Source organism: Allobosea sp. TBD101 (assembly GCF_059817965.1).
The window spans coordinates 3,050,839-3,162,171 of record NZ_CM187543.1 but is presented as its reverse complement, the minus strand read 5'-3'; the positions used below and the strand labels follow the sequence as shown (position 1 = coordinate 3,162,171).

The window sequence follows — 111,333 nt, the reverse complement described above, 5'->3', positions numbered from 1 at the left end:
GGCTGGCGATCATCGGCCGCGGCAATGCGATTCCCGCCGGCATCGCGGTGGTCGCCACCGGCCTGGCGCTGACCTTTTCCCCGGCAAGTCCCGCAGCGCTCGCGGGCACGGCTTCGGCCGCTGCCCTTCTCGGCGCACTCGCGACGCCTTTCGTGCGCTCGCGCCTGACGCTGGAGCTCTGCGGTGTCGCTTATGCGCTGGCCTTCGCACTGATCACGCCCGCATTGCGCGATCTTCCGGGTGTTGGCCTCGCCTTGATCCTGTGGAGCTTCGCTGTCGTCTGGCTCACCGACATCGCCGCCTATTTCACAGGCCGCAAGCTTGGCGGTCCCAAGCTGATGCCGGCGGTCAGCCCCAAGAAGACCTGGTCGGGCGCGATCGGGGGGGCCGTGGCGGGGATGGTCGGCGGCTATCTCGTCTGGCGCCTGGTGCCGGCGCTGCAGGGCATGACGGCGGCAGGGCCGGTGGTTGCGGCCTCCCTTGCCGGTTCGATCGTCAGCCAGGCGGGAGACCTGTTCGAATCCGCGCTCAAACGCCGCTTCGACACCAAGGATTCGAGCAAGCTCATTCCCGGCCATGGCGGTTTCCTCGACCGGCTCGACGGTTACTGGGCTGTGCTGGTATTGGCCGGCTTCGCGCTCTTCGCCCTGCATCTCGACGTTTGATCCCGATGCCCTTGCGCAGCGTCACGCTTCTGGGAGCAACCGGCTCCGTCGGACGTTCGGTCCGCGACGTCGTCGCCGAGAATCCCGGGCGCCTGTCCATCGCGACCGTGGTCGGCGGCCGGGATGCGCAGGCGCTGGCTCGTACCGCGGTCGAGACCGGCGCATCCTTCGCAGCTTTGGCCGATGCCGCAGGCGGCGCGGCGCTCAAGCAGGCGCTCTCCGGCACGGGGATCGCGTGCGGGGCCGGGCGTTCCGCCGTGCTGGAGGCGGTCGACCGCCCGGCCGATATCGTGGTCAGCGCGATTTCCGGCGCGGCCGGGCTGGAGGCGACTTTCGCCGCGCTCCAGCCGGGGCGCGCGATCGCGCTCGCCAACAAGGAAAGCCTGGTCTGCGCCGGTGGGGCGGTGATGGCGCGTGCTGCTGAGGTCGGTGCCCGTTTGCTGCCGCTCGATTCCGAGCACAACGCCCTGTTCCAGGTCCTGGGGGCCGAGCCTCTCTCATCGATCCGCAGCATGACGCTGACCGCTTCCGGCGGCCCATTCCGGACCTGGAGCGCCGAGCGCATCGCCGCGGCGACGCCCGAACAGGCGTTGAAGCATCCGAACTACGCGATGGGCGCCAAGATCACGATCGATTCCGCCAGCATGATGAACAAGGGGCTCGAGCTGATCGAGGCCCGCTTCCTGTTCGATCTGCGGCCGGATCAGCTCGAGGTGCTCGTCCACCCCCAGCAGATCGTCCACGGCCTCGTGACCTTCCGCGACGGTTCGGTCAGCGCCGGCATGGCGGTGCCGGACATGCGGGTCGCGGCCGCGCATTGCCTCGGCATCGACGGCCGCCTCGACGCGCCGCCCCCGCGCTTCCTCGATCTGGCATTGGCAGCGCCGCTCAGCTTCGAGCGACCCGATCTCATCCGCTTCCCGGCACTCGGCCTCGCCATGGCCGCATTGCGCGAGGGCGGAGCGATGCCGGCCGTGCTCAACGCCGCCAATGAGGTCGCCGTCGCCGCCTTCCTGGAGCGGCGGCTCCGGTTTTCCGACATCGCCGTATTGGTGGAAGCGGTCTGCGCGGCGTCCGCCGCCGGATCGGAGGGGCCGGGCGATGTCGCGGCCGCGCTCGCCATTGACCAAGACTCCAGGCGGCTGGCTGCCTCGCTCTTGTCGCAAGCGCGGTTCACTGTCACCTAAAGGCTGTCATTGCATCGGACCGAAAAGCGGAATCCACTTTCCGGACAAGTCCGATGCAGCACCAATGAGTAGATCATCGTGATCGCATCCGATGCGGTGCGCGATGATCCAGGACCCCCGGGGGAATAGGTTCATGGAATTCGCAGCGTCGCTCTGGAATGCCGGGCAATTCGTGCTCGGCTATCTGCTGCCGTTCCTGTTCGTCCTGACCATTGTCGTTTTCGTCCACGAGCTCGGGCATTTCCTGGTCGGCCGCTGGTGCGGCGTCGACGTCAAGACGTTCTCGATCGGCTTCGGCCGCGAGCTCTTCGGCTTCAACGACAGGCATGGCACGCGCTGGCGTTTCGCGCTGATCCCGCTCGGTGGCTACGTCAAGTTCTCCGGCGATGCCGACGCCTCCAGCGCCCCCGACGATGATGCGGTCGGTCGGATGTCGGCGCAGGAGCGCGCACGCTCCTTCCCGGCACAGTCGCTCGGTGAGCGGGCGGCGATCGTCGCGGCCGGCCCGGTCGCGAATTTCCTGCTGGCGATCCTGATCTTCGCCGGCTCGGCCTTCTTCTTCGGCAAGCAGGTGCTGATCCCGCGCGTCGACGCCGTCGTCGCCGGCAGTGCCGCGGAGCGGGCGGGCCTGAAGGCGGGCGACATCGTGATCGCCATCGACGGCCAGAAGGTCGCCAGTTTCTCCGACATGCAGCGCATCGTTTCGACCCGGCCCGAGGAACGCCTCGAGGTTTCGATCGAGCGCGACGGCGGGACCGTAACCTTGCCGGTGACGCCCGCGCTCACCGAGATGAAGACCCAGCTCGGCACGCAGCGCATCGGCGTGATCGGCGTCAGGGCCTCGCCGCGCCCGGAGGATTGGAAGGTCCAGCGATTCGGATTGCTCGAGTCCACCAAGGCCGGTTTCGTCGAGACCTGGTTCGTCGTAACCCGGACCTATGACTACATCGCCAAGCTGGTGACGGGGCGCGAATCCACCGACCAGCTTTCGGGGCCGATTCGGATCGCGCAGGTCTCCGGCATCGTCGCCTCGAATGGGGGGCTGCTCGGGCTGATCAATCTTGCCGCGATCCTTTCGGTCTCGATCGGCCTGATGAATCTCGTGCCGGTTCCCATGCTCGACGGCGGGCACCTGCTGTTCTATCTCTACGAGGCCGTGCGCGGCCGGCCGCTGAGCCCGCGGGCACAGGAGATCGGTTTCAGGGTCGGTCTGGCGCTCGTGCTGATGTTGATGTTGTTCGTAACCTGGAACGACATCGTGCACGTCCGCGGGATGCTCTGAAACCGCCGACGGGGCGGTGATTTGCGGCGGAAAAACGGCATGCTGCGTGGCCCGCCGGCAACGAGATTCCTAAAAACGCTTTATTAACGATGATCGCGGTTTGCACCCTGCTGGAAACTTTGTAGAAGCGTTTGAACCGCAATGTCCCCGTGCTGCCATCGGTTGATGGCGGTCCCCGTTTGGGGTGGTGACCAGAGAGATGGAATAGGCGACCCGATGACGTCGACCCAAAAGAGCCGGACGACCAAGCTGCGGCTCTCTCGATCGATCGGACTTTCGGCTTTGATGCTGGCCGTGAGTGGTGGTGTGGCTTTCGCGCAGGCCGTGGTTGTCCACGGCAATCGGCAGGTCGATGCGGAGACGATTCGCTCCTACGCCGTCGGCCGCGAAAATCCCCAGGAGATCCGCGAGAGCCTGCTGGCGACCGGCCTGTTCAGCAGCGTGCAGGTCAGCCGGCGCGGCTCGCAGACCGTCGTCTCGGTCAAGGAGCAGAGCGGCACGGTCAATCGCGTCGCATTCGAAGGTAACCGCAAGCTGAAGGGCGAGCAGCTGTCGCAGGTCGTGCAGTCGCGCGCCGGCGGCCCGGTCAGCCAGGCGCTGATCAACTCCGACGTCGAGCGCCTGCGTGAAGCCTATCGCCGGGTCGGCTACGGACTGTCTTCGGTGAGCGGCCGCGTGGCTCCGCTGCCGAATGGCCGCCAGGACATCGTCTTCACCATCAACGAGAGCGGCAAGACCGGCATCAAGTCGATCAATTTCAGCGGCAATCAGGCCTATTCGGCCGGGCGCCTGCGCGGGTTGATGACGTCGACGGAGTCGAACTTCCTGAGCTGGGTCAAGACCTCCGACGTCTATGATCCTGATCGCATCAATTCCGATATGGATCTCATCCGCCGCTTCTACCTGAAGAACGGCTATGCCGATTTCCAGATCGTCAACAGCGGCGCCCGCTTCGATGAGGCAGCCGGCGGCTGGGTCGTCGACATTCAGGTCGAAGAGGGGCAGCGGTATCAGGTCGGCAATGTCACGGTCGATTCCGCGCTGCGCGATGTCGATGCCGCTGCCCTGCAGCGCTATGTCGCGACGTCGACGGGCGATACCTACAACGCCGAGGCGGTCGAGAAGTCGCTGGTTGCGCTCACCACGGAAGTGGCGCGCCGTGGCCATGCCTTCGCTCAGGTTCGTCCGCGCGGCGATCGCGATGCAGCGGGTCGCGTGATCGGCATCACCTATGTCGTCGACGAGGGGCCGCGGGTCTATGTCGAGCGCATCAACGTGCGCGGCAACACCCGCACCCGCGACTATGTCGTCCGTCGCGAGCTCGATCTCGGCGAGGGCGATGCCTACAACAAGGTCATGGTCGACCGCGCCGAGCGTCGCCTGAACAATCTCGGTTTCTTCACCAAGGTCCGCATCACCAACGAGCCGGGCTCCGCTCCGGATCGCGTCGTCGTCAATATCGACGTCGAGGACAAGGCGACCGGCTCCTTCTCGGTAGCCGGCGGTTACTCGACCTCGGACGGTGTCATCGGCGAAATCTCGCTGTCGGAGTCGAACTTCCTCGGTCGCGGCCAGTTCGTCCGTATCGCCGGCACGCTCGGCCAGCGGACGCAGGGTGTCGATTTCTCCTTCACCGAGCCCTATTTCCTGGGCTATCGCGTGGCGGCGGGCATCGACCTGTTCTCGAAGTTCAACGACAACTACAACACCGGCCGCTTCGAAAGCCGCGTGACCGGCGGGCAGGTGCGCTTCACCTTCCCGATCACGGAAGAGTTCTCGATCACGCCGCGTTACTCGCTCTACACGACCGAGATCGACATCCCGAACGAGATCAACCGGCCCTATAACGACTGTACCTACCCGATCCCGGGCGTCACGCCGAACGCCGGTGCCGGTGCGCTCTATAACTGCGTGACCAACGGCGAGGCGACGGTGGCGGTCAAGGAGGCCCAGGGTACGACCCTGACCTCGCTCGTCGGCCTGAACTTCAACTACAACTCGCTCGACAACGTCCAGAACCCGCGCAACGGTTTCTCGGCCGAGCTGAAGCCGGAATTCGCCGGTCTCGGTGGCGACTCGAAGTTCTTCCGCATCTCGGCCGATGCCCGCTACTACCGCGAGATCTTCGACGACGTGGTTGGCTTCCTGCGTGTCCAGGGCGGTCACGTCCAGGCGACCAGCGGCAACCTGCGCATGGTCGATCACTACTTCCTCGGCCCGTCGCTGGTGCGTGGTTTCGCGCCCTCCGGCATCGGTCCGCGCGACGTGCTGAACGACCCGACGGCGAACGCGGTGGGCGGTACGACCTATTTCGGCGGCACCGTCGAAGTGCAGTTCCCGCTCTTCGGCCTGCCGCGCGACCTCGGCCTGCGCGGTGCGCTCTTCGCCGATGCCGGTACGCTGTTCAACTATGACGGCGGCTCGAAGTCGGTGGCCTTCGCTTGCCCGGCCGGCTCCGAGGCGCGCCAGTACAACGTCATCACCGGTGGCGCGCAGTCGAATATCGGCTGTATCCGCGACAAGAACATCCTGCGTTCGTCGGTCGGCGTGAGCTTGCTCTGGCAGTCCCCGCTGGGACCGATCCGGTTCGACTATGCCTATGCCCTGACCAAGGACGAAGGCCAGATCGGCCTCAATCCGCAGACGGGTCTGGTCGGCAAGTACGGTGGCGATCGCCTCCAGGCCTTCCGCTTCTCGGGCGGCACCCGCTTCTGACATAGCGGGGCTTTGGCATCGACCGGGAAGTGGCTCCCACTTCCCGGGACAAACCGATGCGATAACAATGACCTGGATCGCCATTCTCGCGCCCTGTGGGATGGACGGCGGTCCCGCTCCGGACCTGATCATGGCAGAGCCCGTTTTCTTTCCCTTCGCGACCTCGCTGGACTTCGGCGAGGTCGCAAGCATTTCAGGCGCAAGCCTGCCTGATGGCGTGGAGCCATCGCGCAAACTTGACGGCATCGCCGCGCTCGAGAACGCCGGCCCGGCCGATCTCGCCTATATGGACAATCCGAAATACACGGAGGCCCTGGCTGCGACCAAGGCGGGCCTGTGCCTCGTCTCGCCGCGTTTCGCCGATCGTGTGCCGGCGGGAACGGTGGCTCTGGTGTCGCCGGCGCCCTACCATGCCTTCGCGAAGGTGATGGCGCGCTGCTTTCCGAATGCGCTGAAGCCTGAATCGATCTTCGCCTCGCAGGGTGTCGCGCCGGGCGCCATCGTTCATGCCACCGCCGTGCTCGAAGCCGGCGTCACCGTCGATCCCGGCGCCGTGATCGGCCCGGGCGCGGAAATCGGCGCCGGGACCGTGGTGGCCTCGCATGCGGTCATCGGGCCGCAGGTCCGGATCGGGCGCAACTGCTCGATCGGGGCGGGCAGCACGATCCAGGCGTCCCTGATCGGCAATCGCGTCATCGTCCACCCTGGTGCGCGGATCGGGCAGGATGGCTTCGGCTTCGCGATGAGCCCCAAGGGGCATATGAAGGTGCCGCAGGTCGGCCGCGTCATCATCCAGGACGATGTCGAGATCGGGGCCAACAGCACGATCGACCGCGGCGCCAGCCGCGACACGGTGATCGGCGAGGGCACCAAGATCGATAACCTCGTCCAGATCGGCCATAACTGCGTCATCGGGCGCCATTGCGTGATCTGCGCCCAGACCGGCCTCGCGGGCTCCTCGACATTGGAGGATTTCGTGGTGCTCGGCGGGCAGGTCGGGTTGGCCGGCCATCTCACCATCGGCGTCGGCGCCCAGATCGCGGCGCAGAGCGGCGTCGCCGGCGATGTTCCGCGTGGTGCGCGCTATGGCGGGTATCCGGCTCAGCCCGCGCTCGGCTGGGCGCGCGAAACGGCGCTGCTCAAGACGCTGGTGGCCAACCGGGGCAAGAAGCCGGGCGCATCCCAGGATTGAGTCGGGCGCTTCCGGCGGCGGACAGGGTCTTTCTGCTCCGGATGCTGAGAATTTTGTTGCTCAACCCGCTCTGTTTCCGGCAAAGCGACGGCAGGCTTTGAAATCGTGGCCGGTTGCAGGAGCGTTGCCTGCTTCCAGCCACTGAAGTGAAGACAAGGCGCGGCCCGGTGACGGCACGCGGGAGAAGACAGACCATGACTGAGGCGACGACTTCACTGGGTGTAATCGATATCCAGAAGATCATGGCCAGCATCCCCCACCGTTATCCGTTTCTGCTGGTCGATCGCGTCGTCGAGATCGACGGCGATACCTCCGGTGTGGGCATCAAGAACGTGACGGTCAACGAACCGCAGTTCACCGGCCATTTCCCGGAGCGGCCGGTGTTTCCGGGCGTGCTGATGATTGAGGCGATGGCTCAGACGGCCGGCGTGCTGGTCGTGAATGCCCGCGAAGTCGGCGCGCAGGAGGTCAAGTCCGTTCTTTTCACTACGATCGACAAGGCGAAGTTCCGCAAGCCGGTTACGCCGGGCGACCAGATCCGCTTCCACCTCACCAAGCTCGCCCGCAAGCGCAACATCTTTTTCTATCGCGGCGAGGCGCGCGTCGACGGGGTGCTCGTGGCCGAAGCCGAGATTTCGGCGATGGTCATTTGAGCGTTGCGACGGTTCAGGATCAGGGCAGCGTCTCGATGAGCGTATCCATCCATCCCATGTCGCTGGTCGATCCGAAGGCCCAGCTCGGTGCGGGCGTGACGATCGGGCCGTTCTGCCAGGTCGGTCCGGACGTCGTGCTCGGCGAAGGCGTCGAGCTCGTCAGTCACGCGGTCGTGGCTGGCCGCACCACGATCGGCCCGCGCACGCGCATCTTCCCCTTTGCCTCGATCGGCCACCCGCCGCAGGACGTGAAGTATCGTGGCGAGCCCTCGACACTGACGATCGGGGAGGATTGCCAGATCCGCGAGGGGGTGACCATGAACCCCGGCACGGAAGGCGGCGGGATGATCACCAGCGTCGGTGATCGCTGCTTCTTCCTGGCCAATTCGCATGTCGGCCACGACAGCCGCCTCGGCAACAACATCATCTTCTCGAACAATGTGATGTGCGCCGGTCATGTCACGATCGGCAACTTCGTCATCGTTGGTGGCGGTGCCGGCCTGCAGCAGTTCATCCGTATCGGCGACCATGCCTTCATCGGCGGCGGAGCCGGCGTGCTGAGCGATGTCATTCCGTTCGGTACCATTCGTGACAACCCCGCCCATCTTGTCGGCTTGAATCTCATCGGCCTCAAGCGGCGCGGCTTCACGCGCGAGCAGATCCACGAGCTGCGCCGTGCCTATCGGCTGCTTTTCGCGGCCGAGGGAACTCTGACCGAGCGTGTCGAGGATGTCGCGGCCGAGTTCAGCGAGGATCCTCTGGTCCATGAGATCCTGAACTTCATCAGGGAAGGCGGCGACAAGGCGCTCTGCACGCCGCGGGACGCCACTGTCGCGGAGCGGTGAACACCGACCGGCCGGCCGATTCAACCGCCCCGCGCGGCCCGCTCGCGATGATCGTGGGGAGCGGCGACTATCCGCTCCAGCTCGCCCGCATCGTGACGGGCAGGGGCGAGCGCCCCTATATCGCGGCGCTGGACGGGGCGGCCGATCCCGCCGCTTTCGGTGACGGCGCGGATATCAGGACATACCGCCTCGGCCAGCTCGGCAGCCTCCTCGAGGAGCTGCGCCGGCGCGGCATCGTCGACATCGTGATGCTCGGGGCTCTGCCACGGCCGAGCTTCGGCTCCCTGCGCCCAGAGGTTTCGACGCTGAAATACATGCCCCATTTCGCCAAGGCCTTTCTGGGCGGCGATGACCATCTGCTGCGCGGCGTGGTCCGTTTCTTCGAGATGCAGGGCTTTCGTGTCCATGGACCGGCGGATATCGCGCCAGAGATGACCGCGCCGCGCGGGGCGCTGGGCAGCCGGCAGGCCTCGCCGGAGCAGCGTGCCGAGCTCGAGCGTGGCTTCGCCTTGCTGGCGACGCTCTCGCCTTTCGATGTCGGTCAGGCCGCGATCTTGGCCGATCACCGTGTCGTCGCGATCGAGGCCGCCGAAGGCACCGATGCGATGATCCGGCGCGTGGCCGATCTCGTCGCACGCGGGCGCCTCAAGATTGGGAAAGGCGACGGCTTCCTCGTGAAAGTGCCGAAGACCGGTCAGGATCTGCGCGTCGACATGCCAGCCATCGGGCCGGACACCCTGCGGAACATCGCCGAAGCCGGGCTCTCCGGCATTGGCGTCCGGGCCGGCGCGGTGCTGGTCGGCGACCGCGCCGCGCTCGGTCGGCAGGCGGACCAGCTTGGCCTCTTCGTCGAGGGCTTTCCCTGATGCGGCCGTTCCGGCTGGCCGTTATCGCAGGCGAGGCCTCGGGCGATGCCCTGGCGCTGCGCTTCCTTGCCGCGCTGCGCGAGAAGATGGGCGATCGCCCGATCGAGCTTTGTGGTGTCGGTGATCACGGTTTGCCGGAAGCCGGACTGAAATCGCTCTTTCCCCAGGCCGATATCGCCGTGATGGGTTTCGGCCCGGTGATCGCGCGCCTGCCTTTGCTGCTGCGGCGGATGGAGGATGCGGCGCGCGGTATCGCCGCGTTCCAGCCCGATCTGCTCCTGACGATCGACAGCCCGGATTTCTGCCTGCGCGTCGCGAAGAAGGTGAGGGCGCGGGCGCCTTCCATTCCGATCGTGCACTGGGTCTGCCCCAGCGTCTGGGCCTGGCGCTCCGGGCGTGCGCGACGGATGGCGCCGCATGTCGACCGCATCCTGGCCCTGCTGCCTTTCGAGCCTGCGGCGCTGGCGCGCCTGCACGGCCCTGAGACCGTCTATGTCGGCCATCCCCTGATGGAACGTCTCGCCGAGATGCGCCCCGATGCGGAGGAGCAGCGTCGACGCGACAACGCCGGGCAGCCGGTCGTGCTCGTCCTGCCCGGCAGCCGTCGTTCCGAGATCCACCATCTGATGCCGGTCTTCGGCGAGGCGGTGGCGAAGGTTGCGGCAGCGGTGCCGGGCGCCCGCTTCGTCTTGCCGGCGGTGCAGCGGCTCCAGCCCTTGATCGCGGAAGCCGTGGCGCGCTGGCCGGTGGCTCCGGAGATCGTTACGGGCGAGGCGGCCAAGCTCGCGGCGTTCCGGGAGGCCCGCGCCGCGCTGGCGGCCTCGGGAACCGTGACACTGGAACTCGCCCTGTCGCAGATCCCGACCGTCGCGGCCTATCGCGGCGCCGGCTGGGAGGCCTTCCTGGCGCGGCGCCTCATCAAGCTGCCGAGCGTGATCCTGCCCAACCTGATCCTCGGCCGGAGCATCGTCCCGGAATTCATCCAGGAAGAGGCGACCGCCGACGCGCTGAGCAGCCACCTGCTTGCCGCGATGGCCGAGGGCGACAAGCGCCAAGAGCAGCTCGACGGCTTCGCCGAGGTCGAGACGATCATGCGTTCGGCCGGGCCGAGCCCGGCGGCGAACGCGGTTGCTGCGGCCCTGGCCATCCTGCCGGCGGAGCAGGCCGGCTAAGCGCTCCCGTCACCCATGGCCGCGGCTTCGAACCAAACGCTTGTCATTCCGGGGCGCGCCGCAGGCGCGAACCCGGAACCTACGACCGGGTGAGACATTTTGTGCCCGGTTGTTGCCCGCTCGCCCAGTCGTAGGTTCCGGGTTCTTCGCGCACGCGAAGCCCCGGAATGACAAATGTGGTGGCGTCCTGGACAGCGACCACCACGGCGATCGCAAGCTCTTAAACCCATGAAAAAGGCGCGGGGCTTTCGCCGCGCGCCTTTCCGGGTCGTCGATACCGCAGCGATCAGCGGCGGCCGATCGGGGTATAGTCGCGCTGGGCCGAGCCGGTATAGAGCTGGCGCGGGCGGCCGATCTTCTGGGAGGGATCCTCGATCATTTCCTTCCACTGCGCGATCCAGCCGACCGTGCGGGCGACGGCGAACAGCACCGTGAACATCGAGGTCGGGAAGCCCATCGCCTTCAAGGTGATGCCCGAATAGAAATCGATGTTCGGATAGAGCTTCTTCTCGATGAAGTACTCGTCGGAGAGGGCGATGCGCTCCAGCTCGACGGCGACGTCGAGCAGCGGGTCGTCCTTGATCCCGAGCTCGTTCAGCACCTCATGCGTGGTCTTCTGCATGATCTTCGCGCGCGGGTCGTAGTTCTTGTAGACCCGGTGGCCGAAGCCCATCAGGCGGAACGGATCGTTCTTGTCCTTCGCCTTGGCGATGTATTTCGGGATGTTGTCGACCGAGCCGATCTCCTCGAGCATCTTGAGCGCGGCTTCGTTGGCGCCGCCATGCGCGGGTCCCCACAGGCAGGCCGTGCCGGCCGCGATGCAGGCGAAGGGATTGGCGCCCGACGAGCCGGCGAGGCGCACGGTCGAGGTCGAGGCGTTCTGCTCGTGGTCGGCGTGCAGGATGAAGATCCGGTCGAGCGCGCGCGACAGCACCGGATTGACCTTGTACTCCTCGGCCGGCACCGCGAAGCACATGCGCAGGAAGTTCGAGGTGTAGTCCAGCGAGTTCAGCGGGTACACGAAGGGCTGGCCGACGGTGTACTTGAACGCCATCGCGGCAAGAGTCGGCACCTTCGCGATCATGCGCATCGAGGCGATCATGCGCTGATGCGGGTCGGAGATGTCGGTGGAGTCGTGATAGAAGGCCGACATTGCGCCGATCGAGCCGACCATCACCGCCATCGGGTGGGCGTCGCGGCGGAAGCCTTGGAAGAAGCGGGCCATCTGCTCGTGCACCATGGTGTGGCGCGTGATGCGATAATCGAAATCGGCCTTCTGCGCGGCCGTCGGCAGCTGGCCCTCGAGCAGCAGGTAGCAGGTCTCGAGGAAGTCGCCATGTTCGGCGAGCTGCTCGATCGGATAGCCGCGATAGAGCAGAACGCCCTTGTCGCCGTCGATATAGGTGATCTGCGACTCGCAGCTCGCCGTCGAGGTGAAGCCGGGATCGTAGGTGAACATGCCCGTCTGGGCGTAGAGCTTGGCGATGTCGATGACGGCGGGGCCGACAGACCCCTCCTTGATCGCCATGTCGACGGTCTTGTCGCCGACCTGGAGCTGGCTGGTATTTCCGCTCATCGATACCGATCCTTTCAAGGCTCGCTGCTGTTCAGCCCCGGTTTCGCCTCTCCGCGCTTTCGCGCCGGGCATCTCGCATCCGAAGGCCGCGAGGTGACGGCCGGATGTCGGAAGGAGAACGGGAGAGATGGTCCATGTGACTGAATTACAAGCAATATTCGTACATGCCCGCGTTGCCGCACCGCAATGCACTTGCGCGTCACTAGACCATTTGCGCAGTGCATTCAACCGAGCCAAAAGGCGGTTGGAACCGCGCTGCGCTCATATCTGCGCGAGCAACTCCGCCGCCGTCTTGGGGACGGCGGCGGCTGAGAGCTTTCAGGCGGATCGGGCGGGCCCATCCGGGCCTTCGAAAACCGTTCAGGCGGCCTGATCGGCGAGCCGGGCCAGCGTCTCTTCGCGGCCCAGAACCGCCATGACGTCGAACAGGCCCGGCGACATCGCCCGGCCGGTCAGCGCGGCGCGCAGCGGCTGTGCCGCCTGGCCGAGCTTGAGCCCGCTCTCCTCGACATAGGCGCGAACCGCCGCTTCCAGCGGGGCCGGCGACCAGTCGTCGACGGCGGCGAGCTTCTCCGCGATCTTCGGCAGGCGCTGGCGCGCGGCCTCGTCGAGCAGGCCCTTGGCCTTGTCGTCGAGCTGCAGCGGGCGCTGGGCATAGAGATAGAAGGCGCTGTCGAGCAGTTCGATCAGCGTCTTGGCGCGCTCCTTGAGGCCCGGCATGGCGGCGAGGAATTTTGCCTCCAGCTCCGGCGAGAGCGTGGCGCCGAGGCCGCGCGCCGGCCCGATCTCCGGCAGGATGACCTTGAGCGCGGCAAGCAGGTCCGCATCATCCGACTGACGCATATAGAGGCCGTTGAGGTTCTCCAGCTTGGCGTAGTCGAAGCGCGCCGGCGAGCGGCCGATCGAGGACAGCTTGAAGGCGTCGATCATCTCCTGCGTGGAGAAAACCTCCTGATCGCCATGGCTCCAGCCCAGCCGCACCAGATAGTTGCGCAGCGCCGCCGGCAGATAGCCCATCGAGCGATAGGCATCGATGCCGAGCGCGCCGTGGCGCTTCGAGAGCTTGGCGCCGTCCGCGCCATGGATCAGCGGGATATGCGACATGCTCGGCACGTCCCAGCCGAGCGCGTCGTAGATCTGCGTCTGGCGGGCGGCATTGGTCAGGTGGTCGTCGCCGCGGATGATATGGGTCACGCCCATGTCATGGTCGTCGACGACGACAGCGAGCATATAGGTCGGCGTACCGTCCGAGCGTAGCAGCACGAGGTCGTCGAGATTCTCGTTCTGCCAGACGACGCGGCCCTGGACCTCGTCATTGACCACGGTCTCGCCGGTCTGCGGCGCCTTGAGGCGGATGACGGGCTTCGCGCCTTCCGGCGCGGTCGCCGGATCGCGGCCGCGCCAGCGCCCGTCATAGCGCAGCGGCTTGCCCTCGGCGCGGGCCTTCTCGCGCATCTCCTCGAGCTCGGCCTGGGTCGCGTAGCAGTGATAGGCCTTGCCGGCGGCAAGCATCTGCTCGGCGACTTCGCGATGCCGGGCGGCGCGCTGGAACTGGTAGACGGTCTGGCCGTCCCAATCGAGCCCGAGCCATTCCAGCCCGTCGAGAATCGCGGCGATGGCGGCATCGGTCGAGCGTTCCCGGTCGGTATCCTCGATGCGCAGCAGCATCTTGCCGCCTTGCCGGCGGGCATAGAGCCAGTTGAACAGCGCGGTTCGGGCTCCGCCGATATGCAGGAATCCGGTGGGCGAGGGCGCAAAGCGCGTGACGACGGCGTTGCTCATGGGAGGGAACTCCGGCCGGGCGGCCAGGGCCGTCCGGGGCAAGACAGGGGAAGGGGCCGGATCGTGACATGACAACCGGCGCGCGCCCTGTAACATGGCTTTGCCGGAAACGCTAAGCGGTCAAATCGCAGCGCCGGCGGGGGAGAGCGGGCGATGCAGCCGGCACCGCCGGGGCAGGGGCAGGGGCTGGCACAGGGCCGGCGCGGCGCGCGCGCCGATGCCTTGCCGGCACGGCTCGGCGTCATGGCCCCGCTGGCGGCCAATCTTCGCCCGTTGCTGTGGCAGCTTTGGCTCCATCTCTCGCGGGGTTTCGCGCTGGAGGTCGAGAGGCGCCGGCCCTTCCTATGGCTGCCGATCGCGATGGGCGCCGGCATCCTGCTCTATTTCGCTGCCGATCGTGAGCCGGCATTATGGGCGCCGCTGCTCGGCTTAGGCTTGAGCAGCGCGGCGGCCTTCGCCCTGCGGAGGCGCCCTCTCGCGTCGATGACCTGCCTCGCGGCGGCGGCCGGCTTTCTGGGCTTCGCTGCCGGCGTCTGGCGCACGGCCGATATCGCGGCGCCGATGCTGGAGCGGCCACGCATCGGCAAGCTCTCCGGCTTCGTCGAGAGCGTCGAGGCCCGCGACAGTGGCGCGCGGCTCGTCATACTGGTCACCGATCTCGCCAATGTGCCGGTGGACCAGCGGCCGAAGCGGGTCCGCGTCAATATCCGGCAGGGCTCCGTCGCACCGGGGGACCACATCGTCGCAACCGCGCGCCTGCTGCCACCTCCGGGACCGGCGCGAGCCGGCGGCTACGATTTCGGCCGCGACGCCTTCTTTCGCGGGATCGGCGCCGTCGGCAGCATCTCCGGCAAGATCGCGCTGGCAGCACCGCCATATCCGATGCCGGCGCGCCTCGCGATCGACGTGACGATCGACCGCGCCCGCAATGCCCTGACCAAACGCATCGCCGAGGTCGGGGGCGGGCAGGGCGGGGCGGTTGCCGCCGCGCTCGTCACCGGCAAGCGCGGCCTGATCACCGAGGCCACCAATAACGACCTGCGTGCCGCCGGTATCTATCACATCGTCTCGATCTCCGGCCTGCACATGGTGCTCGCCGCCGGCACGATCTTCTGGCTGGTGCGCGCGCTGCTGGCCCTGTCGCAGACGGTGGCGTTGCACTGGCCGGTCAAGAAACTCGCCGCTGTGGCGGCCATGCTGGGCGCGACCGCCTATTGCATCTTCTCCGGCAGCGACGTCGCGACCGAGCGCTCGCTGATCATGACGCTGGTCATGCTCGGCGCGATCCTGGTCGATCGCGCGGCGCTCAGCATGCGCAACCTCGCGCTCGCCGCCATGATCGTGCTGCTGCGCGAGCCGGAAGCGCTGCTCGGGCCAAGCTTCCAGATGTCCTTCGGCGCGGTCGCGGCGCTGATCGCCTTCGCCGAGCGCTGGGAGCGGAGAGATCGCAGCGAGCCGCCGTCGGCATTGCCCTGGCCGCTCGGGCCGATCTGGACGGCGGCGCTCGGCATCCTCGTCACCACCATGCTGGCGACCGCGGCGACCGCGCCCTTCGGCGCCTATCACTTCCAGACCTTCAACCCGTTTGGGCTGCTCGGCAACGCCATGGCGCTGCCCTTCGTCTCGCTTTTCGTCATGCCGGCAGCGGTGTTCGGCGTGCTGGCCTATCCGTTCGGGCTGGACTGGCCGGCCTGGGCCTTGATGGGGTTGGCTTCCGACGTCGTGCTCAAGGTCGCGCACTGGGTCGCGACCATCGACCATTCCACCGTGACGGTCGCAGCCTTCGGCCCGGCCGTGCTGGCCTGTTTCGCGATGGCTCTGCTCTGGCTGACGCTCTGGACCACGGCCTGGCGCTGGCTGGCGGCCGTGCCGCTGGTCTTCGGCGTCGTCATAGCCGGCGAGCCGGAGCGGCCGGAGATCCTGGTCGAGCGCGACGGCTCGGGGCTGGCCGTCCGCGGGCTGGACGGACGCCTCGCCATCGCAGGCAAGCCCAGTCGCTTCGTCCTGCAGCAATGGCTTGCTGCCGATGGCGACGGCCGCTCGCCCGATGATCCGACTTTGCGTGCCGGTGTTGCTTGCGACCGGTTGGCCTGCGTCGCGCAGACGACCGACAAGCGCACGATCTCGTACACGCGCGAGCGTCTCGCGATCATCGAGGATTGCCTGCGCGCCGATCTCGTCGTCACCGCCATTCCCTGGAGCGGGGCCTGCAAGGCCAGACTGGTCGAGCGGATGGCGCTATCACGCGACGGCGCGACCTCGCTCTACCGGACGGCGACCGGGTGGAACAGCCGAACCTCGGAGCCGACCGCAGCCGACCGTCCATGGACCCGCCGGCGCGAGCCTCGCCCGGCAGAGGTGGCAACCCGGCCGGTTGGTCAGCCCGCAACGGTGCAGCCTGCATCAGCCTCCGACAGTGAGGTCGACGCCGATGTCGAGCGCCTTCAGTAGCGTCGCATCAGGTTGACGAGGCGGCCCTGGATCTTGACCCGGTCGGGGCCGAGCACGCGGGTCTCATAAGCGGGATTGGCCGCTTCCAGCGCGATCGAGGAGCCACGCTTGCGCAGGCGCTTCAGCGTCGCCTCCTCGTCGTCGATCAGCGCGACGACGATATCGCCGGTATTGGCCGTGTCCTGCTTGCGGATGACGACGGTATCGCCGTCGAGGATGCCGGCCTCCACCATCGAATCGCCACGGACTTCGAGCGCGTAATGCTCGCCGGAGCCGAGCATGTCCGGCGGCAGCGAGACGGTGTGACTGCGGCTCTGGATCGCCGAGATCGGGGTGCCCGCCGCGATCCGGCCCATGACGGGAATGGCGATGGAATGCCGGCTGTCGTCCTCGACCGCTGCTGGCCGGGGCTTGGCGACGCTCGGCTGGGCGCCGAGACCGCCCTGCACGACGGCCGGGCTGAAGCGCGGGCGCGGCTGCGGGGCGCCGAACCCGTCCGGCATCTTGATGACTTCGAGTGCGCGGGCCCGATTTGGCAGGCGGCGGATGAAGCCGCGCTCCTCCAGCGCCATGATGAGACGATGGATGCCGGATTTCGAGCGCAGGTCGAGCGCGTCCTTCATTTCGTCGAAGGAGGGCGGCACGCCACTTTCGCGCAAGCGTTCCTGGATGAAGCGCAGGAGTTCGTGTTGCTTGCGTGTCAGCATGGTCGCCGCCAGCCCCTCAAAGCGCAGATTCGAAACAAAGCACGAACACCATACGCGTTCTGCTTGTGTTCCGCAAGCTGCTATGCCGTGGCGGAAGCGTGAGATAGCCGTATGGAAAACGCGCCGTCATTCTGGACAAGCCGCGTCAGCGGCGCCGATCCGGAATCTATCATGGAGCGCGGCGTTCTACGATGGATTCCGGGTCTGCGCTTCGCTTGCCCGGAATGACGTCGCGGGGGCAATAAAGAGCGCGCGCTCTACCGCAGCGGCAGGATACGGCAGGAATTACCCTTCTTCGCGGGAGCGGCATGGGCAGGCCGAATCGTCAGGGCCTGCGCCCGCGCGAGCGTACCAAGCATCGAGGAATCCTGCCGGTCGAAGGGCGTCGCGACCCAGCCTTCCGGCGTCAGCGTGAGCTCCGAGCGCAGATAGTCCTCGCGCTCGTCATTGCCGGGCATGTTGCGGCCGAGGATGGCGGGAATGCTGCGGTCGCGATCGGCATCGGCAATGCCGAGCAGCGCCTCGATCAAGGGCAGCACGAAGAGATGGCCGCAAACGATCGAGGAGACCGGATTGCCCGGCAGCCCGACCACGACCATCCGGCCGAGCCGCCCGGTCATCATCGGCTTGCCCGGCCGCATCGCGATCTTCCAGAATCCGAGCGTCATGCCGGCCCGCGTCAGCGCTTCCTGCACGAGATCGTGCGCGCCGACCGAGGCGCCGCCGAGCGTGATCAGCACATCGGCATCGGCTGCGCGCGCCCTTGCGATCTTCGCGGCGAGATCGGCATGGTCGTCGCGGGCGATGCCAAGGTCGAGCACGGTGCCGCCGGCCTTCTCGACGAGAGCGGCGAGCGAAAACGAGTTCGAGGCGACTATCTGGTCGCGGCCGACCGGCTCGCCCGGCGCCACCAACTCGTCGCCCGTGGCGAGAATCGCGACGCGCGGCTTCCGCCGGACCGGCAAAGTCGGATGCCCCATCGCTGCGGCGAGGCCGAGTGCCGCACTGTCGAGCACGCGACCGGCCGACAGCAAAACGTCGCCCTCGTGGAAGTCGAGCCCCGCCGCGCGCAGGAATTTGCCCTTGGCAGGCGGCACGCGGACGCGAATGACAGGGCTGTCGACGCCATCGGCATCTTCCTGCATCAGGATCGTGTCGGCGCCGTCAGGCATCGGCGCGCCCGTGAAGATGCGCACGGCTTGTCCCGGGCCGACCGCGCCCTCATAGGCCCGGCCGGCAGCAGATTCGCCGATCACCGAGAGCGAGACGCCTTCCGCCATCTCGTCGCCACGCACGGCATAGCCGTCCATGGCCGAATTGGCGAAGGGCGGCTGGGTCCTGAGCGCCTTGACCTCGCCGGCGAGCACCCGCCAGGCGCATTGCGCCAATGGCAGGGTTTCCGCTCCCGTCGGCTCCGGAATGCTGTCGAGCAGCGCCTTGCGCGCGACGGGGACCGGAGTGAGCGCCATCAGCTAGCTTTCGCCTCGTAATCGCCCGACTGGCCGCCAGACTTGTGCAGCAGCCGGATATTCTCGATCCGCATCGCACGGTCGACGGCCTTGACCATGTCGTAGACGGTAAGACAGGCGACGGAGACGGCGGTGAGCGCCTCCATCTCGACGCCGGTCTGGCCCTTCATCTTGACCTCGGCGCGCACGCGCACGCCCGGCAGGGCCTCGTCGATCGTAAGATCGACGGCGATCTTGCTGAGCAGCAGCGGATGGCAGAGCGGGATCAGTTCATGCGTGCGCTTCGCCGCCATGATGCCGGCGAGGCGTGCGGTGCCGAGCACGTCGCCCTTCTTGGCGTTGCCGTCGCGCACGATCGCGATCGTCTCCGGCGCCATGACGACCTGGCCTTCGGCGATCGCCATGCGGGTCGTCTCGGCCTTGCCGCCGACATCGACCATATGCGCCTGGCCTTGCGCGTCGAGATGGCTGAGCCGGCTCACGCCGCGACGGCCTTGCCGGTGAGCAGCGCCTGCGTTGCGGCGGTGACGTCGGCCTGTCGCATCAGGCTTTCGCCGACGAGGAAGCTGTTGACGCCGATCCGGTTGAGCCGGGCAATGTCGGCATGCGTGAAGATGCCGCTCTCGCTGATGACGATGCGGTCGGCCGGCACGCGCGGCGCCAATCGCTCGGTCACGGCGAGATCGACATTGAAGCTGCGCAGATCGCGGTTGTTGATGCCGAGCAGGCGGCTTTCGAGCTTGAGCGCCCGGTCGAGCTCGGCATCGTCATGGACCTCGACGAGAACGTCCATGCCGAGCTCGCGCGCGGTCTCGTTCAGCGCTCTGGCGGTGGCGTCGTCGACGCCGGCCATGATGATCAGGATGCAGTCGGCGCCCCAGGCGCGGGCCTCGTAGACCTGATAGGGCTCGTAGAGGAAATCCTTGCGCAAAGCCGGCAGGCCGGCGGCCTCGCGCGCTGCGGTCAGGAAGTCCGGCCGGCCCTGGAAGGATGGCGCGTCGGTCAGCACCGAGAGACAGGCCGCGCCGCCGACGGCATAAGCGCGGGCGAGCGAAGGCGGGTCGAAATCGGCGCGGATCAGGCCCTTGGACGGGCTCGCCTTCTTGATCTCGGCGATCAGCGCGGGCGTGCCTTGCTCGAGCTTGCCTGCCAGCGCATCGGCGAAGCCGCGCGGCTTGGAGGCGGCGCGCGCCCGGCGTTCGATTTCGGCCTGCGGGACGGCGGCTTTCGCAGCCGCGATCTCCTGGCGCTTATAAGCTTCGATCTTCGCGAGGATATCGGTCATGCCGGCCTCACGCGTTCGAGGCTTTGACGAGCGCGGCGAGCGTCGCCTTGGCCTTGCCGGAATCGAGCGCGGCCGTCGCCTGGGCGAAGCCGTCCTTCAGGTCCGTCGCCTTGCCGGCAACGAGCAGCGCCGCAGCCGCATTGAAGGCGGCGATGCCGCGGAAGCCGGTCTTCTCCCCGGCGAGCACGGCATTTAGCGCCGCCGCATTCTCCTCAGGCGTGCCGCCGCGCAGCACCTCCGGCTTCGCGGGCTCAAGGCCGACATCGGCCGGGCTGATCGAAAAACTCTCGATCTTGCCGTTCTCCAGCGAGACGACACGGGTCGGGCCGGTGGTGGTGATCTCGTCGAGCCCGTCCGAGCCGTGCACGGCCCAGACGCGGGTCGACCCCAGGGAAGCGAGCACCTTGACCATCGGCTCCAGCCAGGTCTCGGAGAAGGCGCCGATGAGCTGGCGCTTGACGCCGGCCGGGTTGGAGAGCGGGCCGAGCAGGTTGAAGATCGTGCGCGTGCCGAGCTCGGTGCGCACCGGGGCGACATGGCGCATCGAGGCGTGATGCGTCGGCGCGAACATGAAGCCGACGCCGGCCTCGCGGATGCAATGCTCGGTCGCGGCCGGGTCGAGCCCGACCTTGACGCCGAGCGCGGTCAGCACGTCCGCCGCGCCGGAGCGCGAGGAGGCCGCGCGGTTGCCATGCTTGGCGACCGGCACGCCGCAGGCGGCGGTGATGATCGAGGCCAGCGTCGAGACATTGTAGGAGCCGGAGGAATCGCCGCCGGTGCCGACGATGTCGATCGCCTCGGGCGGCGCCTTCACCGGCAGCATCTTGCCGCGCATGGCGCCGACGGCACCGGCGATCTCGTCGATCGTCTCGCCGCGCACGCGCAGCGCCATCAGGAAGGCGGCTGATTGGGCGTTCGTCACTTCGCCCGAGAGGATGGTGTCGAAGGCGTCGCGCGCTTCCTCGCGGGAGAGCGTCGCGCCGGTCGCGACCTTGGCGATGAAGGGTTTGAAATCGTCCATGGGAACTCTGCGGAATCAGGCTGAAAGGGTCAGGGCGGAGGCTTCGCGTTCGCTCTGCCATCGCTCCGCGAGGTCGAGGAAATTCCGCAGGATCGTCGCGCCATGCTCGGAGGCAATGCTCTCCGGATGGAACTGGACGCCGTGGACCGGCAGCTCCCGGTGCGAGAGCGCCATGATCAGGCCGTCATCGCTCTCCGCCTCGATCTCGAAGACATCCGGGCAGGAGGCGCGCTCGACCACGAGCGAGTGATAGCGCGTCGCCTGCAGCGGGCCGTTGATGCCGCGGAACAGGCCGCGCGCCCGGTGGCGGATCGGCGAGACCTTGCCATGCATCGGCAGGGGCGCGCGCACGACATGGCCGCCGAAGGCCTGGCCCATCGCCTGAAGGCCGAGGCAGACGCCGAAGATCGGCTTCTTGCCCGCGCCTTCGCGGATGACGTCCAGACAGATTCCGGCCTCGTTGGGCGTACAGGGGCCGGGCGAGAGCACGATCGCGTCGTGATCGCCGGCAAGCGCTTCCTCGGCGGTGAGCGCGTCGTTACGCCAGACATCGACCTCGGCTCCCAGCCCACCGATGAGATGGACCAGGTTCCAGGTGAAGCTGTCGTAGTTGTCGATCAACAGAACGCGCATGGCCGAACCCGTGAATGCGGGTTGAGGTCATGCACGCTCTGAGGCGGGGTGGTCAAGTTTCGCGGGGGAGAAGGAAGGCGCCACGCCGCGGCCCGCCGGTCACCCCCGCACGCTGCGCGGCATGCCCGCCGTGCGCGGCTGGGCCAGTCCCGGCGCGGTCTCGACGCCGAGCGCGGGCAGGGCAAGCGTGCGCTGGCCGCGGAAATCGACATGGCAGACGATCAGCCCGCGCTCCTCGATATAGCTGAGCACGCGACGCGCGCGGCTCGGCGAAGCGCTGCCATAGACCTCCGCGAGCTCTGCATCGCTGGGGCAGGGGCGGCCTTCGATCGCGGTGCGGGCGATGTAGAGGAACAGCCCCTGCAGGTCTTCCGGCAAGGTGCCTGATGACGCGACGGCGGTCTGCCAGCCTTCGCTCGTCGCGATGCTGTCGCTGACGCCGGCGCGCGCCACCGCAAGCCGGCGGCGGAACTCCTCCAGGCTCAGATGCGTGCGGCCGAGCCGGCGCATCCGGCAGCGCACGGTGAAATCCTGATAGAGCACCGCGACCTGCCGCGAGCGCGCCTCGGGATCGCCCATCAACTCGCGCAGGATCTCGACCATGATCGCCTCGCGCTCTTCCGGCTCCAGCTCGATCTCGGGCTCGGGTTCCGGCTGCGGGGCAGGGCGATAATTCTCGATCCGGCGCAGTACCTCGGTCGGATCGGGCCGCGGGCGCGGCGCCGGGCGGGCAGGGCGGGCCAGCGGAAGCGGCTCGTCCTCGCCGCGCGTGAAGATCAGCTTGCCGGCGTCCTCCGGTGCCTGCTCCGGGAGCGGCATCAGGCCTGGCGCGCTGCCACGATCGACCGAGGAGACCGTGCCGATCCGGATCGGCAGCGGGCGCTTCGACAGGGCAGGGCCGAGCGCGACGAACTGGCCGCGTTCAAGGTCGCGGAACATCTCGGCCTGGCGGCGATCCATGCCGAGCAGGTCGGCGGCGCGCTGCATGTCGATATCGAGGAAGGTGCGGCCCATCAGGAAGTTCGAGGCTTCCGCCGCGACGTTCTTGGCAAGCTTGGCGAGGCGCTGCGTCGCGATCACGCCGGCAAGGCCACGCTTGCGGCCGCGGCACATCAGGTTGGTCATGGCGCCCAATGAAAGCCGCCGCGCCTCGTCCGAGGCCTCGCCCGCCATGACGGGGGCGAAGAGCTGGGCCTCGTCGACCACGATCAGCATCGGGAACCAGAGCGAGCGGTCGACATCGAAGAGCCCGCCGAGGAAGGCGGCGGTGGCGCGCAACTGCTCGTCGGCTTCGAGATTTTCGAGATTGAGCACCACCGAGACGCGGTGTTGGCGCACGCGCAGCGCCACGCGCTGCAGTTCGGCCTCGCCGCATTCGGCATCGACCACGACATGGCCGAACTGGTCGGCGAGCGAGACGAAATCGCCCTCGGGATCGATGATTGCCTGCTGCACCAATGGCGCGCTCTGCTCCAGCAAGCGGCGTAGCAGATGCGACTTGCCCGAGCCGGAATTGCCCTGCACCAGCAGGCGCGTCGCCAGCAATTCGGCGAGATCGATCAGACCGGGCTCGCCGGTCCTTGTCGTTCCCATCTCGATTGCGGTGGTCATGCGGGCGATGAATCGTCGGGTTGGGTCGGGCGCGGACTTGCGGCCGGCGCTTCTAGCACGGCCTTCCCTTCGCTGGACGCAGGGCAGCCCTGCCTTCCACAGGCAATCGGTTTCAGCGCGGGCAGCGCAAGGCGCGCTCCTGCCGGAGGATGTCGGCGATCGCCCGGTGGTCATTGGCCGAGAGCGGCAGGTCCTCGACGTTGTCGTACTGGCAGCCGGCATTGCCGAAGGCCGCGATCGCGCGCTTGGTGCGGAAGCAATAGCCCTGCGCCTTGTAGATCTCGTTGCGCGCCGTCCAGAGATCGGCGCAGGCTTGGGGATTGGCGAGTGTGGGTGTCGTCATCCCGCCGGCCAGCAGGACGGTCGCTAGAAGCGGGAAGCAAAGAATGCGCATCGGGATATCTCCTGCCAGCGAGTCGCGAGCTTTGCGGAGCGGGCTCGCGAAGGCAACACGCGGACGATGACATGAAGCCGTCGCAGCAGGCGGCTTCGCTGGGGTGAGAGGCTGACGGGCGGGGCGATGCAGTTCGGCTATTGCGAGCGGATCGATGGCAGCTTCTGGGCCGAGCCCCTGAATGCGGTGACCAACGTCGCTTTCCTCGTAGCCGCGCTGGCGGGATTCTGGCTGTGGCGCCGGCAGGGCGGACGCGACGCGGTCACGCTCGTCCTGATCGGCCTCGTCTTCGCCATCGGCATCGGCTCGTTCCTGTTCCACACCATCCCGAATCGCTGGACGCTGCTGGCCGATGTCGTGCCGATACAGTTCTTCGCCTTCGCGCTGAGGCGCTTTCTCGGATTGTCGGGCGCGATGGCGGCGGCTGGAACGCTCGCCTTCCTCGCTTTGGCGCTGGGCCTGTCGGCCGTGGGGCGGGCGATCCTGCCAGTCGGAACGGTCGGTTCGGCCGGTTATGCGGCGTTCCTGCTCGGATTGATCGGCATGGCGCTCGCGATGTTGCGCGCGCCGGCCTTGCGTGAGCCGTGCCGGTTGCTGACGCTTGCCGCGGGTCTTTTCGCCGTCTCGCTGACGATGCGCAGCATCGATGGCGTGCTTTGCGGCAGCCTGTCGCTCGGCACGCACTGGCTCTGGCACCTGCTCAACGCGTCGGTGCTCTACTTGCTCCTGCGCGCGGCGATGACCGGCGAGAGCCTTGGCGTCACGGCTTCTTCATCTCCAGGCAGGTAAGCACCTCGACATAGCTCGGTGGCCCGCCTTGGGTCGCGCCCTCGACGCAGGTCGTGCGGGCGGCCGGCTGGAACTCGGCCCAGCGCGCAGTGAGTGTATCACGGGCCCGCTCCTCGTCGTCCCGGCAGGCGCTGGCGGGCCGGCCGATATCGGTGCCGGACTTGCCGACATCGCGGCATGACTCGGCGATGTCGAAGCGCGGCGGCGAATCGGCGACGGGAGTGGCGCCGCCGGCCACAGGGTTTGTTGAGAGAGACAGAAGGGCGAGAACGGCGGCAAGCATGGCTGCCACTCCAAGGAAGACGCCCCGCCTATCAACGCGAGACAACTGTCGGAGTTCCGGATCAAGGGGCGTCAGGCGACCGAAGATCCCTGCCGCTTGCTCACCGTGACGTCCCCGGCCGAATGGGCCTCGATATCGACGATCGCCACATCTGGCCGGTCGATCGCCGGAAGGCCGCGTGGCTCATTGGCCCGGTGGACGAAGACCAGGCTCGCCAGCGCCGGATGCCCGGCGAGCCGAGAATGCGCCAGCGCCGGCTCCATGGCGCCGGGCAGCACCAGATGGACGCTGCGCCCGCCTTCGAGACAGGCTTGCAGGTCGCCGAGGCTGAACAGGCCGAGCGGCAGGAGTTCGAGTCCGCTGAGCATCGCCACGCCTGGTCCGCTTGCCAGCGCGGCAAGGTCGCCGCCGACCAGCGTCGTCACGATCCGCGACGAGACAGTCGGCTTCAGTACACGCGAGATCTCGAGCGCCTTGCCGAGCAATTCCCGCTCCGGCAGCACGATTGGCCCCTGCAGCGACACGCCGTCGGCGATCTGCAACACCGGTCGCTCGGCGAGTTGCGGCAGCGGATGCAGCGTCGGGCTGGCCATCAGCATGTCGAGCGGAGCGACGCCGTCCGGCACGTCCGGACCGAAGCCACCGACGAAGCGTGTCCCGAAGGCCCGCATGGCGAGATTGCGCAGCATGAGCAAAGGCCGCAGCGGCCCGACCCGGCTGACGCCGAGCGCCATCACCGCGCCGGAAGCCTCGATCAGCTTGAGCAGTTCGAGCTCGTTGCCGTGCAAGGGTAGCATCAGGGGCGACAGGCCCGCACGCAGGCTCGCCAGGATCGAGACGATCGCCTCCGGCCCCAGCGGCGCCAGGATCGCGACACTTGCGCCCGGCGTGCCCTTGTTGATGGCGAGCAGGCGCGCCAGCCGGTCGATGCGTTCGTCGAGGTCGAGGAAATTGACCGAGCCCGGCGTGACGTCGCTCCAGCCGCGCCGGCCTGGCGGATCGCGCAAAGCCGCGTCGTAGCCGCGATTGCGGGTCAGGGCTGCGAGCAGGGTGTCGAGATCGAGACCGTCGAGCAAGGCTGAGGCTTCGTCCTGTTCCGCCCGCATCGGCACGTCCTAGTTCGCCGGGGCTGCCGCCGGGAGGCGGGCCAGCAGCTCGTTGGAGAGGAAATAGGCCGGCTGCCGCCCCGCCAGCACGACGCCACGCGCGAAGGCGATCCAGGTGTCGGGCAGGTAATAGAGTGGCACGACGTAGAAGCCGGAGATCAGCAAGCGGTCGAGCGCCCGCACCGCCGCGACGAAATCCTCGCGCTCGCGGGCGCCGAGCAGGGCCTGCAGCACGGCGTCCACGGCGGGCGATTTCACGCCGGCATAGTTCAGCGAGCCGTTGCGGGCGGCATTGGCCGAGCCCCAGCGCCCGATCTGCTCGTTGCCCGGCGAGGCCGAGGCCGGCCAGGTCCACTGGATCATGTCGAAATCGTAGGCTGACAGGCGCCGCCAATACTGCACGTCGTCGATCAGTCGCACGGAGACCGCGATGCCGAGCCGGGCAAGCGATTGCGCATAGTTGAGCGCAAGCCGCTCCTGCGGCCTGCTGGTGACGGTGATCTCGAAGGCGAAGGGCTCAGCCCTGCCGTTGCGCAGCACGCCATCCTGGAGCGCGTAGCCGGCGGCCTTGAGCAGGCCGAGCGCCTTGCGCGCCTGCTCGCGGTCGCGGCCGGAGCCGTCGGTCTCCGAGGGGCGCCAGCTTCCGGCGAGGATGTCCTCGCGCACGGCGCCCGGAAAAGCGGCGAGCAGCGCCTTCTCCCGGCCATCGGCGGCAACGCCGAGCGCCGAGAGGTCCGAATCGGAGAAGAAGCTGCCGGCCCGGCGATAGACGCCATGGAACAGGTTGCGGTTGACCCATTCGAAGTCGAACAGCAGGCCCAGCGCCTCGCGCACCCTGACATCGGCGAAGATCGGCCGGCGCGTGTTGAAGACGAGACCGGTCATGCCCTTGGGCGTGTCGAAATGCAGGGTTTCCTGCCGGATGCGCCCGTCATGCACGGCGGGAACATCGTAGCCGGTCATCCAGCGCGTCGGATCGCCCTCGATGCGGACATCGTAGAGCCCGGCCTTGAACGCCTCGAAGAGCGCATTCGAGTCCCGGTAGAAATCGTAGCGGATCTCGTCGGCATTATAGAGCCCGCGCGTGAGCGGATGATCCTCGGCCCAGAAATCCTTGCGCCGCCGCAGCACGAGCGATTCGCCGGGACGGACCTCCTCGACGGCGTAGGGGCCGGAGCCGAGCGCCGGCTTGAAGCTTGTTTCGCCGAAAGTCTCAGCGTTGGTCGCGTGCTTCGCGAAGATCGGCATCGCGCCGATCACCAGTGGCAATTCGCGATTGGAGCCATCGCCGAGCTCGAATTCGACGCGCCGGGGCGAGGGCGCCGCGACCCTGGTCACGCGGCCGAGGCTGGAGCGATGGAACGGCTTGCCCTTCGCCTTCAGCATCTCGAAGGTGAAGATCACGTCCTCGGCCGTGACCGGCCTGCCGTCCGAAAAGCGCGCGCGCTCGTCGATCTCGAAGGCGAGCTGCTTGCGGTCGGCATCGAGCGAAACGCCGGAGGCGAGCAGGCCATAGGCTGTGAAAGGCTCGTCCGCCGAGCGGTAGAGCAGGCTCTGCTGGACATATTTCGGCACGGCATCGGGCGCGACGCCGAGCACGACGAGGGGATTGAGGCTGTCGAAGGTGCCCTGGATGCCCATGACGATGCGCCCGCCCTTGGGCGCCTTGGGGTCGGCATAGGGCAGATGCGCGAAGCCGGACGGCAGGGCCGGCAGGCCATGCATCGCGATGGCATGCCGCAGCGGGCCCGAATCGGCCAACGCCTCGCGGCCGCGCGCCAGGACGGCGAACGGGGCCAAGGCCAGTAGAAGGTTGACCCCTCGACGGCTCACCGCCTGGGGCAATTGAAGAAATTCCATCACGCGACCTGATTCCCTGCGCAAGAATAGCATGGGAGCAGCAGGGTCACGCAGCTATTCGGGCTGGAATCCTCGGGGCGAACTCGCTAAAGGCGAGGGCAAGGTGTCATTCAAACGCCTCAATCAGCCTTGATGTGCACGGCTTGCGATGGCCTGCGCCCCATGCGATTGGGCCATCAGCGGTGACGCGCGCGGCTTGCGAAGTCGTGATCCCGAATTCGCTTGGTAAGGAAAGACAAGAATGTCCGCTTCGTATCGCCTGTCATCTCGTGCGCTTGGCCTCGTGCTCTGCACGGCCATCGGCTTTGCGCCCGTCGCGGGCTTCGCCCAGGCTCCGGCGCAGCGCCCGGCGACGCCGACCCGCCCGGCTGCGCCGGCCCAGCAGCCTGCCGCTCCCGCCCAGCCCGGCGCAGCCGCCGGCCCGACCGTCGTCCAGGTCAAGCCCGAGCCTTCGCAGACGAGCTGGACCAAGGTCTGCGGCAAGGACCAGGGCGCCAACAAGGAAATCTGCTACACCACCCGTGACTTCGTCTCGGACCAGGGCCAGCCGGTGCTCGCCGTCGCGGTCTATGACGTCAAGGGCGACGCCAACAAGATCGTGCGCTTCCTGATGCCGCTCGGCCTGCTTCTGCAGCCCGGCATCCGCTTCGGCGTCGATAATGCGCAGCCGACCGGCGGCCGCTATGCCATCTGCTTCCCGAACGGCTGCTTCGCCGAGGCGCAGGTCAAGGACGACTTCATCAATGCGATGCGGAAGGGCACCAACCTGAACGTCAGCGTCCAGAACCAGGGCGCCCGCGAGCTGACCTTCACCATCCCGCTGGCCGATTTCGCCAAGGGCTTCGACGGCGCCGCGATCGATCCGAAGGTGCTCGAGGACCAGCAGAAGCAGCTCCAGGACGAGCTCGCCAAGCGCCAGGAAGAGCTGCGCCAGCGCCTCGGCGCCGGCGGCGCTGCCGCTCCGGCTCCGGGCGCCGCGCCCGCGACCCCGCCGAAGCCCTGAGCGACGGCGCGACCGCCTGAAACAGAAAAGGCCGGTCCCTCGCGGGGCCGGCCTTTTTCTTTGGGACAGCCAGGGTCTGTGGACGGTTGCCGGATGATTCTGGTCAGCCCTTTGTCATTCCGGGGCTTCGCGCAGCGAAGAGCCCGGAATCCGCGACCGGGTGGGCCACTCGCAACCGAACACTTGATGTTCCGCCCAGTCGTGGGTTCCGGGTTCGCGCCTGCGGCGCGCCCCGGAATGACAATCTTGGGTTACGAAAGACCGCCGAGCTCAGTTCAGATCGGCGCGGTCCAGCTTGTAGCGGCCCTTGCGGTCGCGGCGGAAGAATTCCTTGGCGCGGGGATGGCGCACGGGCGCGCCGGAATCGTCGTCGACGAGGTTCTGCTCGGAGACATAGGCGACATATTCGGCCTCCTCGTTCTCGGCGAAGAGGTGGTAGAAGGGCTGGTCCTTCGACGGGCGCATGGCTTCCGGAATCGCCATCCACCACTCCTCGGTGTTCGAGAAGACCGGGTCGACGTCGAAGATCACGCCACGGAACGGGTAGATGCGGTGCTTCACCACCTGCCCGATCCTGAACTTGGCCGAACGCGCTTCCATGACAGATCCATCTTGCGCCGGCCGATGCACCGCCGGCTTAGGTCTTGCCGCCTTGCTTAAGCAATGCGTCCTAAATGCGTCGAAATCAATCGATTGAGACCGTTTGTCCCATCACATTCCGTAGCGCTGCGCCATATCCGGGTCCCGTGCGGCGACCTGGGCGGCGAGGTCTACGATCACCTTCGCCTGCTTCCAGGTGGCGTCGTCCTGCATCTTGCCGTCGATCATCACGGCGCCGGAGCCGTCCGGCATCGCCTCCAGAATCCGCTTGGCGAAGCCGACCTCGGCCGGATCGGGACTGAAGACGCGCTTGGCGATGGCGATTTGCGAGGGGTGCAGCGTCCAGGCGCCGGCACAGCCGAGCAGGAAGGCGTTGCGGAACTGCGCTTCGCAGGCCGCCTCGTCGGCGAAATCGCCGAAGGGGCCGTAGAACGGCTTGATCCCGGCCGCGGCGCAGGCGTCGACCATCTTGGCGAGCGTGTAGTGCCAGAGGTCCTGTTGCGCGACAGCGCGAGGACCGCCATCGGGGGAGGGGTCGGCGATGACCTTGTATTCGGGGTGGCCGCCGCCGACGCGGGTCGTCTTCATGGCGCGCGAGGCGGCGAGGTCGGCCGGGCCGAGGCTCATGCCGTGCATGCGTGGCGAGGCGGTGGCGATCGCCTCGACATTCTTCACGCCCTCCGCCGTCTCCAGGATGGCGTGGATCAGGATCGGCTTGCGCAGCAGATGCCGTGCCTCGAACTGGGCAAGGAGCTGGTCGACATAGTGGATGTCCCAAGGCCCCTCGACCTTCGGCACCATGACCACATCGAGCTTGCCGCCGATCTCGCCCATGATCGCGGTGATATCGTCGAGGAACCACGGCGAATTCAGTGCATTGACGCGTGTCCACAGGCCGGTCTTGCCGAAATCGACCGCCTTGCCCATGGTGATGAAGCCGTCGCGTGCCGCCTGCTTGGCCTCGACCGGGATCGCATCCTCGAGATTGCCGAGCACGATATCGACCTGTCCGGCGAGCTCGCCGACCTTGGCACGGACCTTCTCCAGGTGCGGCGGAACGAAATGGATCATCCGCTCGAGCCGCAGTGGCAATTCGCGGAAAGGCTCAGGCGCGCCGATCGCGAGCGGGCGGAAGAACTGGCGCGGCGTCCTGGTCGTCATCGGCTGCTCCATGCTGCAATGCAGCGACTGTGGCCGAGACCATACGCGCCGTCCATGGTTCTTTCGGCGGCAGGTAGGCTGGAATGCCTAGGCTATTAATCCTATGGACAGTGATGGGGAATATTTCCTAGGTATCTCGTCTCTTCGTTGCGCCGAGGGAGGGCAAGCACGCAGCAAAAGCCCTTGCCGCCTCCGAGCCATGCGCTAGATGCAGATGTCCGCCGGGTTCGGGTCGAAAGCGGGCGCCTTCATCGCAGGACGAAAACGCCACCGATGGCCGACCTCCTCAGCATCTTCAATCTGGTCGCGCCGTTCTTCGGGCTTATCCTGCTGGGATTCGCCATCGGCCGTTACAAGCAGTTGCCGGAGGAAGGGCTCGCCTGGCTGCAGTTCTTCCTGATCTATGTCGCGCTGCCGCCACTGTTCTACCGCCTGATCGCCGACAAGCCGCTGAGCGAGCTCGCCAACTGGAAGTTCATCGCCGGCACGACCTTCGCCACCTTCTGTGCTTTCAGCCTGTCGCTGGCGATCGGGTTGAAGGCTGCCAAGGGCGACCTGCCGCAGGCGGTGATGCAAGGCGTCGCCGGGGCCTATTCCAATATCGGCTATATGGGCCCGCCCTTGATCCTGGCGGCGCTGGGGCCCGAGGCGAGCGCGCCGGTCGTCCTGATCTTCGTCTTCGACAGCGTCCTGCTGTTCTCGCTCGTGCCGTTGCTGATGGCGGTTGCCGGCGTCGAGAAGAAGAGCTTACTGGCGACAGCCGGCGAGGTGGTCTGGCGCGTGCTGACCCATCCGTTCAACGTCGCGACGCTGGCCGGTGTGCTCGCGAGCTATCTCAAGTTCGAACTACCGGTGGCGCTCGACCGGATGGTTTTGTGGCTGTCGCAGGCTGCGGCGCCCTGCGCGCTCTTCCTGCTCGGCGTCACCGTGGCGCTCCGCCCGATGAAGCGGATGCCGGCCGGCGTCCCGGCAGTGGTCTTCATCAAGCTCCTGCTGCACCCGCTTTTGGTCTGGGTGCTGCTCTCGGCCGTCGGCGGCATCCCGACAAACTGGATCTACGCCGCGATCATCATGGCGGCGTTGCCGCCGGCCCTGAACATCTTCGTCATCTCGACGCAGTACAAGGTCGGGGTCGAGCGCGCTTCGGCCTGTATCCTCGTCGGCACCATCGTCTCGATGGTCACGCTCTCGGGCTTCCTGTGGCTGGTGAAGACGGGCAGGATAGCGGCTGATCTGTTTCATTGAGAGCCTGTTTGGAAAAGCAAGCCCTCATCCTGAGGAACCTTCCAAATCGGCCCGCGCGATAGGAATCCGGATGCTGCCGCTGGACGACCTGCTGGTCCTCGATTTCTCGACGCTCCTGCCCGGCCCTCTGGCGAGCCTCTTCCTCTCCGAGGTCGGCGCGCGCGTCATCAAGATCGAGCGGCCGGGCGGCGAGGATATGCGCGGTTTTCCGCCGCGTTTCGGCGAGACGGCGGCGCCCTTCGCGGTGCTCAATCGCGGCAAGGAGAGTGTAGAGCTTGATCTCAAGGCGCCGGACGCGCTGGCGCGGCTCACCCCGCTGATCGCGAAGGCGGATATCCTGATCGAGCAGTTCCGACCGGGCGTTATGGAGCGGCTCGGTTTCGGCCATGAGGCGCTGAAGGCGATCAATCCGCGCCTGATCTATTGCTCGATCAGCGGCTATGGCCAGCATGGCCCGCGGGCGCAGGAGGCCGGGCACGACATCAACTATCAGGCGCTCGGCGGTCTGCTCGGCCAGTCGCTCAAGCGCGGCGAGCCGCCGCCTTTGCCGCCGCCGCTCGTCGCCGACATCGCTGGCGGCACCATGCCGGCGGTGCTCAACATCCTGCTGGCCTTGCGCCAGCGCGACCGGACGGGCCAAGGCTGCCATCTCGACATCGCCATGGCCGATGCGATGCCGACCTTCGCCTGGTATGGGCTGGCACAGGGGCAGGTGACCGGCTCCTTTCCCGATGGCGGCGAGGGCCTGCTGACCGGCGCAAGCCCGCGCTACGGGCTCTATGCCACCGCCGACGGCTGGTTCCTCGCGGTCGGCGCGATCGAGCCGAAGTTCTGGCAGGCCTTCTGCGAGGGCATCGGCCTCGACGAGCGCCTGCGCGACGACCGCCGCGACCCCGAAGCGACGCGCGCGGGCGTCGCCGCCATCATCGCCAGCGAGAGCGCCGCCTATTGGCGCGCGCTGGTCGAGCCGCTCGATTGCTGCTGCACGGTGGTGCGGACGCTGGAGGAGGCGGTCTCCGACCCGCAGATGTCGGCGCGCGGCCTGCTCGATGCGCAGGTCGAGGAGCCCGGTGGCCGGCGCCTCGTCTCGACGCCGTTGCCGCTGGCGCCGGTCTTCCGTGAGCAGGCGGCCGGCCTGCGGAAGGTCGCGGCGAGCGGGGCGGATACGCGGAAAATTTTGGGCGAGGCCTGACGAACGGTTGTCATTCCGGGGCTTCGCGGAGCGAAGAACCCGGAACCCACGACTGGGCGAGCGGCTCGCAACCCGACACTGAATGTCTCACCCGGTCGTGGGTTCCGGGTTCGCACCTGCGGTGCGCCCCGGAATGACAATCGTTCGACGCAGTCGTGATCGAGTGCCGACCAGCGTCTAGCGCGCCGCGCCGCCGGCCAGCCCCTGCCGCATCACCAGCCGCCTGAGCGGCCCGATCCGCGACAATGCCAGCAGGCCGGCGCCGCGCATCAGGTCGGCCGGCAGCATATCGGTCAGCAGCGTGCGGTTGAGTATGTCGACGGCTCCGGTGCGCAGCCGGACATCGGCCTGCCGCGCCCCGTCGTAATCGGCGATGACGCTCGGCGCGCCGGCATCCGTCGCGCCCGCGAGGGCCTCGCCCAAGGCCGCCACATCGCGCAGGCCGAGATTGAGCCCCTGCGCGCCGATCGGCGGGAAGACATGCGCGGCCTCGCCGATCAGCGCCATGCGGCCGGCGCCGAAACGCTCGACCGAAAGTCCGCCCATCGGCACTTTGCCGCGCGGGCCCGAGACCGTCATCGCGCCCAGCAGCGACTGCACCTGTCGCTCGACCCGCAGAGCGAAGGCCGCATCATCGAGCGCGATGAGAGCCGGAGCCTCCTCGGGATCGACGAGCCAGACCAGCGAGGAGCGCCGGCCGGGCAGGGGCACGATCGTGCAGGGGCCTTTGCGCGTGTGGAACTCGGTCGAGGTTTCCCGATGGTCTCGGGCGTGCTCGAAGATCGCGGTCAGCGCGACCTGCGGATAGCGCCAGTCGCGGCTTTCGATGCCGGCCGCCGCGCGCACCTGCGAGTTGCGCCCGTCCGCGCCGACGACGAGCCGGGCCTTCAGCGGTGCGAAGCCTTCGCCGGAGAGGCGCACGCCGTCGGCTTCCGGCTCGATGGCGCGGACGAAGCCGGGGATCATGCGCAAGCCGGCCAGCGCATTCGCTTTCTCGGCGAGAAGCCCGGTCAGGTCGGCATTCTCGATATTCCAGCCGAAGGCCTCGAGCCCGATCTCGGACGCCCGGAACTCGACCGGCGGCTGGCGGAACAGGCTGCCGCTATCGTCGACGAGCCGCATGACCTCGAGCGGCGCTGCCTTCTCCAGCAAGGCCTCCTGCACGCCGAGCTCGGCCAGCATCCGCCAGGAACCGTCGAGCAGGGCGACGGTCCGTCCGTCGCGCGGCGTCGCGACCGGGCCAAGCAAGGCGACGCTGCGGCCCTCGCGGCTCAGCGCCAGAGCGGCCGCCAGGCCCACGGCGCCGGCGCCCACGATGGCGATATCGACCTGATCGGCAATGTCCGTGCTCATCGCTCTTGGCTAGCCGATGCGCGGCGTCTTGGCCACGGGCCGCAAAGTCGCAAGGTGCGTTCTGCGTTGGGCACGGATGCCTTTCCGGCACGATGAATTATGGTCGGGGCATCCATCCGTAGGAGATGCCTTTCATGGTCAAAGCCATTCGCGCCCACAAGACCGGCGGCCCCGAGGTTCTGCAATTCGACGACGTCACCCTGCCGCAGCCGGGTCCCGGCGAAATCCTGATCCGCAATCGGGCGATCGGCCTGAATTTCATCGACACCTATTTCCGCTCCGGCCTTTACCCGGCGCCGCAACTGCCCTTCACGCTGGGCAACGAGAGCGCCGGCGACGTGCTCGCCGTCGGCCCCAATGTCACCGAATTCAAGCCCGGTGACCGCGTCGCGGTGGTCGCAGGCCTCGGCGCCTATGCCGAGGAGCGTATCGTGCCGGCGGCTTCCGTCGTGGCGCTGCCCGAGGGGATTTCCTACGAGGCCGCCGCCAGCATGCTGCTCAAGGGGCTGACGGCCGAATACCTGCTGCACCGGACCTACAAGGTGAAGCCGGGCGACACGATCCTCGTCCATGCCGCGGCCGGCGCGACCGGCCTTATTCTCTGTCAATGGGGCAAGGCGCTCGGCGCGACCGTGATCGGCACCGTCGGCTCGAAGGAGAAGGCCGAACTCGCCAAGGCGCATGGCGCCGATCACGTCATCAACTACCGCGAGGAGGATTTCGCGGCACGGGTGAAGGAGATCACCGGCGGCGCGCTCTGCGATGTGGTCTATGACGGCGTCGGCAAGGACACCTTCATGAAGTCGCTGGACACGCTGAAGCCCTTCGGCCTGCTGGCGAGCTTCGGCAACGCTTCGGGTGCGGTCGAGGCCTTCAATCTCGGCATCCTCGCGGCCAAGGGCTCGCTCTATGTCACCCGTCCGACGCTCAACACCCACACGGCCAAGCGCGAGACCATGATCGCGATGGCGAAGAATCTGTTCGAAGCTGTGACGAGCGGCAAGGTCAAGGTGCCGGTCAACGCGACCTTCCCGTTGAAGGATGCGGCCGACGCGCACCGCCTGCTGGAGTCGCGCGGCACCACGGGCTCGACGGTTCTGATCCCCTGAGCTCGCTTTCCAAAGCTCGTCATGTCCGGGCTTGAGCGGCATGACGTCGAACGACATTCACGCGATGCGCCCGGGCCCCCGGGCGCATTTTTTGTGGGTTCGTGAACCTGCAGGCATGGCGCCGCAACGAATGGGTATCAGCAGGAGATGCTGACAACCCTTCGAGGTGACGTCATGGCCAACAGGTTTCAGATCGTCGGTTTTCTCTTTGCGACCCTCACCCTCTCGGGCGTCGCCCTGGCTCAGCAGGGTGGAGGCAACGGCAACGGCGGCGGCGGTAGCGACAGCTCTGGTGGGCAGAACGACAACTCCGTCTTCGCCATTCGCCTGCAGGATCACGAGCGTATGCAGGCCCGGGGCGCGGCCAAGGCCGGCGGAGCCAACTGCACGACCTACGCCTGCAACGAACCGCCTCGCCGCGAGCCGCCCCCTCCGGTCGTGACCGCCGAAAGCTGTGGCGACAATCTCCACAGCGTGCGTGACCGCAACGGCCGCGTCATCCGCCGGATCTGCGAGTTCAGGAACTGACGAACGTTTCGCTCAGACAGCCACGCCGTGAAGATCGTAGGCGTCGGCGCGTTCGATCTTGACCGTAACGATGTCGCCGGCGCGCAGAGGCCGGCGGCTCGCGACATAGACATTGCCGTCGATCTCCGGCGCGTCCCATTTCGAGCGGCCCTTGGCGACCGTCGGTCCTGCCTCGTCGATGATGACCTGGATACGCTTGCCGACGCGGCCCTTGACGATGCGGGTGGAGATTTCCGCCTGCGCCTTCATGAAGCGGTGCCAGCGGGCTTCCTTCACCTCTTCGGGAACGAGATCGAGGCCGAGGTCATTGGCGGGCGCGCCCTTCACCGGCTCGTACTTGAACGCGCCGACGCGCTCCAGCTTCGCTTCCTTCAGCCAGTCGACGAGGATGTCCATGTCTTCCTCGGTCTCGCCGGGGAAGCCGACGATGAAGGTCGAGCGGATGGCGAGGTCCGGGCAGATGTCGCGCCATTTCCGGATGCGGTCGAGCGTGCGGTCCTGATGGGCCGGGCGCTTCATCGCCTTGAGGACGTTGGGCGAGGCGTGCTGGAACGGGATGTCGAGATAGGGCAGCACCAGCCCTTCCTGCATCAGCGGGATCACCTCGTCGACATGCGGATAGGGGTAGACGTAGTGCAGCCGCACCCACATCCCCATCTGGCCGAGCTCGCGGGCAAGCTCGAAGAAGCGGGTGCGGATCTCGCGATCCCTGAACATCGAGGGCGCGTACTTGATGTCGAGCCCGTAGGCGCTGGTGTCCTGCGAGATCACCAGCAATTCCTTGACGCCGGCCTTGGCCAGCTTCTCGGCCTCGCGCAGCACGTCGCCGATCGGCCGCGAGACGAGGTCGCCGCGCAGCTTCGGGATGATGCAGAAGGTGCAGCGATTGTTGCAGCCCTCTGAAATCTTGAGATAGGCGTAGTGCCGCGGCGTCAGCTTCACGCCCTGGTCGGGCACGAGATCGACGAAGGGGTCGTGCTTCGGCGGCACGGCCTGGTGCACCGCCGAGACGACGCTTTCATAGGCCTGCGGGCCGGTGATCGCGAGCACGTTCGGGAAGGCGTCGCGGATCTGCTCGGGTTCGGCGCCCATGCAGCCGGTGACGATGACCTTGCCGTTCTCGGCCATGGCCGAGCCGATCGCCTCCAGCGATTCCGCTTTGGCTGAATCGAGGAAGCCGCAGGTGTTGACGATGACGAGGTCGGCCCCGGCATGGCTCTTCGAGAGCTCGTAACCCTCGGAGCGCAGCGAGGTGATGATCCGTTCGGAATCGACCAGCGCCTTGGGGCAGCCCAGCGAAACGAAGGAGATTTTCGGCGCGACGGCGTTCATCGGCTGATGGCTCGGTTCAGAATGTCAGGAAGCGCCGCGCGTCAGGGCACGCGATCGGCGCTTCCTTTGAACCTTTTCAACCTGATTTGCAATCGAAAGCGCGATCAGGCCGCCTTGCCGGTCGCGACCGGGCGGTCCGGGTCCTGTGTCCAGTCGGTCATCGAGCCGTCATAGAGCGCGACCTCGTCACGGCCGAGCACCTCCGACAGCACGAACCAGTTCGCCGCTGCCGAGTGGCCGGTGTTGCAGTACGAAACGACCGGTCCCTGCGGTACGACCGCGAAGAGCTGTTCCAACTCACTGGCGGCCTTGAGCTTGCCGTTGCCGGGTTCGAAGGCGCCGGCATAGTCGCGCTGGATCGCACCGGGGATATGGCCGGCCCGCGCGGCTTCCGCCGATTTCTCGCGGCCTTCGAAATAGCTGGGGCCGCGTGCATCGACGAGGCTCGCCTGCTTGCTTCGGGAGGCGACGAGCGTCGAATCCGCGGTGCTCCGCAGGGCCTGCTGCGCCACGACCGGATAGGGAGCAGCGCTCTTCGGAGCCGCGGCGCCGGTCGCGACCGGGCGCTTCGGATCGGCCGTCCAGGCTTTGAAGCCGCCGTCGAGGATCGCCTGCTGGCCATGGCCGATGAATTTCAGCGTCCAGTAGACCCGCGCCGCCGCGGCGAAATCGGTCGCGGCGGTGCCGGCCGGGACGATGACGACATCGTCATGCGGCTTGATGCCGAGCCGGCCCGCAAGCGCGGCGAGATGGTCGAGCGGCGGCAGCATGCCCGGCGCATTGCCGATCTTCGCCCGCCAGCCGTCGGCCGCATAGTCGGAATGAACCGCGCCGGGAATATGCCCGGCCTCAAAGGCCGCCTTCGCGCCATCGGCGGCGGTGCGGATATCGATGATGACGAGGTTTTCGTCGCCGAGGCGCGCGGCGAGCGCCTCCGGCGTGATCAATCCGGCGAATTCAGCCCGGCTCATTCAGCGGCCTCCTTCTGTAGCTCGTCGATCACTTCGAGGCTGTAGCTCATCTCGGCGGTCGCCCCGAGCATGATCGAAGCCGAACAGTACTTTTCCTTCGACAATGTGACGGCCCGCTCCGCCTTGGCATGAGAGAGGCCCTTGCCGGTGATGCGGTAGGCGAGGTGGATCTTGGTGAAGACCTTGGGGTCGGTCGTGGCGCGCTCGGCCTCGACATCGACCTCGCAGCCGGTGATGTTCTCGCGGCCCTTCTTGATCATCCCGACGACATCGAAAGCCGTGCAGCCGGCGAGCCCGATCAGCAGCATTTCCATCGGCCGGATGCCGAGATTGCGCCCGCCATATTCCGGCGCGCCGTCCATGATCATGGCGTGCCCGCTGCCGGACTCGCCCATGAAGGCCATGCCATCAACCCATTTCGCGCGTGCTTTCATGGCGATCTCCCGTCCGGATCGAGCGCCGGCTGCCGAGATGGCGGCCGGATTCGCCCGGGAGGCTATGGCATCGGGCCGGAAAGGGGAATCCGGTTTTCGCAGGCCGCGATGCGCGAAATTGCGGGGTCAGGCGGCGGCGAACAGGTTGCCATGCGTGATGCGCAGCCGGATGCGCTCGCCGATCGCGGGGGCGACCTGGCTGGCGAGATCGACCTCGAGCCGCTTCTTCAGCCCTTCGACCGCGACTTCGGCCCTGCGGATGGGCCCGTTGCGGCGCAGGTGCTCGACCGTGCCGGGCAGGGCCAATGGCGTCTCGTCGACGATGCGCAGATGCTGCGGCCGGACATAGAGCGAGGCCGGGCCGCCCTGGTTCTGTGACAATCCGCCCAGCACCGGCCGGTCGCCGAAGAAGGCCTGGCTGCCCACCACCTTGACAGGTAGCTTGTTCACCTCGCCCAGGAACTCGCAGATGAAGGGCGTCGCCGGGTGGTCGTAGACATCGTCGGCCGAGCCGACCTGCTCGATGCGGCCCTCGTTCAGGATGGCGACGCGGTCGGCCAGCTCCAGCGCCTCTTCCTGATCGTGGGTGACGAAGACGGTGGTGTGCCCGGTGCGGCCATGCAATTCGCGCAGCCAGGCGCGCAGGTCCTTGCGGACCTTGGCGTCGAGCGCGCCGAAGGGCTCGTCGAGCAGCAGGACGCGCGGCTCGATGGCGAGCGCGCGGGCGAGCGCGACACGCTGGCGCTGGCCGCCCGAAAGCTGGCTCGGATAGCGCTTCTCCAGCCCCGGCAACTGAACGAGTTCGAGCAGATCGCCGACACGCTTGCGGATTTCGTCGTTGCTCGGGCGCTCGTGGCGTGGCCGGGACTTCAAGCCGAAGCCGATATTCTCGGCGACGTTCATCGTCTTGAACAACGCATATTGCTGGAAGACGAAGCCGATGCGGCGGTCGCGCAGCGAGAGGTTGCGCGTATCGGTCTCGCCGAACAGCACGCGGCCGCGATCGGCCTCCTCCAGCCCGGCGATCAGGCGCAGCAGCGTGGTCTTGCCTGAGCCCGAGGGGCCGAGCAGCGCCACCAGTTCCCCCGGCTGGATATCGAGCGAGACGCCCCGCAGCGCCGGGAAGTTGTCGAAGCGCTTTTCGATGGTCTCGATGGTGACGGCGACCGACATGGCGAGAAATCCTTCGTCTGTGGGTCAGTGACGGCGGCTGGCGGCGATCACATCGCCATAGTGCCATTCCAGCAGGGTCTTGAGCACGAGGGTGATCAGCGCCAGCCCCGCCAGCAGCGAGGCCACCGCGAAGGCGGCCGCGCCCATGTACTCGTTGTAGAGGATCTCGATATGCAGCGGCATGGTGTTGGTCAGGCCGCGGATCTTGCCCGAGACGACCGCGACAGCCCCGAATTCGCCCATCGCACGGGCGTTGCAGAGCAGCACACCGTAGAACAGGCTCCATTTCACGTTCGGCAGCGTCACCGAGAAGAACACGCGCCAAGGCGAGGCGCCGAGCGTCAGCGCCGCTTCCTCGTCTGACGGGCCGAGCGACTGCATATGCGGAATCAGTTCGCGCGCCACGAAGGGGAAGGTCACGAAGACCGTCGCCAGGATCAGGCCGGGCAGGGCGAAGACGATCTTGAAGTCGTTGGCCTGCAGCCACGGCCCGAGATAGCCCTGCGCGCCGAAGAGTAGCACGAACACGAGGCCGGAGATCACTGGCGAGACCGAGAACGGCAGGTCGATCAGGCTGATCAGCAGGTTCTTGCCGCGAAACTCGAACTTGGCGACGGCCCAGGCCGCGGCGATGCCCACGACGATGTTGAACGGTACGGCTATCGCTGCGACCAACAAGGTCAAGCGGATCGCCGCCAGCGCGTCGGGCTCGGTGATCGCGGCGCGATAGGCTTCCCAGCCCTTGGCGGCGGCCTCGATGAAGACTGTGACCAGCGGCAGCAGCAGGAAGAGCAGCAGGAAGGCGAGAGAGACCGCGATCAGCACGACCTGCACGGTAGGGCTTTCGCCGCGCGCCCTGCTGGCGCTGCGTGCCGGCGTGGCTGTGGCAGAGGAGGGCAGGGTCGTGTCAGACATCACCGAACCTCCGGCGGGCACGGGCCTGGATCAGGTTGCCGGCGAGGATCAGGGCAAAGGAGATCAGCAGCATCATCGTCGCCACCACGGCGGCGCCGGCATAGTCGAACTGCTCGAGCCGGATCACGATCAACAGCGGGGCGATCTCGGAGATCATCGGCACATTGCCGGCGATGAAGATCACCGAGCCGTATTCGCCGACGGCCCGCGCGAAGGCGAGCACGAAGCCGGTCATCAGCGCCGGCAGGACCGGCGGCAGGATCACCCGGAAGATCGTCCGCACGCGGCTAGCGCCGAGCAGCGCCGCGGCTTCCTCGACATCGCTCTGCAGTTCCTCCAGCACGGGCTGGACGGTGCGCACCACGAAGGGCAGGCCGATGAAGATGAGCGCCACCATCACGCCGAGCGGGGTATAGGCGACCTTGCCGTCGAAGCCGAAGGAGAGATCGGTGAAGGGGATGGTCAGCTTGAAGGCGAGGGGCGCCAGCAGCGAACCGACCCAGCCGTTCGGCGCATAGATCGCCGCGAGCGAGATGCCGGCGACCGCCGTCGGCAGGGCGAAAGGCAGGTCGACGGCGGCATCGATCAGGCGCCGTCCGGGAAATTCGTAGCGCACCAGCACCCAGGCCAGGATCAACCCGAACACGGCGTTGACGAGCGCGGCGAAGAGCGCGGCGGTGAAGGAGAGCTTCAGCGCGGCCAATGTGCGCGGCGAGGTCGCCACCGCCCAGATATCGGCGGGGCCGGCGCTGGCGGCCTTCAGGAAGAGTGCCGCCAGCGGAATCAACACGATCAGCGACAACGCCGTCACGGTGATGCCGAGCGCGAGGCCGAAGCCGGGCAGGATGCTCGGCTCGCGCCAGCGGAAGGTCGTCGTCGCCGCCGTCATGGACAGGCCCTCAGCGCGCAGGCTTGTAGAGCTGGTCGAAGGTGCCGCCATCGCCGAAATGGGTCGGCTGGGCCTTCTTCCAGCCACCGAACACGTCGTCGATCGTCACGAGATCGACCTTCGGGAAATTGGCGATGTCCTTGCTGTCGGCCGCTTCCGGATTGCGCGGACGATAGAAGTTCTTGGCGATGATCGCCTGGCCCTTCGGTGTGTAGAGGAAGTCGAGATAGGCCTGTGCCTGCTCCCGGGTCTTCTTGGCGTCGACATTGGCATCGACCAGCGCGACCGGCGGTTCGGCCAGGATCGAGAGGCTCGGCACGACGATATCGAACTTGTCGGCGCCGAATTCCTTGAGCGCGAGGAAGGCCTCGTTCTCCCAGGACAGGAAGACGTCGCCGATGCCCCGCTGGGTGAAGGTGGTGGTCGCGCCGCGCGCGCCGGTGTCGAGCACCGGGACATTGGCGAGCAGCTTGCCGATATAGTCGCGCACCTTCGCCTCGTCCTTGTTGAAGGCCTTCTCGGCATAGGCCCAGGCGGCAAGATAGTTCCAGCGTGCCCCGCCCGAAGTCTTCGGGTTCGGCGTGATGATCTGCACGCCGGGCTTCACCAGGTCGCCCCAGTCCTTGATCGCCTTCGGGTTACCCTTGCGGACGAGGAAGACGATCGTCGAGGTATAGGGCGAGGAATTATGCGGCAGGCGCTTCTGCCAGTCGAGCGGCAGCTTTTTCGAGCGCTCGGCGACGGCGTCGATATCGCCGGCCAGCGCCAGCGTCACGACATCGGCGTTGAGCCCGTCGATCACGGTGCGGGCCTGCGCGCCGGAGCCGCCATGCGACTGGCGGATCGTCGCGATCTTCCTGTCGGGATTCTTCGCGTTCCATTCGGCGATGAAGGCCGCGTTGATCTCGCGATAGAGCTCGCGGGTCGGGTCATAGGAGACGTTGAGGAGCTCGGTCTGGGCGCGGGCCCCGGCGACGACGCCAAAGCAGAGCGTGAAGGCTCCCAGAACCAGCCCGGCCCGGAGGAGGCGGCTGTAAACGGGTCGCGTCATGTCAGGGCTCCGTTGGTTCACGGCGAGGCTCGGATGAGGCATCGATCCGTTCTTAAAAACAAACGAAACGTACTGAATTATCGTCTACACCTCAATGACTTAGCGCAAACAGCGCCTTCCAAATTGGGGTGCCGGAGGAGAAAACGCATCTCCGGCGATGACGTTCCACCCGGCAACGAAGCCGGGCCACAGTCAGGCGCGGCGACGATCTTCCGCCGGATTCGCGGCGGACAGGGCTGGGCCGAAGGCATGGCCGAGCAGGACGAGGACGGGGCCGTTCGTCGGCAATTCGCCGAGTCGTTCCGGCAGGTCGGCGATGGTCGCGGCGACGCGCTGCTCGTCAGGGCGCGTGGCGGCGAGCACGGCGACGGCCGGGGTCTGCGGATCGAGCCCGGCGGCGATGGCGCGCTCCCGGAAGCCGGGCAGGGTGGCGCGCGCCATGTAGATCACGGTCGAGGCAGCAGGGTCCGCCATGGCGCGCCAGTCGAGATCGTCGGGCAGTTCGCCCTTGCGGGAATGGCCAGTGACGAATTGCAGACGCCGCGCGTGGTCGCGATGGGTCAGCGACAGCCCGAGCGAGGCCGCCGCGCCCTGCGCCGCCGATATGCCGGGCACGATCGCAACCGGGATGCTTGCGGCGTGGCAGGCCTCGATCTCCTCGCCGGCGCGGCCGAAGATGCCGGGATCGCCGCCTTTGAGCCGAACGACATGTTTGCCTTGGGCAGCAAGCGAAACGATCAGCGCATTGATGTCGCCCTGCTTCACCGAGGGGCCGTAGCCGGTCTTTCCGACCAGCATGCGCTTGGCCTCGCGCCGCGCCAGTTCGAGCACGCCGGGCGAGACGAGATCGTCGTAGAGAATGATGTCGGCGCTCTGCAGCGCGCGGATCGCCTTCAGCGTCAGCAGTTCCGGATCGCCCGGGCCGGCGCCGACCAGCGTGACGCGGCCCTTGCCGTCATGGGCGGCTTCGATCCGGGAGAGCTTCGCGAAAAGCTCGGCCTCGTCATCGAGATTCGGCGCGCGCTCCGGCTCGGCCATGGCCTTGCCGGCGAAGAGCTCCCAGAAGCTGCGGCGCAGCGCGAAGGGCAACTCGCGGGCCTGCACCGCCGGGCGCCAATCGGCAGCCGCCTGCGCCCAGTTCTTCAAGCCGGCAGGCAGCAGCGCCTCGATCTTGGTGCGGATCGCCTGCCCGAAGACCGGAGCCGCACCATCCGTGGAGACCGCGACGATCAGCGGCGAGCGGTTGACCAGCGCGCCGAAGGCGAAATCGCAATGCTCCGGCTTGTCGACGATGTTGACGGGCACGCCCGCCTGCCGCGCCGCCGCTACGAAAGCCCGGACCGCATTGGCGTCATCAAGATCGGCGACCGCTATCGCCGCATCGGTGAGGTCGTCAGCCTGCCAGGCGCGGTGGTGCACATGCACGCGATGGCCGATTTCGCCCTGCGCCAGCCCTGCGAACAGCGCCTCCGCGCCATCGGCGAAGATATGCAGCTCAGCCCCGGTCGCCGCCAATAACTCCGCCTTCCACAGCGCGCCCTCGGTCCCGCCGGCGAGCACGACCTTGCGCCCGACCAGCTTGTGGAAGAGCGGCAGCGTCGCCAGCGGCTCGATGCGGGCCGCGGTGGATTCGGGCTGTCTTTCGGTCATCGGGTCGTCGCTACGGCCTTCTCGTCTGCCGCGATGCGCTCGTTGCCCGCCGGTGGCGTCAGCAGCCACAGCGCGGCCAGTGCCAGGATGATAAGGCGAAAGCAGAGATCGAACCAGCGCCCGCGTGCCTCGCTCGCAGCCGACCGGGGCAGCAGGGCCTCCAGCTCGGCGTCGGGGCGATCCTCATCGATGCCCAGCGTCGAGCGGGGCTGTTCGATGGAGCCATGTGTCGCGGTCGAGATCGTCATGCCTCACTCCGCTGCGATGGGCGCGGCGGCTCTCGCCGCCCGGCGCTGGTCAAGGACGTTGCGGCCGCTTTCGCCATAGCCGCGCTGGTAGGTCGCGCTGAACGAATCCTTGGCATGCAGCCATCGCGATACCGGCTGGCGGGCGGCGTTCGCCTCCGGCAACTCGATCGTGTCGAAACCGCAGGAGAGGGCATAGGCGAACTGGTCGGCGATCAGCGGGCCGCTTGCACGAATCTCGCCCGCGAAGCCGGCACGCTTGATCAGGCGAGCTAGGCTGAAGCCCCGCCCGTCCGCATAGGCCGGGAATGTGATGGCGACGAGCGCCAGCCTCGGCAGGAAGGGCGCGAGTTCGGCGAAGGGCACGTTGTTGGGGATCAGCACGCCGACCACCTGCTCGGGCTCCTGCGTATCGAGCGCCTCGACGAGCACCTCCCAGGGCACGAGCGCGGCCGGGATATTGCCGATTCCCGCTCCCTCGCTGCGGGTCCAGCGGTCCTCGGCGTTTCCGTTCCGGTCAAGCAGCGGCACGGGCGGTCTCCTGGAATGCGGCCTTGAAGGGCGCGAGGCCGATGCGGCGGACATTGTCGATGAAGCTCTCGCCCTCGCTGCGGGCGGCGAGATAAACGCCGATGATCCGCTCGATCGCGTCCGGCACCTCCTCGGCGGCGAGGCCGGGGCCGAGAATCTCGCCGATCGCGGCATTCTCGGTGGCGTCGCCACCGAGCGTGATCTGGTAGGATTCGATGCCGCGCTTCTCCAGGCCGAGAATGCCGATATGGCCGACATGGTGATGACCGCAGGCATTGATGCAGCCGGAGATCTTGATGCCGAGCGGGCCGATCTCGCGCTGGCGGGCATCATCGGCGAAACGGCTCTGGATCGCCTGCGCGATCGGGATCGAGCGGGCCGTCGCCAGCGCGCAATAGTCGAGGCCGGGGCAGGCGATGATGTCGGTGACGAGCCCGACATTGGCCGTGGCTAAACCAGCCTCGCCGAGCGCCTGCCAGATCGCGTAGAGATCGCGCTGGCGCACATGCGGCAGCACGAGGTTCTGCGCATGGGTGACGCGCAACTCGTCGAAGGAATAGCGCTCGGCGAGATCGGCGACGCGGCGCATCTGCTCGCTGGTCGCGTCGCCCGGCGCCTGTCCCGCAGGCTTCAGCGAGATCGTCAGCGCGGTATAGCCCGGCGCCTTGTGCGGGACGGTGTTGACCTCGATCCAGCGGGCGAAGGCGGGGTTTGCGGCCTTCGCTGCTTCGAGCGTGTTGCTGACGGCCGGCAGCACGTCATAGCGCGGCGGCGCGAAATAGGCGGCGATGCGCGCCATCTCTTCCGGATCGGCATTGATCGAGGGGCCGTCGAGCTGGGCGAATTCCGCCTCGACCCGGCGGGTGAATTCCTCGGCGCCGATCTCGTGGACCAGAATCTTGACGCGGGCCTTGTACTTGTTGTCGCGCCGGCCCTCGAGATTATAGACCCGCATGATCGCCTCGAGATAGGCGAGCAGGTCCTTCTTCGGCAGGTAGTCGCGCACGACCTTACCGATCATCGGGGTGCGGCCGAGCCCGCCGCCGACGCTGATCTCGTAGCAGGTCTCATGCGTATCGGGATGGCGGCGCAGGCGCAGGCCGATATCGTGGGCCTTGATCACCGCCCGGTCCGCTTCCGCGCCCGTCACCGCGATCTTGAACTTGCGCGGCAGATAGCTGAACTCGGGATGGGCCGAGGACCATTGCCGGATCAACTCGGCGGTCGGGCGCGGATCCTCGATCTCGTCCTGCGCGACGCCGGCGAAATGGTCGGCGGTGACGTTGCGGATGCAGTTGCCGGAGGTCTGGATGCAATGCATCTCGACATCGGCGAGCAGGCCGAGGATTTCAGGCACGTCGCGCAGCTTCGGCCAGTTGAACTGCAGGTTCTGGCGCGTAGTGAAATGGCCGTAGCCGCGGTCATAGCGCTCGCCGATCAGCGCGAGCTGGCGCAACTGGCGCGAATTCAGCGTGCCATAGGGCACGGCGATGCGCAGCATATAGGCGTGGAGCTGGAGATAGACGCCGTTCTTGAGGCGGAGCGGCTTGAACTCGTCCTCGGTCAGCGAGCCGTCGAGACGGCGCGCCACCTGGTCGGTGAACTGGGCCACCCGCTCCCGGACGAAACGCTCGTCGAATTCATCGTAACGATACATGGTCAGCCCTTCGGTGCGGAGGCGATGCCTTCACCGGCCTGCTTGCCGAGATCGGGACGATTGCTGGGGCCGAGCGTCTTGAAGCGCTCGCGGAAATGGCGGGGAACCGGACTGCCGCTCTCGATGGCGACATCGACGAGATAGGCGTCGACGACCTTGTTGCCGCGCAGCTCAGTGGCGGCGAAGGCTTCGAGCCGGTCGGCCGCCGCATCGTCGGCCGCGACCAGCGCGAGCGCAGGGTCGCGGGTCCAGGCCAGTGGACCAGCGCCGTCGATGAAGGCGAAGACGACATCGCCGTCGAGCAGGTCATTGGCGAGGAGGATCGCCGGCAGGGGAACGCGCTTCGCTGGAGCGGCCATCACGCGGCCTCCGCGAGCGTCAGCGTCAGCCCGTCCAGTTCGTCCGCCCAGATGATCTGGCAGGAGAGCCGGGAGGTCGCCTCGATCAATGGCAACTCGTCGAGCGCGTCGATTTCCTCGTCGCGCGGCTCGGGCAGCTTCCCGGCCCATTCCTGCGCGACGATGACATGGCAGGTGCCGCAATCGCAGGAACCGCCGCAGACGCCCTCGATGCCGACCTTGTAGTCACGCAGGATTTCCATGACCCGCCAGCCTTCTACGGCTTCGAGTTCATGGCTCCGGCCCTGTCGATCGATGACGTTGAGAACTGCCACGATAACGCCCATCCCCGTTCGGTCTTTCGAACAGGGATTTTACGCTACAGGTGGGTTTCGGCTCAATTCACAATGGGTAGTCGGTTTTTTCGAATTATCTGCGAGCTAGAGTAGAATTATCCTGAAGAAGGGTTTTGGAACCGATCTGCCAAAAAATTATGCCACCCGGGCAGTTTCCAAGGCCACTCTTGTCATTCCGGGGCTTTGCGTAGCGAAGAACCCGGAACCCACGACGGGGCGAGCGGCCTACAAGGCGGCATCGAATGTCTCGCCCCGTCGTGGGTTCCGGGTTCGCGCCTGCGGCGCGCCCCGGAATGACAAGGGTGGCTCTTCCCGAAAACGATCCGTTCGCGCGTCAGGCGCTTTTCAGGATCGTCTCGACGATTTCCTGCACATCGAACGCTTCGCGCAAAGTCGCGAGGTGATGTGGCTCGCCGCGGGTCAGCTTCGCGACGCCTTCGAGCTGGCGCCGCAGCGCCAGCGGGCGTGCCTCGTTCTGGGAGAGCGCCTCCGGATCGGCTTCCCAGCTGCCATCGGCAAGGCGGCGCTCGGCCCGCGACCAGTCGCAGAGCCGGATCGCGCCCTTGTCGCCTTCGAGCGTCCAGACGTTGTGATCGTCCTTCGTGGTCGTACCGACGCTGCCCGTCAGGGTGACGGGCAGGGCGCCTGCCGTCAGCGTCGCCTCGATCCGGCGCTCGCTCTTGCCGGCTTCGGGATAGGCTGCCTTGGCGGCAAGCCCGGCGAAAGGCCCGGCGATACGGCGGGTCAGGAACAGGAAATGCGAGACGACCTCGCGGGTGAAGCCGCCCTGCGCCGTGCGGTCGAGCCAGCCGGCGGCATCGACCTGCCAGGAGCGCGGCCAGCTCGCGAAGGCGACCTCGATCGAGACGTGCTGAGGCGTGCCGATCACGCCCGCGTCGATCCATTCCCGCAAACGCGCGACCGCAGGCGAGGAGGCGAAGGGGAAGTTCACCGCGCCGCGATCGCCGGCCTCGCCGACGAAAGCCCGCGCATCCTCGACATCGACCGCCAACGGCTTCTCGCAGAACACCGCCTTGCCTGCGGCCAACGCAGCGCGCGCATGGCCGAGATGGGAAGAGGGCGGCGAGGCAATGTAGACGCAGTCGCTCGCCGCGATCAGCGCCGCAGCATCGGGCTGCTGCTGGACGACCGGCAGGGCCGCCACGATTCGCGCCATCGCCTCGGTGGAAGGGTCCCAGATGCCGGCGACGCGAAGTGCCGTCGCGGGCTGGTCGAGCGCGGCGCGCAGCATGCGCTCGCCCATGATGCCGGCGCCGATGAGGCCAAGGGAAATCGGGGGTGCGCTCATAGGTCTCTCGCTCGCCTGAAGCCGGGCCGGTGTCGACGGCCCCGTGGAGTGTCCGGTCAGCCTCGGATTAAGACTAACTGCCGGCATGTGTTGAAAGCGGCTCGGCCGCCAGTCCATATCGTCACCTGCGCATGATGCAGTTCCGCATCCAGGTGAGGCATGTTCCGGCTCTACCGTTCTCTTCCCAGCGCTGCCGATATCCTGAACCGGAACGGCGGTGAAGGCCCCGGCTTCAATGCGATGCGCCTGATCCTGTCGCTGACCATCCTGGCGGTGCATTCGGGCTGGGTCGCTGGCGCCGATACGAGCCGCGACTGGGAAGGGCTGCACGGCATCTTTCTGATGAGCCTGGTGCCGGCCTTCTTCGCGCTCAGCGGCTTCCTCGTCACCGGCAGCGCCATGCGCACCGATGCTGTTCGGCCCTTCATCACGCTGCGCGCCATCCGCATCGTGCCGGCGCTCTTCGTCGAGATCACCCTGTCGGCGCTGGTGCTCGGCCCGCTGCTGACGACCTGGCTGCTGCGGGACTACGTCGCCGATATCCGGTTCTGGGAGTATTTCGGCAATATCGTCGGGCGCATCCGCTTCGAACTGCCGGGCGTGTTCGAGAGCAATCCCGTCGCGGGCGTGGTCAACCAGAACCTCTGGACCCTCAAGCCGGAATTCTACTGCTACATCCTGATGGCGATCATGATCGCGGTCGGCATCCTCCACCGCCGGCTCGCCTTCGCCGCGCTGACGCTGGCGGTCATTCTCGGCGCCACCGTGGCCGCGTTCAAGGTCGGTTTCGGCGTCACCGAGGGCAATTACCACTGGACCGTCGTGGTCTTCTATTTCCTGGTCGGCTGCCTGTATTTCCAGTGGCGCGAGCATGTGAAGATGCACTGGCTGCTCTTCGTCGCAGCGCTCCTGGCCTCGGTCGCCCTGATGGCCGCACCGCGCGAATATGCCTTCTTCGTGCCGCCCTTCCTGACCTATTGCGTGGTCTATCTCGGCCTGCTGCCGCTGCATCTGCCGGCGCGGATCAAGAAGCTCGATGTCTCCTACGGCATCTATCTCTACGGCTTCCCGATCCAGCAGGCGATCGTCAGTCAGGCCGATTTCGCCCATGGCAATGGACCGCTGCTCTTCGCCATTTCGGCGCCGATCGTCATCGCCTTCGCGCTGGTGTCGTGGCTCTGGATCGAGAAGCCTTTCCTCAAGGTGAAGCCCTACGTGCTCGGCCAGAAGCAATGGCGCAAGGGCAAGGCGGCCGAGCTCGCTCCGGCGGAGTGATCGGCAGCCTTCAGGATGCTTTCGCCCGCATCTGTGCAGCGAGGCCGAGCCCCATCACCGCCATGGCGAACAGCACCCAGAGCGGATCGGCTCGGTTAAGCGGAAAGGACTCCAACATCCCGACATAGGTCATGAAGATCAGGATCATGGCGAAGAGGTCGGCGAGATTGCGGTTCGCCGGAATCTGCCGGCTGCGCATGTAGTCGAGGAGCGGCCGGCCCATCAGAAACCACGTCACCAGCACCGCGCCGGGCACGCCGAAAGTCAGGGCGGCGTCGAGATAGCTGTTATGGCCGGAGCCGATGCCGCGGATATCCCAGCTCGCCTCGTAGTTTTCTTCGAAACCCGTCACGGCCGGCGTCTGCCAGAAACTGGCATAGCCGTAGCCGAACCAGGGCCGCTCGGAAATACGCTGCAGGGCGAATTTCCAGATCTCGTCGCGGCCCGTGAAGGTCGGATCCGAGATCAGCGCCTTGAGCATGGCATTGAGGGTCGGCGACATTACCGAGCCGACGGTCAGCGCCGCGATCAGCACGACCAGCACGAGATGGACCAGCACCGCGAGTCCCGGCCGGCCGGTGATGCGCGCCAGCGTGACCACGCCGATGGCGAGCGGCAGGAAGCCCATCGTCGTCTTGGAGCCGCTGTTGAGAACGAAGAGGACGCCGAGCGCAACGACGAGCGCGCCGCGCCAGCGCAGGCCGCTGCGCCAGCCGTAGATGCCGATCATCGCCACGATCGAGAAGACGGGGGCGGCGAAATTCTTGTGCGAGAGATGTCCGCGCCAGTCGCCGGCATGCACGCCCTCGGCCCCCTCCGCGCTGTGGACGACCAGATGCGGCGCCAGCACCAGCATGGCGTAGACCAGAACCAGCAGCACGAGGCAGGCATTGACCGCTGCGGAAGCGAAGCTGCGCTCGTCGCGTGGCAGGACGAGCACGCCCGCGACGACGATCATCACGATCGCGGTGAGCAGAAGCCCGCGCAATGACGCCGTCGGATCGAGCGACTGCGCGATCGAGAGCGTGGCTATGCCGAAGACGACCGCCCAGCGGCCGAAGCCGAGCCGCGCCAGCACATCGCGCTGCGTCAGGCCGAGCATCGCCACGAGAAAAACCAGCCCGAGCCCGAACCAGCCGACCTGGTTGACGATGTTGCCGGTCGACTCACCCGGCGCCGTCTGCTCCGGCACGCCGGCAAAGGGCTGCAGCGACAGCATCAGGATGAACAGCCCGCAGCCGGCGAGGATACCGCCGAGCATGCCGGGTTCGGCCGCGGATCGGGTCGTGTCGCTGATCGTCGAGCCGTGGACGCTGTCGCTCATGGATGTTTCGCGGCCGTCTTCGGAAAGCCCGCCGATGCGGCGGGCCGAGCGCGAACGCACCATAGGCGCGGAATCTTAAGGGGGTCTCACCGTCTCGCCGTCGCCGTCCATGACAGTGACGCAGGCGCACCGCCACGCCGCGCGGTTGACGCGTCCCGCAGCGCTGCCCCATGACACGGGCCTCGACCGAAGGAGGCACGCCCCATGAAAGCCGTCGTCTACGAAGCCTTCGGGCAGGCCCCTGAACTGCGCATCCTGCCGGACCCGACGCCGGAGCCGCACAGCGTTATCATCAAGGTCGAGGCGACCGGTCTGTGCCGCAGCGACTGGCATGGCTGGGTCGGCCACGATCCCGATATCCGCCTGCCGCATGTGCCGGGCCATGAGTTGGCCGGCGTCATCGCCGCGGTCGGCCGCAGCGTCGTGCGCTTCCGCGAGGGCGACCGCGTCACCGTGCCCTTCGTCTCGGGCTGCGGCTCCTGCCCGCAATGCCATTCCGGCAACCAGCAGGTCTGCGACGACCAGTTCCAGCCCGGCTTCACCCATTGGGGCTCGTTCGCCGAGTACGTCCGCATCGACCGAGCCGATTTCAACCTCGTGCGCCTGCCCGAGGAGATCGATTTCGCCACGGCCGCCAGCCTCGGCTGCCGCTTCGTGACCTCGTTCCGCGCCGTGGTCGACCAGGGCAAGGTCTCGGGCGGGCAATGGGTCGCCGTTCACGGCTGCGGCGGCGTCGGCCTCTCCGCGATCATGATCGCCAATGCGCTCGGCGCGAATGTCGTCGCGGTCGATATCTCCGACGACAAACTGCGCCTCGCCCGCGAGGTCGGTGCCGCGGTGACGATCAACGCGAAGAGCCAGCCCGATGTCGTCTCCGCGGTGCGCGACGCGACCGGCGGCGGCGCCCATGTCTCGCTCGATGCGCTCGGCCACCCCCAGACCTGCTTCAACTCGGTGGCGAACCTGCGCAAGCGCGGCAAGCATATCCAGGTCGGGCTTTTGCTGGCGGAGCAGGCGACGCCGCCGATCCCGATGGCGCAGGTCATCGCCCACGAGCTCGAAATCCTTGGCAGCCACGGCATGCAGGCGCATCGCTATGGCGCGATGCTCGACATGATCAGCGCCGGCAAGCTCACCCCGCAGCAGCTCGTCGGCCGCCGCATCGACCTCGCCGAATCGATTCCCGCCCTGATGGCGATGGACCGCTTCGAGGGCACCGGCGTCACGATCATCGACCGGTTCTGAGGGGGCGAAAGGCGAGGCGCGAGCCTCGCCCGATCCTATGCCTGCAACAGCGGAACGGCGCCGCCGGTCGGCAGCGGTACCGGATACTTGTCCGTCTCGATGCGCGGGTCGCCGAAGCAGCGCGAGCAGGTCTGGCGCTCCTCGTGGCGCCCGTTCGCGAACTGCTCGTAGACCGTGCGCCGGGCCATGTTCGTGAGCACGCCCGCGAGCGTCTCCTTCGAGAGATCGCCGATGCTGTCGACCCGCTCGAAATCCTGGCAGCAGATCATCACCAGCCCGTCGCTGTCGACGATGAGGTCGTTCACGACATTGGTCCCGCAGCGGATCGGCATCGGCGAGAGCGCCAGGCTGTCGAAGACCGAGCGGTCGGAGGCGCAGCGGCTGCTCAGGCCGTCGAGCCCGACCTTGGTGACGTTGCGGTCGTAGAAATATTTCAGGATCGTCGGCAGCTCGCTTTGGTTCGCCCGGCTGACGGGGACGCTGACATAGAGATCCTCGCCGAAATCCTCGATCAATTGCTCGACCTTGGGCATGACGCGTTCGAGCCGCAGCGGCGCCATCAGCATCGCGTAGGTCTCCGGCACCATCGATTCGATATGCAGCGAGACGCGCACGCCCATCTCGGCCAGGACCTTGTGCTTCGCCCGGTTATAGGCGGCGCCGTTGGTGTTCACCGAGAGCCGGGCATCGGGCAGGAGCTTGCGCGCGATCCGCACCCGCTCCAGCACGAGCGGATCGACCAGCCCGTCGCCGAACAGGCCGAAGGAGAGCTGGTCGTCGATCGACAGGCCGAGCTCGGCGATCTGCTCGATGATCCCAGTGAACAGCGGCATCGGCATCGGCAGGCGCGGGACATGGGCGGTCACCGCCTTGCCGGTCGGGCAATGCACGCAGGAGGCGTTGCACAGCCCGGTCGTGCCGATCGCCACGAAATGCAGCGCCTCGGGCAGGAAATCCCCGGCGGGCCCGATCTGCGCCCGTGCCGCCGCCCGCGCGGCCAGGATCTTGTCGCTCTTCAGCCGCCGGTAGAGCCAGTTCACCTGTTCGTTCCAGGTCTCGGTCTCCATCAGTGCGCTCGCGATGCCTTGCGCCTCGTCGCGCGCGCCGTGCAGCCAGTGATGCAGCCCGAGCATGAAGCGCATCGGCTTGTCGTCCGGGTTGAGCGCCAGCGCCGCTTCTATCTTGCGCAAGGCGGCCTCGCGGCGGCCCCGGCTGGCCGAATCCTGCGGCAGGGCCGGCGGCGTGTCGATGAACAGCTTCTCCGAGACCAGGATCAGCAGATGGTGCACCGGCTCCGGGCTCAGCGACAGCGCCCGCCCGGCCGACCATTTCGCCTCCTCGGCCCGGCCGAGGCGGTTCAGCATCTGCGCCATGAAGAAATGCGGCGCCCAGAATGCGTCCCGCGCCGCGCCGGCCTTGCGATAGGCCAGCAGCGCCTCCGCGAAGCGGCCGTCCTCCTTCAGCGCATGCCCGCATTTCAGCCAGAGCCACGCGTTCGGGAACGCCTCCGCGGCCGGCGGGAGCGCCTTCGCGGCCATAGACCAGTTCCGCTGACGAAAGGCGCGGAGGCCGACATGCAGATCTTTGACCCGCGCCAGAACGTTCAAGACCGATCCCCGCATCTGTTTCGGCGGGGAAAATAGCTGAAAACCGGAGTCGTACAACTGCGCTGGTGCGCATGACGTTACGAATTCCGGAGATCATGGCGGCAAGACGCCGGCAATAGCCTGCGGCAGGGGCCGGCCATCTTGCCGACGTGCCGGGGCGGGCGGCCATGACCGCCCGCGACCGGCGTCGTTTCAGTTCGGCGGCGCGCCTTATTCCCCGTGCCGGGCGCTCTCCCCGGCGACGCGGGCTTCGGCCTGCGCGATGGCCTCGTCGGGGTTAAGCCCGTTGGCGCGGTTCTCCATGGCGTAGGCGAAGGACCTGCGGGTATCGTCCGGCATGGCCCGCAAGACGGCGCGGAAGCAGTCGCCGCGCGCATCCTGGCAGGCGCGCATCCGCTTGCAGGTCCTGTTCGGGCAGACGCGGAAGATTTCGAGCTGGTCGGTCAGCCGGCGAAACAGGGCGGACCGCGCCCTCTGGCAGCTCTCGAAATCGGTGATCGGCGGGATAGCGGCGGGGGTGTTCCGGCGTTTCGGCATGGCGGGTCTCCGGTCGGGTCAGGCACGCAGGATCGTCCGCCCGCGCGGATGCGCGGCGGGGACGCAAGGGTGGCTAGACAGGGCTGGCGGAGCGCCGCGAGGCGCGAGGGATATCCGCAACCGTTGAGCCAGGCTGCGGCGCGGCGGGATTGAGCCACCCGTCGCACGCCCCGTGGCGCTCCGCCTCCGGCGATTTTGGGCTCCGGGCCGCGCTTATCGGGCCTAAGCGGTTCAGGATGGGCGGGTTTCGACGCCAGTGTCCCTTACGGGAACGTCGCGTCGTCGCCTTAGCCATCGTCAACGGCCGGCCGTTCCCAGCGAGCTCCTCGCACAGGGACCGTAGTGTCCCCAGGGCGGTTCCCGAAGCCTCCCGGGAGCAGGGCGTAACCCCCGCCCGCAGGCGCCGACCCTCACCCAACCTCCAGCATACCTCCGGACGGCCGCCCCGTTTGGGTGATGGGCCAGGGCAGGATAGGGCGGGTCAGGAGGGGCGGGGATAAGTTGGCTGCTGGGGTAGTGGCCGCCCCTGTGGCGACCACTATGACTTCTTACTAGAAAACGAGGTGCTGCCTCTAGCCTACAGCGACAACGCGCTCTAACGCTGTCTTGATCGCCTGCTCGTTAAAAATGCGCGACTTTCGCTCTCCAGAGCGCTGTCCACCCGGCCAATGTTTTAGTCCATCCATCAGGGCGGGAACGTTAGATGCAACACCCTCGCGCGAAATTAGCCAATGGACAGTTGCAAGTAATTCCATGCCGAAAGGCGATTCAAATCCATCAATCAATCTCGTCGTTTCTTCTAAGGCAGAAATATATTGCTTTCCTTCGCTCTTTATGAAGGTTGCAACTCTATCTCTTTCTGCCTCGTTGAAACGGATGCGATCTAGCGGCCCTGCATCTGCAAGGCGCTTTTCACATTCAAGATAGCTTCCATCTATTCCTTCTAAAAGGTGACGCAGTCGGTCTGCATAAGGGCCATAAACGTGAGCCTTGAAGGAAAGCTGCAGAGGATTGCTAGTGTCTTCCGTTTCTAATTTATTCTCTAGAAAATAAGCAAGTTTTTGGACTTCGAGTAATGTGCACTCAAATCCAAGAATTGCGTACCGTCGAATTAGCTCTGAAACTAGCGCGCGGGCTGGAGTTAGTTTCTTGTCGGCAGCTCGTTTTGTTACATTCTGGTATTGCCGCGTAGGCTCATAGACAATGACATGGACATCGGGAACGTCTTGGAATGCGTTTTGAATGCGCGCGCGAACTTCGGCCCATTCTAGGCCGCCATTTCCGCTCCCTAGCGGTGGCAGGGCGACGGATCTAATACCATTCTCGGCGATTACGCGCTTTAGGTCGACCAAGCCTGAATCAATCCACTCGATTCTCGACGGATATCGCCAGTGCTTTTTTGTTGGGAAATTGACTATCCAGCGTGGCCCGGTCAAATGGCGGCGTTCCGTGACAAACATCCGGCCAACCTGGACTTCTCCCTCCTTGCACGCATCGACATAGGCGCGAAAGTTCTCAGGAAAATTTTCCTTGAACATTAGGGCAATGCCTTTGCCCATAACGCCGACGGTGTTGACGGTGTTGACCAGAGCCTCGGCGGGCGCATCGAGTAGATCGCCCTGAGTGAATGTTATGGCCATCTTAGAAGTACCAATTAGAGCGGGCGCGGACGGGCATCTCCACATTAGCCTCACGCAGAATCGCTTCCACGTCATTGCATACGCGATTGGAATAAACGGCAACTCCCAACAAGCTCGTCAACGGAACGTGGTTGTGCACAAGGGCCTCAGCCTGATAGCGATCCATCTTTTCCGGGTCGTTTGGGTCCCGCTGGAAATTCTTCGATCGCAAAAGAGGCCAATCGACGTTACCCAGATCGTCCTCCGCTGAGAAAAATGTAGTTGTCGCCAAATACGCGTGTTTGTTTGTAAAGAGGGTTATAAGTCCGGTCTGAACGAGATTTTTGTATCTTGATACAAGAAAAATTATATCTTCGCTCTTTCTCTGAGGTACATTGTATCCCGTTTTTATGTTGAAGGCCATTGGCGAGAATGGGGTAAAATAAAAAGGAACGTAGTCGTTCAAGACCCCACCGGGCGCGAGAGGGACAGACCGTGTTCCTCGTTTCCCAATAAGGTCTACATTTCCGATATTGATATATGCGCTGTCTGCTCCTCGGGCATTTCGCGCCAAAAGCCCATTACTGAGAATCCGCGACAGATTATCTCGATGAACAATCCGAAACACGTAAGCTTTGTCTTCGGTAAGGAAATCGCTCACAGGTCACTTAGCCCTCGGCGGCTCCCTCATAAAATCCAATCGGACCGCACTGCCCGCCTTTCTATAACCCCATTCTCGACTGCCTGCATCTGCTGCATGCAACCGCGGCAAGGCGCGCAAAGCTTGCCTCACTCCGCCGCCTGCCGCTGCACCTTGCCCTTCTTGATCGGCCGCCGCTCCAGCACCTCCTTCAGGAAGCGCGCGGTGTGGCCCTTGCCGATGCGGACGATGTCCTCCGGCGTGCCCTCGGCCACCACCTGGCCGCCGCCGTCGCCGCCTTCGGGGCCCATGTCGATCACCCAGTCGGCGGTCTTCACCACCTCGAGATTGTGCTCGATCACCACCACCGAATTGCCCTGGTCGACCAGCTCGTGCAGCACCTCCATGAGCTTGGCGACATCGTGGAAATGCAGGCCCGTCGTCGGCTCGTCCAGGATGTAGAGCGTGCGGCCGGTGGCGCGCTTCGACAGCTCCTTGGAGAGCTTGACGCGCTGCGCCTCGCCGCCCGAGAGCGTCGTCGCCTGCTGGCCGACCTTGACATAGTCGAGCCCGACGCGCGCCAGCGTCTCCATCTTGTCGCGGATCGAGGGCACCGCCTTGAACAGGCCCTTCGCCTCCTCGACCGACATGTCGAGCACGTCGGCGATCGACTTGTCGCGATACTTCACTTCGAGCGTCTCGCGGTCGTAGCGCTTGCCCTTGCAGACGTCGCAGGTGACGTAGACATCCGGCAGGAAGTGCATCTCGATCTTGATGAGGCCGTCGCCCTGGCAGGCCTCGCAGCGGCCGCCCTTGACGTTGAACGAGAAGCGCCCGGCCTGATAGCCGCGCGCCTTCGCCTCCGGCAGGCCGGCGAACCATTCGCGGATCGGCGTGAAGGCGCCGGTATAGGTCGCCGGGTTCGAGCGCGGCGTGCGGCCGATCGGCGACTGGTCGATGTCGATGACCTTGTCGAGATGCTCGATGCCCTCGATGCGGTCATGCGGGGCCGGGTGGTCGATCGAGCCGTTCAGCTTGCGCGCCACCGCCTTGTAGAGCGTGTCGATCACCAGCGTCGACTTGCCGCCGCCGGAGACGCCGGTGATGCAGGTGAACATCCCCAGGGGGATCTCGACATCGACATTGCGGAGGTTGTTGCCGCGCGCGCCGACGATCTTGAGGCTGCGGCCCTTCGTGGCCTTGCGGCGCTTGGCCGGCACCGCGACCGACATCTCGCCGGTGAGATATTTGCCGGTGAGCGAATTGGGATCGTCGAGGATGTCCTGCGGCGTGCCCTTGGCGACGATCTCGCCGCCATGGATGCCGGCGCCGGGGCCGACATCGACGACGTAATCCGCCGTCAGGATCGCGTCCTCGTCATGCTCGACCACGATCACCGTGTTGCCGAGGTCCCTTAGCCGGCGCAGCGTCCCGAGCAAACGCTCGTTGTCGCGCTGGTGCAGGCCGATCGAGGGCTCGTCCAGCACATAGAGCACGCCGGTCAGCCCCGAGCCGATCTGCGAGGCGAGCCGGATGCGCTGGCTCTCGCCGCCGGAGAGCGTGCCGGAGGCGCGGGCGAGCGTCAGGTATTCCAGGCCGACATCGAGCAGGAAGGTCAGGCGGTCGCGGATTTCCTTGAGGATGCGCGGGGCGATCTCGTTCTGCTTCTTCGAGAGCCTTGCGGGCAGGGCGGTGACCCAGTCCAGCGCGTCCTTGACCGAGAGCTTCGAGACCTCGCCGATATGGCGCATGTCGATCTTCACCGCCAGCGCCTCGGGCTTCAGGCGATAGCCGTTGCAGGCCTTGCACGGGGTCTCCGACATGAAGCGGCCGATTTCCTCGCGGGCCCAGTCCGACTCCGTCTCCTTCCAGCGCCGCTCCATATTGGTGATGACGCCCTCGAAGGGCTTCTTCACCTCGTAGCTGCGCAGGCCGTCATTATAGGCCATACGCACGGGCTCGGTGCCGGTGCCGAACAGGATCGATATCTTGGCGTTGTCGGGGAGTTCCGACCAGGGCTTGGTCATCGAGAAGCCGAAATGCTTCGCAAGCGCTTCCAGCGTCTGGCCGTAATAGGGCGAGGTCGACTTGGCCCAGGGCGCGATCGCGCCCTTCTTCAGCGTCAGCGAATGGTCCGGCACGATCATGTCTGGGTCGATGCGCATCTCGTGGCCGAGACCGTCGCAGACCGGGCAGGCACCGAACGGGTTGTTGAACGAGAACAGCCGGGGCTCGATCTCGGGAATGGTGAAGCCGGAGACCGGGCAGGCGAATTTCGAGGAGAAGGTGACGCGGCGGGCCTCGCCGTTCTCCTCCTTCTCGTCGGCATATTCGAAGACGGCGATGCCGTCGGTCAGCTCCAGCGCCTGCTCCAGCGAGTCCGCGAGACGCGCACCGAGATCGGGGCGGATCACGATCCGGTCCACCACCACGTCGATGTCGTGCTTGAACTTCTTGTCGAGCGCCGGGGCGTCCGGGATCTCGTAGAACTCGCCATTGACCTTGACGCGCTGGAAGCCGCGCTTCAGCCAGTCGGCCATCTCCTTCCTGAACTCGCCCTTGCGGCCGCGAACGACCGGCGCGAGCAGGTAGCCGCGCGTCTTCTCCGGCAATTCGACCATCCGGTCGACCATCTGCTGGACGGTCTGGCTCTCGATCGGCAGGCCGGTCGCGGGCGAATAGGGAATGCCGGCGCGCGCCCAGAGCAGGCGCATGTAGTCGTGGATCTCGGTGACGGTGCCGACGGTCGAGCGCGGGTTCTTCGACGTCGTCTTCTGCTCGATCGAGATCGCCGGCGAGAGCCCGTCGATCTGGTCGACATCGGGCTTCTGCATCATCTCGAGGAACTGGCGGGCATAGGCCGAGAGGCTCTCGACATAGCGGCGCTGGCCTTCCGCATAGATCGTGTCGAAGGCGAGCGAGGACTTGCCCGAGCCGGAAAGGCCGGTGAAGACCACGAGCTTGTCTCTGGGAATGGCGAGATCGACATTCTTGAGATTGTGCTCGCGCGCGCCGCGCACGGTGATGGCGCGGCTGTTCGGATCGGCCGCGCGGTTGCGGTCGAACATGTCTTCCAGCGCAGCAGCCTGGGCAGCGGCGGATTCGGTCTTGCGGGCCATCGGGGCGTCCGTTGCGGTGAAGGCTAGATGTAGGGCAAATGCCGGGCCTTTCCAGCCTCGCGGCGATCTGCCCGGCATGAATAGCACGCAGCCGTCCCGGCTGCTGCCGTCTTCCTGACAGGAAACGTCAGGATCGGCGAGGGCTCGATATGGGGATCATTGCGCCAATCGCAATCGACTCCGCCGCGCGGCCGAATTATCTATAAATCATGACGAAGCCTGCCGAAGACACCATCGCCGTCCGCATCGCCAAGGCTCTGGCCGAGCGGATCATCGCCGGAACGATCGAGCCCGGCGCCCGCTTGCGGCAGGACCATATCGCCGAGGAATTCGAGACCAGCCATGTCCCGGTGCGCGAGGCCTTCCGCCGGCTGGAGGCGCAGGGGCTGGCGATCAGCGAGCCGCGCCGCGGCGTCCGCGTCGCCTCCTTCGACCTGTCGGAGGTGAAGGAGGTCGCGGCGATGCGGGCGGCGCTCGAGGTGCTGGCCCTGCGCCATGCCGCGCCGCATCTCACCGCCGCCATCCTCGACAAGGCCGAACAGGCGCGACGCGATTGCGACGCGGCGACCGATGTCCGGGCCTGGGAGGAGGCGAATCGCCGCTTTCACCGCATCCTGGTCGCGCCTTGCGGCATGAAGCGCCTGCTTGCGACGATCGACGATCTTCACGCGGCGAGCGCGCGCTTCCTGTTCTCGGCCTGGCGCTCGGAATGGGAGGCCCGCACCGACCATGACCACCGCGCGATCCTGAGCGCGCTGCGCGGCGGCGACCTGGAAACCGCGATCGCGACGCTGGCGCGGCATGCCCAATGGATCGGTGAGCGCCCGGTCCGCACCGCTTCCGGCGCGACGCGCGGGGCCTTCGCCATCGTCGGGTGAGGGGGCAGGGGCGTGCTCGACCTTTGTCATTCCGGGGCGCGCCACAGGCGCGAACCCGGAACCCACGACGGGGTGAAACCTCGGGGACTTCGGTTGTATGCCGCTCACCCAGTCGTGGGTTCCGGGTTCTTCGCGATGCGAAGCCCCGGAATGACAAGGGGGCGCAGAAACGATGCTGCCGTCGCCCGCTCGGCTGAGCGGATTTCGTCCCCTGCCTGGGAGGTTTCGCACGAAGGGCGCGCTTGCCTTTTCCGTCGAGATATGGACTTCCTCATAGATCAAAGATCAAAATTATAGATAATTTTGATCGCGACCCAGGAGTGACCATGACCGATCTTGCCCTCAGCCGCCCGTTCAGCCCGCTGCGGCTGGAAAGCCGCTCGCTTGCCTGGCAGGCCGGCGCCGTGATCGTCGGCAGCCTGCTGCTGGCGCTGTCCTCGCAGATCAAGGTGCCGATGTATCCGGTGCCGATGACGATGCAGACCTTCGCGGTGACGCTGGTCGGCGCGCTCTATGGCTGGCGCCTCGGCGCGGTCACCGTCATCGCCTGGCTGGCGCAGGGCGCCATGGGCCTGCCCGTCTTTGCCGGCGCCGTGGGTGGCGCGGCCTATTTCGCCGGCCCGACCGGCGGCTACCTGCTGGCCTTCCCCGTCGCCGCGGCGCTGACCGGTTGGCTGGCGCAGCAGGGCTGGAACGGCAGCCGTGTTGGCCTCGCCTTCGCTTCGATGCTCGCCGGCAACGTGCTCTGCCTGGTGATCGGCGTGGCCTGGCTCGCCGTCCTGATCGGCCTGCCCAAGGCGATCGCGCTGGGCGCCGTGCCCTTCATCCTCGGTGCCATCCTGAAGTCGGCGCTGGCTGCCGCAACCCTCAAGGCCTTCGCGCCGCGCGGCTGAGACGGTCGAGCGATCTGACGACGATGAACCGGCGGGCTTCGGCCTGCCGGTTTTTTTATTGGACTTTTGGGGGAGGGCCGGGCCGCGATCGGTCCACGGCGCCTAGCGCAGGGCGTTTCCGAACGAATCCGTCTGGCGTGCCGGGGCGCCGATGCCAGGCTGCATATAGGCCGGCCCATCGGCCCTTGCGCGGGGCACGCTGTCCTGTGTGACGCAGCCGACCGGCCCGAGCAGGATGAAGGCCAGGGCGACATAGCGTTTCAGCATGGCGAACTCCATCGCAGGATTCCGGAACCAGAGCCGGGCTTCTTCAAGCGGCTCCGCTTTCCGCCCAATCCTTGCATGATCTCGAGGCCGGAAAACAGCCCCTTGCACGATCTGAGGCATTGAGGAGGCCGAAACGCCTCCGCGCCGCAACGCAACGCGTCAAATGGCGCCCTCGTTACTTGGCGCCGACGACGCTCTCGAATGATTCCCCCTGCCTGATACGATCAAGTTGGGCATAAACAGACGAATACCCCACTCGCCGAGCCCAGGAAGCGACCTCAATTTTTGCGAGTGCGTAGTTTTTGGTCAAATTTTCTGAATCGGAAGAGAAGAAGGACCGAGCAGAGCGCAGCTCTCTGACAGACTTGCCATCTACAGCTGCCCCTGCCGGGATGTCGTACTCCGGTCTGAAATCGACCTGCATGGCGAGCCCTTCATCAAACCATGTCGGAAGCTCCGTGAACTTCGCCAAAAACCCGATACGATCGGCAGTCTCGGCGTGCATCAACTCATGGGAGATGACGTCCACATTCTGGCCTTTCGGGCCGATCAGAACGCAGGTCCTCGCACCGATGAATTGCGTGCTGCCGTACTCGTTAAGCCGAAATCGCCCGAACTTGCTCGCTTCATCGAAGAGCAGGACGATCGGCTTCGATCGGGGCTCTCCAAAGACCTCTCGAATCCTGCCTTTTGCGTCCAACAAAAGGCGCTGACTCGCGCGAGCCTGATTGGGTTCCAGAGTGCCTGATGCGACCAGGGTTCCGTCATCCAGGCGTGTCGATGGCATGACGTCCAACATGGCGCAGGCTGCGACAGCAGGATTTGCCGCGGCGTAGCCCACCACGCCAACCCCGGAAACGACTGCGAGAACGGCCAGAATCTGTGGTGTCCTGAAGCGCAAGACCATCCCCCTTGTTCGTTCTCGACACCTCAGTCGCGCGGCGGAACGGTGTCGTATTGCGGCAGGTCATCCCCGATCTCGTAGTAGTCACCCTTGTCGGCGACGTAGATATGCAGATTGGCAGCGGTCTCTGTCGGCCCGTCGAAAGCCCCCATTGCCACGGCGATCCAGCTCCGATCCGGCCGATCCCAGAACAGGGACGATCCGCAGGCCGAGCAGAAGCCGCGCCGGACGTTCTCCGATGATTGAAACCATGTCAGTTTCTCCTCGCCGACAATCGTCAAGGCCGTCCTGGGCACATCGGTGGACGCGAAGTAGTGGCCCGAGTGCTTGCGGCACATGCGGCAATGGCAGAAATTGGGACTTGGCAGACTGTCAGCCACCGTCAGGGTGACCGCCCCGCAAAGGCATGAGCCGCTGTGCATCCTCGATCCACTCCCGCAGGCGTCTGGCCGGGAAGCATGGCATCGGGGTTGCGACATCAGCAAGAGCGTCCGCCATGGCTCGTCCGCGGACATCCCGCTTGACGATAAACATGGGTCGCGACACTGTCCGCAGGCATGCTTGGGAACCACAACCTTTGTGATCGACGTCGACGCCGCTGCACTCGTGCCGCGGCTCTTCGGGCTGTGCGTCGATCTGTGTCCCTCCGCGTGGTGACGGCCTCTCCCTAGGCTTCACGCCCCGAAGCGACCTTAGGCCCGCGTTCCCGAACCTCCGCAGCCCTCGGCTCCGGGGGTTTTCTTTTGCCCGAACCTGGAAGGACATCACCATGAGCATTCGCGTCGGCATCGTCGGGATCAGCGGTTTTGGTGGCGGCGAAGCGCTGCGCCTGATCGCGAGCCACCCGTCTTTCGAGCTGGTCTACGCGGCCGGCGAGAGCAGCGCCGGCAGCCGATTGGTCGATCGTTTCCCCGGCGTGCCGGCCAGGCTGGCCGAGCTGGTGATCGAGAAATGGGACCCGGCGACTTTGCCTGACCTCGACGTGCTGTTCGCGTCGCTTCCCACCGGCGCGTCGGCCGAGGCGCTGGCGCGCGTGCCCGGGAGCGTGAAGATCGTCGATATCGGCGGCGACCATCGCTATGTCGAGGGTTGGGCCTACGGCCTCGCCGACATCTGGCCCGCCCGGATCGAGGGGCAGACCCGCGTTGCCAACCCCGGCTGCTTCCCTGCCGCGACGCTGACCGCATTGGCGCCGCTGCTCGCCGACAAGCTGATCGAGCCCGGCAACATCGTGATCGACGTCAAGACGGGCATCTCCGGCGCCGGTCGGGGCGGCGACAGCAAATTCGGCTACGCCAAGAGCAACGAGAACCTGATCCCCTACGGTCTCCTGGGGCATACCCACATGCCCGAGATCGCCAGGACGATCGAGCGGTTGAGCGGCGGCAGTGCGGCCGGGCTGGTGTTCACGCCGCATCTCGTGCCGATGACCCGCGGCATCCTCGCCACCATCTACTGTCGCGGCAGCGCCAGCACCGAGCAGTGCCTCGAAGCCGCCCGGCGCTTCTACGCCGGCCGGGCGTTCGTCCGCGTCACCGACAAGCCGCCGCAGACCAAGTGGGCGACCGGCTCGAACCTCGCCTTCGTCAGCTATGCCGCCGATCCGGAGCGCAACCTGGTGATCGCGATGGGCGTGGTCGACAATCTCGGCAAGGGAGCGGCCGGTCAGGCGGTGCAGAATGCGAACCTGATCTGCGGCCTGCCGGAAACCACGGGACTGGACGGTGCACCGATCTGGCCGTGAGGGGGCACGCAGCCTCGTCGCGGACCTACAGCAGGAAATGCAGCCCGAACCCCAGGATGACGAAGCCGGTCCCGACGAGGAGCGCGACGAACTGGGGTTGCAGGCGCGTCCGCTGCTCCGCGAACAGACCCGCTTTCTCGGCCCTCGACATGCGGTCGCGGGCCTTGAACTGCTCGGCGATGACGGAGGGATCGACGCCGCTCGGACCGTCCTTTTCCAGGTCCATGCGGATGACGATGAAGACGATGACGAGACCGAGGACGCCGAGGCCGAAATAGCCCACGAGGCGGATCGCCCCGTAGAACACCCCGATGCCGAGGGCAGCGAGGAATGGGAACGCGATGTAATCCCATTTGGTGAACCGCATGAGGCATCCTGCGGCGCGCGCGGGGGCCTGTCCAGTGACGGGCCGGTGTGTCGGGATCGGCGAAGCCGGACGAAATGCGCGGCGCTACCTCTCCAGCGCTGCGATCATCTCCACCCGCGTCGCATGCCGGCCACCTTCGAACGCCGCGCCGAGGAAGGCGTCCACGATCTCCAGCGCCAGCCCTTCGCCCACCACGCGGGCGCCGAGCGAGAGCATGTTGGCGTCGTTGTGCTGGCGGATCATGCGGGCCGAGAAGGTGTCGGAGCAGACGCCGCAGCGGATGCCCCGGACCTTGTTCGCAGCCATCATGATGCCCTGGCCGGTGCCGCACAGGATGATGCCGAGCCGGCAATCGCCGGAGGCGACGAGCCTTGCCGCAGCTTCGCCATGTTTCGGATAGGGTGTGCTCTCCGCCGTCACCGGGCCGATATCGACCACCACCCAGCCCTGCGCCGCGACATGTTTCGCGATGGCCTGCCGGAGCGGGATGGCGGCGTGATCGCTGGAGAGGACGACGCGGTTATCGGCGGGCACGGTGAGATCCTTCCAGGTACCGGGCGATCAGGAGCTTGGTCGCGTTGGATCAGGCATGCATGATCCCGTCAATCCGGCGATGCCGGTCTGCCGCGCGGGCGGGCAGGGCGATAACCGGAAAGAAGCGCAGTGCCGATGAAAGCGAGGCCGTCATGAACACGATCCGCTTCATCGGGTTGGCGGCCGCGCTGGCCTTGTCCAGCGCCGCCCGGGCCGCGCCCGGCGTCGAGGTCGGCTTTTCGCCGGAAGGCTCCGCGCGGACGCTGGTGCTGAAGGTCATCGGCGAGGCCCGGCGCAGCATCCAGATGCTGGCCTATGCCTTCCAGGCGCCGGACATCACGGAGGCTCTGGTCGCCGCGCAGAAGCGCGGGGTCGAGGTCCGCGTGGTCGTCGACAAGGAGCGCAACACGGGCAAGGCCAGCAAGGCCGCGATGGATTTCGTGGCGCGCAACGGCGTGGCCCTGCGCACGAACGAGCGCTTCCACCTCCACCACGACAAGACGATCATCGTCGACGGCAGCACGGTCCAGACCGGGTCGTTCAACTACGCCCCGTCGGCGGAAACGAAGAATTCGGAGAACGTCGTCGTCATCCGCGAGATGCCGGAGGTCGCGGCGCGGTACCTCGCGCATTGGCAGTCGCGATGGGAGGGCGGCGTGCCTTATCGCGCTCCGTGATGCCGGCCGGGTGCGGCGATTCTCTGTCCGGTCCTGACGGGCGCTGACAGGGGCGGGCATCGCCTCGCCGATCCGTTTGCGCGATGCTCGGTCAGAAGAGGCCGGGGCGGACGGATCAATTTGCCCGGTCCGGCGTTTCAGCGCGAGCCGCGTGCGCGCCCGGCCGGGGGGCGCCAGCCATGAACGATCGGGGGAGCGACAATCATGAAAGCCCTTCTTGGAGCAGCAACCCTTGCGCTCGGCCTCGGCCTTGGCGCGCCCGCCATCGCCTGCGAGCTTGATCGCCCGCTGAAAATGGCTGGGCTCGACTATGATTCCGCCGCCTTCCACACCGCCGTAGCCAGCGCGATCGCCGAGCGCGGCTTCGGCTGCAAGGTCGAGCGCGTTCCGGGCGTGATCGCGCCGCTGGTCAATGGCCTGGCGCGCGGCGATGTCGATATCGTCATGGAAATCTGGATGGCCAACCCGGTCGATGCCTGGGTGAAGGCGGCCGAGGCCGGCAAGGTCGAGCCGCTCGGCACCACCTTCCCGGATGCGAGCGAGGGCTGGTTCGTGCCGCGCTATCTCGTCTCGGGCGCAGACGCCAAGGCGCCGGAACTCAAGACCGTGCAGGACCTCAAGCGCTACAAGGCGCTGTTCACCGACCCCGAGGAGCCGGGGAAGGGGCGCTTCTACAATTGCGTCGCCGGCTGGGTCTGCGAGGGCATCAACACCAAGAAGCTCGCGGTCTACGGCCTCGCCGACGACTTCACCAATACGCGCGGCGGCTCGGGCGAGGCGCTGGTCGCGGCGATCGAAGCCGCTCTCAAGCGCAAGCGTCCGGTCGTGTTCTATTACTGGGGGCCGAGCTGGCTGCTCGGCGCCCATGACCTCGTCAAGCTGGAGGAAGCGCCCTTCGACGCTACGATCTGGGCCGAACTCAAGGCGAGCGATAATCCCAAGCGCGCCACTGCCTATCCGATGAGCAAGGTCGTGATCGGCGCCAATGTCGATCTGGCCAAGAAGGCACCGCAGCTCGCGAGTTTCTTCAAGAGCTACGGCACGACCAGTGACGTGACCTCGAAGATGCTGGCCGAGGCGCGCGAGAAGGGCGTCACGCCGGAGCAGCAGGCCCTCGTCTTCCTGAAGACGCAGGGCGAGATCTGGAAGAAATGGCTGCCGGCCGATGTCGCCGGCAAGGTCGCCGCCAGTCTGTGACGACCACCTTGGTGCCGGAATTCGGCAAGGCTCTGCAGCGCGCCGTCAACCGCGCGGTCGATGCGCTCGTCACCGGCTACGGCGACAGGCTCGATGGATTCAGTGCGGTGCTGACGGCGCCGGTGCGGCTGGCCGAGACGTTGCTTCAGCATGTGCCGGTGCCTGCCTTCGTTCTGGCGGTCGCGGCCGGCGCCTGGCTTGCGACGCGACGGATCGGCTTTGCGCTGACGATGGCGGCCCTGCCGCTGGCGCTCGCGGGATTGGGGGTCTGGGGCGAGGCGATGCAGTCGCTCGCGCTGGTGACTGTCGCCGTGCTGTTCGTCGTGCTGCTGGGGCTGCCGCTTGGCGTCGCGGCGGCGCGCTTGCCGCGGCTCGGCCGGGTGCTCGCACCGCTCTATGACCTGATGCAGACCATCCCGAGCTTCGTCTACTTGATCCCGGTCGCGATGTTGCTCGGGCTAGGCCGGGCACCGGCGCTGGTCGCGACGCTGGTCTACGCGCTGCCGCCCTTCGCGCGCTTGACCGAACTTGGCCTGCGCGGCGTCGATGCCGGGCTGGTCGAGGCCTCGCGGGCTCTGGGCCTGCGGCCACGGCAGGCCTTCTGGCTGATCGAATTGCCGCTGGCGCGGCCGACGATCCTGCAGGGGCTGAACCAGGCGATCATGATGGCGCTCGCCATGGTCGTCGTGGCGTCGATGATCGGCGCCAAGGGGCTCGGCGAGGTCGTGCTGCTCGGGCTGCAACGGGCCGATCCCGGCCTCGGCTTTGTCGGCGGGCTCGGCATCGTCCTGCTCGCGGTTCTGCTCGACCGGATGGCGCAGGCGATCCTCGGAGCTCGGCAGCCGCCGCGGTGACTATCGGCGAATCAGCGGGGGAAAACCGGGGCCAAGGCACTTGAACAAAACAGGAACATCATTGATAATGCCTCAATCGGCCGATAGGGTTCGGCTCCGGTCACGAGGCCGGTTTGTGTGAAGTGCGCAGGAAACGGAGCCTGTCATGGCTGGTAGCGTCAACAAGGTCATTCTGGTCGGCAATCTCGGGCGCGACCCCGAAGTGCGCCGCCTCGGCAGCGGCGAGCCTGTCGTCAATCTGCGTATCGCCACCTCCGAGACCTGGCGCGACAAGCAGAGCGGCGAGCGCAAGGAGCGCACCGAGTGGCATTCGGTCGTGATCTTCAACGAGAACCTGGCGAAGGTGGCCGAGCAGTACCTGAAGAAGGGCTCCAAGGTTTACATCGAAGGCCAGCTTCAGACCCGGAAATGGCAGGACCAGTCCGGCGTCGAGAAATACACGACCGAGATCGTGCTGCAGCGCTTCCGCGGCGAGCTCACCATCCTCGACAGCCGCCAGGGCGGCTCGGACGAGTATGGCGAGGGCGGCGGCAGCAGCGGCGGCTACATGGACGACCGCTCGGGCGGCGGTGGCTCCTTCGGCCGGTCCAGCGCGATGGGCGGCGGCGGTTCGCGCCAGCCGGCCATGTCGTCGGGCGGTGGTGGCGGTGGCGGCGGACGCTCGTCCTCCAGCCATCTCGACGACGATATCCCGTTCTAGGGTTTGGGGATTTTTCTCGGAAACGCACCGTCATCCCGGGCTTGACCCGGGATCCATGCCGGAACGCTTCCGAACAAGACTCAGGAATGGATCCCGGATCGCCGCTTCGCTGCGTCCGGGATGACGAGTTCAGCCAGTGATTTTGAAGGGCCGGTTCTCGGGGCAGAGCCGGCCCTTCTGCTATTGGCTCGGAGAGTGGCCGTTTCTCATGAAAGCACGCCGTCATCCCGGACAAGCCGCGAAGCGGCGCCGATCCGGGATCCATCGTAGAGCTATGGCGCCCATCGATGGTTCCCCGGGTCAAGCCCGGGATGACGGCGTGGTTCAGCGCAAAATCTCCAAGTCAGGGCCGTGCGATGACGAGCCTGAGCGAGCCGTCGAAACTCGGCTGGTTGCGCAGGAAGCCGTAGCGATCGTTCCAGGCGCCGCATTCCAGATCCTGGCGCAGCTTCTCGATCGAAACGGCGTTCTGCGCCTCGTCGACGAAGCTCCAGGCCGAGCAGGCCGAGCGCGCGCCCGGATCGAGGAAAAGCTCAGGCCGGCCGTAATAGGCCTCGTTGAAGCCATCGCGGCAGCCGAGCGGGATCGGCACCGCGACGATCTCGACTTCGCCGCCCAGCACCGTGCCGATATGGCCGAGCGAAGGATAGCGCCGCGCCTCGGTCGCCAATACCTCCGGCGCGTAGTGGTTGAGCCAGAAGGCCTGCACCAGCTCGGGATCGCAGGAGAGGATCGCGACCGGCCCGCGTGTCACCCGGCGCATCTCGCGCAGGCCTGCATCGAGGTCCGCCCATTGATGCACGGTGAAGGTCGCCATGCTCGCGTCGAAATGGCCGTCGGGAAAGGGCAGGGCCTCGGCCGTCGCGTCGATCGCAGCGACGATATCGGCCGGGCGCTGCGCCCGCATCGAGGCCGAGGGCTCGACCGCTGTCATGTCGCGGCCGCGCGGCTCATAGGAGCCGGCACCGGCGCCGACATTGAGGATGCGCCGGGCCGGGCCGAGCGCCGCCTCGATCAGGGCGGCGATGGCGGGCTCGGGCTGGCGATAGGAGGCGTAGCCTTGTCCGATGCGGCCGTAATCGGCATCGCCTGCGCTGCCATCCCGCCGGCGCGGGGTCGAAGTCATGTCGTTCATCGGGATGTCTCCGTCAGCAGGGAGCGCCAGAGCGGCAAGGCATGATCACGCGTCAGCGGGGCGAGCGGAAGCGCGGAGGGCGTGCCGGGTTCGAGCCAGGCGATCTCGGCGATTTCCGCCGCGGGCAGTGCCTCGCCATCGAGAGGCAAGGTGAAAAGCTCGGCCTCGACGATGAAACCCGGCTCGTTGGCCGCCGGTGCCGTGAAGCGCCCGCAATGGCGCGCGGCCTCGGGCGATGCGGCAAGCCCCAGCTCTTCCCGGAGTTCACGGGCGAGCGCATGGAGGGGCTGTTCGCCGGGCTCGATCTTGCCGCCCGGCTGCATGAACCAGGCGGTGCCGCGCTTGCGGACGAGGAGCAGGCGCCCGCGCGCATCAGTCAGCAGGGCGGCTGCGATGCGAATTCGCTGGAGACCCTCGCTCAAGACCGATTCCTTTCAGGCTGGCGCCGGGGAGGATTGGCACGATCCGCAGGGGGCGGGGAAGGGGGCTGGGCTCGGTTGATCGCAAAGGGCGAACCACGCCCTTGTCATTCCGGGGCGCGCCACAGGCGCGAACCCGGAACCCACGACTGGGTGGGGCCTCCTACACCCGACGACAAGGGCACACCCAGCCGTGGGTTCCGGGTTCTTCGCGATGCGAAGCCCCGGAATGACAAGAGCAAGATCGCTCGAGATCGTTCCGGCAACTGCCCGCATACGGCCTCTTCGATGGCGCGGGCGGGAGGATGGTGGTAGGAACCGGCGCTGGATTTCGAGAGCGACCGCAAGCGAGGCGTCAGGATCATGTTCGAGGCACGCAGCATCGCCGCCGGCAGCAAGCCGGACTTCTATCGCGAGCTCGCCGGGCAACTCGAAGCCCTGCTCGCCGGCGAAAGCGACCCGATCGCCAACGCCGCCAACACCTCCGCCCTGCTGTTCCAGATGATGCCGGACCTGAACTGGGCCGGCTTCTACATCATGCGCTCAGGCGAACTCGTGCTCGGTCCGTTCCAGGGCAAGCCGGCCTGCGTCCGCATTCCCGTCGGCAAGGGCGTCTGCGGCGCGGCCGTGGCGCAGGGGAAATCGATGCTGGTCGAGGATGTCCATGCCTTCCCCGGCCATATCGCCTGCGATGCGGCCTCGCGCTCCGAACTGGTGGTGCCGCTCCATGGCCGTGACGGCGTCATTGGCGTCATCGATCTCGATAGCCCGTCGCCGGCACGATTCGATGCCGACGATCAGGCCGGCATCGAGCGCATCGCGGCGATCTGGCTCGCCGCCTGCGGCGAAGGCGCGCAAGCGGCCCTCGCCAAAGCCTCCTGAGGCCGCGGTGCCCTCGCTGAGCCTGCGTATCCAACTCGATCCCGAGGGCCGGATAGGCCCCGGCAAGATCGCGCTGCTCGAGAACATCGCGACGCATGGCTCGATCTCGGCCGCCGGCCGGGCGATGGAGATGTCCTACCGGCGCGCCTGGGAGCTGGTCGAGGAGCTGAACGTGCTCTTCGGCAAGCCGGTGGTCGAGCGTCAGGTCGGCGGTCGCAATGGCGGCGGGGCGCAACTGACCCCTCTCGGCGAAGCGCTGATCCTGCGCTTCCGCGCGGTCGAGCAGGCCGCGACTGAGGCTGCCGCCACGCATCTCGCAGCATTGCAGGCCGAGATCGACCGGTCCGAGCGCGGCTGACGGGCAGATACACGTCGCGGCGGCGACGCCCTGCATTCATCGAATAGCGGATATGTGAGGGCCGTCCGGGAGCGCGGGCAGGCCCGATTTCGCGTGGCTAAGACCCGTCCGGAGCGATGGCCGGCGAGCCGCTTGTCCTTGACATGCCCGCCCGATTCGAACAGGCGTATCGCATATGCAGCATCGGTGCTGTAAGCTTTTTTTGTAATGATTCCAATGAGGAAGCTGCCGGCCCCCTGGTGTCCGGCGGCAGAGCTGCGGAGCCGGCAAAGGCCGGAGCAGTGCTCCTCCAGAGAAGGCTGATTTGTGATGATGCGCGCGTTCCGTCTGGCTCTTGTCGCGGTGAGCCTCTCCGTGGTGGTGGCCCAGGCTCAGGTGCCCGGCCAGCCCGCTCCGCAGGCGCCCGCCGACACGGCCTCGCCGGCACTGCAGGCTCAGCCCGCCATTCCCAGCCAGCCGACGACGCCGACCAATCCCCTGCCGCCCGCTCTGCCCCAGCTCGGCATCAATCCTCCGAGCACCGCACATCCGCCCATCATCAGCCCGGCAACGCCCGTGGCCGCTCCGGTGGTGGTGGCGGCCTTGCCGCATGACCTGTCGCCCTGGGGCATGTTCATGGCGGCCGATATCGTCGTGAAGGCCGTGATGCTCGGGCTCGCCTTCGCCTCTCTTGTGACCTGGACGATCTGGCTCGCCAAGGCGATGGAGCTCGCGGCGGCCAAGCGCTCGGCCGGCCGGGCGCTGCGCCGCATCGAGGCGGCCGACAATCTGAGCACGGCGGCCGGCGCTGCCGCCGGCAAGAACGGCAAGCTGCGCGGCGCCGTCGGCCAGTTGCTCGCGGCGGCGCTCGCCGAGACGCGCCGCTCCGCCGATCTCGGCCAGGAGGGCATCAAGGAGCGCGTCGCCATTGCGCTCTCGCGGATCGAGGCGCGCGCCGGCCGCTCGATGGCGCGCGGCACCGGCCTGCTCGCCACGATCGGCTCGACCGCGCCCTTCGTCGGCCTGTTCGGCACGGTCTGGGGCATCATGAATTCCTTCATCGGCATCAGCCAGGCCAAGACGACCAATCTCGCCGTCGTCGCACCGGGCATCGCCGAGGCGCTGCTGGCGACCGCGATCGGCCTCGTCGCCGCCATCCCCGCCGTCATCATCTACAACGTCTTCGCCCGCGCGATCACCGGCTACCGCGCCACGCTCTCCGATGCCTCGGGCGAGATCCTGCGCCATCTCTCGCGCGATCTGGAGCGCCGCCAGCGCGCCGTCGCGCCGGCCCCGCGCGCGGCCTCGGCTTCGGCGGCGAGCGCGGCCTCCGCGCCGCTCGTGCCGGCGGAGTGAACCATGGGCGTTTCCCTCAAGGACCCGCAGGACGGCGACCTCGGCGAGGTCAGCGACATCAATGTCACGCCCTTCATCGACGTCATCCTCGTCCTGCTGATCATCTTCATGGTGGCGGCGCCGCTCTCGACGGTGGATGTCGCGGTCGACCTGCCGGTCTCGAACGCGCAGCCGCAGCCCCGGCCGGACACGCCGATGTTCTTGACCGTGAAGGGCGATCTCTCGCTTGCTCTCGGCAATGACGCCGTGCCGCGCGAGGCCCTGCAGGCAGCGCTCGACCAGAAGACCAATCGCGATCGCGAGCAGCGGGTCTTCCTGCGCGCCGACGGCAGCGTCGCCTATAGCGAGCTGATGAACGTGATGAACCTGCTGCGCAACGCCGGCTATCTCAAGATCGCGCTGGTTGGGCTCGAGGATACCGGGCAGGGGGCTGCTGCGGGGCCGAAGCCATGAGCATGGAACGCCCGTCGATCTCCCGTTTTGCGCCGGCGGCCCTGCGCTGGAGCCTCGCCGCCTTCGTCGTCGCGAGCGCCCATGGCACGGCCGGCTGGGTCATCGCCAACTGGCAGCGCGCCGAGGCCGCGATGGGCGCACCGCCCGCCGCCGTCATGATCGAGCTTGCGCCGCTGGCGGTCGCGCCCGAGGCACCGCCGCAGGATGTCGCGCCCGGCCCCGAGATGGCCGAGGCGCAGCCGGAGCCCGAGCCGCCGCCCGAGCCGGTCGAGCAGCCCAAGGAAATCGAGCCGCCGCCGCCGGAACCGGAGCCCGTCGCGATTCCGGAGCCGGAGATCAAGATTCCCGAATTGCCGCCGCTGCCGGATGCGGCAGCGATCCTGACGCCGCCGCCGAAGGAACAGCCGAAACCGCCTCCGCCGGAGAAACCCAAGCCGAAGCCGAAACCGAAGATCGTCGAGAAAAAGAAGCCGATCCGGCCGGACAAGCCGAAAGCCGAACAGACCTCCGCGCCGGTGGCGCAGGACCAGGTTGCGCCGCGCGCTGCCGCTCCCAATTCGGGAGCCTCCTCGCCGTCTCCGGCCGCAACCGCGAGCTGGCGCGGCACGCTGATGGCGCATCTCAACCGCTTCAAGCGCTTCCCGGGCGGCGCCAGCCCCGGCACGGTCCAGGTCGCCTTCAGCATCGATCGCGGCGGCCGCGTGCTCTCGGCCCGGCTCGTCCGCGGCTCGGGCGACGCGGCGCTGGACGAGGAGGCTGTCTCGATGATCCGCCGTGCCAGCCCCGTGCCGGCCCCGCCGGACGGGCTTGGCGGCGGTGCGATCTCGCTGGCTGTGCCGATCCGGTTCTCGCGCTAGCGGTTCTCGATCCTTGATCACGCCGGCTTCGAGCTGCACCTTTGTCATTCCGGGGCGCGCCGCAGGCGCGAACCCGGAACCCACGACTGGGTGGAGCATCCTGTATCGCGCTATAAGCCGCTCGCCCGGTCGTGGGTTCCGGGTTCTTCGCTGCGCGAAGCCCCGGAATGACAATCAGGCGGTTCTGCCCCACGATATCCCAATGTCCATCCCGCTCGGCTAAGCGCGGGAACTGCCAAGCCGTCCATGCGCAGACGGGCATGAGCGAGAGGAGAAGCGCGATGACGATCATCAGGCTTGCAGCCGGCGCGATGCTGGCCCTCGCATTGAGCGGCTGCGTCACCACCGAGGCCGAATATCGCGCCATGGACGAGCAGCGCTGCCGCTCCTTCGGCTTCCGCGCACCGAGCGAGGGATTCTCCAACTGCCTGCTGCAGCTCGATCTCGATCGCGCGGCGGAGCGGCGCTACCGCTTCGACCGTTTCGACGCCTCCTTCGGCGGCCCCTGGGGCTATGGCCGGCGCTGGTAGCGGCGAACTCCCGGCAAGAAAAAAGGGCCGCGCGGGAAGCGCAGCCCAAGTCTAGGGAGGAAACGCCCAAGGAGGGCGACGCAACATCTCTGCTGCGCTGCAATCTAAATAGGGAGCCTGCGCCACACCCGCAAGGCCAAAAGGGCAGCATCGCTGACTTATTTTTGGGCGGCAGAATTTCCTATTGAAATCAGGCGACTGGCTGACTTCTCTCAGTGCCGGCGCGAGCCTTTGCCCATCGATTGCCGATGCGCTGCATTGCAAGAAAGGCAGATTGACAAGCGCCGGAATCTGTCCATTCATATGTATACATATGAAAATCGCTCTCCCAAGCCCGGTGCGAGCGGTATCGCTGCGGATTGCAGCCGCAGCGAGGCGAAGGACCCATCCGATGAAGATCGATCGTCGCAGTTTCGTCGCGGGCACGCTTGCCCTCGGCGTTCCCCAGCTGGTGCGCGCCCAGGGCGCGGGGCCGATCCGCATCGGCGAGATCAACTCCTATACCGCCCAGCCGGCCTTCCTGAACCCCTATCGGCAGGCCTGGGAACTGGCGCAGGAGCAGATCAACGCGGCCGGCGGCGTGCTTGGCCGCAAGCTCGAGACCGTGTTCCGCGACGATGCCGGCAAGCCCGAGGACGCGGTGCGCCACGCCGCCGATCTCGCGACCGCCGAGAAGGTCGACATCATCGCCGGCGGCTTCCTCTCCAATGTCGGCCTCGCGCTCGCCGACTACGCCAACCAGAACAAGCGGCTCTATGTCGCCTCCGAGCCGTTGGCCGACGCGCTCGTCTGGTCGAAGGGCAACCGCTACACCTTCCGCCTGCGGCCCTCGACCTACATGCAGGCTGCCATGCTGGTCGAGGAAGCGGCGAAGCTCCCGGCCAAGAAATGGGCGATCGTCGCGCCGAACTACGAGTACGGCCAGTCGGCGGTGAAATGGTTCAAGGAGCTGCTGGTCAAGGCGCGCCCCGACGTGACCTTCGTCGCCGAGCAGTTCCCGGCGCTCGGCCGCATCGATGCCGGCGCCACCGTCCAGGCGCTGGAAGCGGCCAAGCCCGAGGCGATCTTCAACGTCACCTTCGCGGTCGACCTCGCCAATTTCGTCCGTGCCGGCAACACGCGCGGCCTGTTCGAGGGGCGGCAGGTCGTTTCGATGCTGACCGGCGAACCGGAATATCTCGACACGCTCGGCGCCGAGACGCCGGAGGGCTGGATCATCACCGGTTATCCGCATGCCGACCTGCAGACGCCGGAGCACGTCAAGTTCCGCGACGCCTACAAGGCGAAGTACAACGACTATCCGCGGCTTGGTTCGGTCGTCGGCTACGAGACGGTGCAGGCCATCGCCGCGGCGCTGGCGAAGGCTGGCTCCACCGATAACGAGAAGCTCGTCGACGCCTTCGAGGGGCTGAAATTCGGCTCGGCCTTCGGCCCGATCGAATTCCGCAAGATCGACCACCAGTCGACGCTCGGCGCCTATGTCGGCAAGAGCGCGCTGAAGAACGGCAAGGGCGTGATGGTCGACTGGAGCTATCGCGACGGCGCCAAGTATCTCCCGAGCGACGACGAGGTCCGCAAGCTGCGGCCGATCATAGGCTGAGCAGGAACCGCATCGTCATTCCGGGTCGGGCCGCAGGCCCGAGCCCGGAACCCATGGCACGACATCTCCGTTATGGTCGGGCTTGTCCCGACCATCCACGTCTTTGCTGGTCGAAGGCCGTGTTCAAGACGTGGATGCTCGCCACAGGGGCGAGCATGACGACTGGAGCAGCGCTGTGTTCATGGGTTCCGGGCTCTTCGCTGACGCGAAGCTCCGGAGTGACGGCGCGGCTCCAAAAAGCGCCAGCGACGCCGAACCTCGATATGTTCCGACCGTTCACGAAGCCCATCGCCCACCCGAGACGACATGCTTGATCTCGTCCTCACCCAGACCCTGAACGGCCTGGCCTCGGCGTCGTCGCTGTTCCTGGTGGCGTGCGGGCTGTCGATCATCTTCGGCGTCACGCGCATCGTGAACTTCGCCCATGGCTCGCTCTATATGCTGGGCGGCTATCTGGCCTTCACGCTGGTGAATTGGCTCGGCCCGTCCGACCCGCTCGGCTTCTGGGGCGGTGTGATCATCGCCGTGCTGCTCACCGGCCTCGCCGGCGTGCTCATCGAGGTCCTGATCCTCAGGCGGATCTATCAGGCGCCGGAGCTGTTCCAGCTGCTCGCGACCTTCGGCGTCGTGCTGATGCTGCAGGATATCGCGCTGGCGACCTGGGGGCCGGAGGACAAGCTCGGCCCGCGCGCGCCCGGTTTCCGCAGCTTCGTCATCCTCTTCGACAATCGCTTCCCGAGCTACGAGCTCTTCCTGATCGCGGTCGGGCCGGTCGTGCTCGGCCTGATCTGGCTCTTGTTCCACCGGACGCGCTGGGGCGTGCTGATCCGGGCGGCGACGCAGGACCGCGAGATGGTGAGCGCGCTCGGCGTCAACCAGCGCCTGCTCTTCACCTCGGTCTTCGCCTTCGGCGCGGCGCTGGCGGGGCTTGGCGGGGCCCTCCAGCTCCCGCGCGAGGCGATCAACCTCCACATGGACCTCTCGATGATCGCCGAGGCCTTCGTGGTCGTGGTCGTCGGCGGGCTCGGCAGCGTGACGGGGGCCTATCTCGCGGCCGTGCTGATCGGCGTGCTCCATGCCTTCGGCATTCTGATCCTGCCCAAGATCACGCTGGTCCTCGTCTTCCTGGTGATGGCGGCGGTCCTGATCGTCCGGCCGCATGGCCTGCTCGGCAAGGCGGCCAGCGAGCCGCGCGGCCATGCCGGCCAGCTCTTCCTGCTGCGCCCGGCCGATGGCGCGGCCAAGCTGTTCGGCGTCATCGCACTCGCATTGCTGGCGCTGGCGCCACTCGTCGTGCCGGACCATGTCATCCTGACCCTGACCGATCTCGTGATCTTCGCGGTCTTCGCCGCCTCGTTGCATCTGCTGATGGGGCCGGGCGGCATCACCTCCTTCGGCCATGCCGCCTATTTCGGGCTCGGCGCCTATGGCGCGGCGCTGGCGGTGAAATGGCTGGGCAGCCCGATGGAGGAGGCGCTGATGCTGGCGCCTCTCATGGCCGGCATCGCGGGCGCGATCTTCGGCTGGTTCTGCGTCCGGCTCTCGGGCGTCTATCTGGCGATGCTGACGCTGGCCTTCGCCCAGATTGCCTGGGCCACGGCCTTCCAGTGGGTCGATCTCACCGGCGGCGACAACGGCATCCTCGGCGTCTGGCCCTCGGCCTGGGCGGTTCCGAAGACGGTGTTCTACTATCTCGCGCTCGCCATCGCCGTTCTGGTGATTGTCGCCCTGCGCGTCATCATCTTCGCGCCCTTCGGCTACGCCCTGCGCGCCGGCCGCGACAGCCCCTTGCGGGCCGAGGCGATCGGGCTCGATGTCGGGCGCCTGCAATGGGCTGCCTTCACCATCGCAGCGGTCGCGGCCGGCATTGCCGGCGGACTCTTCGCCTTCTCGAAGGGCTCGGTCTTCCCGACCTATATGGCGATCCCGCGCTCGGTCGATGCGCTTCTGATGGTGCTGCTCGGCGGCGTGCAGACGGTCGCCGGGCCGGTCGTCGGCGCCTTCGCCTATATGGGCCTCAACGAGCAATTGATGAAGCTGACAGCCTATTGGCGCTTCGGCCTCGGGCTCTCGATCGTGTTGCTGGTCGTGCTGTTCCCGCGCGGCCTCGTTGGTACCTGGTTGTTCTGGCGCGCCCGGCGAGAGAGCGCCGCGCAAGCGACGGCGACAGCATGAGCGGCTCAATCGCCACCGTGCTGGAAGTCCGCGACCTCGCCCGGTCCTTCGGCGGCGTGAAGGCGGTCGACGGCGTGTCCTTCTCGGTCGAGGCCGGCAAGCTGGTCGCGCTGATCGGCCCCAACGGCGCCGGCAAGACGACCTGCTTCAACATGCTGAACGGGCAGCTCAAGCCCGATCGCGGCGAGGTGCTGCTGGCAGGCAAGCCGATCACCGGGCTTGAGCCGCGCAAGGTCTGGCGGCTCGGTGTCGGCCGCACCTTCCAGATCACCGCGACCTTCGCCTCGATGACCGTGCGCGAGAACGTCCAGATGGCGTTGATCTCGCATGAGGGCGAAAGCTGGCGCCTGATCGGCCGCGCCGATGGGCGCCACCGCGAGGCGGCGGATGCATTGCTCGCTCAGGTCGGCATGACCGCCCAAGCTGAGCGTGCCTGCGGCGTGCTCGCCTATGGCGACCTGAAGCGCGTCGAGCTTGCGGTCGCGCTCGCCAATGCGCCGAAGCTGCTGCTGATGGACGAGCCGACCGCCGGCATGGCGCCGCAGGAGCGCATCGCCCTGATGGCGCTGACGGCCCGGATCGCGCGGCAGCGCGGCATCGCCGTGCTGTTCACCGAGCACGACATGGATGTCGTCTTCGCCCATGCCGACCGCGTGCTGGTGCTCGATCGCGGGCGCCTGATTGCATCGGGCACCAGCGCCGAGGTCCGCAACGACCCGCAGGTGCGCGCGGTTTATCTCGGCTCCGGCGCGACCTCGGGAGGGCATTGATGAAGGCGCTCCTCGAACTCGCGGGCGTCGAGGCCTGGTATGGCCGCGCCCAGATCCTGCACGGCGTCGGCTTCTCGGTTGGAGCAGGCGAGGTCGTCGCGCTGATGGGCCGCAACGGCGCCGGCAAATCGACGACGATGAAGACGGTGATGGGACTGGTGCCTGAGCCGCAAGGCTCGATCCGCTTCGAGGGCAAGGAGATCGCCGGCCGCGAGCCTTTCCAGATCGCCCGTCTCGGCATCGGCTATGTCCCGGAGGATAGGCGCGTCTTCTCCGACCTGACCGTGATGGAGAACCTCGAGGTCGGCCGTCAGCCGCCCCGCAAGGGCGCGCCGCACTGGACGCCGGAGCGGCTGTTCGACCTTTTCCCCAATCTCGGCCGCATGCGCGACCGGCCGGGCGGGGCCATGTCCGGCGGCGAGCAGCAGATGCTGACCATCGCCCGCACGCTGATGGGCAATCCGCGCCTGCTGCTGCTCGACGAGCCCTCCGAGGGACTCGCGCCGGTCATCGTCGAGGCGATGGCGCAGACGATTCGCGTACTGAAAGGCGAGGGGCTTTCCGTGCTGCTCTCCGAGCAGAACCTGCATTTCGCCGGCAGCATCGCCGACCGCGCCGTGATCATCGAGAAGGGGCTGATCCGCTTCGACGACACGATGGCGGCGCTCAAGGCCGACGAGGCGGCGCGGAGCCAGTATCTGGCGGTCTGAAGCCCGAGAGCAGGCGCCGCATCACGTCGAGCAGCGGCTCGACCTCAGACTCGGCCATCGGATCAAGCGCCGCGACGGTGATCGCCTTGGCGCGCTCGACATATTCAGGCAGCAGCTCGCGGCCGCGCTGGCCGAGCTGCACCAGCACGCGGCGCTTGTCGTCGGGATCATGCAGGCGCTCGACCAGCCCGCGCTCGGCTAGCCGCGTCACCACGCCTCGGATCGTGGCCGGGTCCATCGCCGTCATGCGGCCAAGCTGGTTCTGGGAGATGCGGCCGTCGACGGCGAGCCGGCACAGAACCGCGAATTGCGGCGGCGTCGGCCCGTCTTCGCCCATCATTTCCAGGAACATCGCGACATAGCGCTGCTGCATCTGCCGCAGCAGGAAGCCGAACTGCTCGTCCAGCACATAGCCGGCGAGATCGACCGGCTCGGGAACGGTGGAATCGGCCTGGCCGCTGGCCGTGCGGTGATGCCGGCCGAGCCCGTCTTCCAATTCCTCTGCGCGATCCATGCTGGCTCCGGCTGGCGATTCTGCCGGCTGACGGCAGAGGCCTATTCTCCCGGATCATATGTGTTCGTTCAATCGGGCGATGATACCCGAGCCTCAACAAAAAGAAGTCATCCCGGGCGACCGCAGGGAGACCCGGGATCCATGCCGGAGCGCTTCCTGGGAAGCTTCAGGCATGGATCCCGGATCTCCGCTACGCTTCGTCCGGGATGACCCGTGTTTTCTGGATTATGCCAGGGGCTGAAAATCAGCCCAGCGACATCGTCAGCGGCGGCTTCACTTCGGGCGGCAGCGGCGAGGTGTAGCCTTCCTTGCCGAGACGGGCCTTGTGGTCGGCCTTGGCGGCGGCCATCAGGGCGGGATCGCTCAGCACGGCGGCGCCGGTCGCGGCCATCGCCTTGGCGACATGGACCATCGCCTTGTGCGCGGCGGGGGACTTGCCCTGCGCCACGACCTGCCAGGTGTGGAACGGCGTGCCCATCGCGACCGTCGGCGCATGGGCCTGCACGGTCGGCACCGCCCAGCTGACGTCGCCGATATCGGTCGAGCCGATCGCCGGGTTGCGCTTGGCATCGCGCGGCACGAGGAAGTCGGCGAGCGGTGCGCCGGTATCGGGCATGCCGATGGTGCGCCAGATCGAGGCGATCTCCTGCGGCGAGAGCGTGCCGCGGATCTTCTCGGCATAGGCCTTGTCGGCATCGTCGAAATGCGGCGCGCCGAGTTCGGCCATCACCTTGTGCAGGGCCTCTTCGAGCGGCGTGTTGGCGACAAGATCGGAAACGGCGCTGACGATGCGCATCTCCATCTTGGTTTCCGTCATCAGGGCCGCGCCTTCGGCGATCTTCTTCACGCGCTGGACGAGCTCCAGCATGCCGCGAAGATCACGGGCGCGGATCGAGTAGCGCACGCGCGCATGGGCCTGGACGACGTTCGGCGCGATGCCGCCGGTGTCGAGCAGCGCGTAATGGACGCGGGCGTCGGACGGCATGTGCTCGCGCATGTAGTTGACGCCGACATTCATCAGCTCGACGGCGTCGAGCGCCGAACGGCCGAGATGCGGCGCAGCGGCGGCATGCGAGGCGCGGCCGGTGAAGACGAAATCGGCGCGGGTATTCGCCAGGGCGAGGGCCGGAGCGACCTCCCAGAAGCTCGACGGGTGCCACGAGATGGCGACATCGGCGTCGTCGAAGGCGCCGGCGCGGACCATGAAGGCCTTGGCGGCGCCGCCTTCCTCGGCCGGGCAGCCGTAATAGCGGACACGGCCGGGGATCTTGTTCTCGGCGAGCCATTCCTTCATGGCGACGGCGGCGAGCATCGCGGCGGAGCCGAGCAGGTTATGGCCGCAGCCATGGCCATGGCCGCCAGCCTCGATCTCCTTGTGCTCGGACGCGCCGGCTTCCTGCGACAGGCCGGGCAGGGCGTCGTATTCGCCGAGGAAAGCGATGACCGGGCCGCCTTCGCCGGCTTCGCCGATCACCGCGGTCGGGATATCGGCGACATTCTCGGTGATCTTGAAGCCCTGGTGCTTCAATTCGGCGATATGCTCGGCGACGGAGCGCTTCTCGGTGTAGCACACCTCCGGCATGCCCCAGACCCGGTCTGAGAGTGCGATCAGCCGCTCCTTGTTCGCATCGACATGCCGCCAGAGATCGTTTCGATTGTCCATTGTCGTTCCGCCTGGAGAACGCGTGGGCGTTCCCCGTCTTTTGTTGAGAGACGGATTCCCCGACGGGGCCGATGTGGCCGGGCCGGACCCGCCTCTGGTGGGCAGGCGCATATGAGCAATGTCGCACCGCTCCGTCCAGACATTCAGCGCATGGCGGAGCAGCGTCTCAGGCTTTGCCTTGCGTCGGCGTGGTGGCGGCGAAATCCGCGAGAATCGGGCAATCCGGCCGGTGGTCGCCATGGCAATGCGTCGCCAGATGCCGGAGCGTGTCGGCCATCGCCTTGAGTTCGGCTGCCTTTTCCTCGAGCTCGCGCACATGCGCCATGGCGAGGTTCTTCACATCGGCGCTGGCCCGGCTCTTGTCGCGCCAGAGCGCCAGCAATTCGCGCGTCTCCTCCAGCGAGAAGCCGAGATCGCGCGAGCGGCGCACGAAGCGCAGCGTATGTACGTCGTCATCGGCATAGACCCGGTATTGCGCCGCGGTGCGGGCCGGCGCGGTGATCAGGCCGATGCTCTCGTAATAGCGGATCATCTTGGCACTGACGCCGGAGCGGGTTGCGGCTTCGCCGATATTCATCTCAGACCTCCTGTCCGTGCGAAGCCGGAACCTGAAAACGCTTCAGCCGCAGCGCATTGCTGACGACGCTGACGCTCGACAGCGCCATGGCGAGCCCGGCGAAGACCGGCGAGAGCAGGATGCCGAAGGCCGGATAGAGCACGCCGGCCGCGACCGGGATCAGCAGGGCGTTGTAGCCGAAGGCCCAGGCGAGATTCTGGCGGATGTTGGAAATCACCGCCTGCGACAGCGCGATCGCACGGGGCACGCCCATGACGTCGCCGGACATCAGCACGACATCGGCGCTCTCGATCGCGATATCGGTGCCGGTGCCGATGGCGATGCCGACATCGGCCTGAGCGAGGGCAGGGGCGTCGTTGATGCCGTCGCCGACGAAGGCGACCTTGGCGCCACGGCTCTGCAGGCGCTTCACCACCTCGGCCTTGTCGGTCGGCAGCACCTCGGCCCAGACCTCGTCGATGCCGAGGCCGCGCGCGACCGCTTCCGCCGTGCGCCGGTCGTCGCCGGTCACCATCGCGACCTTGAGGCCGAGCTTGTGCAGGGCGGCGATGGCCGCGGGCGTGGTCTCTTTCACCGCGTCGGCGACGGCGATCACAGCGGCGATCCGGCCGTCGATTGAGGCATAGAGCGGCGTCTTGCCGGCTTCGGCCAGCGCCTTGGCGCGGGCAGCGAAGGGCGCAATGTCGAGACCGGCGTCTTCCATCAGCCGGTGACCGCCGATCGCGACCTTACGGCCCTCGACCATCGCGGTGACGCCGCGGCCCGGATCGCTGGTGAAATCGGCCGGCTCGGCGAGGGCGAGATTACGCGCCTTGGCAGCTGCGACCAGCGCCAGCGCCAGCGGATGCTCGGAGCGGTTCTCGGCCGAGCCGACGAGGCGCAGCACGTCGTCGGCCGCAAAGCCATTCGCCGCCTCGATATCGGTGAGCTCGGGCCTGCCCTTGGTCAGCGTGCCCGTCTTGTCGAGCGCGACGATCTCGACGTCCTTCAGCGCCTGCAAGGCGTCGCCCTGCCGGAACAGAATGCCGAGCTCGGCGCCGCGGCCGGTGCCGACCATGATCGAGGTCGGGGTCGCCAGGCCCATGGCGCAGGGGCAGGCGATGATCAGGAGCGCGACCGCGTTGACCAGTGCATGCGACAAAGCCGGGCTCGGGCCGAATGTCAGCCAGACGGCGAAGGTCAGCAGGGCCAGCCCGATCACGACCGGCACGAACCAGAGGGTGACGCGGTCGACCAGCGCCTGGATCGGCAGCTTGGCGCCCTGCGCGGCCTGAACGGTCCGCACGATCTGGGCGAGCAGCGTGTCGGAGCCGACCTTCTGCGCGGTGAAGCGCAGCGCGCCCGAGCCGTTGACGGTGCCGCCGGTGACGCTGCTGCCGGTCTCCTTGCGGACGGGGGCGGGCTCGCCGGTGATCATCGATTCATCGACGAAGGAAGAGCCGTCCGTGACCTCGCCATCGACCGGGACGCGCTCGCCCGGCCTGAGGATGACGACGTCGCCGGGGCGCACGCTGTCGACGGCAATATCGCTCTCGGCGCCGTCGCGCAGCACGCGGGCGGTCTTGGGCTGGAGCGCGATCAGGCTGCGGATGGCGGCGCCGGTCCGGCCCTTGGCGCGGGTCTCGAACCAGCGCCCGAGCAGGATCAGCGTCACGATCACCGCGCCCGATTCGAAATAGGTGCCGTCAGTACCGGCCGGCATCAGGTCCGGCAGGAAGGTCGCGACGCTCGAATAGAGATAGGCCGCGCCGGTGCCGAGCATGACCAACGAGTTCATGTCCGGCGCCAGCCGCAGCAGGGCCGGGAATCCCTTGCGCAGGAAGACGAGGCCCGGCCCGAACTGGACGACGGTCGCCAGCGCGAAGGAGAAGACGCGCACGTTTCCCTCGCCGAAGGTCCCGGCAAGCCAGTGGTGCAGAGAGGGGACCATATGGCTGCCCATCTCGATGACGAGCAGCGGCAGCGTCAGCAAACCGGCGAGGATGACCGAGCGCAGCAGCTTGCCCTGTTCCTCGTCCTTGGCAGCTTGCCGGCGCGTGTCGGCATCGCCATCGGCTGCGACGATGGGGCTCGCCTCATAGCCGGCGCCGGCCACGGCCTTCACCAGGACCGAGATGATGTCGTCGCCGGCGAGCGTCTTCACGCTGGCGCGCTCGGTCGCGAGATTGACGGTCGCCTCGACCACGCCCGGCACGGCGCGCAGGGCCTTCTCGACATGGCCGACGCAGGAGGCGCAGGTCATGCCCGAGATCGACAATTCGATCGTGCTCTCGACCGGGGTGTAGCCGCTCTGGCGAACCGCCGCCTCGATCTGGCCGAGATCGGTGTCGCCCTTGGCGAAGGTGACATGCGCCCGTTCGGTCGCGAGATTGACCGAGACCGCATCCACGCCCGGCACCGCCGCGATGGCGCGCTCGACATGGGCGACGCAGCTCGCGCAGGTCATGCCCTCGACGCCCAGATCAAGGGTTTCGAGGTCGTTCCTGCTCCTGTCGATGACCGTCATCGCCGTCTCCTTCATGGTGATGACAGGCGATATAAGGTTTCCCATTATGGGAAGGTCAAGGTTGATTGCATGACTTTTTGAGAAGGTCGTGCGGCGCCCGCTTCAAGGCATCTCGACGGAGACGCTCTTGATCACCGCATGGACCGGCTTGCCGGGCGCCAGGCCGAGCAGGGCGAGGGATTTCGCCGTCAGGCGCGCCGCCAGCTTCGCCTCGCCGCAAGCGACGAGCAGGTGCACGGTGCTGCCGCCGGCGCCGCTGCGTTCGCCGATCTCGGAGACCGTGCCCGGCAGCACGTTGAGCGCACTGATCTCAGCCGGCTGGCCAAGGCTGAGCATGACGTCGCTGGCGAGGATGCGGATCTTGATGCGCTGGCCCTGCCGCAGCGCGCCACGCGCGATCGTCAAGGGACCGGCAGGTGTCGTCAGCCGCGCCAGACCGAAGGCGTCCTCGAAGCCGGCGACCTCGGCGGAGAGCAGCGTGCTCGCTTCCGGCGCACCCGGCCGTGCGGCCAAGTCAGGCCTGGACAGGATGTCCGCGGTCGGGCCGCAAGCCGCGACGCGCCCGTTGTCGACCATGGCGACGGTGGTGGCGAGGCGTGCGACCTCGGCCAGCGCATGCGAGACATAGACGATCGGGATGCCGGCCTCGTCGCGCAGGCGTTCTATATGCGGGAGTATCTCGGCCTTGCGCGCCTCGTCGAGCGCGGCAAGCGGCTCGTCCATCAGCAAGAGGCGCGGCTGAGCCAGCAGCGCGCGGCCGATGGCGACGCGCTGCTTCTCGCCGCCCGAAAGGCCGCCCGGTCTCCGGTGCAGCAGATGGCCGATCCCCAGCAGCTCCAGCACCTTGTCGAGTTCGGCCGGCTTGCGCTGGGCGCGCGGCACGAACCAGTGCCCGAACAGCAGGTTCTGGCGCACAGTGAGATGCGGAAACAGCCGTGCCTCCTGGAAGACATAGCCGATGCGGCGGCGATGCTTCGGCAGGAAGATGCCGCGCTCGGTATCGACCAGCGTCTCGCCATCGACGCGGACATGGCCGGAATCGGGGCGGATCAACCCGCCGATGACATTGACCAGCGAGGTCTTGCCCGAGCCCGAGCTGCCGAACAGGGCGGTGAGGCGCCCGTCGGAGGTGAAGCTCGAATCGAGCGTGAAGTCCCCGAGCCTGTGGCGGACGGCGATGTCGAGGACAGGGGTCATTCGACGGCGATCCGCCGGCCGACGATGCGCGCCATCACTTCCGAGAGAAAGAGCGCGGCGACGGAGATCACGATCGAGATCAGCGTCAGGCGCATCGCGCCGGCATCGCCGCCCGGCACCTGCGTGAAGGTGTAGATCGCGGAAGGCAGGGTCTGCGTCTCGCCGGGGATGTTGGAGACAAAGGTGATCGTCGCGCCGAATTCGCCCATCGCCTTGGCGAAGCACAGGATCATGCCGGCGATGATGCCAGGCAGGCAGAGCGGCAGGGTGACGACGAGGAAGACCCAGATCGGGCTCGCGCCGAGCGTGCCGGCAGCGGATTCGAGCTTGCGGTCGACGGCCTCGATCGAGAGCCGGATGGCGCGGACCATCAGGGGGAAGCCCATCACCGCACAGGCCAGTGCCGCCCCGGTCCAGCGGAAGGAGAGTACGATCCCGAACCAGTCATAAAGAAATTCGCCGATCGGCCCGCGCCGGCCGAAGCCGACGAGCAGCAGGTAGCCCGTCACGACCGGCGGCAGGATCAGCGGCATATGGACGATGGCGTCGAGCAGGGACTTGCCCCAGAAGCGCCCGCGCGCCAGCAGCAAGCCAACCGCGAGCCCCAAGGGGAGGCTCGCGAGCATGGCGGTCGTCGCGACGATGAGGCTGAGCCTCACCGCCGTCCATTCTTCAGGAGATAGCGTAAGCCAGTCGGTCACGAAGCGGCGATCACGAAGAGCTGGCAGCCTTGTTCAGGACGGTGAAGCCCTGCTTCTCGAAGACGGGTCGGGCGGCCGGGCTGCGCAGATAGGTCAGGAAGGCCTGCGCGTCGGGATTGGCCGAATCCTTGGTGACGGCGACCGGGTAGACGATCGGGGGATGCGAATCCTCGGGGAAGGTCGCGACCACCTTAACCTGCGGGTCGGCGGCGGCGTCAGTCGCATAGACGATGCCGAGCGGGGCCTCGCCGCGCGAGACCAGCAGCAGCGCGGCGCGGACATTGTCGGCCTGCGCGATCTTGTCCTTCACCTTGTCCCAGGCGCCGAGCTTCTCCAGCGCGGCCTTGCCGTATTTGCCGGCCGGGACGGAATCGACATTGCCCATGGCGAGGCGGCCGGCGCCGACCGCGCCCGCGACATCGGCGCCGGGCTTGAGGTCGAGCTTGGCGGTCGAATCCTTGCCGGCGACCAGCACGATGCGGTTGGCGAGCAGGCTGACGCGGGTATCCGGCTTGATCAGGTTCTTGCTCGCGGCATAGTCCATCCAGTCCAGATCGGCCGAGACGAAGAGATCGGCCGGGGCACCGTTCTCGAGCTGCTTCGCCAGCGTGTTGCTGGCGGCATAGGAGATCTTCGGCGCCGGCTTGCCACTTTCCTTGACCCAGTTGGCGGCAGCCTCGTCCAGCGCGTTCTTCATGCTGGCGGCGGCGAAGATGACGAGGTCCTTCGTCTGCGCCTGCGCGGCTTCGAAGGTGGGAGCAAAGCTCACGGCAAGGGCCAGGCCCATGCCCAGCAGGGTGCGGCGCTTCAACATGTTGTTCCTCGCTCGAATTTCGCGTTGTATATCGTCGGATATAACGATGGTTGCCGCGCCCCCCGACCCAAGTCAAGGCGCGGCGGCGGCCGCGTTGTCGCAAGGAGAGGACGAGCCATGAAGATCAGCGCCCGCAACCAGCTCAAGGGCAAGATCGTCGAGATCACCAAGGGCGCGACGACAGCCCATGTCCGCATCGATATCGGCGGCGCGATCGTCACCTCCTCGATCACCAATGCGGCGGTGGACGATCTCGGCCTCGCCGTCGGCAAAGAGGCCTACGCCGTGGTGAAGGCGTCCGATGTGATGATCGCGATCGACTGACGGGCTCGCCCACATGGTCCGCGAGAACGAGATCCGCGAGAGGGAGGTCGCTGTGGCGCCGCCGCAGGCGACCGATGCCGGCCTCGTCTTCATCGGCACGATCCGCACGCCCTGGACTTCGCGGCTCACCTGTCCGCGCCAGGGCAGGGCGGACGGCCCGATCTGCCGCATCGAACTCTTCCCGCCCTGGGACGAGGCACTGGAGGGCATCGAGCGCTTCGAGCGGCTGGGGGTGCTCTACTGGCTGCACCAGTCGCGTCGCGATCTCGTGCGCCAGAGCCCGGCCAATAACGGCGAGACGCACGGCACCTTCGCGCTGCGCACGCCGGTCCGACCCAACCCGATCGGCACCTCGATCGCGACGCTGGTGGCGCGGGAGGGGCGGGTGCTGCTGGTGCGCGGGCTCGATTGCCTCGACGAGACGCCGCTCCTCGACATCAAGCCGGACCGGACGCTGTTCACGCCGATCGCCCCGCCGCAGCCCGGCGATTTCGAGACGGGCTAGGCGGCCGGCCTGCCTAAAGGCTCTTCAGAATCAGCCATTCGCCGGTGCTCGTAACTTCGTTCGCCTCAATGAAGCCGATCGACAGATAGAAGCCCAGCGGGCTGTGCTCTCCGCGAACGACGCTCGCGCTGAGTTTGGTGACGCCTTGCGCCTTCAGCATTGCGAAGACCTGCTCCAGCGCGTCGCGGCCATAGCCTTTGCCCTGATGCCGGCGATCGACCATGAAGCGCCAGAGATAGGCTGTATTGGGCTTGTCGTCATCGCGCCAGAGCATGAAGCCGACGGGCTCGTCCCCGGCATAGATCGCCCGGAAGGTCGCGCGCGGTTCGAAATGAGCCTGTGCGATCGAAATCGCGACCGGTGCGACATTCTCGCGCTGCTCCTCCGCGACCTCGAGGCCGCAGATCGTACGAACCGTCTCCGCGGTGATTTCGCGCAGCTCGACAGGCATAGCCATGTTCTCGTTCACCCGTGCGGGTGCTTGTGGATCGGATCGACCCAGTAGACCTCTTCCGGCTTCTCGACCGGGTCGACATCGGTGATGTTGACCACCACCGCCTCGTTGTCGGAGCGCACCAGCACGCATTGCAGCGGGTTGTCGGGATCGGCGTTGATCTCCTGGTGCGGCACGAAAGGCGGCACATAGATGAAGTCGCCCGGGCCGGCCTCGGCGACGAATTCCAACCGCTCGCCCCAGCGCATCCGCGCCTTGCCGCTCACCACATAGATCACGCTTTCGAGCTCGCCGTGATGGTGCACGCCGGTCTTGGCGTTGGGCTCGATCGCGACCGTGCCGGCCCAGATCTTCTGGGCGCCGACGCGGGCATGGTTGATCGCCGCCTGCCGGAACATGCCGGGCGTCTGCGCCGTGTTGGGGTCGAGCTTGTCGCCGGAGATGACGCGCACGCCGTCATGCTTCCAGCGCGGTTCGCCATCATGGCTGTGATCGTGCGGATGGTCGTGATCGTGAGAATGATCGTGACTCATGTCGTCCTCCTCGCTTGCGCAGGCGCAGACTGTCTCAGCCCTTCTTCGCCGACCCCGTCGCGACCGGCCGGTCGCTCGCGCCCCATTCGGACCAGGAACCGTCATAGAGCGCGCGGGCCGGCTTGCCGATTGTCTCCAGCGCCGTTGCGAGGATCGCGGCGGTGACGCCGGAACCGCAGCTCGTGATCAAGGGCCGGTCGAGATCGGCGCCGGCATCAGCGAAGGCGGCGGCGATGGCGGCCGAATCCTTCAGGCTGCCATCGGCGATGAGCGCGGTCGCCGGCACGTTGAGGGCGCCGGGCATATGGCCGGAGCGCACGCCGGGGCGCGGCTCGGCCGCCTCGCCGCGGAAGCGGTCGGCCGGGCGCGCGTCGACCACCTGGGCATTGCCGGCGGAGAGCGCTTTCGCGACATCGTCGGCGTTGGCGACGGCGGAATGGTCGAGACGGGCGGTGAAGCTGCGGGCGGCGCGGGCACGCGGCGGGCCGTGCTCGATCGGCCGGCCCTCGCGCTCCCATTTCGGGAAGCCGCCGTCGAGGATGACGACGTCCTTGGCGCCGAAGGTGCGGAAGGTCCAGCGCACGCGCGGCGCCGAGAACAGGCCGAGCCCATCATAGACCACGATGCGCATGCCGTCGCCGATGCCCATGGCGCCGACAGCTGTCGCAAAGGCATCCGGCCGCGGCAGCATATGGGGCAGGTTGGACGTGGTGTCCTTGACCCCGTCAATATCGAAATGCACCGCGCCGGGAATGCGCCGCTCGGCGAATTCGGCATGCGGATCGCGGCCATGAGCCGGCAGGTACCAGGAGGCATCGACGACGATGACATCGGGCGCGTTCAGGCGCTCGGCCAGCCACTCGGTCGAAACGAAGACGTCTTCACGGGCCATAGGCGTGTCCTCTGGGCATCAGCTTTGGTGTTCTCAGGCGAGCGCGATCCGGACGCGCCGGTTCTGCTTGCCCTTCTTCTCGATATCGGTGACCACGACCGCGCCGATCTCGGCGGTGTTGCGGACATGGGTGCCGCCGCAGGGCTGCAGGTCTATATCGCCGATGGCGACGAGCCGGACGCGGCCCGAGCCGCGCGGCGGCTTCACCGACATCGTCTTGACCAGGCCTGGATTGGCGTCGAGCTCCTCGTCGGTGATCCAGCGCTCGGTGACGTCGGCATTGCGGGCGACCAGCCCATTCAGCTTCTCGGAGATCTCGGCCTTGTCGAGCCCGCCTTCGGGAATGTCGAAATCGAGCCGCCCGTCGCCCTCGCCGATCGAGCCACCGGTGACGGGGAAGGTGAGCACGACGCTGAGCAGATGCAGGGCGGTATGAACGCGCATGCGCTTGAAGCGGCGCTCCCAGTCGAGCACGACCGTCACCGCCTCGCCGGGCGCCGGCAGCGTCTGGCCCTCAGCGGGAACGTGGATGACCCGGCTCTTGTCCTCGGGATCGTAGATCGTGGTGGCGATCGTGATCTCGCTGCCATCGGCGCGGCGCAGATGGCCGGCATCGCCCGGCTGGCCGCCGCCGGTCGCGTAGAAATTGGTGCGGTCGAGGATGATGCCGCCACGCTCGTTCACGGCTTCGACCGTCGCGGGCGTTTCCTTGAGATAGGCATCCTGGCGGAAGAGCAGTTCGGTCGGCATCGTCTCGTGTCTCATGGTGGCGCGGGAACGCCTTCGGCCCCGCAGACTGCACCGATTGCCGCCGAGGTGCCACCTCATTGGCGGGATACCGGGGATGATTTGGGACGCATGGCTTCCGGGCGCGGGCTTTCATGCCTAGATGACTGTCCCGCCAACCCGGAGCTGCCATGGCCTTGCCCCGCATGAAGCCGCAGGACGGCGTCGCCTGGATCACCGGCGCCAGCTCCGGCATCGGAGCCGCGGTTGCGCTCGAACTGGCCGCGCGTGGTTGGACGGTCGCAGTGACCGCTCGGCGGCTGGAGGTGCTGGAGCGCCTCGCGCGCAGCGCCGAGGGCCTGCCCGGCCGCATCGTCGCCCATTCCGGCGACGTCACCGATGCGCAGGGCATGCGCGACGTCACCGATGCGATCGAGAGCATCCACGGGCCGATCGCGCTGGCTTTCCTCAATGCCGGCATCGCGTCGGGGCAGGGCAGGGCGATCGATGTCGAGACCGTCGAGCGGCTCGTCGGGGTCAATCTGCTCGGCGTCGCCAAGAGCTTCTTCGCCGTGCAGCCGCGTATGATCGCCCGCAGCAAGGGACAGATTGCGGTCAATGCCTCGCTCGTCGGCTATCGTGGCCTGCCCGGCGCGGCCGCCTATGGTGCTGCGAAGGCGGGGGCGATCTATTTCTGCGAATCGATGCGCTTCGATTGCGAGGCGGCCGGCATCCGCCTGCAACTGGTCAATCCCGGCTTCATCGAGACGCCGATGACCGAGGGCCGCCGTTTCCCGATGCCGTTCCTGCAGACGGTAGAGGAGGGGGCAAGGCGAATCGTTGATGGATTCGAGCGCGGCGGCTTCGAGATCACCGTGCCGCGCCGCCTCGCCTGGATCCTGAAGGTCGCGCGCCTGCTGCCTTATCCCGTCTATTTCGCGCTGATGAGCCGCTTCGCCGAGCGCAGCGGCTGAGTCGGGTCAGCGACCGCGGATCGCGGCGAAGGCGTCCAGCGCGCGCTGGCGCCCGAAGGCGAGGTCGACGAGCGGGGCAGGGTAGGTCTCGCCGATTCGAATACCGGCCTCGCGCAGGGCCTTCTCCGACGCCTTCCAGGGCTGGTGGACGTCCTTGTCGGACAGCCCTGCCAGCTCCGGCACCCATCGGCGGACATAAGAGCCCTTGGGATCGTGGGTTTCGCCCTGCGTCACCGGGTTGAAGATGCGGAAATAGGGCGAGGCGTCGGCGCCGGAACCCGCGCCCCATTGCCAGCTCGCGGCGTTGTTGGCCGCGTCGGCATCGACCAGCGTGTCCCAGAACCAGGCTTCGCCGGCCCGCCAGTCCTGCAGCAGATGCTTGATCAGGAAGGAGGCGACGACCATCCGCACGCGATTATGCATCCAGCCGGTCGTCCAGAGTTCCCGCATGCCGGCATCGACGAGCGGGATGCCGGTCTGTCCGCGTTGCCAGCGGCGCAGCGCCGTCTCGTCCGGTCGCCAGGGGAAGGCATCGAAGCGCGAATCGTAATTGCGCGTCGCCAGCTCCGGATTGTGGAAGAGCAGATGGTGGGAAAACTCCCTCCAGCCGATCTCCGAAAGAAATTTCTCGGCGTCCTGCTCCGATCCGGCGGCCTCGCCGGCGGCGCGAGCATGCTGGAGCGCGTACCAGACCTGTCGCGGTCCGATCTCGCCGAAATGCAGATGCGGCGACAGGCGCGAGGTCGCTGCTCGGTCCGGCCGGTCGCGATCCTCGGCATAGCCGGCAAGCACGCTGCCGATGAAATCATCGAGCCGCGCCGCAGCACCTGCTTCTCCCGGCGTCCATGCATCCCGTAGACCGCCGGCCCAGTCGGGCTTTCGCGGCTCAAGGCCAAGATCGGGCAGCGAGACTGCCAGCGCCTCGATCGAATCGGGCAGGGGCAGTGCCTCGATTCGCGTGGGAGCGGGAACAGGAGCGTCCGGCTCCCCCTTCTGACGGGCCGCGCGCCAGTAAGGCGTGAACACCTTCATCGGCTGCCCGGTGGTCGTGGTCACCTGCCACGGCTCATTCAGGAGGTGACTGTTGAAACTGCGGACATCGATTCCCCGCCCCGACAAATCCTCCTTGAGCTTGCGGTCGAGGGCGATCTCCGCCGCCTCGTAGCGGCGGTTCCAGGTGACGTGGGTGATTCCCGCCTCGGCCACGATGCGCGGCAGCAAGACCGCCGGATCGCCCCTCATCAGCACGAGCCGTCCGCCCTTTGCTGCGAGCGCTTCGCCGAGGGCGTGAAGCGAGCGCGACAGCCACCAGCGCGAGGCGGCGCCGATGGGGCGGCGATCGGGTCCGGTATCGAGGATGTAGAGGCATAGGGCCGGCCCGGCCTCGGATGCGGCCGCGAGCGCTGGATTATCGGCCAGCCTCAGATCGTTGCGGAACCAGTGCAGGGCGCGTTCAGCCATCATTCCTCTCCAGCCGCGATCCGCGCGGACCGCAGTCCCGCGATCAACGCGGCGATGCGGATACGGTCCCGGACCAGAGGAAAGATTTTCGGACGGAGCCTCCGAGAAGCAGCCGGTGCGCGCCGAATCTGCTATCGCGGGCTCAGATTTCGAGAGGCTGATGCAGGAGATCTGCGATCAGCCAGGACACGCCTGCCGTCCCGGCCATGAGGACCGCTATCAGAATGGCTTCGACCATGACGCTACTCCGCCCCGAACAGGCATGCGTCAATAACTAGAATTTTAACGATCTGTAAACGAAATCCTTAAGGCGAATCACAGCCTGAACGATCGTTCCAGATGAGCGGCTGCTGAAAGATGGATGCATTGGAGGAAGCGGGACTCGATCTCGAACTTGGGGAGATGGGCCGGAGGCTGGACAACTTGTTCGCCGCCCGCCGCCCGCGCACGAGGCAGAACCACAAGCCCGCAGGCTTCGAGGTTTCGGCTGTCGAGGCCGGCACCGGGCGTCTGCGCGTGATGCTGGACGCCGACCTGCCGGAAGCCGTCGGCCGGACGATACTGACCCTGGCGATCAAGCATGGTGCGGGACCGGGGCGGGGCGACGGTCACCGCAAGGCCGTTCCGGATTCGGCCGCCAATGCCGCGCAAAAGGGCTGAATACGCGCAAGAGAAGTCGGGATTGCGACCTTGATCGCTGACGACCGGGAACCCGGGAGCGTCTCGGGCGTCCCTTGCATGATGACCAACCCGAAAAAGCCGCCCCTGGACTTCTGGCTCTGGCTCGCCGTCATCGGCCTGACGGTCATCGTGGCAGTGTCGTCCCTGACATTCCCCAAGCGGGTCGCACCGGATTCGTTTCGGCCTCGCTCCGCCGCGCACTGAGGGGCTTTGGGAGGTGGGCTTTAAAGCTCGCGCCCGATGGCCGGCACCGCAAAATCCGCAGGAAACGCATCGCGCAAGGCGATTGGTCCGCGGGCGCCGATGAGCATGGGCTCACGGGAGAGCGGGACGAATGACAGCAGCCTGGAAACTTGGGAAAGCGCGGCGATATCGGCGCTAGGAAATTTGGAGGCCTCGCCCGAAGCCTGTGAACTCATAAACTACAACGGCTTAACTCAAATCTTGGTCCCGCCGGCGACCGTCGTTTTACGGGGCTTTCTGGCGAGATTGTCCCGGACTCTCTGAAGTCCGCTCTCGACCCGTAGCGGTAGCAAGCTGTACCAGTACCAAGGCCGTCGATGGTCTTCCCACCGGCACGCTAGCCCTTCCGCAACGAGCCTAATGCCATAGACGATTCATTGCGGCTGACAACTCGCAACAGCCGCCCGTATCGGTCAGGCTGCATGCGTTTGGGGGGCCTTGTCGCGCGGAGTGAAGGAAATGTCCGCCGATCTGCACTGGCGGACCAAACTTCGTAAGTCGCCTTGGGCGACGCGCTGTTAGCTGACGCTGGCAATTCTGCGCAACTCGGCATGCATAGTGCCTTCGGGTAGCACCGCGATAAGAATTTGGGCAAGCCTTCGGATAAACCTCATTTCCTCAAGGTCATTTGCATAATCGTTTTCGTCAGATAATGAACTCTAGTTGCTACGGCCTAACGAAGGACTGGGGGAATGACTATGAGGTTATTGGGGCTGACAAGCGCGCTTGCGCTGATACTGCTTTCGGCGCCGGCGCTGGCTATGCCTGCCGGTATGGGTGCGAACTGCCAAAAGATTTATGGGCTTTACGAGGCATCCAAAGGACCGAAGGCTTTTGCCAAGGGCAATACGAAAGCGTGCGGCTACGCATATGGCAAAGGTAGCATCGCAGAAGCCCGTAAGGCAGCACTCAACTTCTGCCGACAGAACAAGGGAGATGGCTGCCTCGTCGTCGACAGCGAATCCTAAAAAGCGCACGAAAGGGCCCGCCGGTGCGGATCGGCGGGCCTGATCTCTTAAATCAGCCTGGGCCTCAGGCGAGACGGCGATACTTCTTCACCCCGCGAAAGGCGGCTTCCGACCCGTAGCGGACTCGCGCCTTGCCTCGATCCGTGGCCAGGAGGAGAGAATTTCTCCAGCAACTTGTCCCGCGAAATGGGTGGATGGAGTCCCCGGCAAACCGATGGGTGTAAATAACTCAGCAATATCAGCTGCTTAGGGGATTTTTTGGAGGCCTCGCCCGGAATCGAACCGGGGTGCAAGGATTTGCAGTCCTCTGCGTAACCACTCCGCCACGAGGCCTTCCTGCGAAAACGGCCGCGGCCGCTTCAGCGAGAGCGCTATAACCACAAGCCGCGCCGCACCGCAACCCGGCATCGCATCTTCCACAGCGACGACGACAAATCTGCTTGGCCGGCTCGCAAGGGGCTTGCACTATCCGGATCGCACGGCTAAGACGCCGCCACGTTGTTCCCGGATAGCTCAGCGGTAGAGCAATCGACTGTTAATCGATTGGTCGCAGGTTCGAATCCTGCTCCGGGAGCCAGCTTCCCCCTCACATCGACAGATCGTCTTGAACGCCGCTGGTTCATGCCTTCGGTCTCAGGGGGCGCTTGCCTTTTGCGCGAGCCTCGAACAGAAAGCTGCGGAAGAACGGCGCGATCGCTGCACCGGTTCGTGGCGGCTTTCAGAGCATCGGCCGCGCCTTGCAGCACCGGCGCCGTGGACGGAGAGTTCGGGTATGGACGATTTCACCTCGCTGCGCCGCAATATGGTCGATTGCCAGCTGCGCACCTATGACATCACCGATCGGGCCGCGCTGGCCGCGGCGGATTCGGTGCCGCGCGAGGCTTTCGTTCCCGGAAACCTGTCCCATCTCGCCTATCTCGACCAGTCGATCCCGCTGCCGGGCACCGGCCGGGCGCTGATGACCCCGATGGTCGCGGTGCGGATGATCCAGCTCTTGGACCCGCAGCCGGGCGAGGCCGCGCTCGAATATGCCGGCGGTTCCGGCTATGGCGCCGCGCTGATGGCAAACATGGGCGCAAAGGCCACGCTCTGGGAGCCTGACAATGCGGCGCGCGCTCTGGCCGAATCGGCGCTGAGCCGCGCCGGAGCCGGCAATGTGACGATCACGGCGGCGCAACCGGCGGCTGCCAGCTTCGACGCGATTCTCGTCAGCGGGGCCTGCGAGATCGTGCCCGAAACGCTTTTCCCGCTGCTGCGGCCGGAAGGCCGGCTCATCGTGGTCGAGGGGCTGGGCCGGGCGGCACGGGTGATGCTCTATCTGAAATCCAGCGAAATCGTCTCCGGAAGACCCGTTTTCGACGCCGCTGCGCCTGTTATCTCGGAGTTCCGCCGTCCCGCGGCCTTCGTTTTCTGATGACGACAAGTGTCGCATTTTTGCGCCACTGTACGAACGAAACCATTCCGGCACCGCCCCATGCGTTGGCGAGAGGTGCCGGAACGGGTATAAATTGCAACTCTGCCGAGGCTGGGGCGATGCCTGGGCGCGACTTTCAGTGCGCACATGAGGCGTCCAGTGCATAAACGCTACGACAAGATTTCCGGACTTGCTCTCTCCGCCGCCTTCGCCCTGGCGTTGGTCGGAGGCTGGGCGGGGCCGGTTTCGGCCCAAACCATGGACGCCGCGCTCGCGCGGGCTTATTCCGCCAATCCGACCCTCAATGCGCAGCGCGCCTCGGTCCGTGCGACCGACGAGAACGTGCCGCAGGCGAAGGCGGGCTACCGGCCGCGCATCACGGCTTCGGCCGATATCGGCGCCAGCATCACCGAATCGGGCATTCCGGCCTTCGCCAGCAACTCGCCGGTCCACAACACCAACGTGTCCCGGCTCGGCCCGCGCGGCGTCGGCGTGCAGGTCGACCAGAACATCTTCGATTCCGGCAAGACCCGCAGCGCCGTGGGCCAGTCCGAATCGCAGGTGCTCGGCGCCCGCGCCACTTTGCGCAATACCGAGCAGAACGTGCTGCTCGATGCCGCGACCTCCTATATGAACGTGCTGCGCGACACTGCGATCCTCAACCTCAACCGCAACAACGTCGAGGTGCTCGAGGAGCAGCTGCGCCAGACGCGCGACCGGTTTCAGGTCGGCGAAGTGACGCGCACCGACGTTGCGCAGGCGGAAGCCCGCCTGTCATCGGCCCGCTCGCAGGCGATTCTCGCCGAATCGAACCTGAAGACCTCCGTGGCGCGCTTCCGCCAGAATGTCGGCACCGAGCCGCGCTCGCTCGCGCCGGCCCGGCCGGTCGAGGGGCTGCTGCCGAAGTCGCTGCCGACCGCGCTGACCCAGGCTCTCTCGAACCACCCGGCGATCATCGCCTCGCTGCACGGCGTCGACGCCGCGGAACTCCAGGTCAAGGTCACCGAGGCCGATCTCTATCCCGTCGTCGGCGTCCGCGGCGTGGTCCAGCAGCGCTATGACAGCCAGTTCTCCGGCGACAACCGCTTCTCGGCCAGCCTCGTCGGCACGCTGACCATTCCGATCTACGAGGGCGGCCAGATTTATGCCCGCACCCGCCAGGCCAAGGAAACGGCCGGCCAGCGCCGGATCGAGGTCGACACCCAGCGCGACACCGTGCGCGCCGCCGTCGTCTCCGCCTGGGGCGGGCACGAAGCCGCCAAGGCTCAGATCACCGCGGCCCAGGCGCAGGTCGAAGCCGCGTCCACGGCTCTGTCCGGCGTCCGCGAGGAGGCGAAGGTCGGCCAGCGCACGACGCTTGACGTCCTCAACGCCCAGCAGGAGCTGGTGAGCGCCCGCTCGAGCCTCGTGGTCGCGCAGCGTGACCGGGTCGTCGCCTCCTATGCGGTGCTGTCCGCGATCGGCAAGCTCTCCGCCCAGTCGCTCAAGCTCAAGGCCGAGATCTACGACGCTCGCCAGCATTACGAGCAGGTGCAGGGCAAGCTCTGGGGCACCCAGACCCCCGACGGCCGCTGAAGGGCGGCTGTCGGCTCCGCGCCGCGGCACATTCCGGCAACAGAGCGGATTTCTCCTGTGGGAGAGCCCGTTGGTGCCTTGTCTGACATCGCTGCCGTGGAATACTGCGCTCTTGGAGCGGCGTTGATTCCGTCGGCGCGCCCGGTGTCCAACGGTCTGACTCATGAGCGCGCAAGCCAAGCCCAGCGAACCGTCGATGGAGGAGATCCTCGCCTCCATCCGCCGGATCATCTCGGATGACGAGACGAAGCCGGCCGAGGAGGCCGCCGCGCCGCCAGTCGAGCCGGAACCTGCGCCGGTCGCCGCCATCGACGACGACGTGCTGGACCTGGGGGCGGAGGCCGCTCTGGTCGCCGCGCCCATGCCGGAGCCCGCGCCCGTTCCGCCGGCCGCTGTCCCGGACGAATCCGATGTCGCCTTCGTCGATGAGGAGCCCGTCGCGGCTCTGCCTCCGGAGCCGCCGGCCCCTGCAGCCGAGCCGCAGCCGACCCCGGTCCGGTTTGAGCCGCCACAGGCTCAACCGCAGCCTGCTTTCGCGTCCGTCCCCGACATGGCGAGCCTGTTGTCGGATCAGGCCAGTTCGGTGGTGACCAACGCCTTCGGCCAACTCGCCTCGACCGTGCTCAGCAACAACGCGCGGACGCTGGAGGATCTGGTCAAGGACATGCTGAAGCCGATGCTCAAGACCTGGCTCGACGACAACCTGCCGACCATGGTCGAGCGGCTGGTCCGCACCGAGATCGAGCGCGTCGCGCGCGGTGGCCGCAGCTGAGGCGGCCGCCCGGCGTCCCCATCACGTATTCATGGTGCTATCTGGCGTTGCCGCTGGTTCGACGGCGCCGCGTTTGAGGCTGGACGCGCTCGAATGCGCCGGCGTCCTTGAGGCGCATCAAACCGTAGCCTGCCATGGCGAGGGCCGTCGCCGGGGCGCCCAGGCGCGAGACCAGCATGGTCAGGCCCACGGCGATCGGGCGCGGATAGCGGCCTGACGCGGCCTCGACTACGAACCAGGCCCCGAGGGCGTGGACCAAGAGCTTCATCATCACTTCCTGCTCGTCGTTTCAGGGCCTCGAACAACGCCGGGGCGACGCCCGCAATTCGTCGGCTCTCCCATAACGGGGTGAAGCCGCCCTGGTTCCCGTGGTCGAACCTCGCCTGAGGCCAATGCAGAGCTGGCCGGCGGTCTCGTATCATCGAAAACGTTGACGCGCGGCCTGCGCATGGGCTCTTAAGGGCCGAGACCTTTTTGGCCCGTGATTTTTCCGGCCGGGGCAGGTTCCCCGGCCTTTCTGCGTTCGAGCGATGCGATGATGGACAAGACTTTCGAACCGGCCGCCGTCGAGGCCCGGATCAGCAAGGCCTGGGACGAGGCTGAGGCCTTCAAGGCGGGCAGGGGCGCGGCCCCCGGCGCCGAGCCCTACTGCATCGTGATTCCGCCGCCGAACGTCACCGGCTCGCTGCATATGGGCCACGCGCTCAACAACACGCTCCAGGACGTGCTCTGCCGCTTCGAGCGCCTGCGCGGCAAGGACGTGCTCTGGCAGCCCGGCACCGACCATGCCGGCATCGCGACGCAGATGGTCGTCGAGCGCAAGCTTGCCGCCGAGAACCGTACTGACCGCCGCAGCATGGGCCGCGAGGCCTTCCTCGCCGAGGTCTGGAAGTGGAAGGAGGAGTCCGGCGGCACGATCGTCAACCAGCTCCGCCGCCTCGGCGCCTCCTGCGACTGGTCGCGCGAGCGCTTCACCATGGACGAGGGACTCTCGGCCGCCGTCCTCAAGGTCTTCGTCGGGTTGCACAAGCAGGGCCTGGTCTACCGCGCCAAGCGGCTGGTGAACTGGGACCCGAAATTCCAGACCGCGATCTCGGATCTCGAGGTTCTGCAGGTCGAGAAGACCGGCACGTTCAAATGGCAGCGCGGCGGCGAGGACGAATTCGACGCGGCCAAGCTCGACAAGGCGCTGAGCCGCGATCCGAACGGCCATCTCTATTATTTCAACTATCCGCTCGAAGGCGCGACCTATGACGCCGACGACGCCTCGACCTTCATCACCGTGGCGACGACGCGCCCGGAGACGATGCTCGGCGATACCGGCGTCGCGGTTCACCCCGACAACGAGACGATCGGCCATCTGATCGGCCGCAAGGCGGTGCTGCCGCTGGTCGGCCGGGTGATCCCGATCTTCGGCGACGACTATGCCGATCCCGAGAAGGGCACCGGCGCGGTCAAGATCACGCCGGCCCATGACTTCAACGATTTCGAGGTCGGCAAGCGCCACCAGCTCGACGTCGTCAATATCCTCGACGGCGAGGCGCGCATCCTGCTCGCCGGCAACGAGGATTTCCTGGCCGGTGCCAAGCCGGAGGCCGAGACGCTCGCGCTCGACGGCGCCGACCGCTTCGTCGCGCGCCGCCGCGTCGTCGAGATGATGGCTGCGCGTGGCCTGCTGGTGAAGGTCGAGCCGAACACCCATACCGTGCCCCATGGCGACCGCTCGGATGTCGTGATCGAGCCCTGGCTGACCGACCAGTGGTATGTCGACGTCAAGCCGCTGGCGCAGCGCTCGATCAAGGCGGTGCAGGACGGGCGCACCAAGTTCACGCCCGAGAACTGGACCAAGGTCTATTACGACTGGCTGGAGAATATCGAGCCCTGGTGCGTCTCGCGCCAGCTCTGGTGGGGCCACCAGATCCCGGCCTGGTACGGGCCGGATGGCGAGGTCTTCGTCGCCGAGTCGGAAGCCGAGGCGCAGACGCTGGCGATGGCGCATTACGGCGACACCGTCGCGCTGACGCGCGACGAGGACGTGCTCGACACCTGGTTCTCCTCGGCGCTCTGGCCGTTCTCGACCCTGGGCTGGCCCGAACAGACGACCGAGCTGAAGCATTATTACCCGACGGCGACGCTGGTCACCGCCTTCGACATCATCTTCTTCTGGGTCGCCCGGATGATGATGATGGGCCTCAACTTCATGGACGAGGTGCCGTTCAAGGACGTCTACATCCACGCCATCGTTCGCGACGAGAAGGGCGCGAAGATGTCGAAGTCGAAGGGCAACGTCATCGATCCGCTGACGCTCGTCGACAAGTACGGCGCCGATGCCCTGCGCTTCACGCTGTCGGCCATGGCGGCACAGGGCCGCGACATCAAGCTCAGCACGCAGCGCGTCGAGGGCTACCGCAACTTCGCGACCAAGATCTGGAACGCCGCGCGTTTCGCCGAATTGAACGGCTGCGCCCGTGCCGAAGGTTTCGATCCGGCATCCGTCAAGCAGCCGCTCAACCGCTGGATCCTCAGCGAGGCGGCTCAGGCGGCCGAGGAGATCGCGGCCGGCATTCCGAGCTTCAGGTTCAACGAGGCGGCCGGCGCGGCCTATCGCTTCGTCTGGAATCAGTTCTGCGACTGGTATCTCGAACTCGCCAAGCCCGTGCTGCAGGGCGAGGGCGTCGATGCCGCAGCCCGCGCCGAGACGCAGGCGACGGTCGCCTACGTCATTGACCTGATCTGCCAGCTCCTGCATCCGTTCATGCCGTTCCTCACCGAGGAGCTCTGGGCGCAGAAGGCCGAGGCCGGCGCGCCGCGCAAGCTCGCGGCCGGCGATGCCTCGCTGGTCTGCCTGACCCGCTGGCCTGATCTCTCGGCGCTCAAGGATGCGGCGGCGGAGGCCGAGATCGGCTTCGTCGTCGACCTGATCTCGGATATCCGCTCGGTCCGCTCGGAGGTCAACGTGCCTGCCGGCACGCAGGCCCCGCTCGTCCTCGTCAACGCTTCGGCCGCGACGCGGGCGACGATCGAGAGCTGGCGCCCGATGATCGAGCGGCTGGCCCGCGTCTCCGACATCGGTTTCGAGACGGCGGCGCCGGCCCAGTCGGCCCAGATCATCGTGCGCGGCGAGGTCGCGGCCCTGCCGCTCGCCGGGCTGATCGATCTCGACGCCGAGCGCTCGCGCCTGACCAAGGAACTGGCCAAGCTCGATCAGGATATCGCGGTCGTCGAGAAGAAGCTCGGCAACCCCGATTTCATGGCCCGCGCGCCGGAGGAGATCGTCGAGGAGAACCGCGATCGCAAGGCGGCGGCCGAGGCCCGCAAGCTCAAGGTCGCCGAAGCTTTGGCGCGGCTGGCCTGACGTAGCGCTGCCGGCTCGGCGCGTGATCCGTCCCGTCATGCTCGCCCTTGTGGCGAGCATCCACGTCTTGAACACGGCTTGCGATCGACGAAGACGTGGATGGTCGGGACAAGCCCGACCATGACAGGGTGTGGTCGGATTCCCGCTGGTGACGACGCATTCCGGTCACGCCTCTGTCGTCAAATTGACGTTGATCCAAGAGAGGACTGGCATTCTCTCGCGGACCCCGCTTAGATGCGCCCGACGCAAACCCGCCATGCAGAACGCGTGGCGGCACAAGGACCGGCTGTTCAGAACCCATGCTCAAGCGAGCCTATGACTGGTGCGTTTCATACGCCTCCCATCCTGCCGCCCCGTGGCTGCTCTTCGGCATCACCTTCATCGAAAGCTCGTTCAGCCCGCTGCCGCCGATTCCGCTGCTGATTCCGATGTGCATCGCCCGGCCGGACCGGGCCTGGTTCTATGCCGGCATCTGCTCGCTGGGCGCCGTGCTCGGCGGCTATCTCGGCTATGCCATCGGCGCGCTGCTCTATGAATCGGTCGGCGCCTGGCTGATCGGCATCTATGGCCTGCAGGACAAGGCGGCCAGCCTGATCGCGACCTCGCAGGACTACTGGTTCTGGGTGCTCGTCACCAAGGGCCTGACGCCGATCCCGTTCAAGATCGTCACGATCATGTCCGGCTTCCTGCATTTCGACCTGTGGAAGTTCACGATCGGCATGGTCGTCTCGCGTGCGACCTTCTTCCTGATGATCGCGGTGGCGCTGCGCTACTATGGCGACGACATCCGCATCTTCATCGAGAAGCACTTGCCGATGACGGCGCTGGCCCTCGTCGTGGTCATCGTCGGCGGCTTCTTCGTGCTGCCGCTGGTTCTGTGATCTGCCGCAGCGTCAGCTTCTCGCCGGAAACTTTGTGACATCGGCGCAACACTCCGGCGGGAACGGTGTCCGGTACCGCCCCAGCTCCCCCAATCGCCAAGAAGCCGCCACAAACGAAGCCCAGCAAAACGCTGCGTTAAGTGCCTGAGATCTATCGAAATCGGGGGTAACGCGCGGAACCCGCAGGGGTTCCGGACCTATTTCAGGTTTTCAGGGGCGCGATTGCCCCCGGCAGGCTTGGCGTGGCACATCTTCGCGCCGTGCTGATCGGGGGACAGGACGAGTGGCGATGGACGGGCGTGTGTACGACAAGTCGAGGCTGCCGAGCCGCCATGTGAGCGTCGGCCCGGCCAAGGCCCCGCACCGTTCCTATTATTACGCGATGGGCATGACCGCGAAGCAGATCGCGCAGCCCTTCGTCGGCGTCGCCTCCTGCTGGAATGAGGCCGCCCCCTGCAACATCTCGCTGATGCGCCAGGCCCAGGCCGTGAAGAAGGGCGTCGCCTCCGCCAGCGGCACGCCGCGCGAGTTCTGCACCATCACCGTGACCGACGGCATCGCCATGGGCCACCAGGGCATGAAGTCGTCGCTCGCCTCGCGCGAGGTCATCGCCGACTCGGTCGAGCTCACCATGCGCGGCCATTGCTACGATGCGCTGGTCGGCCTCGCCGGCTGCGACAAGTCGCTGCCCGGCATGATGATGGCGATGGTGCGCCTCAACGTGCCCTCGATCTTCATCTATGGCGGCTCGATCCTGCCCGGCACCTTCAAGGGCCGTCCCGTGACCGTGCAGGACGTCTTCGAGGCAGTCGGCAAGCATTCGGTCGGCGCCATGTCCGACGAGGACCTGAAGGAGCTGGAGGAGGCTGCGTGCCCGTCCGCGGGTTCCTGCGGCGCCCAGTTCACCGCCAACACCATGGCGACGGTCGCCGAGGCGATCGGCTTGGCGCTGCCCTATAGCTGCGGCGCGCCGGCCCCCTACGATGTCCGCGACACCTTCTGCTACACCGCCGGCGAGATGGTGATGGAGCTGATCGCGAAGAACATCCGCCCGCGCGACATCGTCACCCGCAAGGCGCTGGAGAATGCCGCGATGGTCGTCGCCGCGACCGGCGGCTCGACCAATGGCGCGCTGCATCTGCCGGCGATCGCGCATGAATGCGGCATCGATTTCGACCTGTTCGAGGTCGCCGAGATCTTCAAGAAGACGCCTTACATCGCCGACCTGAAGCCGGGCGGAAAATACGTCGCCAAGGACATGTTCGAGGTCGGCGGCATCCCGCTCGTGATGAAGAGCCTGCTCGATGCCGGCTACCTTCATGGCGACTGCATGACCGTCACCGGCCGCACCATCGCCGAGAACATGGCCTCGGTGAAGTGGAACGACCAGCAGGACGTGGTCTACCGCGCCGACAAGCCGATCACGGTCACCGGCGGCGTCGTCGGGCTGCAGGGCAATCTGGCGCCGGAAGGCGCGATCGTGAAGATCGCCGGCATGCCCGAGGACCAGCTCGTCTTCACCGGTCCGGCGCGCTGCTTCGACCGCGAGGAGGACGCCTTCGAGGCCGTCCGGAACCGGACCTACAAAGAAGGCGACGTGCTGGTCATCCGCTACGAGGGCCCCAAGGGCGGCCCCGGCATGCGCGAGATGCTGTCGACCACCGCCGCGCTCTACGGCCAGGGCATGGGCGACAAGGTCGCGCTCATCACCGACGGCCGATTCTCGGGTGCGACCCGTGGTTTCTGCGTCGGCCATGTCGGGCCTGAAGCCGCTGTCGGCGGCCCGATCGGCCTGATCCGCGACGGCGACATCATCGAACTCGACGCCATCACAGGAAAGCTCGCAGTCCGCCTTTCTGATGCCGAACTTGAAGCGCGTCGTAAGGACTGGAAACCACGCAAGACCGACTACAATTCCGGCGCGCTGTGGAAATACGCGCAGACGGTCGGCTCCGCCAAAGGCGGTGCCGTCACCCACCCAGGAGGGGCGGCCGAGACCCATTGCTATGCGGATATCTAGCCCAACCATAGCATGCCTGTTCCTGTTGCTGGGCGGACATCAGGCCGTCCTGGCGCAGGACTTTTCAGGCGCCAAGCCGCTGCCGCCGCGCGCCATTCCTAGCGCGGCGCTGCCGGAGCCGGACGATTCCGTGCTTGGCTCGGACGCGGCAGCCGTCGCTCCCGGCCCTGACACGCCCACGGCCCATGCCGCGCTGCCGCTCGTGCCCTTCACCAGCGCGCGCGACGCGCTCAAGGCCTGGATGCGCGATTCCACCGCCGGCAATAAGGTCGGCGCCGTCCGCGCGCTCGAGTACGCGGCTTCGCAGGGCCATCTCACGGCGCAGTACAAGCTCGGCCGGATGTATGCCGGTGGCGAGGGCGTCCCGACCAATGATCTCAAGGCTTTCGAGTATTTTTCGAAGATCGCCGACGAGAACGCCGACGCGATGCCCGGCACCGCCGACGGGCGCCTTGTCGGCAGCGCCTTCGTGGCGCTCGGCAACTATTTCTCGGACGGGATCAAGGGCAGCTATGTGAAGCCCAACCCGGACCGCGCCTTCGACATGTTCCACTACGCCGCCTCCTATTTCGGCGACCCGGACGGCCAGTACAACCTCGCCCGCCTCTACATGACCGGGCAGGGTGCAAATCGCGACCGGCGCCAGGCGGCGCGCTGGATGAAGCTGGCGGCCGAGAAAGGCCATGCGCCCGCGCGTGCCGCCTTCGGCGAGATGCTGCTGCGCGGCGGCGAGGGCGTGCCCCGCCAGCCGGTTCTCGGCCTGATGTGGCTCGCCATGGCGCGCGAGGGCGCCGATCCGACCCGTGAGGCCTGGATCATCGAGCGGCACGACGTGGCTTTCGCATCCGCCTCGGCGGGCGATCGTTCGGCGGCGCTGGCCTTGGTCGAGCGTCATCATCCGGCGAGCTCGCGCAGCGTCGTCGCCCCGCAGAACTGAGCTTTGGCTTTCAACGGACCGGCTACGTCATTCCGAGCTTGACCCGGAATCCATCATAGAACGCAACACCCTTCGATGGATTCCGGATCGGCGCCGCTGACGCGGCTTGTCCGGACGACGGCAGCAAACGATGCTGCCGAACTTCGCGTTCGTCCTCAGTGCAAGTCGATCATCACCGGGACATGGTCCGAGGGCTTGTCCCAGCCACGGACATGCTTGGCGATCTTGACGCCCGATAGCCGGTCCGCCGCCTGCGGCGACAGCAGCAGATGGTCGATGCGGATGCCGTTGTTCCGCTGCCAGGCGCCGGCCTGATAGTCCCAGAAGGTGTAGAGCCCCGGCGCATCGGTCGTGCTGCGCAGGGCCTCGGTCAGGCCGAGATTCGTCAGGCCTCGGAAGGCGGCGCGCGTCTGCGGCAGGAATAGCGCATCGCTCACCCAGGCGGCCGGATCGCGGGCGTCGCGCGGCTCGGGAATGACGTTGTAGTCGCCGGCCAGCACCAGCGGCTCCTCATGCTCCAGCAACATCCGCGCATGGGCTGTGAGCCGCTGCATCCAGCCGAGCTTGTAGGGGTATTTCTCGGTATTGGGTGGGTTGCCGTTCGGCAGGTAGATCGAGGCGACGCGCACCACACCGTCGCCGAGCGGCAGCACGCCTTCGAGATAGCGCGCCTGCTCGTCGCCATCGTCGCCCGGCAGGCCGCGCCGGACATCCTCCAGCCGCGCGCGGCTGATGATCGCGACCCCGTTGAAGGTCTTCTGCCCGTGGGTCTCGACCTGCCAGCCGGCGGCCTCGATCTCGGCGCGCGGGAAATCGGCGTCCACGCACTTGATCTCCTGCAGGCAGAGCGCGTCGGGCTCGGCCTCCCCGAGGAAGTCGAGGAGATGGCCGAGGCGCTGCCTGACCGAATTGACGTTCCAGGTGGCGATCCGCACGAGACGCTCCGATTCAGACGAGCCGCAGGATAAGCGGCACGGCCGCCGCCAAGGCAAGCCGGTTTCGACCGCAAACGAAAAACTCCCCGCATCGCTGCGGGGAGTCCTTGTCTGCGATGGTGCTGTCGCCTCGTGTCAGGGGCAGGCGCGGACGACGCCGCGCGCGGCGATATAGGTCCCGGTCTCCGGGTTGTAGCTCTTGTAGCGGCGCGAGCAGTAGGCGACCGCGTCGGTGTCCTCGACGCTGTAGCCATAGGCGCGGGGCACGGCCGGGGCATAGACCACCGGCGGCTCGACATAGACCGGGGCCGGCGGGGGATAATAGTAGACAGGCGGCGGAGGCGGGGCGGCCAAGGCGCCGGCAGCGAGCGCTCCGCCGATGACGCCAGCCGCAATGCCGGCGCCGATCGCCGGGCCACGGCGGTAGCCGTAATAGCGCGGGCCATAGCCGTAGCGGCCATAGTACTGCACGGTCTGGACGAGATCGCTGCCGGGCTGCGCCGTCGCTACGGCGGCAGTTGCAGGAGCCAGCGGGGCGGCCACGGCCGGCAGGGCGAGTAGGGTGCCACCGACAAGGGCGGCGGCGACGGCGAGCGTCCTGATCACGACGAAACTCCTCTGCGATTCCTGGCGAGCGGAACTCCGCATGTTCCCCCGTTTGGATTCGAATGTAGCGGCCCACTGACCTCAGGGGAAGTTAGCAGTCAATCCGGGCATAAATGGGCCGTCACGCTCCCGTCGCTTTTACGCTCGAAAGCAACGCCGAAGCGCTTGCGCAGACTGAATTTCCTCGCCATCTAGCGCTGCGAGCGCATAGCGACAATTTATTCGAAGGATCGGAAACCGACCATGGCGCAACCGCGCGACCCGTCCGCCCAACCCGCCGCGCTTGGCCCGATGAAGCCGCTGCCGGCCATCATCTTCAGCTCGCGCTGGCTGCAGCTGCCGCTCTATATCGGCCTCATCGTGGCGCAGTGCGTCTATGTCTTCCTGTTCCTCAAGGAGCTCTGGCACCTCGTCACCCATGCCTTTGACTTCAGCGAGCAGCAGATCATGCTGGTCGTGCTGGGGCTGATCGACGTGGTGATGATCTCGAACCTGCTGATCATGGTGATCGTCGGCGGCTACGAGACCTTCGTCTCGCGCCTGCGGCTCCAGGGCCATCCCGACCAGCCGGAATGGCTGAGCCACGTCAATGCCAGCGTGCTCAAGATCAAGCTCGCCATGGCGATCATCGGCATCTCGTCGATCCACCTGCTCAGGACCTTCATCGAGGCCGGCAATATCGGCATCGCCGGCAAGACCGCGAGCTACACCGAAGCCGGCGTGCTGCTGCAGACGCTGATCCATGTCGTCTTCATCCTCTCGGCCATTGGCATCGCCTGGGTCGACAAGATGACCGCGGCGCCCGGCAAGGCGCACTGACCCGGACGCCGAAACAGAAACGCCCCGCCGATCCGGCAGGGCGTTTTGCATTTTAGGCGGGGTCTCTGTGCGGCTTACTGGCCGCGCCCGCTGCGAGCGGCGAAACGGATCGCCTCCTCGGCGGCGCGGAACAGGGCCTTGGCCTTGTTGATGCACTCCTCCTGCTCGGAGGCCGGGTTCGAATCGTAGACGATGCCGGCGCCGGCCTGGACATGCATGCGCCCGTCCTTGACCACGGCCGTGCGCAGAACGATGCAGGTATCCATCTCACCATTGGCGCCGAAATAGCCGATGCAGCCGGCATAGGCGCCGCGTGCATCGCGCTCCAGCTCGTCGATGATCTCCATCGCTCGGACTTTTGGCGCGCCCGAGACCGTTCCGGCCGGGAAGCCTGCGATCAAGGCACCGAGCGAATCGTGCTTCGGGTCGATCTTGCCTTCGACATTCGAGACGATGTGCATGACTTGGCTGTAGCGCTCGATGAAGAACGAATCGGTGACCTTGACCGTACCGATCTCGGCGACGCGGCCGACATCGTTGCGCCCGAGATCGAGCAGCATCAGGTGCTCGGCGCGCTCCTTCGGATCGGCCAGCAGCTCCTCGGCGAGGGCATTGTCCTCGGCCTCGGTCGCGCCGCGCCGCCGCGTGCCGGCGATCGGCCGGATCGTGACCGTATCGTCGCGCAGCCGGACGAGAATCTCGGGGCTCGAGCAGACGATCTGGAAGTCGCCGAAATCGAGATAGCACAGGAACGGCGCCGGATTGACCCGCCGCAGCGCCCGGTAAAGCGCGAAAGGCGGCAGCGCGAAAGGCGCCTCGAAGCGCTGCGACAGCACGACCTGGAAGATGTCGCCGGCGCGGATGTACTCCTTCGCCTTGTCGACCATCTCCAGATACTCGGCCTCGCTCGTGTTCGAGGTCGTGGCCGGGACCGGGAGGTTGGCGATGTCGATCTCGGCCTCGGCGGGGAGGGCGCCTTCCAACGCCCGCACCACGGCCTCCAGCCGCTCCTGCGCTCGCTCATAGGCATGGCGCGCGCCGACGCCGGGCATGTGCCGGACCGGCGTGACGACATGGATCTCGTCGCGCACCGCGTCGAACACCACCATCAGCGTCGGCCGCGTCAGGATCGCGTCGGGCACGCCGGTGCCGGTCTCCTTCGGCTCGGGCAGACGCTCCATCAGGCGGACCATGTCGTAGCCGAGATAGCCGAACACGCCGGACGCCATCGGCGGCAGGCCCTCGGCCTCCGGAATGGCGCTCTCTTCCAGAAGCGCGCGCAGGCTCTCGAAAGCCGGGCGCGGATCGTCGAGGAAGCTCTCGCCCAGAGCCGTGCGGCAGAGCGAGGCCTGGCCGTGATGGCAGCGCCAGATCAGGTCCGGCTCCAGCCCGATCATCGAATAGCGGCCGCGCACGGCGCCGCCCTCGACCGATTCGAGCAGGAAGGCCGGGCCGGTCGTGGCATGGCGCAGCTTCAGGAAGGCGGCGACCGGCGTCTCGCAATCGCCGACCAGCACCTGCCGCAGCAATTGCGGGGCGCCGGTCTCGTAAGCCTGCGCGAAGTGCTCGAACTCCTGGAGCGGCTGCATCGTCAGTTCTGTGCCCCGCCGGTCGCGTTGCGGAAGGCGGCCTCGTTGATGCTGACGCCGAGCTCGGCCTGCCGCTTGGCGACATATTGCAGCAGGATGTCCTCGCTGACGTTCTGCGAGAGCAGGCGCTCGAAATTGCCGGCCTCCTGCGTCGTGCGGACGTAAGGCGCGACGGTCGCGGAATCGACCTTGAACAGGATGCGCCCGCCATCGGTGCCGGCGGCCGAGTTGCTCTTGCCAGCGGCGGTGCCGAAGACCTGGGCGACGACCGTGCCCGGCAGCTCCGGACGCTGGTCCTGCCGGCTCAGATCGGCCGCGGTTTCGATGGTCAGGCCGGCTGAAGCCGCGACCGCGTCGAAGTTCTCGCCCTTGTCGAGGCGCTCGATGAGCTCGCGCGCCTTGGCCGAGAGCTTCGTCGCGGTCTCGTCGGCGCGCCACTGCTTCTCGACATCGGCCTTGACCTCGTCGAAGCCGCGTTCGCGCGCCGGATCGATCTTGGTGACGTC

109 protein-coding genes and 2 tRNA genes (2 of these 111 cut by a window edge) are annotated in these 111,333 nt (G+C 66.8%); 50 read left to right on the top strand and 61 right to left on the bottom strand.

Features of this window, described 5'->3' with window-relative positions:
• The 9 genes from AC6RIC_RS15480 to lpxB all read left to right on the top strand — a co-directional run.
• A protein-coding gene (locus AC6RIC_RS15480) for a phosphatidate cytidylyltransferase (RefSeq protein WP_454657094.1) crosses the window boundary here: on the top strand, positions 1-665 show its 3' portion. The gene continues 163 nt to the left of window position 1, outside the view; 665 of the gene's 828 nt are visible here — the last part of the coding sequence; its start codon lies beyond the left edge, outside the window; it ends in the stop codon at positions 663-665.
• Between the two features lie 5 nt (positions 666-670).
• Positions 671-1,852, top strand: coding sequence for a 1-deoxy-D-xylulose-5-phosphate reductoisomerase (gene dxr, locus AC6RIC_RS15475; protein WP_454657093.1), 1,182 nt, complete (start codon positions 671-673; stop codon positions 1,850-1,852).
• A 133-nt stretch (positions 1,853-1,985) separates the two neighbouring features.
• The gene (gene rseP, locus AC6RIC_RS15470) at positions 1,986-3,134 is read left to right on the top strand and encodes an RIP metalloprotease RseP (RefSeq protein ID WP_454657092.1); all 1,149 of its coding nucleotides are present in this window, start codon (positions 1,986-1,988) and stop codon (positions 3,132-3,134) included.
• Between the two features lie 216 nt (positions 3,135-3,350).
• A complete protein-coding gene (bamA, locus tag AC6RIC_RS15465) occupies positions 3,351-5,849 on the top strand; it encodes an outer membrane protein assembly factor BamA (RefSeq protein ID WP_454657091.1) in 2,499 nt (832 codons plus the stop codon).
• A 130-nt stretch (positions 5,850-5,979) separates the two neighbouring features.
• Complete coding sequence (gene lpxD / locus AC6RIC_RS15460) at positions 5,980-7,041, top strand: UDP-3-O-(3-hydroxymyristoyl)glucosamine N-acyltransferase (RefSeq protein WP_499732999.1); 1,062 nt, start codon at positions 5,980-5,982, stop codon at positions 7,039-7,041.
• A gap of 194 nt (positions 7,042-7,235) precedes the next feature.
• Positions 7,236-7,694, top strand: a complete 459-nt coding sequence (fabZ, locus tag AC6RIC_RS15455) for a 3-hydroxyacyl-ACP dehydratase FabZ (RefSeq protein ID WP_454657089.1) — start codon at positions 7,236-7,238, stop codon at positions 7,692-7,694.
• A gap of 35 nt (positions 7,695-7,729) precedes the next feature.
• Positions 7,730-8,539, top strand: a complete 810-nt coding sequence (gene lpxA, locus AC6RIC_RS15450; RefSeq protein ID WP_499732998.1) for an acyl-ACP--UDP-N-acetylglucosamine O-acyltransferase — start codon at positions 7,730-7,732, stop codon at positions 8,537-8,539.
• The gene (locus tag AC6RIC_RS15445; RefSeq protein ID WP_499732997.1) at positions 8,536-9,405 is read left to right on the top strand and encodes an LpxI family protein; all 870 of its coding nucleotides are present in this window, start codon (positions 8,536-8,538) and stop codon (positions 9,403-9,405) included. Before lpxA ends, AC6RIC_RS15445 begins: the two co-directional genes overlap by 4 nt.
• A complete protein-coding gene (lpxB, locus tag AC6RIC_RS15440; RefSeq protein WP_499732996.1) occupies positions 9,405-10,577 on the top strand; it encodes a lipid-A-disaccharide synthase in 1,173 nt (390 codons plus the stop codon). The genes AC6RIC_RS15445 and lpxB overlap by 1 nt, the downstream gene beginning before the upstream one ends.
• 286 nt (positions 10,578-10,863) lie before the next feature.
• On the opposite strand, the gene gltA is transcribed toward lpxB, so the two are convergent.
• Positions 10,864-12,105: a citrate synthase gene (gene gltA / locus AC6RIC_RS15435; protein ID WP_499736613.1), complete on the bottom strand. Its 1,242-nt coding sequence runs from the start codon at positions 12,103-12,105 to the stop codon at positions 10,864-10,866.
• Between the two features lie 408 nt (positions 12,106-12,513).
• Positions 12,514-13,935: a glutamate--tRNA ligase gene (gltX, locus tag AC6RIC_RS15430; protein WP_499732995.1), complete on the bottom strand. Its 1,422-nt coding sequence runs from the start codon at positions 13,933-13,935 to the stop codon at positions 12,514-12,516.
• Between the two features lie 153 nt (positions 13,936-14,088).
• Here gltX and AC6RIC_RS15425 point away from each other — a divergent pair, with 153 nt between their 5' ends.
• Complete coding sequence (locus AC6RIC_RS15425; protein WP_499732994.1) at positions 14,089-16,386, top strand: ComEC/Rec2 family competence protein; 2,298 nt, start codon at positions 14,089-14,091, stop codon at positions 16,384-16,386.
• On the opposite strand, the gene lexA is transcribed toward AC6RIC_RS15425, so the two are convergent.
• The 8 genes from lexA to AC6RIC_RS15385 form a co-directional block, all read right to left on the bottom strand.
• Positions 16,380-17,093 (bottom strand): transcriptional repressor LexA, encoded by a 714-nt coding sequence (gene lexA / locus AC6RIC_RS15420; protein WP_454657082.1) that lies wholly within the window; start codon positions 17,091-17,093, stop codon positions 16,380-16,382. The genes AC6RIC_RS15425 and lexA overlap by 7 nt on opposite strands.
• Positions 17,094-17,350: 257 nt before the next feature.
• Positions 17,351-18,562 carry a molybdopterin molybdotransferase MoeA gene (locus AC6RIC_RS15415; RefSeq protein ID WP_499732993.1) on the bottom strand — a complete coding sequence of 404 codons (1,212 nt, stop codon included), beginning with the start codon at positions 18,560-18,562 and terminating at the stop codon, positions 17,351-17,353.
• Positions 18,562-19,044 carry a cyclic pyranopterin monophosphate synthase MoaC gene (moaC, locus tag AC6RIC_RS15410; protein WP_499732992.1) on the bottom strand — a complete coding sequence of 161 codons (483 nt, stop codon included), beginning with the start codon at positions 19,042-19,044 and terminating at the stop codon, positions 18,562-18,564. Before moaC ends, AC6RIC_RS15415 begins: the two co-directional genes overlap by 1 nt.
• Positions 19,041-19,847: an indole-3-glycerol phosphate synthase TrpC gene (gene trpC / locus AC6RIC_RS15405; RefSeq protein WP_499732991.1), complete on the bottom strand. Its 807-nt coding sequence runs from the start codon at positions 19,845-19,847 to the stop codon at positions 19,041-19,043. The genes moaC and trpC overlap by 4 nt, the downstream gene beginning before the upstream one ends.
• Before the next feature lie 7 nt (positions 19,848-19,854).
• Positions 19,855-20,868 (bottom strand): anthranilate phosphoribosyltransferase, encoded by a 1,014-nt coding sequence (gene trpD / locus AC6RIC_RS15400; RefSeq protein ID WP_499732990.1) that lies wholly within the window; start codon positions 20,866-20,868, stop codon positions 19,855-19,857.
• A 15-nt stretch (positions 20,869-20,883) separates the two neighbouring features.
• Positions 20,884-21,501, bottom strand: coding sequence for an anthranilate synthase component II (locus tag AC6RIC_RS15395; RefSeq protein ID WP_499732989.1), 618 nt, complete (start codon positions 21,499-21,501; stop codon positions 20,884-20,886).
• A gap of 99 nt (positions 21,502-21,600) precedes the next feature.
• Complete coding sequence (locus tag AC6RIC_RS15390; protein ID WP_454657076.1) at positions 21,601-23,112, bottom strand: helicase HerA domain-containing protein; 1,512 nt, start codon at positions 23,110-23,112, stop codon at positions 21,601-21,603.
• A gap of 112 nt (positions 23,113-23,224) precedes the next feature.
• On the bottom strand, positions 23,225-23,506 hold the full coding sequence (locus AC6RIC_RS15385; protein ID WP_499732988.1) for a YARHG domain-containing protein: 282 nt from the start codon (positions 23,504-23,506) through the stop codon (positions 23,225-23,227).
• Between the two features lie 126 nt (positions 23,507-23,632).
• Here AC6RIC_RS15385 and AC6RIC_RS15380 point away from each other — a divergent pair, with 126 nt between their 5' ends.
• A complete protein-coding gene (locus AC6RIC_RS15380) occupies positions 23,633-24,295 on the top strand; it encodes a ceramidase domain-containing protein (RefSeq protein WP_499732987.1) in 663 nt (220 codons plus the stop codon).
• Here the strand turns inward: AC6RIC_RS15380 and AC6RIC_RS15375 are convergent.
• From AC6RIC_RS15375 to AC6RIC_RS15365, 3 genes are all read right to left on the bottom strand, one after another.
• On the bottom strand, positions 24,267-24,578 hold the full coding sequence (locus AC6RIC_RS15375) for a hypothetical protein (protein WP_499732986.1): 312 nt from the start codon (positions 24,576-24,578) through the stop codon (positions 24,267-24,269). The two genes, AC6RIC_RS15380 and AC6RIC_RS15375, sit on opposite strands and share 29 nt — an antisense overlap.
• 71 nt (positions 24,579-24,649) lie before the next feature.
• Positions 24,650-25,684: an AMP-binding protein gene (locus AC6RIC_RS15370; protein WP_499732985.1), complete on the bottom strand. Its 1,035-nt coding sequence runs from the start codon at positions 25,682-25,684 to the stop codon at positions 24,650-24,652.
• Positions 25,685-25,693: 9 nt separating this feature from the next.
• Positions 25,694-27,544, bottom strand: a complete 1,851-nt coding sequence (locus tag AC6RIC_RS15365) for an extracellular solute-binding protein (RefSeq protein WP_499736612.1) — start codon at positions 27,542-27,544, stop codon at positions 25,694-25,696.
• A gap of 241 nt (positions 27,545-27,785) precedes the next feature.
• On the opposite strand from AC6RIC_RS15365, the gene AC6RIC_RS15360 reads away from it, so the two are divergent.
• Positions 27,786-28,547 (top strand): invasion associated locus B family protein, encoded by a 762-nt coding sequence (locus AC6RIC_RS15360; protein ID WP_499732984.1) that lies wholly within the window; start codon positions 27,786-27,788, stop codon positions 28,545-28,547.
• A gap of 270 nt (positions 28,548-28,817) precedes the next feature.
• On the opposite strand, the gene hspQ is transcribed toward AC6RIC_RS15360, so the two are convergent.
• Positions 28,818-29,147, bottom strand: coding sequence for a heat shock protein HspQ (gene hspQ / locus AC6RIC_RS15355; protein WP_454657073.1), 330 nt, complete (start codon positions 29,145-29,147; stop codon positions 28,818-28,820).
• Between the two features lie 111 nt (positions 29,148-29,258).
• A complete protein-coding gene (locus AC6RIC_RS15350; protein WP_499732983.1) occupies positions 29,259-30,308 on the bottom strand; it encodes an HpcH/HpaI aldolase/citrate lyase family protein in 1,050 nt (349 codons plus the stop codon).
• A 273-nt stretch (positions 30,309-30,581) separates the two neighbouring features.
• On the opposite strand from AC6RIC_RS15350, the gene AC6RIC_RS15345 reads away from it, so the two are divergent.
• Both AC6RIC_RS15345 and AC6RIC_RS15340 read left to right on the top strand, forming a co-directional pair.
• Complete coding sequence (locus tag AC6RIC_RS15345; RefSeq protein ID WP_499732982.1) at positions 30,582-31,553, top strand: AEC family transporter; 972 nt, start codon at positions 30,582-30,584, stop codon at positions 31,551-31,553.
• 70 nt (positions 31,554-31,623) lie between these two features.
• Positions 31,624-32,745, top strand: coding sequence for a CaiB/BaiF CoA transferase family protein (locus AC6RIC_RS15340; RefSeq protein WP_499732981.1), 1,122 nt, complete (start codon positions 31,624-31,626; stop codon positions 32,743-32,745).
• Between the two features lie 177 nt (positions 32,746-32,922).
• On the opposite strand, the gene AC6RIC_RS15335 is transcribed toward AC6RIC_RS15340, so the two are convergent.
• The gene (locus tag AC6RIC_RS15335; RefSeq protein WP_499732980.1) at positions 32,923-34,098 is read right to left on the bottom strand and encodes a UbiH/UbiF family hydroxylase; all 1,176 of its coding nucleotides are present in this window, start codon (positions 34,096-34,098) and stop codon (positions 32,923-32,925) included.
• A gap of 134 nt (positions 34,099-34,232) precedes the next feature.
• Here AC6RIC_RS15335 and AC6RIC_RS15330 point away from each other — a divergent pair, with 134 nt between their 5' ends.
• Positions 34,233-35,207: a quinone oxidoreductase family protein gene (locus AC6RIC_RS15330; protein WP_499732979.1), complete on the top strand. Its 975-nt coding sequence runs from the start codon at positions 34,233-34,235 to the stop codon at positions 35,205-35,207.
• A 147-nt stretch (positions 35,208-35,354) separates the two neighbouring features.
• Positions 35,355-35,735, top strand: coding sequence for a hypothetical protein (locus AC6RIC_RS15325; RefSeq protein ID WP_488847863.1), 381 nt, complete (start codon positions 35,355-35,357; stop codon positions 35,733-35,735).
• Positions 35,736-35,747: 12 nt separating this feature from the next.
• Here AC6RIC_RS15325 and rimO read toward each other — a convergent pair whose 3' ends face one another.
• From rimO to AC6RIC_RS15255, 14 genes are all read right to left on the bottom strand, one after another.
• Positions 35,748-37,067: a 30S ribosomal protein S12 methylthiotransferase RimO gene (gene rimO, locus AC6RIC_RS15320; protein WP_499732978.1), complete on the bottom strand. Its 1,320-nt coding sequence runs from the start codon at positions 37,065-37,067 to the stop codon at positions 35,748-35,750.
• Positions 37,068-37,171: 104 nt separating this feature from the next.
• Positions 37,172-38,038: a sulfurtransferase gene (locus AC6RIC_RS15315; RefSeq protein ID WP_499732977.1), complete on the bottom strand. Its 867-nt coding sequence runs from the start codon at positions 38,036-38,038 to the stop codon at positions 37,172-37,174.
• Entirely contained in the window at positions 38,035-38,472 is a 438-nt protein-coding gene (locus AC6RIC_RS15310) for an OsmC family protein (protein ID WP_257732945.1), read from the bottom strand. Before AC6RIC_RS15310 ends, AC6RIC_RS15315 begins: the two co-directional genes overlap by 4 nt.
• A 126-nt stretch (positions 38,473-38,598) precedes the next feature.
• Entirely contained in the window at positions 38,599-39,645 is a 1,047-nt protein-coding gene (locus AC6RIC_RS15305; RefSeq protein ID WP_499732976.1) for a sulfate/molybdate ABC transporter ATP-binding protein, read from the bottom strand.
• 24 nt (positions 39,646-39,669) lie between these two features.
• The gene (gene cysW, locus AC6RIC_RS15300; protein ID WP_499732975.1) at positions 39,670-40,560 is read right to left on the bottom strand and encodes a sulfate ABC transporter permease subunit CysW; all 891 of its coding nucleotides are present in this window, start codon (positions 40,558-40,560) and stop codon (positions 39,670-39,672) included.
• A complete protein-coding gene (cysT, locus tag AC6RIC_RS15295) occupies positions 40,553-41,449 on the bottom strand; it encodes a sulfate ABC transporter permease subunit CysT (RefSeq protein WP_499732974.1) in 897 nt (298 codons plus the stop codon). The genes cysW and cysT overlap by 8 nt, the downstream gene beginning before the upstream one ends.
• A gap of 10 nt (positions 41,450-41,459) precedes the next feature.
• The gene (locus AC6RIC_RS15290; protein WP_499732973.1) at positions 41,460-42,500 is read right to left on the bottom strand and encodes a sulfate ABC transporter substrate-binding protein; all 1,041 of its coding nucleotides are present in this window, start codon (positions 42,498-42,500) and stop codon (positions 41,460-41,462) included.
• Positions 42,501-42,692: 192 nt separating this feature from the next.
• Positions 42,693-44,150: a siroheme synthase CysG gene (gene cysG / locus AC6RIC_RS15285; protein ID WP_499732972.1), complete on the bottom strand. Its 1,458-nt coding sequence runs from the start codon at positions 44,148-44,150 to the stop codon at positions 42,693-42,695.
• On the bottom strand, positions 44,147-44,398 hold the full coding sequence (locus AC6RIC_RS15280; protein ID WP_499732971.1) for a hypothetical protein: 252 nt from the start codon (positions 44,396-44,398) through the stop codon (positions 44,147-44,149). Before AC6RIC_RS15280 ends, cysG begins: the two co-directional genes overlap by 4 nt.
• A 3-nt stretch (positions 44,399-44,401) precedes the next feature.
• The gene (locus tag AC6RIC_RS15275) at positions 44,402-44,926 is read right to left on the bottom strand and encodes a DUF934 domain-containing protein (protein ID WP_499732970.1); all 525 of its coding nucleotides are present in this window, start codon (positions 44,924-44,926) and stop codon (positions 44,402-44,404) included.
• Positions 44,913-46,583, bottom strand: coding sequence for a nitrite/sulfite reductase (locus AC6RIC_RS15270; RefSeq protein WP_499732969.1), 1,671 nt, complete (start codon positions 46,581-46,583; stop codon positions 44,913-44,915). Before AC6RIC_RS15270 ends, AC6RIC_RS15275 begins: the two co-directional genes overlap by 14 nt.
• Before the next feature lie 2 nt (positions 46,584-46,585).
• The gene (locus AC6RIC_RS15265) at positions 46,586-46,942 is read right to left on the bottom strand and encodes a DUF2849 domain-containing protein (protein ID WP_499732968.1); all 357 of its coding nucleotides are present in this window, start codon (positions 46,940-46,942) and stop codon (positions 46,586-46,588) included.
• On the bottom strand, positions 46,942-47,256 hold the full coding sequence (locus AC6RIC_RS15260; RefSeq protein WP_499732967.1) for a 2Fe-2S iron-sulfur cluster-binding protein: 315 nt from the start codon (positions 47,254-47,256) through the stop codon (positions 46,942-46,944). The genes AC6RIC_RS15265 and AC6RIC_RS15260 overlap by 1 nt, the downstream gene beginning before the upstream one ends.
• Positions 47,257-47,611: 355 nt before the next feature.
• Entirely contained in the window at positions 47,612-48,586 is a 975-nt protein-coding gene (locus AC6RIC_RS15255; protein WP_499732966.1) for a Gfo/Idh/MocA family protein, read from the bottom strand.
• Between the two features lie 159 nt (positions 48,587-48,745).
• Between AC6RIC_RS15255 and AC6RIC_RS15250 the strand changes: the two genes are divergently transcribed.
• Positions 48,746-49,861 carry an acyltransferase family protein gene (locus AC6RIC_RS15250; protein ID WP_499732965.1) on the top strand — a complete coding sequence of 372 codons (1,116 nt, stop codon included), beginning with the start codon at positions 48,746-48,748 and terminating at the stop codon, positions 49,859-49,861.
• A gap of 10 nt (positions 49,862-49,871) precedes the next feature.
• On the opposite strand, the gene AC6RIC_RS15245 is transcribed toward AC6RIC_RS15250, so the two are convergent.
• The gene (locus AC6RIC_RS15245) at positions 49,872-51,185 is read right to left on the bottom strand and encodes an O-antigen ligase family protein (protein ID WP_499732964.1); all 1,314 of its coding nucleotides are present in this window, start codon (positions 51,183-51,185) and stop codon (positions 49,872-49,874) included.
• Positions 51,186-51,389: 204 nt separating this feature from the next.
• Between AC6RIC_RS15245 and AC6RIC_RS15240 the strand changes: the two genes are divergently transcribed.
• Positions 51,390-52,430, top strand: a complete 1,041-nt coding sequence (locus tag AC6RIC_RS15240) for a zinc-dependent alcohol dehydrogenase family protein (RefSeq protein ID WP_499732963.1) — start codon at positions 51,390-51,392, stop codon at positions 52,428-52,430.
• A 35-nt stretch (positions 52,431-52,465) separates the two neighbouring features.
• Here the strand turns inward: AC6RIC_RS15240 and AC6RIC_RS15235 are convergent, their stop codons facing one another.
• From AC6RIC_RS15235 to uvrA, 5 genes are all read right to left on the bottom strand, one after another.
• Positions 52,466-53,968 (bottom strand): radical SAM/SPASM domain-containing protein, encoded by a 1,503-nt coding sequence (locus AC6RIC_RS15235; RefSeq protein ID WP_499732962.1) that lies wholly within the window; start codon positions 53,966-53,968, stop codon positions 52,466-52,468.
• A gap of 279 nt (positions 53,969-54,247) precedes the next feature.
• Positions 54,248-54,574, bottom strand: a complete 327-nt coding sequence (locus tag AC6RIC_RS15230) for a hypothetical protein (RefSeq protein ID WP_499732961.1) — start codon at positions 54,572-54,574, stop codon at positions 54,248-54,250.
• A gap of 572 nt (positions 54,575-55,146) precedes the next feature.
• Positions 55,147-56,214, bottom strand: a complete 1,068-nt coding sequence (gene darG, locus AC6RIC_RS15225; RefSeq protein WP_499732960.1) for a type II toxin-antitoxin system antitoxin DNA ADP-ribosyl glycohydrolase DarG — start codon at positions 56,212-56,214, stop codon at positions 55,147-55,149.
• A gap of 1 nt (position 56,215) precedes the next feature.
• Positions 56,216-56,821 carry a type II toxin-antitoxin system toxin DNA ADP-ribosyl transferase DarT gene (gene darT / locus AC6RIC_RS15220; RefSeq protein WP_499736611.1) on the bottom strand — a complete coding sequence of 202 codons (606 nt, stop codon included), beginning with the start codon at positions 56,819-56,821 and terminating at the stop codon, positions 56,216-56,218.
• Between the two features lie 161 nt (positions 56,822-56,982).
• Entirely contained in the window at positions 56,983-59,952 is a 2,970-nt protein-coding gene (gene uvrA / locus AC6RIC_RS15215; protein ID WP_499732959.1) for an excinuclease ABC subunit UvrA, read from the bottom strand.
• A 209-nt stretch (positions 59,953-60,161) separates the two neighbouring features.
• Here uvrA and AC6RIC_RS15210 point away from each other — a divergent pair, with 209 nt between their 5' ends.
• Both AC6RIC_RS15210 and AC6RIC_RS15205 read left to right on the top strand, forming a co-directional pair.
• Entirely contained in the window at positions 60,162-60,830 is a 669-nt protein-coding gene (locus AC6RIC_RS15210) for a GntR family transcriptional regulator (protein ID WP_499732958.1), read from the top strand.
• Positions 60,831-61,156: 326 nt separating this feature from the next.
• A complete protein-coding gene (locus AC6RIC_RS15205) occupies positions 61,157-61,723 on the top strand; it encodes a biotin transporter BioY (protein ID WP_499732957.1) in 567 nt (188 codons plus the stop codon).
• A 102-nt stretch (positions 61,724-61,825) separates the two neighbouring features.
• Here the strand turns inward: AC6RIC_RS15205 and AC6RIC_RS15200 are convergent, their stop codons facing one another.
• From AC6RIC_RS15200 to AC6RIC_RS15190, 3 genes are all read right to left on the bottom strand, one after another.
• Complete coding sequence (locus tag AC6RIC_RS15200; RefSeq protein WP_454657044.1) at positions 61,826-61,990, bottom strand: hypothetical protein; 165 nt, start codon at positions 61,988-61,990, stop codon at positions 61,826-61,828.
• A gap of 175 nt (positions 61,991-62,165) precedes the next feature.
• Entirely contained in the window at positions 62,166-62,897 is a 732-nt protein-coding gene (locus tag AC6RIC_RS15195; protein ID WP_499732956.1) for a hypothetical protein, read from the bottom strand.
• Positions 62,898-62,920: 23 nt separating this feature from the next.
• Complete coding sequence (locus AC6RIC_RS15190; protein ID WP_499732955.1) at positions 62,921-63,316, bottom strand: GFA family protein; 396 nt, start codon at positions 63,314-63,316, stop codon at positions 62,921-62,923.
• Between the two features lie 347 nt (positions 63,317-63,663).
• On the opposite strand from AC6RIC_RS15190, the gene argC reads away from it, so the two are divergent.
• Positions 63,664-64,638 (top strand): N-acetyl-gamma-glutamyl-phosphate reductase, encoded by a 975-nt coding sequence (argC, locus tag AC6RIC_RS15185; protein ID WP_499732954.1) that lies wholly within the window; start codon positions 63,664-63,666, stop codon positions 64,636-64,638.
• Between the two features lie 25 nt (positions 64,639-64,663).
• Here argC and AC6RIC_RS15180 read toward each other — a convergent pair whose 3' ends face one another.
• Both AC6RIC_RS15180 and rpiB read right to left on the bottom strand, forming a co-directional pair.
• On the bottom strand, positions 64,664-65,005 hold the full coding sequence (locus AC6RIC_RS15180; protein ID WP_499732953.1) for a hypothetical protein: 342 nt from the start codon (positions 65,003-65,005) through the stop codon (positions 64,664-64,666).
• An 84-nt stretch (positions 65,006-65,089) separates the two neighbouring features.
• Complete coding sequence (rpiB, locus tag AC6RIC_RS15175; protein WP_499732952.1) at positions 65,090-65,539, bottom strand: ribose 5-phosphate isomerase B; 450 nt, start codon at positions 65,537-65,539, stop codon at positions 65,090-65,092.
• Positions 65,540-65,691: 152 nt separating this feature from the next.
• Here rpiB and AC6RIC_RS15170 point away from each other — a divergent pair, with 152 nt between their 5' ends.
• From AC6RIC_RS15170 to ssb, 4 genes are all read left to right on the top strand, one after another.
• Positions 65,692-66,216, top strand: a complete 525-nt coding sequence (locus AC6RIC_RS15170; protein ID WP_499732951.1) for a phospholipase D family nuclease — start codon at positions 65,692-65,694, stop codon at positions 66,214-66,216.
• A gap of 204 nt (positions 66,217-66,420) precedes the next feature.
• Complete coding sequence (locus AC6RIC_RS15165; protein WP_499732950.1) at positions 66,421-67,413, top strand: ABC transporter substrate-binding protein; 993 nt, start codon at positions 66,421-66,423, stop codon at positions 67,411-67,413.
• The gene (locus AC6RIC_RS15160; protein WP_499732949.1) at positions 67,410-68,267 is read left to right on the top strand and encodes an ABC transporter permease; all 858 of its coding nucleotides are present in this window, start codon (positions 67,410-67,412) and stop codon (positions 68,265-68,267) included. Before AC6RIC_RS15165 ends, AC6RIC_RS15160 begins: the two co-directional genes overlap by 4 nt.
• 145 nt (positions 68,268-68,412) lie before the next feature.
• Entirely contained in the window at positions 68,413-68,967 is a 555-nt protein-coding gene (ssb, locus tag AC6RIC_RS15155; RefSeq protein ID WP_454657033.1) for a single-stranded DNA-binding protein, read from the top strand.
• Positions 68,968-69,310: 343 nt separating this feature from the next.
• On the opposite strand, the gene AC6RIC_RS15150 is transcribed toward ssb, so the two are convergent.
• On the bottom strand, positions 69,311-70,102 hold the full coding sequence (locus tag AC6RIC_RS15150; RefSeq protein WP_499732948.1) for a class I SAM-dependent methyltransferase: 792 nt from the start codon (positions 70,100-70,102) through the stop codon (positions 69,311-69,313).
• The gene (locus tag AC6RIC_RS15145) at positions 70,099-70,524 is read right to left on the bottom strand and encodes an NUDIX hydrolase (protein WP_499732947.1); all 426 of its coding nucleotides are present in this window, start codon (positions 70,522-70,524) and stop codon (positions 70,099-70,101) included. Before AC6RIC_RS15145 ends, AC6RIC_RS15150 begins: the two co-directional genes overlap by 4 nt.
• Positions 70,525-70,884: 360 nt before the next feature.
• On the opposite strand from AC6RIC_RS15145, the gene AC6RIC_RS15140 reads away from it, so the two are divergent.
• From AC6RIC_RS15140 to AC6RIC_RS15095, 10 genes are all read left to right on the top strand, one after another.
• Positions 70,885-71,403 (top strand): GAF domain-containing protein, encoded by a 519-nt coding sequence (locus AC6RIC_RS15140; RefSeq protein ID WP_499732946.1) that lies wholly within the window; start codon positions 70,885-70,887, stop codon positions 71,401-71,403.
• Between the two features lie 7 nt (positions 71,404-71,410).
• A complete protein-coding gene (locus AC6RIC_RS15135) occupies positions 71,411-71,761 on the top strand; it encodes a winged helix-turn-helix domain-containing protein (RefSeq protein WP_454657029.1) in 351 nt (116 codons plus the stop codon).
• Between the two features lie 312 nt (positions 71,762-72,073).
• A complete protein-coding gene (gene exbB / locus AC6RIC_RS15130) occupies positions 72,074-73,096 on the top strand; it encodes a tonB-system energizer ExbB (RefSeq protein ID WP_499736610.1) in 1,023 nt (340 codons plus the stop codon).
• A 3-nt stretch (positions 73,097-73,099) separates the two neighbouring features.
• Positions 73,100-73,549 carry a TonB system transport protein ExbD gene (gene exbD / locus AC6RIC_RS15125; RefSeq protein WP_499732945.1) on the top strand — a complete coding sequence of 150 codons (450 nt, stop codon included), beginning with the start codon at positions 73,100-73,102 and terminating at the stop codon, positions 73,547-73,549.
• Positions 73,546-74,406 (top strand): energy transducer TonB family protein, encoded by an 861-nt coding sequence (locus AC6RIC_RS15120; protein ID WP_499732944.1) that lies wholly within the window; start codon positions 73,546-73,548, stop codon positions 74,404-74,406. Before exbD ends, AC6RIC_RS15120 begins: the two co-directional genes overlap by 4 nt.
• 281 nt (positions 74,407-74,687) lie before the next feature.
• Complete coding sequence (locus AC6RIC_RS15115; protein ID WP_454657025.1) at positions 74,688-74,936, top strand: hypothetical protein; 249 nt, start codon at positions 74,688-74,690, stop codon at positions 74,934-74,936.
• A gap of 391 nt (positions 74,937-75,327) precedes the next feature.
• On the top strand, positions 75,328-76,536 hold the full coding sequence (locus AC6RIC_RS15110; protein WP_499732943.1) for an ABC transporter substrate-binding protein: 1,209 nt from the start codon (positions 75,328-75,330) through the stop codon (positions 76,534-76,536).
• A gap of 306 nt (positions 76,537-76,842) precedes the next feature.
• Positions 76,843-78,711, top strand: a complete 1,869-nt coding sequence (locus AC6RIC_RS15105; RefSeq protein WP_499732942.1) for an ABC transporter permease — start codon at positions 76,843-76,845, stop codon at positions 78,709-78,711.
• Positions 78,708-79,481 (top strand): ABC transporter ATP-binding protein, encoded by a 774-nt coding sequence (locus AC6RIC_RS15100; protein ID WP_499732941.1) that lies wholly within the window; start codon positions 78,708-78,710, stop codon positions 79,479-79,481. Before AC6RIC_RS15105 ends, AC6RIC_RS15100 begins: the two co-directional genes overlap by 4 nt.
• A complete protein-coding gene (locus tag AC6RIC_RS15095; protein ID WP_499732940.1) occupies positions 79,481-80,191 on the top strand; it encodes an ABC transporter ATP-binding protein in 711 nt (236 codons plus the stop codon). The genes AC6RIC_RS15100 and AC6RIC_RS15095 overlap by 1 nt, the downstream gene beginning before the upstream one ends.
• Here the strand turns inward: AC6RIC_RS15095 and AC6RIC_RS15090 are convergent.
• The 7 genes from AC6RIC_RS15090 to modA all read right to left on the bottom strand — a co-directional run bounded on the left by AC6RIC_RS15090 (position 80,148) and on the right by modA (position 88,163).
• Positions 80,148-80,705 (bottom strand): MarR family winged helix-turn-helix transcriptional regulator, encoded by a 558-nt coding sequence (locus AC6RIC_RS15090; RefSeq protein WP_499732939.1) that lies wholly within the window; start codon positions 80,703-80,705, stop codon positions 80,148-80,150. The two genes, AC6RIC_RS15095 and AC6RIC_RS15090, sit on opposite strands and share 44 nt — an antisense overlap.
• Positions 80,706-80,949: 244 nt before the next feature.
• On the bottom strand, positions 80,950-82,368 hold the full coding sequence (locus tag AC6RIC_RS15085) for a M20 family metallopeptidase (RefSeq protein WP_499732938.1): 1,419 nt from the start codon (positions 82,366-82,368) through the stop codon (positions 80,950-80,952).
• A gap of 166 nt (positions 82,369-82,534) precedes the next feature.
• Positions 82,535-82,945 carry a Cu(I)-responsive transcriptional regulator gene (gene cueR, locus AC6RIC_RS15080; RefSeq protein WP_454657018.1) on the bottom strand — a complete coding sequence of 137 codons (411 nt, stop codon included), beginning with the start codon at positions 82,943-82,945 and terminating at the stop codon, positions 82,535-82,537.
• Position 82,946: 1 nt separating this feature from the next.
• Complete coding sequence (locus tag AC6RIC_RS15075; RefSeq protein ID WP_499732937.1) at positions 82,947-85,451, bottom strand: heavy metal translocating P-type ATPase; 2,505 nt, start codon at positions 85,449-85,451, stop codon at positions 82,947-82,949.
• A 102-nt stretch (positions 85,452-85,553) separates the two neighbouring features.
• Positions 85,554-86,648: a molybdenum ABC transporter ATP-binding protein gene (modC, locus tag AC6RIC_RS15070; protein ID WP_499732936.1), complete on the bottom strand. Its 1,095-nt coding sequence runs from the start codon at positions 86,646-86,648 to the stop codon at positions 85,554-85,556.
• Positions 86,645-87,349: a molybdate ABC transporter permease subunit gene (gene modB, locus AC6RIC_RS15065; RefSeq protein WP_499732935.1), complete on the bottom strand. Its 705-nt coding sequence runs from the start codon at positions 87,347-87,349 to the stop codon at positions 86,645-86,647. The genes modC and modB overlap by 4 nt, the downstream gene beginning before the upstream one ends.
• A 10-nt stretch (positions 87,350-87,359) precedes the next feature.
• Positions 87,360-88,163, bottom strand: a complete 804-nt coding sequence (gene modA / locus AC6RIC_RS15060; protein ID WP_499732934.1) for a molybdate ABC transporter substrate-binding protein — start codon at positions 88,161-88,163, stop codon at positions 87,360-87,362.
• A gap of 117 nt (positions 88,164-88,280) precedes the next feature.
• Here modA and AC6RIC_RS15055 point away from each other — a divergent pair, with 117 nt between their 5' ends.
• Entirely contained in the window at positions 88,281-88,487 is a 207-nt protein-coding gene (locus tag AC6RIC_RS15055; RefSeq protein WP_454657013.1) for a TOBE domain-containing protein, read from the top strand.
• Positions 88,488-88,500: 13 nt separating this feature from the next.
• Positions 88,501-88,992, top strand: a complete 492-nt coding sequence (tsaA, locus tag AC6RIC_RS15050) for a tRNA (N6-threonylcarbamoyladenosine(37)-N6)-methyltransferase TrmO (RefSeq protein WP_499732933.1) — start codon at positions 88,501-88,503, stop codon at positions 88,990-88,992.
• Between the two features lie 13 nt (positions 88,993-89,005).
• On the opposite strand, the gene AC6RIC_RS15045 is transcribed toward tsaA, so the two are convergent.
• From AC6RIC_RS15045 to AC6RIC_RS15030, 4 genes are read right to left on the bottom strand one after another with little or no spacing between them, the layout of a single operon-like run.
• The gene (locus AC6RIC_RS15045) at positions 89,006-89,449 is read right to left on the bottom strand and encodes a GNAT family N-acetyltransferase (RefSeq protein WP_499732932.1); all 444 of its coding nucleotides are present in this window, start codon (positions 89,447-89,449) and stop codon (positions 89,006-89,008) included.
• Positions 89,450-89,457: 8 nt separating this feature from the next.
• Positions 89,458-89,979, bottom strand: a complete 522-nt coding sequence (locus tag AC6RIC_RS15040) for a cupin domain-containing protein (protein ID WP_454657010.1) — start codon at positions 89,977-89,979, stop codon at positions 89,458-89,460.
• A 34-nt stretch (positions 89,980-90,013) separates the two neighbouring features.
• A complete protein-coding gene (gene sseA / locus AC6RIC_RS15035) occupies positions 90,014-90,871 on the bottom strand; it encodes a 3-mercaptopyruvate sulfurtransferase (protein WP_499732931.1) in 858 nt (285 codons plus the stop codon).
• Positions 90,872-90,904: 33 nt separating this feature from the next.
• Positions 90,905-91,621 (bottom strand): alanyl-tRNA editing protein, encoded by a 717-nt coding sequence (locus AC6RIC_RS15030; protein WP_499732930.1) that lies wholly within the window; start codon positions 91,619-91,621, stop codon positions 90,905-90,907.
• A 167-nt stretch (positions 91,622-91,788) separates the two neighbouring features.
• Here AC6RIC_RS15030 and AC6RIC_RS15025 point away from each other — a divergent pair, with 167 nt between their 5' ends.
• Positions 91,789-92,571 (top strand): SDR family NAD(P)-dependent oxidoreductase, encoded by a 783-nt coding sequence (locus AC6RIC_RS15025; protein WP_499732929.1) that lies wholly within the window; start codon positions 91,789-91,791, stop codon positions 92,569-92,571.
• Between the two features lie 6 nt (positions 92,572-92,577).
• Here AC6RIC_RS15025 and AC6RIC_RS15020 read toward each other — a convergent pair whose 3' ends face one another.
• Positions 92,578-94,032 carry a cryptochrome/photolyase family protein gene (locus tag AC6RIC_RS15020; protein ID WP_499732928.1) on the bottom strand — a complete coding sequence of 485 codons (1,455 nt, stop codon included), beginning with the start codon at positions 94,030-94,032 and terminating at the stop codon, positions 92,578-92,580.
• 423 nt (positions 94,033-94,455) lie between these two features.
• Here AC6RIC_RS15020 and AC6RIC_RS15015 point away from each other — a divergent pair, with 423 nt between their 5' ends.
• The 3 genes from AC6RIC_RS15015 to AC6RIC_RS15005 all read left to right on the top strand — a co-directional run bounded on the left by AC6RIC_RS15015 (position 94,456) and on the right by AC6RIC_RS15005 (position 95,924).
• The gene (locus AC6RIC_RS15015; RefSeq protein ID WP_499732927.1) at positions 94,456-94,692 is read left to right on the top strand and encodes a hypothetical protein; all 237 of its coding nucleotides are present in this window, start codon (positions 94,456-94,458) and stop codon (positions 94,690-94,692) included.
• A gap of 78 nt (positions 94,693-94,770) precedes the next feature.
• Positions 94,771-94,917, top strand: coding sequence for a hypothetical protein (locus tag AC6RIC_RS15010; protein ID WP_499732926.1), 147 nt, complete (start codon positions 94,771-94,773; stop codon positions 94,915-94,917).
• A gap of 731 nt (positions 94,918-95,648) precedes the next feature.
• The gene (locus tag AC6RIC_RS15005) at positions 95,649-95,924 is read left to right on the top strand and encodes a hypothetical protein (RefSeq protein ID WP_499732925.1); all 276 of its coding nucleotides are present in this window, start codon (positions 95,649-95,651) and stop codon (positions 95,922-95,924) included.
• A gap of 259 nt (positions 95,925-96,183) precedes the next feature.
• Here AC6RIC_RS15005 and AC6RIC_RS15000 read toward each other — a convergent pair.
• Positions 96,184-96,257: transfer RNA gene (locus AC6RIC_RS15000), tRNA-Cys, on the bottom strand.
• Between the two features lie 169 nt (positions 96,258-96,426).
• On the opposite strand from AC6RIC_RS15000, the gene AC6RIC_RS14995 reads away from it, so the two are divergent.
• The 4 genes from AC6RIC_RS14995 (at position 96,427) to AC6RIC_RS14980 (ending at position 99,685) form a co-directional block, all read left to right on the top strand.
• A tRNA-Asn gene (locus AC6RIC_RS14995) sits at positions 96,427-96,501 on the top strand.
• A gap of 195 nt (positions 96,502-96,696) precedes the next feature.
• Entirely contained in the window at positions 96,697-97,338 is a 642-nt protein-coding gene (locus AC6RIC_RS14990) for a protein-L-isoaspartate O-methyltransferase family protein (protein ID WP_454657004.1), read from the top strand.
• 159 nt (positions 97,339-97,497) lie between these two features.
• Positions 97,498-98,913, top strand: a complete 1,416-nt coding sequence (locus AC6RIC_RS14985; protein WP_499732924.1) for a TolC family outer membrane protein — start codon at positions 97,498-97,500, stop codon at positions 98,911-98,913.
• Between the two features lie 163 nt (positions 98,914-99,076).
• The gene (locus AC6RIC_RS14980; protein ID WP_499732923.1) at positions 99,077-99,685 is read left to right on the top strand and encodes a PopZ family protein; all 609 of its coding nucleotides are present in this window, start codon (positions 99,077-99,079) and stop codon (positions 99,683-99,685) included.
• Between the two features lie 37 nt (positions 99,686-99,722).
• Here the strand turns inward: AC6RIC_RS14980 and AC6RIC_RS14975 are convergent, their stop codons facing one another.
• Positions 99,723-99,956, bottom strand: coding sequence for a hypothetical protein (locus AC6RIC_RS14975; protein ID WP_499732922.1), 234 nt, complete (start codon positions 99,954-99,956; stop codon positions 99,723-99,725).
• Positions 99,957-100,220: 264 nt separating this feature from the next.
• Between AC6RIC_RS14975 and AC6RIC_RS14970 the strand changes: the two genes are divergently transcribed.
• The 4 genes from AC6RIC_RS14970 (at position 100,221) to AC6RIC_RS14955 (ending at position 106,878) form a co-directional block, all read left to right on the top strand.
• Positions 100,221-103,040, top strand: a complete 2,820-nt coding sequence (locus tag AC6RIC_RS14970) for a valine--tRNA ligase (RefSeq protein ID WP_499732921.1) — start codon at positions 100,221-100,223, stop codon at positions 103,038-103,040.
• Between the two features lie 299 nt (positions 103,041-103,339).
• A complete protein-coding gene (locus tag AC6RIC_RS14965) occupies positions 103,340-103,921 on the top strand; it encodes a YqaA family protein (protein WP_454656999.1) in 582 nt (193 codons plus the stop codon).
• Between the two features lie 289 nt (positions 103,922-104,210).
• Positions 104,211-105,941 (top strand): dihydroxy-acid dehydratase, encoded by a 1,731-nt coding sequence (gene ilvD / locus AC6RIC_RS14960; RefSeq protein WP_499732920.1) that lies wholly within the window; start codon positions 104,211-104,213, stop codon positions 105,939-105,941.
• 25 nt (positions 105,942-105,966) lie between these two features.
• Positions 105,967-106,878 (top strand): tetratricopeptide repeat protein, encoded by a 912-nt coding sequence (locus tag AC6RIC_RS14955; RefSeq protein ID WP_499732919.1) that lies wholly within the window; start codon positions 105,967-105,969, stop codon positions 106,876-106,878.
• Positions 106,879-107,033: 155 nt separating this feature from the next.
• On the opposite strand, the gene xth is transcribed toward AC6RIC_RS14955, so the two are convergent.
• Positions 107,034-107,813, bottom strand: coding sequence for an exodeoxyribonuclease III (gene xth / locus AC6RIC_RS14950; RefSeq protein WP_499732918.1), 780 nt, complete (start codon positions 107,811-107,813; stop codon positions 107,034-107,036).
• A gap of 135 nt (positions 107,814-107,948) precedes the next feature.
• Complete coding sequence (locus AC6RIC_RS14945) at positions 107,949-108,419, bottom strand: BA14K family protein (protein ID WP_454656995.1); 471 nt, start codon at positions 108,417-108,419, stop codon at positions 107,949-107,951.
• Between the two features lie 243 nt (positions 108,420-108,662).
• Here AC6RIC_RS14945 and AC6RIC_RS14940 point away from each other — a divergent pair, with 243 nt between their 5' ends.
• A complete protein-coding gene (locus AC6RIC_RS14940) occupies positions 108,663-109,238 on the top strand; it encodes a TIGR00645 family protein (protein ID WP_454656994.1) in 576 nt (191 codons plus the stop codon).
• A 74-nt stretch (positions 109,239-109,312) separates the two neighbouring features.
• Here AC6RIC_RS14940 and trpE read toward each other — a convergent pair whose 3' ends face one another.
• Positions 109,313-110,827 carry an anthranilate synthase component I gene (trpE, locus tag AC6RIC_RS14935; protein WP_454656993.1) on the bottom strand — a complete coding sequence of 505 codons (1,515 nt, stop codon included), beginning with the start codon at positions 110,825-110,827 and terminating at the stop codon, positions 109,313-109,315.
• Between the two features lie 2 nt (positions 110,828-110,829).
• Positions 110,830-111,333, bottom strand: partial view of a peptidylprolyl isomerase gene (locus tag AC6RIC_RS14930; RefSeq protein WP_499732917.1) — the final stretch only. It continues 1,410 nt past the right edge of the window; 504 of the gene's 1,914 nt are visible here — the last part of the coding sequence; its start codon lies off the right edge, out of view; the stop codon is at positions 110,830-110,832.

Bases quoted from the DNA above. Each gene is read 5' to 3' on its own strand.
- dxr (WP_454657093.1), top strand. From the start codon at position 671: ATGCCCTTGCGCAGCGTCACGCTTCTGGGAGCAACCGGCTCCGTCGGA.
- rseP (WP_454657092.1), top strand. From the start codon at position 1,986: ATGGAATTCGCAGCGTCGCTCTGGAATGCCGGGCAATTCGTGCTCGGC.
- bamA (WP_454657091.1), top strand. From the start codon at position 3,351: ATGACGTCGACCCAAAAGAGCCGGACGACCAAGCTGCGGCTCTCTCGA.
- lpxD (WP_499732999.1), top strand. From the start codon at position 5,980: ATGGCAGAGCCCGTTTTCTTTCCCTTCGCGACCTCGCTGGACTTCGGC.
- fabZ (WP_454657089.1), top strand. From the start codon at position 7,236: ATGACTGAGGCGACGACTTCACTGGGTGTAATCGATATCCAGAAGATC.
- lpxA (WP_499732998.1), top strand. From the start codon at position 7,730: ATGAGCGTATCCATCCATCCCATGTCGCTGGTCGATCCGAAGGCCCAG.
- lpxB (WP_499732996.1), top strand. From the start codon at position 9,405: ATGCGGCCGTTCCGGCTGGCCGTTATCGCAGGCGAGGCCTCGGGCGAT.
- gltA (WP_499736613.1), bottom strand. From the start codon at position 12,105: ATGGCGATCAAGGAGGGGTCTGTCGGCCCCGCCGTCATCGACATCGCC.
- gltX (WP_499732995.1), bottom strand. From the start codon at position 13,935: ATGAGCAACGCCGTCGTCACGCGCTTTGCGCCCTCGCCCACCGGATTC.
- AC6RIC_RS15425 (WP_499732994.1), top strand. From the start codon at position 14,089: ATGCAGCCGGCACCGCCGGGGCAGGGGCAGGGGCTGGCACAGGGCCGG.
- lexA (WP_454657082.1), bottom strand. From the start codon at position 17,093: ATGCTGACACGCAAGCAACACGAACTCCTGCGCTTCATCCAGGAACGC.
- AC6RIC_RS15415 (WP_499732993.1), bottom strand. From the start codon at position 18,562: ATGGCGCTCACTCCGGTCCCCGTCGCGCGCAAGGCGCTGCTCGACAGC.
- trpC (WP_499732991.1), bottom strand. From the start codon at position 19,847: ATGACCGATATCCTCGCGAAGATCGAAGCTTATAAGCGCCAGGAGATC.
- trpD (WP_499732990.1), bottom strand. From the start codon at position 20,868: ATGGACGATTTCAAACCCTTCATCGCCAAGGTCGCGACCGGCGCGACG.
- AC6RIC_RS15395 (WP_499732989.1), bottom strand. From the start codon at position 21,501: ATGCGCGTTCTGTTGATCGACAACTACGACAGCTTCACCTGGAACCTG.
- AC6RIC_RS15390 (WP_454657076.1), bottom strand. From the start codon at position 23,112: ATGACCACCGCAATCGAGATGGGAACGACAAGGACCGGCGAGCCCGGT.
- AC6RIC_RS15385 (WP_499732988.1), bottom strand. From the start codon at position 23,506: ATGCGCATTCTTTGCTTCCCGCTTCTAGCGACCGTCCTGCTGGCCGGC.
- AC6RIC_RS15380 (WP_499732987.1), top strand. From the start codon at position 23,633: ATGCAGTTCGGCTATTGCGAGCGGATCGATGGCAGCTTCTGGGCCGAG.
- AC6RIC_RS15375 (WP_499732986.1), bottom strand. From the start codon at position 24,578: ATGCTTGCCGCCGTTCTCGCCCTTCTGTCTCTCTCAACAAACCCTGTG.
- AC6RIC_RS15370 (WP_499732985.1), bottom strand. From the start codon at position 25,684: ATGCGGGCGGAACAGGACGAAGCCTCAGCCTTGCTCGACGGTCTCGAT.
- AC6RIC_RS15365 (WP_499736612.1), bottom strand. From the start codon at position 27,544: ATGGAATTTCTTCAATTGCCCCAGGCGGTGAGCCGTCGAGGGGTCAAC.
- AC6RIC_RS15360 (WP_499732984.1), top strand. From the start codon at position 27,786: ATGTCCGCTTCGTATCGCCTGTCATCTCGTGCGCTTGGCCTCGTGCTC.
- hspQ (WP_454657073.1), bottom strand. From the start codon at position 29,147: ATGGAAGCGCGTTCGGCCAAGTTCAGGATCGGGCAGGTGGTGAAGCAC.
- AC6RIC_RS15350 (WP_499732983.1), bottom strand. From the start codon at position 30,308: ATGACGACCAGGACGCCGCGCCAGTTCTTCCGCCCGCTCGCGATCGGC.
- AC6RIC_RS15345 (WP_499732982.1), top strand. From the start codon at position 30,582: ATGGCCGACCTCCTCAGCATCTTCAATCTGGTCGCGCCGTTCTTCGGG.
- AC6RIC_RS15340 (WP_499732981.1), top strand. From the start codon at position 31,624: ATGCTGCCGCTGGACGACCTGCTGGTCCTCGATTTCTCGACGCTCCTG.
- AC6RIC_RS15335 (WP_499732980.1), bottom strand. From the start codon at position 34,098: ATGAGCACGGACATTGCCGATCAGGTCGATATCGCCATCGTGGGCGCC.
- AC6RIC_RS15330 (WP_499732979.1), top strand. From the start codon at position 34,233: ATGGTCAAAGCCATTCGCGCCCACAAGACCGGCGGCCCCGAGGTTCTG.
- AC6RIC_RS15325 (WP_488847863.1), top strand. From the start codon at position 35,355: ATGCTGACAACCCTTCGAGGTGACGTCATGGCCAACAGGTTTCAGATC.
- rimO (WP_499732978.1), bottom strand. From the start codon at position 37,067: ATGAACGCCGTCGCGCCGAAAATCTCCTTCGTTTCGCTGGGCTGCCCC.
- AC6RIC_RS15315 (WP_499732977.1), bottom strand. From the start codon at position 38,038: ATGAGCCGGGCTGAATTCGCCGGATTGATCACGCCGGAGGCGCTCGCC.
- AC6RIC_RS15310 (WP_257732945.1), bottom strand. From the start codon at position 38,472: ATGAAAGCACGCGCGAAATGGGTTGATGGCATGGCCTTCATGGGCGAG.
- AC6RIC_RS15305 (WP_499732976.1), bottom strand. From the start codon at position 39,645: ATGTCGGTCGCCGTCACCATCGAGACCATCGAAAAGCGCTTCGACAAC.
- cysW (WP_499732975.1), bottom strand. From the start codon at position 40,560: ATGTCTGACACGACCCTGCCCTCCTCTGCCACAGCCACGCCGGCACGC.
- cysT (WP_499732974.1), bottom strand. From the start codon at position 41,449: ATGACGGCGGCGACGACGACCTTCCGCTGGCGCGAGCCGAGCATCCTG.
- AC6RIC_RS15290 (WP_499732973.1), bottom strand. From the start codon at position 42,500: ATGACGCGACCCGTTTACAGCCGCCTCCTCCGGGCCGGGCTGGTTCTG.
- cysG (WP_499732972.1), bottom strand. From the start codon at position 44,150: ATGACCGAAAGACAGCCCGAATCCACCGCGGCCCGCATCGAGCCGCTG.
- AC6RIC_RS15280 (WP_499732971.1), bottom strand. From the start codon at position 44,398: ATGACGATCTCGACCGCGACACATGGCTCCATCGAACAGCCCCGCTCG.
- AC6RIC_RS15270 (WP_499732969.1), bottom strand. From the start codon at position 46,583: ATGTATCGTTACGATGAATTCGACGAGCGTTTCGTCCGGGAGCGGGTG.
- AC6RIC_RS15265 (WP_499732968.1), bottom strand. From the start codon at position 46,942: ATGGCCGCTCCAGCGAAGCGCGTTCCCCTGCCGGCGATCCTCCTCGCC.
- AC6RIC_RS15255 (WP_499732966.1), bottom strand. From the start codon at position 48,586: ATGAGCGCACCCCCGATTTCCCTTGGCCTCATCGGCGCCGGCATCATG.
- AC6RIC_RS15250 (WP_499732965.1), top strand. From the start codon at position 48,746: ATGTTCCGGCTCTACCGTTCTCTTCCCAGCGCTGCCGATATCCTGAAC.
- AC6RIC_RS15245 (WP_499732964.1), bottom strand. From the start codon at position 51,185: ATGAGCGACAGCGTCCACGGCTCGACGATCAGCGACACGACCCGATCC.
- AC6RIC_RS15240 (WP_499732963.1), top strand. From the start codon at position 51,390: ATGAAAGCCGTCGTCTACGAAGCCTTCGGGCAGGCCCCTGAACTGCGC.
- AC6RIC_RS15235 (WP_499732962.1), bottom strand. From the start codon at position 53,968: ATGGCCGCGAAGGCGCTCCCGCCGGCCGCGGAGGCGTTCCCGAACGCG.
- AC6RIC_RS15230 (WP_499732961.1), bottom strand. From the start codon at position 54,574: ATGCCGAAACGCCGGAACACCCCCGCCGCTATCCCGCCGATCACCGAT.
- darG (WP_499732960.1), bottom strand. From the start codon at position 56,214: ATGGCCATAACATTCACTCAGGGCGATCTACTCGATGCGCCCGCCGAG.
- uvrA (WP_499732959.1), bottom strand. From the start codon at position 59,952: ATGGCCCGCAAGACCGAATCCGCCGCTGCCCAGGCTGCTGCGCTGGAA.
- AC6RIC_RS15210 (WP_499732958.1), top strand. From the start codon at position 60,162: ATGACGAAGCCTGCCGAAGACACCATCGCCGTCCGCATCGCCAAGGCT.
- AC6RIC_RS15205 (WP_499732957.1), top strand. From the start codon at position 61,157: ATGACCGATCTTGCCCTCAGCCGCCCGTTCAGCCCGCTGCGGCTGGAA.
- AC6RIC_RS15200 (WP_454657044.1), bottom strand. From the start codon at position 61,990: ATGCTGAAACGCTATGTCGCCCTGGCCTTCATCCTGCTCGGGCCGGTC.
- AC6RIC_RS15195 (WP_499732956.1), bottom strand. From the start codon at position 62,897: ATGGTCTTGCGCTTCAGGACACCACAGATTCTGGCCGTTCTCGCAGTC.
- AC6RIC_RS15190 (WP_499732955.1), bottom strand. From the start codon at position 63,316: ATGCACAGCGGCTCATGCCTTTGCGGGGCGGTCACCCTGACGGTGGCT.
- argC (WP_499732954.1), top strand. From the start codon at position 63,664: ATGAGCATTCGCGTCGGCATCGTCGGGATCAGCGGTTTTGGTGGCGGC.
- AC6RIC_RS15180 (WP_499732953.1), bottom strand. From the start codon at position 65,005: ATGCGGTTCACCAAATGGGATTACATCGCGTTCCCATTCCTCGCTGCC.
- AC6RIC_RS15170 (WP_499732951.1), top strand. From the start codon at position 65,692: ATGAACACGATCCGCTTCATCGGGTTGGCGGCCGCGCTGGCCTTGTCC.
- AC6RIC_RS15165 (WP_499732950.1), top strand. From the start codon at position 66,421: ATGAAAGCCCTTCTTGGAGCAGCAACCCTTGCGCTCGGCCTCGGCCTT.
- ssb (WP_454657033.1), top strand. From the start codon at position 68,413: ATGGCTGGTAGCGTCAACAAGGTCATTCTGGTCGGCAATCTCGGGCGC.
- AC6RIC_RS15150 (WP_499732948.1), bottom strand. From the start codon at position 70,102: ATGAACGACATGACTTCGACCCCGCGCCGGCGGGATGGCAGCGCAGGC.
- AC6RIC_RS15140 (WP_499732946.1), top strand. From the start codon at position 70,885: ATGTTCGAGGCACGCAGCATCGCCGCCGGCAGCAAGCCGGACTTCTAT.
- exbB (WP_499736610.1), top strand. From the start codon at position 72,074: ATGCGCGCGTTCCGTCTGGCTCTTGTCGCGGTGAGCCTCTCCGTGGTG.
- exbD (WP_499732945.1), top strand. From the start codon at position 73,100: ATGGGCGTTTCCCTCAAGGACCCGCAGGACGGCGACCTCGGCGAGGTC.
- AC6RIC_RS15120 (WP_499732944.1), top strand. From the start codon at position 73,546: ATGAGCATGGAACGCCCGTCGATCTCCCGTTTTGCGCCGGCGGCCCTG.
- AC6RIC_RS15115 (WP_454657025.1), top strand. From the start codon at position 74,688: ATGACGATCATCAGGCTTGCAGCCGGCGCGATGCTGGCCCTCGCATTG.
- AC6RIC_RS15110 (WP_499732943.1), top strand. From the start codon at position 75,328: ATGAAGATCGATCGTCGCAGTTTCGTCGCGGGCACGCTTGCCCTCGGC.
- AC6RIC_RS15105 (WP_499732942.1), top strand. From the start codon at position 76,843: ATGCTTGATCTCGTCCTCACCCAGACCCTGAACGGCCTGGCCTCGGCG.
- AC6RIC_RS15100 (WP_499732941.1), top strand. From the start codon at position 78,708: ATGAGCGGCTCAATCGCCACCGTGCTGGAAGTCCGCGACCTCGCCCGG.
- AC6RIC_RS15095 (WP_499732940.1), top strand. From the start codon at position 79,481: ATGAAGGCGCTCCTCGAACTCGCGGGCGTCGAGGCCTGGTATGGCCGC.
- AC6RIC_RS15090 (WP_499732939.1), bottom strand. From the start codon at position 80,705: ATGGATCGCGCAGAGGAATTGGAAGACGGGCTCGGCCGGCATCACCGC.
- AC6RIC_RS15085 (WP_499732938.1), bottom strand. From the start codon at position 82,368: ATGGACAATCGAAACGATCTCTGGCGGCATGTCGATGCGAACAAGGAG.
- cueR (WP_454657018.1), bottom strand. From the start codon at position 82,945: ATGAATATCGGCGAAGCCGCAACCCGCTCCGGCGTCAGTGCCAAGATG.
- AC6RIC_RS15075 (WP_499732937.1), bottom strand. From the start codon at position 85,451: ATGACGGTCATCGACAGGAGCAGGAACGACCTCGAAACCCTTGATCTG.
- modC (WP_499732936.1), bottom strand. From the start codon at position 86,648: ATGACCCCTGTCCTCGACATCGCCGTCCGCCACAGGCTCGGGGACTTC.
- modA (WP_499732934.1), bottom strand. From the start codon at position 88,163: ATGTTGAAGCGCCGCACCCTGCTGGGCATGGGCCTGGCCCTTGCCGTG.
- AC6RIC_RS15055 (WP_454657013.1), top strand. From the start codon at position 88,281: ATGAAGATCAGCGCCCGCAACCAGCTCAAGGGCAAGATCGTCGAGATC.
- tsaA (WP_499732933.1), top strand. From the start codon at position 88,501: ATGGTCCGCGAGAACGAGATCCGCGAGAGGGAGGTCGCTGTGGCGCCG.
- AC6RIC_RS15045 (WP_499732932.1), bottom strand. From the start codon at position 89,449: ATGGCTATGCCTGTCGAGCTGCGCGAAATCACCGCGGAGACGGTTCGT.
- AC6RIC_RS15040 (WP_454657010.1), bottom strand. From the start codon at position 89,979: ATGAGTCACGATCATTCTCACGATCACGACCATCCGCACGATCACAGC.
- sseA (WP_499732931.1), bottom strand. From the start codon at position 90,871: ATGGCCCGTGAAGACGTCTTCGTTTCGACCGAGTGGCTGGCCGAGCGC.
- AC6RIC_RS15030 (WP_499732930.1), bottom strand. From the start codon at position 91,621: ATGCCGACCGAACTGCTCTTCCGCCAGGATGCCTATCTCAAGGAAACG.
- AC6RIC_RS15025 (WP_499732929.1), top strand. From the start codon at position 91,789: ATGGCCTTGCCCCGCATGAAGCCGCAGGACGGCGTCGCCTGGATCACC.
- AC6RIC_RS15020 (WP_499732928.1), bottom strand. From the start codon at position 94,032: ATGGCTGAACGCGCCCTGCACTGGTTCCGCAACGATCTGAGGCTGGCC.
- AC6RIC_RS15010 (WP_499732926.1), top strand. From the start codon at position 94,771: ATGATGACCAACCCGAAAAAGCCGCCCCTGGACTTCTGGCTCTGGCTC.
- AC6RIC_RS15005 (WP_499732925.1), top strand. From the start codon at position 95,649: ATGACTATGAGGTTATTGGGGCTGACAAGCGCGCTTGCGCTGATACTG.
- AC6RIC_RS14990 (WP_454657004.1), top strand. From the start codon at position 96,697: ATGGACGATTTCACCTCGCTGCGCCGCAATATGGTCGATTGCCAGCTG.
- AC6RIC_RS14980 (WP_499732923.1), top strand. From the start codon at position 99,077: ATGAGCGCGCAAGCCAAGCCCAGCGAACCGTCGATGGAGGAGATCCTC.
- AC6RIC_RS14975 (WP_499732922.1), bottom strand. From the start codon at position 99,956: ATGATGAAGCTCTTGGTCCACGCCCTCGGGGCCTGGTTCGTAGTCGAG.
- AC6RIC_RS14970 (WP_499732921.1), top strand. From the start codon at position 100,221: ATGATGGACAAGACTTTCGAACCGGCCGCCGTCGAGGCCCGGATCAGC.
- AC6RIC_RS14965 (WP_454656999.1), top strand. From the start codon at position 103,340: ATGCTCAAGCGAGCCTATGACTGGTGCGTTTCATACGCCTCCCATCCT.
- ilvD (WP_499732920.1), top strand. From the start codon at position 104,211: ATGGACGGGCGTGTGTACGACAAGTCGAGGCTGCCGAGCCGCCATGTG.
- AC6RIC_RS14940 (WP_454656994.1), top strand. From the start codon at position 108,663: ATGGCGCAACCGCGCGACCCGTCCGCCCAACCCGCCGCGCTTGGCCCG.
- trpE (WP_454656993.1), bottom strand. From the start codon at position 110,827: ATGCAGCCGCTCCAGGAGTTCGAGCACTTCGCGCAGGCTTACGAGACC.